This window comes from Metapseudomonas phytobenefica (assembly GCF_043392685.1).
Lineage (GTDB): Bacteria > Pseudomonadota > Gammaproteobacteria > Pseudomonadales > Pseudomonadaceae > Metapseudomonas.
The window spans coordinates 1-113,904 of the sequence record NZ_JBHZGM010000015.1; the positions used below are offsets into that span (position 1 = coordinate 1).

General features: G+C 64.0%; 103 protein-coding genes, 4 tRNA genes and 1 pseudogene (1 of these 108 only partly in view). 50 read left to right on the forward strand and 58 right to left on the reverse strand.

Features of this window, described 5'->3' with window-relative positions:
* The coding region (locus tag ACFW0B_RS13540) for a transposase (RefSeq protein ID WP_449147397.1) at window positions 1–120 on the forward strand (120 nt) is incomplete at its 5' end.
* A gap of 35 nt (window positions 121–155) precedes the next feature.
* Here the strand turns inward: ACFW0B_RS13540 and ACFW0B_RS13545 are convergent.
* Entirely contained in the window at window positions 156–806 is a 651-nt protein-coding gene (locus ACFW0B_RS13545; RefSeq protein WP_449148929.1) for a hypothetical protein, read from the reverse strand.
* A gap of 100 nt (window positions 807–906) precedes the next feature.
* Between ACFW0B_RS13545 and ACFW0B_RS13550 the strand changes: the two genes are divergently transcribed.
* Window positions 907–1,686 carry a TSUP family transporter gene (locus ACFW0B_RS13550; protein WP_459251712.1) on the forward strand — a complete coding sequence of 260 codons (780 nt, stop codon included), beginning with the start codon at window positions 907–909 and terminating at the stop codon, window positions 1,684–1,686.
* Here the strand turns inward: ACFW0B_RS13550 and nudC are convergent.
* From nudC to ACFW0B_RS13565, 3 genes are read right to left on the reverse strand one after another with little or no spacing between them, the layout of a single operon-like run.
* Window positions 1,660–2,493 carry an NAD(+) diphosphatase gene (gene nudC, locus ACFW0B_RS13555; RefSeq protein WP_449148931.1) on the reverse strand — a complete coding sequence of 278 codons (834 nt, stop codon included), beginning with the start codon at window positions 2,491–2,493 and terminating at the stop codon, window positions 1,660–1,662. The two genes, ACFW0B_RS13550 and nudC, sit on opposite strands and share 27 nt — an antisense overlap.
* Before the next feature lies 1 nt (window position 2,494).
* Window positions 2,495–4,171, reverse strand: coding sequence for a ferrous iron transporter B (locus ACFW0B_RS13560; RefSeq protein WP_449148933.1), 1,677 nt, complete (start codon window positions 4,169–4,171; stop codon window positions 2,495–2,497).
* Between the two features lie 38 nt (window positions 4,172–4,209).
* The gene (locus ACFW0B_RS13565; RefSeq protein ID WP_449148935.1) at window positions 4,210–5,022 is read right to left on the reverse strand and encodes a crotonase/enoyl-CoA hydratase family protein; all 813 of its coding nucleotides are present in this window, start codon (window positions 5,020–5,022) and stop codon (window positions 4,210–4,212) included.
* Between the two features lie 221 nt (window positions 5,023–5,243).
* Between ACFW0B_RS13565 and nhaB the strand changes: the two genes are divergently transcribed.
* Window positions 5,244–6,746, forward strand: a complete 1,503-nt coding sequence (nhaB, locus tag ACFW0B_RS13570; protein WP_449148937.1) for a sodium/proton antiporter NhaB — start codon at window positions 5,244–5,246, stop codon at window positions 6,744–6,746.
* Here the strand turns inward: nhaB and ACFW0B_RS13575 are convergent.
* From ACFW0B_RS13575 to ACFW0B_RS13595, 5 genes are all read right to left on the reverse strand, one after another.
* Complete coding sequence (locus ACFW0B_RS13575; protein ID WP_449148939.1) at window positions 6,730–8,058, reverse strand: amino acid permease; 1,329 nt, start codon at window positions 8,056–8,058, stop codon at window positions 6,730–6,732. The two genes, nhaB and ACFW0B_RS13575, sit on opposite strands and share 17 nt — an antisense overlap.
* Window positions 8,059–8,114: 56 nt before the next feature.
* Entirely contained in the window at window positions 8,115–10,370 is a 2,256-nt protein-coding gene (locus ACFW0B_RS13580) for an Orn/Lys/Arg family decarboxylase (protein ID WP_449148941.1), read from the reverse strand.
* Between the two features lie 104 nt (window positions 10,371–10,474).
* Window positions 10,475–11,212 (reverse strand): DNA polymerase III subunit epsilon, encoded by a 738-nt coding sequence (dnaQ, locus tag ACFW0B_RS13585; RefSeq protein WP_449148943.1) that lies wholly within the window; start codon window positions 11,210–11,212, stop codon window positions 10,475–10,477.
* A gap of 40 nt (window positions 11,213–11,252) precedes the next feature.
* A complete protein-coding gene (gene rnhA / locus ACFW0B_RS13590) occupies window positions 11,253–11,696 on the reverse strand; it encodes a ribonuclease HI (RefSeq protein ID WP_449148945.1) in 444 nt (147 codons plus the stop codon).
* Entirely contained in the window at window positions 11,697–12,461 is a 765-nt protein-coding gene (locus ACFW0B_RS13595; protein ID WP_449148947.1) for a methyltransferase domain-containing protein, read from the reverse strand. It abuts the gene before it with no gap.
* Window positions 12,462–12,522: 61 nt separating this feature from the next.
* Here ACFW0B_RS13595 and gloB point away from each other — a divergent pair, with 61 nt between their 5' ends.
* The gene (gene gloB, locus ACFW0B_RS13600) at window positions 12,523–13,302 is read left to right on the forward strand and encodes a hydroxyacylglutathione hydrolase (protein ID WP_449148949.1); all 780 of its coding nucleotides are present in this window, start codon (window positions 12,523–12,525) and stop codon (window positions 13,300–13,302) included.
* A gap of 98 nt (window positions 13,303–13,400) precedes the next feature.
* Complete coding sequence (locus tag ACFW0B_RS13605) at window positions 13,401–14,996, forward strand: lytic transglycosylase (RefSeq protein ID WP_449148951.1); 1,596 nt, start codon at window positions 13,401–13,403, stop codon at window positions 14,994–14,996.
* 64 nt (window positions 14,997–15,060) lie between these two features.
* On the opposite strand, the gene ACFW0B_RS13610 is transcribed toward ACFW0B_RS13605, so the two are convergent.
* Entirely contained in the window at window positions 15,061–16,506 is a 1,446-nt protein-coding gene (locus ACFW0B_RS13610) for an HDOD domain-containing protein (RefSeq protein ID WP_449148953.1), read from the reverse strand.
* A gap of 236 nt (window positions 16,507–16,742) precedes the next feature.
* Between ACFW0B_RS13610 and ACFW0B_RS13615 the strand changes: the two genes are divergently transcribed.
* From ACFW0B_RS13615 to fabI, 6 genes are read left to right on the forward strand one after another with little or no spacing between them, the layout of a single operon-like run.
* Window positions 16,743–18,569 carry an extracellular solute-binding protein gene (locus ACFW0B_RS13615; RefSeq protein ID WP_449148955.1) on the forward strand — a complete coding sequence of 609 codons (1,827 nt, stop codon included), beginning with the start codon at window positions 16,743–16,745 and terminating at the stop codon, window positions 18,567–18,569.
* On the forward strand, window positions 18,566–20,413 hold the full coding sequence (locus ACFW0B_RS13620) for an extracellular solute-binding protein (RefSeq protein WP_449148957.1): 1,848 nt from the start codon (window positions 18,566–18,568) through the stop codon (window positions 20,411–20,413). Before ACFW0B_RS13615 ends, ACFW0B_RS13620 begins: the two co-directional genes overlap by 4 nt.
* On the forward strand, window positions 20,414–21,499 hold the full coding sequence (locus ACFW0B_RS13625; protein WP_449148959.1) for a microcin C ABC transporter permease YejB: 1,086 nt from the start codon (window positions 20,414–20,416) through the stop codon (window positions 21,497–21,499). It begins immediately after the preceding gene.
* Window positions 21,500–21,501: 2 nt separating this feature from the next.
* A complete protein-coding gene (locus ACFW0B_RS13630) occupies window positions 21,502–22,521 on the forward strand; it encodes an ABC transporter permease (protein ID WP_449148961.1) in 1,020 nt (339 codons plus the stop codon).
* A 1-nt stretch (window position 22,522) separates the two neighbouring features.
* Window positions 22,523–24,130 carry an ABC transporter ATP-binding protein gene (locus ACFW0B_RS13635; protein ID WP_449148963.1) on the forward strand — a complete coding sequence of 536 codons (1,608 nt, stop codon included), beginning with the start codon at window positions 22,523–22,525 and terminating at the stop codon, window positions 24,128–24,130.
* 20 nt (window positions 24,131–24,150) lie between these two features.
* Window positions 24,151–24,945 (forward strand): enoyl-ACP reductase FabI, encoded by a 795-nt coding sequence (fabI, locus tag ACFW0B_RS13640; protein WP_449148965.1) that lies wholly within the window; start codon window positions 24,151–24,153, stop codon window positions 24,943–24,945.
* A gap of 244 nt (window positions 24,946–25,189) precedes the next feature.
* Here fabI and ACFW0B_RS13645 read toward each other — a convergent pair whose 3' ends face one another.
* The 10 genes from ACFW0B_RS13645 to ACFW0B_RS13690 form a co-directional block, all read right to left on the reverse strand.
* Window positions 25,190–27,064 carry a SurA N-terminal domain-containing protein gene (locus ACFW0B_RS13645; protein WP_449148967.1) on the reverse strand — a complete coding sequence of 625 codons (1,875 nt, stop codon included), beginning with the start codon at window positions 27,062–27,064 and terminating at the stop codon, window positions 25,190–25,192.
* Window positions 27,065–27,276: 212 nt separating this feature from the next.
* The gene (gene hupB / locus ACFW0B_RS13650) at window positions 27,277–27,549 is read right to left on the reverse strand and encodes a nucleoid-associated protein HU-beta (protein ID WP_003087931.1); all 273 of its coding nucleotides are present in this window, start codon (window positions 27,547–27,549) and stop codon (window positions 27,277–27,279) included.
* A 136-nt stretch (window positions 27,550–27,685) separates the two neighbouring features.
* Window positions 27,686–30,082, reverse strand: a complete 2,397-nt coding sequence (lon, locus tag ACFW0B_RS13655) for an endopeptidase La (RefSeq protein ID WP_449148969.1) — start codon at window positions 30,080–30,082, stop codon at window positions 27,686–27,688.
* 133 nt (window positions 30,083–30,215) lie between these two features.
* A complete protein-coding gene (clpX, locus tag ACFW0B_RS13660) occupies window positions 30,216–31,496 on the reverse strand; it encodes an ATP-dependent Clp protease ATP-binding subunit ClpX (protein ID WP_449148971.1) in 1,281 nt (426 codons plus the stop codon).
* A gap of 109 nt (window positions 31,497–31,605) precedes the next feature.
* On the reverse strand, window positions 31,606–32,247 hold the full coding sequence (clpP, locus tag ACFW0B_RS13665; RefSeq protein WP_449148973.1) for an ATP-dependent Clp endopeptidase proteolytic subunit ClpP: 642 nt from the start codon (window positions 32,245–32,247) through the stop codon (window positions 31,606–31,608).
* 96 nt (window positions 32,248–32,343) lie between these two features.
* Window positions 32,344–33,654: a trigger factor gene (gene tig / locus ACFW0B_RS13670; protein ID WP_449148975.1), complete on the reverse strand. Its 1,311-nt coding sequence runs from the start codon at window positions 33,652–33,654 to the stop codon at window positions 32,344–32,346.
* A 251-nt stretch (window positions 33,655–33,905) separates the two neighbouring features.
* Window positions 33,906–33,981 (reverse strand) — tRNA-His (locus ACFW0B_RS13675).
* 115 nt (window positions 33,982–34,096) lie between these two features.
* A tRNA-Leu gene (locus tag ACFW0B_RS13680) sits at window positions 34,097–34,181 on the reverse strand.
* A 57-nt stretch (window positions 34,182–34,238) separates the two neighbouring features.
* Window positions 34,239–34,314 (reverse strand) — tRNA-His (locus ACFW0B_RS13685).
* Window positions 34,315–34,348: 34 nt separating this feature from the next.
* Window positions 34,349–34,425: transfer RNA gene (locus tag ACFW0B_RS13690), tRNA-Arg, on the reverse strand.
* 263 nt (window positions 34,426–34,688) lie between these two features.
* Between ACFW0B_RS13690 and folD the strand changes: the two genes are divergently transcribed.
* Window positions 34,689–35,543 carry a bifunctional methylenetetrahydrofolate dehydrogenase/methenyltetrahydrofolate cyclohydrolase FolD gene (gene folD, locus ACFW0B_RS13695; protein WP_449148977.1) on the forward strand — a complete coding sequence of 285 codons (855 nt, stop codon included), beginning with the start codon at window positions 34,689–34,691 and terminating at the stop codon, window positions 35,541–35,543.
* Between the two features lie 74 nt (window positions 35,544–35,617).
* Here the strand turns inward: folD and cysS are convergent, their stop codons facing one another.
* The gene (gene cysS / locus ACFW0B_RS13700; RefSeq protein ID WP_449148979.1) at window positions 35,618–37,003 is read right to left on the reverse strand and encodes a cysteine--tRNA ligase; all 1,386 of its coding nucleotides are present in this window, start codon (window positions 37,001–37,003) and stop codon (window positions 35,618–35,620) included.
* Complete coding sequence (locus ACFW0B_RS13705) at window positions 37,003–38,670, reverse strand: glutamine--tRNA ligase/YqeY domain fusion protein (protein ID WP_449148981.1); 1,668 nt, start codon at window positions 38,668–38,670, stop codon at window positions 37,003–37,005. The genes cysS and ACFW0B_RS13705 overlap by 1 nt, the downstream gene beginning before the upstream one ends.
* Window positions 38,671–38,792: 122 nt before the next feature.
* Between ACFW0B_RS13705 and ACFW0B_RS13710 the strand changes: the two genes are divergently transcribed.
* Together ACFW0B_RS13710 and lpxH are read left to right on the forward strand one after the other, a co-directional pair.
* Entirely contained in the window at window positions 38,793–39,287 is a 495-nt protein-coding gene (locus tag ACFW0B_RS13710) for a peptidylprolyl isomerase (RefSeq protein WP_449148983.1), read from the forward strand.
* Window positions 39,284–40,006, forward strand: a complete 723-nt coding sequence (lpxH, locus tag ACFW0B_RS13715) for a UDP-2,3-diacylglucosamine diphosphatase (RefSeq protein WP_449148985.1) — start codon at window positions 39,284–39,286, stop codon at window positions 40,004–40,006. The genes ACFW0B_RS13710 and lpxH overlap by 4 nt, the downstream gene beginning before the upstream one ends.
* A gap of 56 nt (window positions 40,007–40,062) precedes the next feature.
* On the opposite strand, the gene ACFW0B_RS13720 is transcribed toward lpxH, so the two are convergent.
* Window positions 40,063–40,665 (reverse strand): MiaE family protein, encoded by a 603-nt coding sequence (locus ACFW0B_RS13720; RefSeq protein WP_449148987.1) that lies wholly within the window; start codon window positions 40,663–40,665, stop codon window positions 40,063–40,065.
* Between the two features lie 173 nt (window positions 40,666–40,838).
* On the opposite strand from ACFW0B_RS13720, the gene ACFW0B_RS13725 reads away from it, so the two are divergent.
* Complete coding sequence (locus ACFW0B_RS13725; RefSeq protein WP_449148989.1) at window positions 40,839–41,702, forward strand: universal stress protein; 864 nt, start codon at window positions 40,839–40,841, stop codon at window positions 41,700–41,702.
* Window positions 41,703–41,751: 49 nt separating this feature from the next.
* Here ACFW0B_RS13725 and ACFW0B_RS13730 read toward each other — a convergent pair whose 3' ends face one another.
* Complete coding sequence (locus ACFW0B_RS13730) at window positions 41,752–42,228, reverse strand: DUF1289 domain-containing protein (protein WP_449148991.1); 477 nt, start codon at window positions 42,226–42,228, stop codon at window positions 41,752–41,754.
* Between the two features lie 401 nt (window positions 42,229–42,629).
* Between ACFW0B_RS13730 and acnB the strand changes: the two genes are divergently transcribed.
* The 11 genes and pseudogenes from acnB to cobA all read left to right on the forward strand — a co-directional run bounded on the left by acnB (window position 42,630) and on the right by cobA (window position 56,675).
* Window positions 42,630–45,239, forward strand: coding sequence for a bifunctional aconitate hydratase 2/2-methylisocitrate dehydratase (gene acnB / locus ACFW0B_RS13735; protein ID WP_449149126.1), 2,610 nt, complete (start codon window positions 42,630–42,632; stop codon window positions 45,237–45,239).
* Between the two features lie 164 nt (window positions 45,240–45,403).
* On the forward strand, window positions 45,404–45,613 hold the full coding sequence (locus ACFW0B_RS13740) for a YgdI/YgdR family lipoprotein (RefSeq protein ID WP_449148993.1): 210 nt from the start codon (window positions 45,404–45,406) through the stop codon (window positions 45,611–45,613).
* Between the two features lie 199 nt (window positions 45,614–45,812).
* Window positions 45,813–47,006, forward strand: coding sequence for a CmpA/NrtA family ABC transporter substrate-binding protein (locus ACFW0B_RS13745; protein WP_449149128.1), 1,194 nt, complete (start codon window positions 45,813–45,815; stop codon window positions 47,004–47,006).
* Between the two features lie 21 nt (window positions 47,007–47,027).
* Window positions 47,028–47,606, forward strand: coding sequence for an ANTAR domain-containing response regulator (locus ACFW0B_RS13750; RefSeq protein ID WP_449148995.1), 579 nt, complete (start codon window positions 47,028–47,030; stop codon window positions 47,604–47,606).
* A 214-nt stretch (window positions 47,607–47,820) separates the two neighbouring features.
* Complete coding sequence (gene alaC, locus ACFW0B_RS13755) at window positions 47,821–49,065, forward strand: alanine transaminase (RefSeq protein WP_449148997.1); 1,245 nt, start codon at window positions 47,821–47,823, stop codon at window positions 49,063–49,065.
* 465 nt (window positions 49,066–49,530) lie between these two features.
* Window positions 49,531–50,190 (forward strand): hypothetical protein, encoded by a 660-nt coding sequence (locus ACFW0B_RS13760; protein ID WP_449148999.1) that lies wholly within the window; start codon window positions 49,531–49,533, stop codon window positions 50,188–50,190.
* Between the two features lie 238 nt (window positions 50,191–50,428).
* On the forward strand, window positions 50,429–51,115 hold the full coding sequence (locus ACFW0B_RS13765; RefSeq protein WP_449149001.1) for a polysaccharide lyase family 7 protein: 687 nt from the start codon (window positions 50,429–50,431) through the stop codon (window positions 51,113–51,115).
* 456 nt (window positions 51,116–51,571) lie between these two features.
* The gene (locus ACFW0B_RS13770) at window positions 51,572–52,783 is read left to right on the forward strand and encodes a NarK family nitrate/nitrite MFS transporter (protein ID WP_449149003.1); all 1,212 of its coding nucleotides are present in this window, start codon (window positions 51,572–51,574) and stop codon (window positions 52,781–52,783) included.
* Window positions 52,784–52,874: 91 nt separating this feature from the next.
* Window positions 52,875–54,545 (forward strand): protein kinase domain-containing protein, encoded by a 1,671-nt coding sequence (locus tag ACFW0B_RS13775; protein ID WP_449149005.1) that lies wholly within the window; start codon window positions 52,875–52,877, stop codon window positions 54,543–54,545.
* Between the two features lie 254 nt (window positions 54,546–54,799).
* A pseudogene (locus ACFW0B_RS13780) lies at window positions 54,800–55,801 on the forward strand (NAD(P)/FAD-dependent oxidoreductase); the annotation flags it as partial.
* Window positions 55,802–55,937: 136 nt separating this feature from the next.
* A complete protein-coding gene (cobA, locus tag ACFW0B_RS13785; protein WP_449149007.1) occupies window positions 55,938–56,675 on the forward strand; it encodes a uroporphyrinogen-III C-methyltransferase in 738 nt (245 codons plus the stop codon).
* Window positions 56,676–56,800: 125 nt separating this feature from the next.
* Here cobA and ACFW0B_RS13790 read toward each other — a convergent pair whose 3' ends face one another.
* The 9 genes from ACFW0B_RS13790 to ppsA all read right to left on the reverse strand — a co-directional run bounded on the left by ACFW0B_RS13790 (window position 56,801) and on the right by ppsA (window position 65,284).
* Window positions 56,801–57,853, reverse strand: a complete 1,053-nt coding sequence (locus ACFW0B_RS13790; RefSeq protein ID WP_449149009.1) for an OmpA family protein — start codon at window positions 57,851–57,853, stop codon at window positions 56,801–56,803.
* A gap of 108 nt (window positions 57,854–57,961) precedes the next feature.
* Window positions 57,962–58,552, reverse strand: a complete 591-nt coding sequence (gene sigX / locus ACFW0B_RS13795) for an RNA polymerase sigma factor SigX (RefSeq protein WP_083245941.1) — start codon at window positions 58,550–58,552, stop codon at window positions 57,962–57,964.
* A 96-nt stretch (window positions 58,553–58,648) separates the two neighbouring features.
* A complete protein-coding gene (locus ACFW0B_RS13800) occupies window positions 58,649–59,473 on the reverse strand; it encodes a mechanosensitive ion channel family protein (RefSeq protein WP_449149012.1) in 825 nt (274 codons plus the stop codon).
* A 2-nt stretch (window positions 59,474–59,475) separates the two neighbouring features.
* On the reverse strand, window positions 59,476–59,730 hold the full coding sequence (locus ACFW0B_RS13805; protein WP_178119356.1) for a CrfX protein: 255 nt from the start codon (window positions 59,728–59,730) through the stop codon (window positions 59,476–59,478).
* A 48-nt stretch (window positions 59,731–59,778) separates the two neighbouring features.
* Window positions 59,779–60,774, reverse strand: coding sequence for a zinc transporter ZntB (locus tag ACFW0B_RS13810; RefSeq protein ID WP_449149014.1), 996 nt, complete (start codon window positions 60,772–60,774; stop codon window positions 59,779–59,781).
* A gap of 47 nt (window positions 60,775–60,821) precedes the next feature.
* Window positions 60,822–61,310, reverse strand: a complete 489-nt coding sequence (rraA, locus tag ACFW0B_RS13815) for a ribonuclease E activity regulator RraA (protein WP_449149016.1) — start codon at window positions 61,308–61,310, stop codon at window positions 60,822–60,824.
* 20 nt (window positions 61,311–61,330) lie between these two features.
* Window positions 61,331–61,618 (reverse strand): Rieske (2Fe-2S) protein, encoded by a 288-nt coding sequence (locus ACFW0B_RS13820; RefSeq protein WP_449149018.1) that lies wholly within the window; start codon window positions 61,616–61,618, stop codon window positions 61,331–61,333.
* Between the two features lie 84 nt (window positions 61,619–61,702).
* Entirely contained in the window at window positions 61,703–62,689 is a 987-nt protein-coding gene (locus ACFW0B_RS13825) for an alpha/beta fold hydrolase (protein ID WP_449149020.1), read from the reverse strand.
* Between the two features lie 225 nt (window positions 62,690–62,914).
* Window positions 62,915–65,284: a phosphoenolpyruvate synthase gene (gene ppsA, locus ACFW0B_RS13830; RefSeq protein ID WP_449149022.1), complete on the reverse strand. Its 2,370-nt coding sequence runs from the start codon at window positions 65,282–65,284 to the stop codon at window positions 62,915–62,917.
* Between the two features lie 164 nt (window positions 65,285–65,448).
* Between ppsA and ppsR the strand changes: the two genes are divergently transcribed.
* On the forward strand, window positions 65,449–66,267 hold the full coding sequence (gene ppsR / locus ACFW0B_RS13835; protein WP_449149024.1) for a posphoenolpyruvate synthetase regulatory kinase/phosphorylase PpsR: 819 nt from the start codon (window positions 65,449–65,451) through the stop codon (window positions 66,265–66,267).
* A gap of 99 nt (window positions 66,268–66,366) precedes the next feature.
* On the opposite strand, the gene prpF is transcribed toward ppsR, so the two are convergent.
* The 5 genes from prpF to ACFW0B_RS13860 all read right to left on the reverse strand — a co-directional run bounded on the left by prpF (window position 66,367) and on the right by ACFW0B_RS13860 (window position 73,163).
* Window positions 66,367–67,554 (reverse strand): 2-methylaconitate cis-trans isomerase PrpF, encoded by a 1,188-nt coding sequence (gene prpF / locus ACFW0B_RS13840; RefSeq protein WP_449149026.1) that lies wholly within the window; start codon window positions 67,552–67,554, stop codon window positions 66,367–66,369.
* A 131-nt stretch (window positions 67,555–67,685) separates the two neighbouring features.
* The gene (gene acnD, locus ACFW0B_RS13845; protein WP_449149130.1) at window positions 67,686–70,307 is read right to left on the reverse strand and encodes a Fe/S-dependent 2-methylisocitrate dehydratase AcnD; all 2,622 of its coding nucleotides are present in this window, start codon (window positions 70,305–70,307) and stop codon (window positions 67,686–67,688) included.
* Window positions 70,308–70,318: 11 nt separating this feature from the next.
* Window positions 70,319–71,476, reverse strand: a complete 1,158-nt coding sequence (gene prpC / locus ACFW0B_RS13850) for a bifunctional 2-methylcitrate synthase/citrate synthase (RefSeq protein WP_449149028.1) — start codon at window positions 71,474–71,476, stop codon at window positions 70,319–70,321.
* Window positions 71,477–71,559: 83 nt separating this feature from the next.
* Entirely contained in the window at window positions 71,560–72,444 is an 885-nt protein-coding gene (gene prpB / locus ACFW0B_RS13855) for a methylisocitrate lyase (protein WP_449149030.1), read from the reverse strand.
* The gene (locus ACFW0B_RS13860; RefSeq protein WP_449149032.1) at window positions 72,441–73,163 is read right to left on the reverse strand and encodes a GntR family transcriptional regulator; all 723 of its coding nucleotides are present in this window, start codon (window positions 73,161–73,163) and stop codon (window positions 72,441–72,443) included. Before ACFW0B_RS13860 ends, prpB begins: the two co-directional genes overlap by 4 nt.
* A gap of 304 nt (window positions 73,164–73,467) precedes the next feature.
* Here ACFW0B_RS13860 and rloA point away from each other — a divergent pair, with 304 nt between their 5' ends.
* From rloA to ACFW0B_RS13875, 3 genes are read left to right on the forward strand one after another with little or no spacing between them, the layout of a single operon-like run.
* Entirely contained in the window at window positions 73,468–74,004 is a 537-nt protein-coding gene (gene rloA, locus ACFW0B_RS13865) for a retropepsin-like aspartic peptidase RloA (protein ID WP_449149034.1), read from the forward strand.
* A gap of 5 nt (window positions 74,005–74,009) precedes the next feature.
* Window positions 74,010–75,536, forward strand: coding sequence for an osmotic stress tolerance membrane protein RloB (gene rloB, locus ACFW0B_RS13870; protein WP_449149036.1), 1,527 nt, complete (start codon window positions 74,010–74,012; stop codon window positions 75,534–75,536).
* A 3-nt stretch (window positions 75,537–75,539) separates the two neighbouring features.
* Window positions 75,540–76,526, forward strand: coding sequence for an alpha-L-glutamate ligase-like protein (locus ACFW0B_RS13875; protein WP_449149038.1), 987 nt, complete (start codon window positions 75,540–75,542; stop codon window positions 76,524–76,526).
* A 291-nt stretch (window positions 76,527–76,817) separates the two neighbouring features.
* Here the strand turns inward: ACFW0B_RS13875 and speE are convergent, their stop codons facing one another.
* Window positions 76,818–77,678, reverse strand: a complete 861-nt coding sequence (gene speE / locus ACFW0B_RS13880; RefSeq protein WP_449149040.1) for a polyamine aminopropyltransferase — start codon at window positions 77,676–77,678, stop codon at window positions 76,818–76,820.
* 198 nt (window positions 77,679–77,876) lie between these two features.
* On the opposite strand from speE, the gene ACFW0B_RS13885 reads away from it, so the two are divergent.
* Both ACFW0B_RS13885 and ACFW0B_RS13890 read left to right on the forward strand, forming a co-directional pair.
* Window positions 77,877–78,737: a DNA-3-methyladenine glycosylase family protein gene (locus ACFW0B_RS13885; protein WP_449149042.1), complete on the forward strand. Its 861-nt coding sequence runs from the start codon at window positions 77,877–77,879 to the stop codon at window positions 78,735–78,737.
* Between the two features lies 1 nt (window position 78,738).
* Entirely contained in the window at window positions 78,739–79,239 is a 501-nt protein-coding gene (locus ACFW0B_RS13890; RefSeq protein ID WP_449149044.1) for a methylated-DNA--[protein]-cysteine S-methyltransferase, read from the forward strand.
* A 26-nt stretch (window positions 79,240–79,265) separates the two neighbouring features.
* Here ACFW0B_RS13890 and ACFW0B_RS13895 read toward each other — a convergent pair whose 3' ends face one another.
* The 6 genes from ACFW0B_RS13895 to aroC all read right to left on the reverse strand — a co-directional run bounded on the left by ACFW0B_RS13895 (window position 79,266) and on the right by aroC (window position 84,285).
* A complete protein-coding gene (locus ACFW0B_RS13895; protein ID WP_449149046.1) occupies window positions 79,266–79,823 on the reverse strand; it encodes a histidine phosphatase family protein in 558 nt (185 codons plus the stop codon).
* A gap of 183 nt (window positions 79,824–80,006) precedes the next feature.
* Window positions 80,007–80,690: an acireductone synthase gene (mtnC, locus tag ACFW0B_RS13900; RefSeq protein WP_449149048.1), complete on the reverse strand. Its 684-nt coding sequence runs from the start codon at window positions 80,688–80,690 to the stop codon at window positions 80,007–80,009.
* Between the two features lie 100 nt (window positions 80,691–80,790).
* Complete coding sequence (locus tag ACFW0B_RS13905; RefSeq protein ID WP_449149050.1) at window positions 80,791–81,336, reverse strand: 1,2-dihydroxy-3-keto-5-methylthiopentene dioxygenase; 546 nt, start codon at window positions 81,334–81,336, stop codon at window positions 80,791–80,793.
* Window positions 81,337–81,398: 62 nt separating this feature from the next.
* Window positions 81,399–82,040, reverse strand: a complete 642-nt coding sequence (locus ACFW0B_RS13910) for a methylthioribulose 1-phosphate dehydratase (protein ID WP_449149052.1) — start codon at window positions 82,038–82,040, stop codon at window positions 81,399–81,401.
* Window positions 82,037–83,197, reverse strand: a complete 1,161-nt coding sequence (locus tag ACFW0B_RS13915; RefSeq protein WP_449149054.1) for an MFS transporter — start codon at window positions 83,195–83,197, stop codon at window positions 82,037–82,039. Before ACFW0B_RS13915 ends, ACFW0B_RS13910 begins: the two co-directional genes overlap by 4 nt.
* A complete protein-coding gene (aroC, locus tag ACFW0B_RS13920) occupies window positions 83,194–84,285 on the reverse strand; it encodes a chorismate synthase (RefSeq protein ID WP_449149056.1) in 1,092 nt (363 codons plus the stop codon). Before aroC ends, ACFW0B_RS13915 begins: the two co-directional genes overlap by 4 nt.
* Window positions 84,286–84,419: 134 nt before the next feature.
* On the opposite strand from aroC, the gene ACFW0B_RS13925 reads away from it, so the two are divergent.
* Together ACFW0B_RS13925 and ACFW0B_RS13930 are read left to right on the forward strand one after the other, a co-directional pair.
* Window positions 84,420–85,400 (forward strand): alpha/beta hydrolase, encoded by a 981-nt coding sequence (locus ACFW0B_RS13925; RefSeq protein ID WP_449149058.1) that lies wholly within the window; start codon window positions 84,420–84,422, stop codon window positions 85,398–85,400.
* Between the two features lie 106 nt (window positions 85,401–85,506).
* On the forward strand, window positions 85,507–86,286 hold the full coding sequence (locus ACFW0B_RS13930) for a hypothetical protein (RefSeq protein ID WP_449149060.1): 780 nt from the start codon (window positions 85,507–85,509) through the stop codon (window positions 86,284–86,286).
* Between the two features lie 9 nt (window positions 86,287–86,295).
* Here ACFW0B_RS13930 and prmB read toward each other — a convergent pair whose 3' ends face one another.
* The gene (gene prmB / locus ACFW0B_RS13935) at window positions 86,296–87,210 is read right to left on the reverse strand and encodes a 50S ribosomal protein L3 N(5)-glutamine methyltransferase (RefSeq protein ID WP_449149062.1); all 915 of its coding nucleotides are present in this window, start codon (window positions 87,208–87,210) and stop codon (window positions 86,296–86,298) included.
* Window positions 87,211–87,421: 211 nt separating this feature from the next.
* Here prmB and ACFW0B_RS13940 point away from each other — a divergent pair, with 211 nt between their 5' ends.
* The 4 genes from ACFW0B_RS13940 (at window position 87,422) to folE (ending at window position 89,766) form a co-directional block, all read left to right on the forward strand.
* Window positions 87,422–88,018: a cysteine hydrolase family protein gene (locus ACFW0B_RS13940; protein ID WP_449149064.1), complete on the forward strand. Its 597-nt coding sequence runs from the start codon at window positions 87,422–87,424 to the stop codon at window positions 88,016–88,018.
* A gap of 98 nt (window positions 88,019–88,116) precedes the next feature.
* Window positions 88,117–88,437, forward strand: coding sequence for a hypothetical protein (locus tag ACFW0B_RS13945; RefSeq protein WP_449149066.1), 321 nt, complete (start codon window positions 88,117–88,119; stop codon window positions 88,435–88,437).
* A 50-nt stretch (window positions 88,438–88,487) separates the two neighbouring features.
* Entirely contained in the window at window positions 88,488–89,060 is a 573-nt protein-coding gene (locus tag ACFW0B_RS13950) for a Smr/MutS family protein (protein WP_449149068.1), read from the forward strand.
* Window positions 89,061–89,217: 157 nt separating this feature from the next.
* Window positions 89,218–89,766 carry a GTP cyclohydrolase I FolE gene (gene folE, locus ACFW0B_RS13955; protein WP_449149070.1) on the forward strand — a complete coding sequence of 183 codons (549 nt, stop codon included), beginning with the start codon at window positions 89,218–89,220 and terminating at the stop codon, window positions 89,764–89,766.
* 205 nt (window positions 89,767–89,971) lie between these two features.
* Here folE and ACFW0B_RS13960 read toward each other — a convergent pair whose 3' ends face one another.
* The 3 genes from ACFW0B_RS13960 to ACFW0B_RS13970 form a co-directional block, all read right to left on the reverse strand.
* Entirely contained in the window at window positions 89,972–90,433 is a 462-nt protein-coding gene (locus tag ACFW0B_RS13960; RefSeq protein ID WP_449149072.1) for a bacteriohemerythrin, read from the reverse strand.
* Window positions 90,434–90,688: 255 nt separating this feature from the next.
* On the reverse strand, window positions 90,689–91,291 hold the full coding sequence (locus ACFW0B_RS13965; protein ID WP_449149074.1) for a glutathione S-transferase family protein: 603 nt from the start codon (window positions 91,289–91,291) through the stop codon (window positions 90,689–90,691).
* Between the two features lie 18 nt (window positions 91,292–91,309).
* Window positions 91,310–92,476, reverse strand: a complete 1,167-nt coding sequence (locus ACFW0B_RS13970) for an aminotransferase-like domain-containing protein (RefSeq protein WP_449149076.1) — start codon at window positions 92,474–92,476, stop codon at window positions 91,310–91,312.
* Window positions 92,477–92,558: 82 nt separating this feature from the next.
* Here ACFW0B_RS13970 and ACFW0B_RS13975 point away from each other — a divergent pair, with 82 nt between their 5' ends.
* Window positions 92,559–93,014 carry a MarR family winged helix-turn-helix transcriptional regulator gene (locus ACFW0B_RS13975; protein ID WP_449149078.1) on the forward strand — a complete coding sequence of 152 codons (456 nt, stop codon included), beginning with the start codon at window positions 92,559–92,561 and terminating at the stop codon, window positions 93,012–93,014.
* Here ACFW0B_RS13975 and ACFW0B_RS13980 read toward each other — a convergent pair.
* Window positions 93,011–93,640: a hypothetical protein gene (locus ACFW0B_RS13980; protein WP_449149080.1), complete on the reverse strand. Its 630-nt coding sequence runs from the start codon at window positions 93,638–93,640 to the stop codon at window positions 93,011–93,013. The two genes, ACFW0B_RS13975 and ACFW0B_RS13980, sit on opposite strands and share 4 nt — an antisense overlap.
* A 289-nt stretch (window positions 93,641–93,929) precedes the next feature.
* Between ACFW0B_RS13980 and ACFW0B_RS13985 the strand changes: the two genes are divergently transcribed.
* Together ACFW0B_RS13985 and ACFW0B_RS13990 are read left to right on the forward strand one after the other, a co-directional pair.
* The gene (locus ACFW0B_RS13985; protein WP_449149082.1) at window positions 93,930–94,547 is read left to right on the forward strand and encodes a LysE family translocator; all 618 of its coding nucleotides are present in this window, start codon (window positions 93,930–93,932) and stop codon (window positions 94,545–94,547) included.
* The gene (locus ACFW0B_RS13990) at window positions 94,547–95,761 is read left to right on the forward strand and encodes a benzoate/H(+) symporter BenE family transporter (protein WP_449149084.1); all 1,215 of its coding nucleotides are present in this window, start codon (window positions 94,547–94,549) and stop codon (window positions 95,759–95,761) included. The genes ACFW0B_RS13985 and ACFW0B_RS13990 overlap by 1 nt, the downstream gene beginning before the upstream one ends.
* Window positions 95,762–96,030: 269 nt before the next feature.
* Here ACFW0B_RS13990 and pyrF read toward each other — a convergent pair whose 3' ends face one another.
* Complete coding sequence (pyrF, locus tag ACFW0B_RS13995) at window positions 96,031–96,729, reverse strand: orotidine-5'-phosphate decarboxylase (protein WP_449149086.1); 699 nt, start codon at window positions 96,727–96,729, stop codon at window positions 96,031–96,033.
* Between the two features lie 202 nt (window positions 96,730–96,931).
* On the opposite strand from pyrF, the gene ACFW0B_RS14000 reads away from it, so the two are divergent.
* Both ACFW0B_RS14000 and ACFW0B_RS14005 read left to right on the forward strand, forming a co-directional pair.
* A complete protein-coding gene (locus ACFW0B_RS14000; RefSeq protein WP_151135083.1) occupies window positions 96,932–97,099 on the forward strand; it encodes a DUF2897 family protein in 168 nt (55 codons plus the stop codon).
* 52 nt (window positions 97,100–97,151) lie between these two features.
* On the forward strand, window positions 97,152–97,913 hold the full coding sequence (locus ACFW0B_RS14005; protein ID WP_449149088.1) for a CPBP family intramembrane glutamic endopeptidase: 762 nt from the start codon (window positions 97,152–97,154) through the stop codon (window positions 97,911–97,913).
* On the opposite strand, the gene ACFW0B_RS14010 is transcribed toward ACFW0B_RS14005, so the two are convergent.
* The gene (locus tag ACFW0B_RS14010; RefSeq protein ID WP_449149132.1) at window positions 97,864–98,622 is read right to left on the reverse strand and encodes a substrate-binding periplasmic protein; all 759 of its coding nucleotides are present in this window, start codon (window positions 98,620–98,622) and stop codon (window positions 97,864–97,866) included. The two genes, ACFW0B_RS14005 and ACFW0B_RS14010, sit on opposite strands and share 50 nt — an antisense overlap.
* Before the next feature lie 167 nt (window positions 98,623–98,789).
* Window positions 98,790–99,419 carry a TetR/AcrR family transcriptional regulator gene (locus ACFW0B_RS14015; protein WP_449149090.1) on the reverse strand — a complete coding sequence of 210 codons (630 nt, stop codon included), beginning with the start codon at window positions 99,417–99,419 and terminating at the stop codon, window positions 98,790–98,792.
* A gap of 192 nt (window positions 99,420–99,611) precedes the next feature.
* On the opposite strand from ACFW0B_RS14015, the gene ACFW0B_RS14020 reads away from it, so the two are divergent.
* From ACFW0B_RS14020 to ACFW0B_RS14050, 7 genes are all read left to right on the forward strand, one after another.
* Window positions 99,612–101,417 carry an acyclic terpene utilization AtuA family protein gene (locus tag ACFW0B_RS14020; RefSeq protein ID WP_449149092.1) on the forward strand — a complete coding sequence of 602 codons (1,806 nt, stop codon included), beginning with the start codon at window positions 99,612–99,614 and terminating at the stop codon, window positions 101,415–101,417.
* Between the two features lie 42 nt (window positions 101,418–101,459).
* Window positions 101,460–102,329, forward strand: a complete 870-nt coding sequence (locus ACFW0B_RS14025) for an SDR family oxidoreductase (protein WP_449149094.1) — start codon at window positions 101,460–101,462, stop codon at window positions 102,327–102,329.
* 4 nt (window positions 102,330–102,333) lie between these two features.
* Window positions 102,334–103,950: a geranyl-CoA carboxylase subunit beta gene (gene atuC, locus ACFW0B_RS14030; protein WP_449149096.1), complete on the forward strand. Its 1,617-nt coding sequence runs from the start codon at window positions 102,334–102,336 to the stop codon at window positions 103,948–103,950.
* A gap of 25 nt (window positions 103,951–103,975) precedes the next feature.
* Entirely contained in the window at window positions 103,976–105,136 is a 1,161-nt protein-coding gene (gene atuD / locus ACFW0B_RS14035) for a citronellyl-CoA dehydrogenase (RefSeq protein ID WP_449149098.1), read from the forward strand.
* Window positions 105,137–105,140: 4 nt separating this feature from the next.
* Complete coding sequence (atuE, locus tag ACFW0B_RS14040) at window positions 105,141–105,935, forward strand: isohexenylglutaconyl-CoA hydratase (RefSeq protein WP_449149100.1); 795 nt, start codon at window positions 105,141–105,143, stop codon at window positions 105,933–105,935.
* A 67-nt stretch (window positions 105,936–106,002) separates the two neighbouring features.
* Window positions 106,003–107,988 (forward strand): geranyl-CoA carboxylase subunit apha, encoded by a 1,986-nt coding sequence (gene atuF, locus ACFW0B_RS14045; protein WP_449149102.1) that lies wholly within the window; start codon window positions 106,003–106,005, stop codon window positions 107,986–107,988.
* A gap of 65 nt (window positions 107,989–108,053) precedes the next feature.
* The gene (locus ACFW0B_RS14050; RefSeq protein ID WP_449149104.1) at window positions 108,054–108,878 is read left to right on the forward strand and encodes an SDR family oxidoreductase; all 825 of its coding nucleotides are present in this window, start codon (window positions 108,054–108,056) and stop codon (window positions 108,876–108,878) included.
* A gap of 50 nt (window positions 108,879–108,928) precedes the next feature.
* Here the strand turns inward: ACFW0B_RS14050 and ACFW0B_RS14055 are convergent, their stop codons facing one another.
* The 5 genes from ACFW0B_RS14055 to ACFW0B_RS14075 form a co-directional block, all read right to left on the reverse strand.
* Window positions 108,929–109,522, reverse strand: a complete 594-nt coding sequence (locus ACFW0B_RS14055; RefSeq protein WP_449149106.1) for a hypothetical protein — start codon at window positions 109,520–109,522, stop codon at window positions 108,929–108,931.
* Window positions 109,512–110,180 (reverse strand): hypothetical protein, encoded by a 669-nt coding sequence (locus ACFW0B_RS14060; protein WP_449149108.1) that lies wholly within the window; start codon window positions 110,178–110,180, stop codon window positions 109,512–109,514. The genes ACFW0B_RS14055 and ACFW0B_RS14060 overlap by 11 nt, the downstream gene beginning before the upstream one ends.
* Entirely contained in the window at window positions 110,177–110,767 is a 591-nt protein-coding gene (locus ACFW0B_RS14065; protein ID WP_449149110.1) for an RNA polymerase sigma factor, read from the reverse strand. Before ACFW0B_RS14065 ends, ACFW0B_RS14060 begins: the two co-directional genes overlap by 4 nt.
* Window position 110,768: 1 nt before the next feature.
* Window positions 110,769–112,493 (reverse strand): vWA domain-containing protein, encoded by a 1,725-nt coding sequence (locus ACFW0B_RS14070; protein WP_449149112.1) that lies wholly within the window; start codon window positions 112,491–112,493, stop codon window positions 110,769–110,771.
* Between the two features lie 88 nt (window positions 112,494–112,581).
* Window positions 112,582–113,904, reverse strand: the 3' portion of a protein-coding gene (locus ACFW0B_RS14075) for an aminotransferase-like domain-containing protein (protein WP_449149114.1). 111 nt of this gene lie beyond the right edge of the window; only the last 1,323 of its 1,434 coding nucleotides appear in the window; the start codon falls outside the window, past its right edge; it ends in the stop codon at window positions 112,582–112,584.

The window sequence follows — 113,904 nt, forward strand, 5'->3', positions numbered from 1 at the left end:
AGTGTCCTGGAGGGGGTGAACAACCGCATCAAGGTGATCAAACGCATGGCCTATGGCTTTCGGGACTCGGCCTACTTTTTCCTGAAAATCAAGGCCGCCTTCCCCGGGAAAGCGCGATGAACCTTTTCTTTTTGCGGCAAGTGCGATACCAATCCTCAGCGCCACTGCTGCAGCGACTCCTTGGCCACCTGGTTCAGTGGCTCGGCGAGCAGGCCGGTGGGCGACAAGCTCACCGAATAGACCGCGCCATCGGCCATGGGCAGATAGGTCACCCGCTGCGCCTCGGGCACGAAAAGGAAGAAGTCGCGCTGAGCCATACGCAGCCAGCGCCAGAAGTCGACGCCGTAAGGGCTGCTCGCCAGTTGCGCGCGCGGATGCTGGGCCAGGTTCTGCTGTTCGATGGCGAGAAAGCGGCCCGACAGGCGCTCCAGCCGATACCCCGGCTGCAGCCCCAGCAGGTTGCCCAGTCCTTTCCACTTGAGCAGCCGCGCATCCAGTTGCCAGAGGTCGCCATCGAGCAACACCTCGCGCTCGACAGCCCCTTCCAGCAAGGTGACTTCATAGCGCTGCGGACCGAGGGATTTGAAGCTCAGGGTCACCAGCGGCCGGTCTTCGGGAAGCGCGTCGTAACTCCACAGGTCCCGGGCGACCAGCGCCACCAGCAACGCCAGCGCCAGGAACGCGAGGCCGCAGGTGCCACGAAGCCAGCCGAGAAACCAGCTGCGGTCGAAGAGGATGCGTCCGGCCACGACCGCGACCAGCACTGCCAGCAGGGCGGTTGCCCAGGCCAGGCCGTCATACTGCATGGAGCCCATTCCTTATGCGTGAAAATGCCGGCATTATGCGCAACTCCCCCCGCCGCAGCCACAAGCCACGCGGCAGTTGTAGACACGGACCTCGTTTTCCATGCCAATCCCCTTCGAGCTGGCGGTCGATCCCGCCACCCTGGCGATTCTCGCCGCTGTTGCCTTCCTTGCCGGATTCATTGACGCCATCGCCGGCGGCGGCGGCCTGCTGACCATCCCCGCCCTGCTCACTGCCGGTCTGCCACCCCACCTGGTGCTGGGCACCAACAAGCTCTGCGCCACCTTCGGATCGGCCACGGCGAGCTACACCTTCTATCGGCGCAAGTTGTTCGACCCGTCGAAATGGCGCAATGCGCTGCTCGCCACCGCCATCGGCGCAGCCTTGGGCGCGGTGATTGCCCACTGGCTGCCCGCCGCCTGGCTCAACCAGATGCTGCCGGTGGTGGTATTCGGCTGCGGCCTCTACCTGCTGTTCGGCAAGACGCCGGATGTCCAGCACAATGAGGACGCGCCCATCGCCCGCGGCCGTCAGTGGCCCCAGGGGCTTGGCCTTGGTTTCTACGACGGTGTCGCCGGCCCCGGCACCGGGGCTTTCTGGACGGTCAGCAGCCTGCTGCTCTATCCCCTGGACCTGGTCCGTGCAAGCGGCGTTGCCCGCAGCATGAACTTCGTCAGCAACGCCATGGCACTGGTGGTGTTCATCGCCGCCGGCCAGGTGGCCTGGGCGCTGGGCATCAGCATGGGCATCGCGCTGATGGCAGGCGCCTTCCTTGGCGCGCGCACCGCCATCACCGGCGGCGCCAAGTTCATCCGTCCGGTATTCATCATGGTGGTGCTGGCGCTGACCGCGCGCCTAGTGTGGCAGCACTGGATCGGCTAGGCCGAGGCGCCGCGCCACATAGAGGTCGATGAGGTAACGCGCGATGGAGCGCTGCGCCGGCAAGGGTGGCAGCGCATCCACGGGGAACCAGCGGGCGTCTTCGATCTCGCCCGGTTGCGGCACGATCTCCCCGCTGCGGTACTCGGCATGGAAACCCAGCATCAGCGAATGCGGGAACGGCCAATTCTGGCTGGCGATGTACTGGATGTTGCCGATTTCCACACCCACCTCTTCCCGCACCTCGCGCACTACGCAGTCTTCCACCGACTCACCCGGCTCGACGAAGCCGGCCAGGGTGCTGTAGACGCCGGTGACGAAGCGCGGCGAGCGCGCCAGCAACAGCTCGTCGCCGCGACTGACCAGCACGATCATGCTCGGCGAAAGGCGCGGATAGTGGTGGACCTCGCAGCTCGGGCAACGCATCGCGCGCTCACCCGCGACCCGCTCCATGCGCTGCCCGCAGCTGCCGCAGAAGCGGTGCTGGTCCGCCCAGGTACCGATCTGGCTGGCGTAGCCGAGCATGCGGAAGATATCCGGATCGCCCTGTAGCATGACCTGGCGCAGCCCCTGCCAGAAGCAGCCAGCCACTTCAGCCGGATGGGCCAGCTCCAGCAGGTAGACCGGCTCGCCGTCGAAATGGCCAATACCATGCTCGGCCAGCACCGGCAGCTCCTGGCGCTTCAACCACTCACGGGGAAAGAGCACGCCGTTGCTGTCGGAAAGGAACTGTTGACGGCAATGGGCCACGACCCAGCCGCCGGGCGTGGAGACATCCAGAAGCCCCGATTGCCAGCGTTCACCCGCCATCTCAGGCCGCCACCGGCAGGCCCAGGGCCCGCACACTATTGGCCGCCAGGTCGAGCACGTCGGACTGGAAGCCGCGACGCATGCCGGCGCCGCCTTCAAGGTAGTACTCAAGGCTGGTCAGGGCATCGGCCAGGGTTTCCAGCATCTGCTCCGACGGCATCCCCGATGCTTCCAGCATTTGCCGCTGGATGTACTCGCCGCAGGCGCCCACCAGGGCCGCTGCGCGTTCCTGGCCGAGGAACCAGAGCCCGCCACGAACCGCTTGCAGGCTCACCGGCACATTGGCCAGATGCGGTTTTTCACCGTTGGATTCCAGGTAGGCGGTGATGGCGCGCTTGGCCAGTGCCAGGCCGGCCTGGGCTTCGTCGAGCACCACGATGCGCGCTTCGGCCAACTGGTGGTTGGCGAAGGATTCGGCCTCGTGTCCCGCTTCGACCAACGGGCGCACACCACGGCGCTCGCCGCTGTCCAGGCCGGCCACCATGCCTTCGACGTAAAGTACGGCGTCGGCCAGTTTCAGCAACTCGTTGGCGTCCACCGGTGAGCCCGAGCCCCAGGCAGCGACCAGCGGCAACTGCACCTGCAGGGCATTGCCAGGAGAATTCAGCCCGACCATCACCAGGGTCTTGGCCAGCTTGCCCAGCAGGGCATGGAGACTCCCGAACGACTCACTGGGCGCGGTGCCGCGCTCGATGAGGTCGATCAGGTCCTTGACGCTATTCAGTTCCTCGAAGATGGCCGAGGACAGCGAGCGCATCACCGACTGACCGGGGCCGGACAGGCGCTGGTATTCCTCCTCCAGGAGCTGATCGGTGAAGGGTAGCGAAGTCATCCCGAAGACTTCGCGCAACTCGCGGGAACGCGGCCCCTGGCTGTCGGCCAGGGCCACGAGGTAGAGGAGTTCCTTCTGCAGGCTGCGTGGCACCTCGTAGGCTGCGTTGCCCAGCAGCAGCTTGAGTTCACGGTCCACGCGGGAGAACAGCTGCTTGCGCGACTTGCGAGGGAGCAGTTGGCCATCCAACTGCGCTTCGATAGCCGCGGCGCCGATCCAGCCCAGGCGTCCGCGAGGCTGATCGGCGTACAGACGCCCGATGCCGCCCAGGGCACGCTCCATCGTACGCAGCGCGCTCGGCACCTTCTGGCCGCGGAGGAATCCGAGCAGGCCCTGCTGGTAGGCCTGACGGAAACGCCGCCCCAGCGCTACGACATCGACGCCTTCCGGCAGGGCGGACGCCGGTGCCTGGCGCGACAGATCCAGGCGCACGCTGAAGAAATAGCTCTCCGGCAGCGGCGGCTGGCCACCGGCCTGACGCAGGTCGTTGATCGCCGGCAGCAGCAGTTCGGGCATTTCCTGCCGATGCACGTCGAGGTTTTCCAGGTAGCGGCGCAGCACATGCAGTGCATTGCTCAGGGCCGCCAGTTGGACATCGCGTTCCTCGCCAGCGCCGGCGGGAATGTCGGTGGCCTGGTCGAGCAGCTCCTGGGCCAGCAGTTCGGCGCCGGCCAGTTCGATCAGATTGAGCGTGCCACGCACCTGGTGCATGGCTTCCACGGCCTGCTGCAGCAGGCCGCCGTTATGGCGCTCGGCAATGAACTGCTCGAGGCTATGTTCCGCCTGCTCCATGGTGGCGAACAGCTCATCGCGCACCAGACCCAGCGAAGTGACTCCAGTGACCATGCCTCAATGCGCCTCCCGCGCGTGTGTGCGGTACCGCATCAGTCAGCGAACTCTGGCTTCTGCTTGCTCATGTGGGCCGCCATCGCCACACGCAGATCGGCCGATTGCAGCATGGCCGCGTTCCAGGTGGCGATGTACTCGAGACCATCATCCACCCGATGGTCGCGCATGTAACGGATCATTTCCTTGGTGCCGCGCACCGCGATGGGCGACTTGGCGGCGATCTGACGGGCGATACCGAACACACCGTCGAGCAGCGCATCCTGGTTCTCGAAGGTGCGGTTCACCAGCCCCAGGCGCTGGGCCTCTTCGCCATCGATGGTGCGGCCGGTGTAGGCCAGCTCGCGCATCATGCCGTCGCCGATGATGCGCGGCAGGCGCTGCAGGGTGCCGACGTCGGCGGCCATGCCGATGTCGATTTCCTTGATGGAGAATTGCGCATCGCCGGTGGAATAGCGCATGTCGCAGGCCGAAATCAGGTCGATGGCGCCGCCCAGGCAGTAGCCCTGGATGGCCGCGATAACCGGTTTGCTGCAGTTGTCGACGGCGTTGAACGAGGCCTGCAGTTCGAGAATCTTGCGGCGCAGCGCGCGCGCGTTGCGGCCGGCATCAGGGCCCAGCTGGGCACCGACCGAGGCCAGCATCATCAGGTCGATGCCGGAGGAGAAATGCTTGCCCGCGCCGGAAAGCACCACCACCCGTACTTCGTCGTTGTCCTCGATCTCGCGGAAGATCTCGACGATTTCCTTCCAGAAATCCGCGTTCATCGCGTTGATCTTTTCCGGACGGTTGATCTGCACATGGGCGATCTTGTCTGCCAACTCTACACGGAAGGCTTTGTAATCAGGCACGGGTCAGTCCTCGGCGTGCGCCATAGAAATGGTGTCAATCAGGAAGCCCGGCAACTATAACAAGCACAAGGTAAATGTCGATGCCGCCCACTGTGACGCAGGCCACGCCCCCCGCAATTGCCACTTCACCTGGAAAAGCCGGCTTAAACGCTTGATCTAGTTGGACCAGGCTGGCACCTTCCCTGCGCCTTCCAATCACCACCAACCCAGGGAAAATCTCGATGCCCGCCACACCTGCCGCGGCCCTCGGCCGCAATTTCCTCGGCCATTCGCCGCAGTGGTACAAGCTGTCAATCATCGCCTTCGTGATACTGAACCCGCTGGCGCTCTGGACGCTGGGGCCGGTAGTGACGTCGTGGATGCTGGTGGGCGAGTTCATCTTCTCCCTGGCCATGGCGCTCAAGTGCTATCCGCTGCTGCCCGGCGGGTTGCTGGTGGTCGAAGCGCTGCTGCTCGGCCTGGCGACGCCCGAGGCGGTATATGGGGAGCTGCTGCACAACTTCCCGGTCATCCTGCTGCTGATGTTCATGGTGGCGGGCATCTACTTCATGCGGGACCTGCTGCTCCTGGTGTTCTCCCACCTGTTGCTCGGCGTGCGCAGCAAGACGTTGCTGGCGCTGATGTTCTGCATGCTGGCGGCCTTTCTCTCGGCCTTCCTCGATGCGCTGACGGTGACCGCGGTGATCATCAGCGTCTGCCTGGGTTTCTACGCCGTCTACCACCGCGTGGCCTCGGGCAAGGGCGCGCACGAAGACCACAGCCCGGACTCCGACAGCGAGATCGCCGGCACCAGCCGCGAGGATCTGGACACCTTCCGCGCCTTCCTGCGCAGCCTGCTGATGCATGCCGCCGTGGGCACGGCACTGGGCGGCGTCTGCACCCTGGTGGGCGAACCTCAGAACCTGCTGATCGGCCACGAAGCCGGCTGGCATTTCAAGGACTTCTTCCTGCATATGGCGCCGGTGTCCATGCCGGTACTGGCGGCCGGACTGCTGACCTGCGTGCTGCTGGAGAAGCTGCGCTGGTTCGGCTATGGCGCGGAGCTGCCAGACAACGTGCGCCACATACTGGCGGAGTTCGCCGAGAAAGAAAGAGCGCAGCGCACCCTGAGCCATCGCATGCAACTGATGGTCCAGGGCGCCGCGGTGGTGCTGCTGATCGTCTGTCTTGCGCTGCATGTGGCCGAGGTCGGCCTGATCGGCCTGCTGGTCATCGTGCTGATCACCAGCTTCAACGGCATCACTGACGAACATCAGATCGGCCGGGCCTTCCAGGACGCCCTGCCCTTCACCGCGCTGCTGGTGGCCTTCTTCGCGGTCGTGGCGGTGATCCAGCAACAGCACCTGTTCACGCCGATCATCCACGCGGTACTGGCCCTGCCGCTGGAACAGCAGCCGGGCATGCTGTTCATCGCCAACGGCCTGCTATCGGCCATCAGCGACAACGTCTTCGTCGCCACCATCTACATCACGGAAGTGAAGAACGCGCTGCAGGCCGGGAACATGACCCGCGAGCACTTCGATACCCTGGCAGTGGCCATCAACACCGGCACCAACCTGCCCAGCGTCGCCACGCCCAATGGCCAGGCCGCCTTCCTGTTCCTGCTCACCTCGTCCATCGCACCGCTGGTGCGCCTGTCCTACGGGCGCATGGTGTGGATGGCCCTGCCCTACACCATTGTGATGGGCGTGCTCGGCTGGTGGGCCGTCAGCTACTGGCTCTGAGGGCCGCCTCCGCCTGCACCCGATTGCGCCACTGGCGCCAGCTGTACAGCGGAATGCCGGCCATCAGCACGAGGAAGCCCCAGAAGATGGCCTGCTCGCCGGTGCCGTACAGGGCCCAGATGGAATAGACGAAGCCCAGCACGCCGATGACCACCAGGCGGCCCCGCTCAGGCTCGGAGAAATCACCGGGCTGCACCGCCAGCTGCTGCAGCAGCGCGGCGGTGCAGAAGGCGTAGGGCACGACGCCGGTCATGGTGCCGAGCAGGATGATCACGTTGAACACGTCCACCAGGTCGCCCTGGCCATCGATCAGCACCAGTGCGGTGACCAGCACGCCGGAAACCAGCAGGCCATGGGCGGGTACGCCGTACTTGTTGGTCTGCGCCAGGGACTCGGGCATCAGCCCGTCACGAGCGGTCGCCATGGGGATCTGCCCCTGCAGCAGCACCCAGCCATTGAGCGCGCCAAGGCAGGCGATCACCGCGCCCGCCGCCACCAGGTGATAGCCCCACTCCCCCACCAGCACCCGCGCCGCGTCGGCGAAGGGGGCGGTGGAACGTGCCAGCTCATCGGGAGGCAGCACCCCCTGCACCGCGGTAATGGAAAGGATGTACACCGCGGCCGCCACCAGGGTGCCGAACACCGTGGCACGCGGGATGGTGCGCCGGGGGTTGTCGACGTCGTCCGCCGGCACGGTCGCCGACTCCAGTCCGATGAAGGACCACAGGGTCAGCGCCGCCGTGGTGGCGATGGCCTGGGCATAGCCGCCAGCGCCGGCCGGCAATTCACGCACTTCGGGAATACGCAGGTACTCGGGGTTGAAGGAAAACCAGCCGAGCACGCCCACCAGCAGCAGCGGCACCAGTTTGAGCGCCGTCAGCACGTTCTGCGCCAGGCCGAAGGCGCCGATCCCGCGCAGATTGATCAGGGTGCAGAGCCAGATGGCGCCGATGGCGGTGGAAACCATCAGCACCGGGTCGCGCAACGCTGGAATGAACACCTGCAGATAGCCCACCAGGGTGACGGCGATGGCGGCGTTGCCGATCCAGGCCGCCTTCCAGTAGGTCCAGGCGCAGAGGTAGCCGGCGAAGCTGCCGAAACCGTCCCGGGTATAGGCGTAGGGGCCCCCGGCGGACGGATTGAGCCGCGCCAGGCGGGCGAAGGTCAGGGCCAGGATCACCGCGCCGGTACTGGAGATCAGCCAGCCGAACAGACTGAGGCCGCCATAGGCTGCGAGGCTGGAAGGCAGCAGGAACCCCCCCGAACCGATCATGTTGCCCACGACCAGCGCAGTGCAGGTCCAGAACCCCATGCTGCCGCGCGATTTCCCCTCGCTTCCTGACGCCATAGGTGCCCCTGCCAGCCGGTTTATTCGCTGATGCAATCCACGGTATAGCAGCGCCCTGTGGGACTTTCCTGACAGTGCAGCCCATGCACGTCGATATCGAAGCCAGGGAAGCTCTGGTCGAAAGTCCGTGCGAACTCCAGGTAGTCGATGATCGCGCGGGTTTCCACAGTGAAGCGCTCGCCCGGCATGATCAGCGGGATACCCGGCGGATAAGGCACCAGCATCACCGCTGCGATGCGCCCCTGCAGCCTGTCCAGGGGCACCGCCTCCACCTCGCCGCGCACCAGCTTGTCGTAGGCGTCAGCCGGCTTCATCGCCAGCTCCGGCAGCGTGGTGTACATGCTCCGCAGCGCCTTGGGCGTGGCGCTCTTGCGGTAACAGGCGTGCAGTGCGTCGCAGAGGTCGCGCAGCCCCATGCCGGCATAGTGCGCACCGTGGGCCGTGGCGATGGAAGGCAGCGCCTCGGTCAGGGGCTGGTTGGCGTCGTAGCCGCGCTTGAATTCCAGGAGCTCGGTGAGCAGCGTGCTCCACTTGCCCTTGGTGATGCCCATGGAGAACAGCACCAGGAAGGAATAGAGGCCGGTCTTCTCAACCACCAACCCGCGCTCCCAGAGGAACTTGCTGACCACCGCCGCCGGAATGCCCTGCTCGCCCAGCTTGCCGTCCGCGCTCAGGCCGGGGGTCACCAGGGTGACCTTGATCGGGTCCAGCAGCACGTAGTCTTCCGCCACCTCGCCAAAGCCGTGCCAGTCCGCGTCCGGGCGCAGCAGCCAGTCCTTGGTGACCACCGCGTCCGCCCCTTCCACCAGTGGCGGCTCCCAGATATCGAACCACCAGTCGTCCGCCGCCAGGTTCTGCCAGACGTTGGCCAGCGCGCGGCGGAAGCGCAGGGCCTCGTCAAAGGTTTCCTGGATGAGCGAACGCCCGGCCGGCCCTTCCATCATGGCCGAGGCCACGTCGAGGGAGGCGATGATGCCGTACTGGGGCGAGGTGGAGATGTGCATCATGAAGGCTTCGTTGAAGCGGTGCCGGTCCAGCTGGCGCGCGCCGCCATCCTGCACGTGGATCATCGAGGCCTGGCTGAAGGCCGCCAGCAGCTTGTGGGTCGAATGGGTGGTGAACACCAGCGGCGAATGTTCTTCGCGGCGGGTGCACATGCCGTAGCGCCCGGCGTAGAACTCGTGGAAGGCGGCGTAGGCATACCAGGCTTCATCGAAGTGCAGCACGCCCACCGAATCGCCCAGGGCCTGCTTGATCAGCTCGGCGTTGTAGCAGAGCCCGTCGTAGGTGGAGTTGGTCACCACGGCGAGCTTCACCTTCGGCTCACGCCCCTTGGCCAGCGGGCTGGCGGCGATCTTCGCCTGGATCGACTCACGGCTGAATTCGCTCAGGGGGATCGGCCCGATGATGCCCAGCTCATTGCGTTCCGGCGTCAGGTAGAGCGGGATGGCGCCGGTCATGATGATCGAGTGGAGAATGGACTTGTGGCAGTTGCGGTCCACCAGCACTAGGTCGTCGCGGCCGACCATCGAGTGCCAGACGATCTTGTTCGCAGTCGACGTGCCATTGATGACGAAGAAGGTGTGGTCAGCGCCGAAGTTGTGTGCGGCCCTGGCCTCGGCCTCGGCCAGCGGGCCGGTGTGGTCCAGCAGGGAGCCGAGTTCCGGCACCGACACCGAGAGGTCCGAGCGCAGCGTGTTCTCACCGAAGAACTGGTGAAAAGCCTGCCCCACCGGGCTTTTGCGGTAGGCCACACCACCACCGTGCCCCGGCGTGTGCCAAGAATAGTTGGATTGCGCGGTGTGCTCCACCAGGGCACGGAAGAACGGCGGCAGTAGCCCTTCCAGATAGTTGCGCGCGGCGCGGGCGACCTGCCGGGCGAGAAAGGGCACGGTGTCTTCGTAGAGATAGAGCAGGCCGCGCAACTGGTTGAGGTCGGCCATGGCCTCGGCCGGCGCGTTCTCGATGGTCACCTGTTCGCCGAGGGCGAAGATCGGCAGCTGCGGCGCGCGAACCCGGGCAACGCGGATCAGCTCCACCATGTCCTGCAACAGGCGCTGGTTTTCCCCGGCGCCCTCGGCGGCAACGAGGATGCAGGCCAGACCGTGGTGGGTAGAGGCGACGATGCGCCCTTCGGCGGAGCTGGCGGTGGAAAGGATGGTGAAACCGTCCTGCTCCAGTTCGCGGGCGATGGCGCGGACCCGGTCGCCGGCGACGGTGTCGGCCTTGATATCACGATGGACGATAAGGACGGGAAACTTGAGCTCTTTGTACATTGTCGCTCCCTGAGGGGCGGGCCCGGCCCGCTTTTTCCTCAGGGTAGAAGCTCACTCGCGGGGGCGGTACCCCTGCTGCCTCAGGCTGTACGTAAAGGTCGCAATCAGGAAGCCGGCGGCGTTTCCATCTGCACCCAGAGAGGGGGCGCCCCGGCGGACTTCTCGATGATCGCCAGGCGCGCGGCGTGGGCAGCCAGTTCTTCTTCCGTGGCCCGGATGACCCGGCCGCGCGAGCGATCGGCCGGCAGGCGGCGGATCGGCGAAGCCTGCGCGCGGCCACCGCTGCCATCGCCACCGTCCCCGGCGAGGGAAAGGTTGGTCTGCCCGCCGGTCATCGCCAGGTAGACGTCGGCGAGGATCTCGGCGTCAAGCAGTGCGCCGTGCAGTTCGCGGTTGGAGTTGTCGACGTCGTAGCGCTTGCACAAGGCGTCGAGGCTGTTGCGCTGCCCCGGATGACGCTCGCGGGCCATCAGCAGGGTATCGAGCACCGTGCAGTACTCGCTGACGTCGCTTCGTTCGCTCTGCCCCAGCAGGGCGAACTCGTTGTTGATGAAACCGATATCGAACGCTGCGTTGTGGATGATCAGCTCGGCGCCCTTGATGAACTCGAAGAACTCGTCGGCGATGTCCTTGAAGCGCGGCTTGCCCACCAGGAATTCGTTGGTGATGCCGTGTACCGCGATGGCGCCTTCATCCACCTCGCGGTCAGGCTGCAGGTAAACGTGGAAGTGCCGCCCGGTCAGGCGACGGCCTTCCATCTCGACGCAGCCGATCTCGATGACACGGTGGCCATCGGTGACCGGCATGCCGGTGGTTTCAGTGTCCAGTACTACATAACGCATGTTCAGAACCTATGAAGGAGGTTGCCGCAAGGGGCCAATTCTAGCGGGCACCCAGCTCGCTGACACCCCGATTCGCCAACTGGTCGGCGCGCTCGTTGCCGGGGTGGCCGGTATGGCCGCGCACCCACTGCCAGCGCACGCTGTGGCGGTTGACCTGCTCGTCCAGCGCCTGCCAGAGGTCGGCATTCTTCACCGGCTGCCTGGCGGCGGTCTTCCAGCCGCGCTTCTTCCAGTTGGGCATCCACTCGGTGATGCCCTGCATCACGTACTGGGAGTCGGTGATGATCTTCACCTCGCAGGGACGCTTGAGCGCCACCAGGCCCATGATGGCGGCCATCAGTTCCATGCGGTTGTTGGTGGTGTTGGGCTCGCCGCCCCAGAGTTCGCGCTCTGCGCCCTTGTAGACCAGCAATGCACCCCAGCCGCCCGGGCCGGGATTGCCCTTGCAGGCGCCGTCGGTATAGATCTCGACCAGATCGCTCACTTATGCCTCATGTTTCGAATCGCACCGGCTGACCTTGGCAACCGGCATGGGGACCAGTTTGCCCATGGGCTCGCGCCGGGGCTGACGCAGCGGCCGCAGGCCGATCACCAGCTTGCGCGCCACCAATAGATAGAAGCCCGCGCCGAACCATTGTCCGGCGGCGCCCCAGTGCTCCAGGCGGGCCAGACGGGTTTGCCAGGCGGCCGAAGCGAGCGGCGGACGATAGCACCCGAAGCGGCGTTTCTCCAGCGCGAAGCCCAGCAGGTTGAGCCAGTCGCAGACCTTCGCCGGCGAGATGCAACGCGCCTGGTGCAGGGCATCCCGGGCGAAATAATGCCGCACGCCCCAGGCGCTCCACGGATTGACGCCGACGATGATCAGGTGCCCGCCAGGGCGTACGCTGCGAGCCGCTTCGCGCAGCAGACTGTGGGGAGAGAGGCAGAAATCCAGGCCGTGCTGCAGCACCACCACGTCGGCAGCGTGTTCGCTGAGGGGCCAGGCGGCTTCCTCGCAGGCGATTTCAACCCCCGGCAATGGCGCGCCGAGGTGAACGCTGCGCTGGATCTGTTTGGCTCCCGGCGGTAACTCCGCACGCGGACCGTAGTGCACCAGGTAGCCACCGAAGTACCGCGCCAGTTCGTCCTCCAGCAAACGCTGCTCTTCGAACAGCATCAGCCCGCCCAGGGGGCCGGAGAACCAGGAACGGGCCCGGGCGATCAGTTCCAGCCAGTCGGCATCGGCTTGAGCAAATGCTTTCTCGGTCATGGCAATCTCCTGCGTCAGAGCCCTAAGATGCTCCATTGCTTTCAGCTTGGCGACTCCCTTCATGATCCAGATTGACGCTCTCCCCGCCTTTTCCGACAACTACCTCTGGCTGCTGCAGGATGCCGGCACGCGCCGCTGTGCCGTGGTCGACCCCGGCGATGCCGCGCCGGTGCTGGCCTGGCTCGACGCCCATCCGGGCTGGACGCTGACCGATATCCTGGTCACCCACCATCATCACGACCATGTCGGCGGCGTGGCGCGCCTCAAGGAAGCCTGCGGTGCCCGCGTCTTGGGGCCGGCGCAGGAGAAGATCCCGGCGCGTGACCAGGCCCTGGTCGATGGCGACACCGTGCAGGTGCTCGGCCTGGACTTCCAGGTGTTCGAGGTACCCGGCCATACCCTGGGGCATATCGCCTATTACCATGCGGACAACGACCGCCCCTTGCTTTTCTGCGGCGATACGCTGTTCGCCGCCGGTTGCGGCCGCCTGTTCGAAGGCACCCCGGAGCAGATGCACCATTCCCTGAGCCGCCTGGCCGCGCTGCCGGCGGCCACCCTGGTGTTCTGCACCCACGAATACACCCTCAGCAACCTGCGCTTCGCCAAAGCGGTGGAGCCCGGCAACCACGCCACTTCCGAGCGTTTCGACGCTGTCACCCGGTTGCGCGAACAGGGTGGCATCAGCCTGCCATCGAACATCGCCCTGGAACGGGCCACCAACCCCTTCCTGCGGGTAGCTGAAACATCCGTTAAACAAATGGCCGACGAGCGGGCCGGCCGGGACAACGCAACGCCCGCCGAGGTCTTCGCGGTTCTGCGGGCCTGGAAGGATCAGTTCTGAACACCCGGTCAGGCTGTGGCCGACTGGTGAAAACTTGACCAGCCATAGGTCGATTTCTAGAATCGCCGGACTTTTTTGCCGGAAAAACCCCACAGCCAATGTTGTCTTCGCCGATCAAAACCTTCGACCTGGATGCATTGGCACGGGCCGCGCGCGCGCTCGTCGTGGTGTGCGCTGCCACCCTTGCCGGCTGTTCGGGCGTGGCTCAGAAGAGCGACGACCCGGGCCAGGATACCGACCGCGCCCTGGACATGAGCCAGCAGGCCCAGTGGCTGGAAGAAGCCGAAACCGAGCGCGAACCCCAGGACATCTGGGAGCGCATGCGCAATGGCTTCAAGCTGCAGGACGAAATCGGCGTCAACCCGCGTGTCGAGCGCCAGCGCCTCTGGTACGTAAGCAAGCCGTCTTTCCTGGAAAGCGCCAGCGCCCGCGGCAGTCTCTATATCCACTACGTGGTGGAGCGCCTGGAAGAGCGCAACATGCCCCTCGAACTGGCGCTGCTGCCGGTCGTGGAAAGCGCCTACAACCCCTTCGCCTATTCCCGTAGCCACGCCGTCGGCATCTGGCAGTTCATCCCGTCCACCGGCCGTTACTACAACCTGCGCCAGACCAACTGGTACGACGGCCGCCGCGACATTACCGCCTCCACCAACGCCGCTCTGAACTATCTGGACCGCCTGCACGAAATGTTCAACGGCGACTGGCTGCTGGCACTGGCGGCCTACAACGCCGGCGAGGGCACCGTCAGCCGCGCCATCGAACGCAACCAGAAGCTCGGCCTGCCGACCGACTACTGGAACCTCCCGCTCCCCCAGGAAACCCAGGACTACGTACCCAAGCTGCTGGCCCTGTCGCAACTGGTGATGGCACCGCAAGCCTATGGCGTGAACCTCAGCCCCATCGCCAATGAGCCTTACTTCGAAGTGGTGGAGGTCAAGCAGCAGCGTCTCGATCTGTCCCAGGTCGCCGAACTGGCCGACATGGAAGCCGACGAGATGTACCAGCTCAACCCGGCCTTCAAGAAGCGCATCACCATGGACGGCCCGCAGCATCTGCTGGTGCCCACCGACAAGGCCGAACTGCTGACCGCCAACCTCGCCCTGATGAAGCCCAGGGAACTGGTGGACTGGCAACAGTACCGCGTGCGCAACGGCGACAGCCTGCATGGCATCGCCAACCGCTACCACGTGACAATCAAAACGCTGAAAGAGATCAACGGCCTGTCCAGCAACCACCTGCGGGTAGGCCAGCAGCTGGCCATTCCGGTCGAGCCGGGCCTCAAGCCCGATCAACCGCTGTTCCAGACCGTGGCCAGCGCTCCCGCCCCAGCCACGGCGCGCAGCCACAAGGTCAGGCGCGGTGACAACCTCTGGAGCATCGCCCGCCAGTACAAGGTGAACGTGCAGGACATCAAGCGCTGGAACCGGCTCAAGGGCAATCAGCTCAAGGCCGGCCAGGTGTTGAAGCTGCAAGGTGGCGCCACCCAAGTCGCCAGCGCCGGCAAGAGCACGACGAAGACAAGCTCCAAACGTGGCGGCCGCGAATCGGTGACCTACTACAAGGTCAAGCAGGGGGACTCGCTCTACCTGATCGCCAAGCGCTTCAAGGTAGAGATGAAGCACCTGCAGCGCTGGAACCCCCGCAGCGGCAGCAGCCTGAAGCCGGGCCAGACACTGACCCTCTACCTGCCCTGATCCCGCAACCGCTGGCATGCCGGGCGGATGGACAAACGCCCTCTCTCCGGCATCCCGCTCCTATTCAGGACCTCTGCGCCATCGCCTCCAGGCATCTTCCCGTCGCCTGGGCGAAATGCTGGAACGCCACGAACTGCTCATGCCTGAGCGCCCGCCCGGAAAGACGGCAATCGGCGTAGATCACCCCGATCTCGCGCTTGCCGGCCAACAGCGGCGCGACGAAGAACATCCCCTGCCCCAGCCACTCGCGCATCGGTCGCGTCACCAGGTCGTTCAGGCTGTAGCTGGCAGGCACCCCCATCCACAAGGTCTCGCGGTTACGCAGCGCGTAGCTGAAGAGGTTGGGATGCTCAGGTTGCCCGGCCGGCAGGACGAACCCTTCCAGCCAGCGCTCGCTGCCCTCCCCCAGCGCCCGGCGCACGGTGAAGCGGCTGCGCTGGTCGGTCAGCACCGCCACCATCACCCGCTCCAGCCCGGCCCCCTGGTGCAACCCCTGGAGCAGGGTATCCAGCACCAGATTGATATCTGCCTTGCGCGAAACCAGCATGCCCAGCTCCTGCAACGCCTGCTGCATGACCAGCAGATTCGGCTGCAGCTGGCTTGCCTGGCGCTGCTCCCGCTGGCGCTGGATCTGTTCCGGATCGGTATGGGGAATCAGGTGGCAAAGCTTGCTGGCGCCGAAGGTCGCCGCCACCTTGACCGCCTCATCGGCGCTGGCCAGGACCTGTTGCACGGCCTCCTCGCGGCTGAGCCCGACCTGACTGGCCAGTTGCTCCACCAGTTGCGTCATGGCCGGGGAGTCCCAGCCCTGCAGGGCGGCTTCGCTGATGCGCACCCCCAGGTTCACAGCCTTCACCGCGGAGTCGCCCTGGGCCGAACCGGCGTGGGCCAGGCTGGCCAGCTCGCCCAGACTCCAGCTGCGCACAAGGCCGAGAGTCAACTGGCGAAAGCTCGTACCCAGCACATCACGTACCGCCTCATCGGCATCAACCCCCGGCTGCGCCAGCGCGGCGGCCAGTTCATCGGCCTGCTCGCCGCCGCAGCCCCAGAACGCCAGTTCACCCAGGTTGTGCAGCAAGGCGGCGATAAACACCTCTTCCTGGCTGCGCGCCAGCAGATAGCCGGCAATGTTTCGTGCCTGGACGGCGGCATGGAAGGAACGCGCGAGGAGTTCGGAAAGCTGTTCCCGCGGGCCGCGAGCCAGCAGATTGTCGATCAGGCTCACCGAAAGCCCGATCAGGCGCACGCTCTCGAATCCGATCAGGACGATGGCGCGGGAGATGGTGCGGATGGGTTCCTGGGAGGGGTTGTAGTAGACGCTGTTGGCGACCTTCAGCACCTTGGAGGTCAGGGTCGCGTCGCGCAGCAGCACATCGGCCAGCTGCTGCACGGAAGATTTGTCCTGTCGGGCCATCTGGTGCAGGTCCTGCACCACCACCGCCAGAGCGGGTAATTCAGCCTCATTGAGGCGGTCGATCCATGACTGCAAACCATGGCTGCGTTCACCCAAGATTGGCACCTCTGCACAAATTTCCGGATGGTGGCCAGAATGCTGGCCAGTCACGCGCAGGCTGGCCCTTTTTTCTTGCCTGTACAAGCTGTTACTGTACTTGCCAGCCGTTACCGCCGACACCTGCGGCGCGTGACTTCCAACACGATTTCGCTGGCCCGGCGCCCGCGCGATTCCGCCAGCGAGGCCAGCGCCCACATGTCCGACACAATTGCCATGGATGGGACCTCCGCCTGATGCGTCGCCTTGTTCTCATGCTCATCGGCCTGCTGGCTCAACCCTGTTTCGCCAGCCTTATCGAGAGCCACGGCTACGCCCAGTTCGGCACGCTGAAATATCCGGCCAACTTCGACCACTTCGACTGGGTCAACCCCGACGCCCCTAAGGGCGGCACCCTGCGGGTCATGGCATTCGGCACCTTCGATACCCTCAACCCCTACACCTTCAAGGGCACCAGCCCCGTTTCCACGCCCAACTTCCTGCAATACGGCGTGACCGAGCTGAACGAGCCACTGATGGTGGGCACCGGCCAGTACGACCCTTCCGGCGACGAGCCGGCCTCCAGCTACGGCCTGATCGCGAAAAGCGTCGAGTACAGCGAAGACCGCAGCTGGGTGGTATTCAACCTGCGCGAGGAAGCCCGGTTCCACGACGGCAAGCCGATCACCGCCTATGACGTGGCCTTCTCCTACCGCACCCTGGTCAATAATGGCCACCCGCAGTACCGCACCAGCCTGCAGGAAGTGAAGCGGGTCGACATCCTCAACCGCCACCGCATCCGCTTCGTACTCAAGCGCGCCGGCAATCCGCTGCTGATCCTGCGTCTCAGCGAGCTGCCGGTGCTGCCCCAGCATTACTGGAAGGATCGCGACTTCAAGGCCACCACCTTCGAGCCGCCGCTCGGCAGCGGCCCCTACCGCATCACCCAGGTCCGACCGGGGCGCGGCCTGGTGTTCGAACGGGTCAAGGACTGGTGGGGCGAGAAACTGCCGGTCAATCGCGGCAAGTACAACTTCGACCGGGTCGAGGTGGAGTTCTACCGCGACAGCAATGTCGCCTTCGAAGCCTTCAAGGCGGGCGAATTCGACTTCTACATCGAACACCAGGCAAAGAACTGGGCCAACGGCTATCGTTTCCCGGCCATCGCCAGGGGGGACGTGATCCGCGCCGAGATTCCGCACCAGATTCCAACGCAGACCCAGGCGCTGTTCATGAACACCCGCCGCGCCGTGTTCAGCGACCGCCGGGTGCGCGAAGCGATGGGGCTGATGTTCGACTTCGAGTGGACCAACCGCACCCTGTTCAACAACGCCTACATGCGCGCAACCAGCTACTACCCGAACAGCGAGTTCAGCGCCGTGGGCAAGCCCGAAGGGCACGAGTGGCTGTTGCTGTCACCGCACCGCAAGGCGCTGCCGGAAGCGCTCTTCACCCAGCCGTTCCAGGTGCCCACCACCGAGGGACGCGGCATCCCGCGGGAAACCCTTCGCCGCGCCCTCGGTCTATTGGCGCAGGCTGGCTGGAAGCTGTCCGGCCAAAGGCTGCTGAACGATCGAGGCCAGCCGCTGCGATTCGAAATCCTGCTGGTCAACCCGAACCTTGAACGCATCCTCCAGCCCTATCGCGAAAACCTCGCCAGCATCGGCATCGACGTCAGCCTGCGCACGGTGGACCGCGCCCAGTACAAGCAGCGCCTGGACCACTTCGACTACGACATGATCCTGATGACCCTGGCACAGACCCTGAGCCCCGGCCTGGAGCAATACCTGTACTTCCACTCCAGCCAGGTGGGCGTGAAAGGCAGCAAGAACTACGCGGGCGTCGCCAACCCGGTGGCCGACGAAATGATCGACAAGCTCCTCGGCGCCCAGAACCGCGACGAGCAGCTGGCCGCCACGCGCGCCCTGGACCGCATCCTGCTCTGGGAGCACTACAGCATCCCCAACTGGTACATCAACTATCACCGCCTGGCGTACCGCAACCGGTTCGCCTTCGTCACCACGCCGCCCTATACGCTTGGCCTGCGCGCCTGGTGGCTGAAGCCCACGGAGAACGCCCGATGAGCAAAACGCTGCGCACCCGCTGCCTGCAAGGCTGTGGCGCCCTACTGCTGTCCCTGGCCGGACTCGCCATCGCCGAGCCCAGATACGCCATCACCCTTTACGACGAACCGGCCAAGTACCCGGCCGATTTCAAGCACTTCTCCTGGGTCAACCCGGACGCCCCCAAGGGCGGCGTGTTGCGCCTGTCCGGCGTCGGCGGCTTCGACAGCCTCAACCCCTTCATTCCGCGCGGCAACTCGGCGGACCAGCTCGGCCTGATCTACGACAGCCTGACCTTCCACTCCCCCGACGAGCCCTTCACCGAATATGGCCTGCTGGCGGAGAAGATCGAGAAGGCGCCGGACAACAGCTACGTGCGCTTCCACCTGAACCCCAAGGCACGCTTCAACGACGGCCAGCCGGTGACCGCCGAAGACGTGGTCTTCACCTTCAACATCCTGGTCGAGCACGGCGATCCGATGTACCGCCACTACTACGCAGACGTCGCCAAGGTAGAGGCCGAGGACAAGCAGCGCGTACGCTTCGACTTCAAGCACACCGGCAACCGCGAGCTGCCGCTGATCCTCGGCCAGATCCAGGTGCTGCCCAAGCACTACTGGGACGGCCGCGACTTCGGCAAGACCGGCCTGGAGCCGCCGCTGGGAAGTGGCCCCTACCGCATCACCAAGGTGGATGCCGGCCGCTCGATCCGCTACGAGCGGGTCAAGGACTGGTGGGCCAAGGACCTGCCGGTGACCCGCGGCTACTACAACTTCGACGTCATCACGGTGGATTACTACCGCGACATGTCGGTAGCCCTGGAAGCCTTCAAGGCCGGGCAGTTCGACTTCAACCTGGAATATTCCGCCAAGGACTGGGCCACCGGCTACGACAGCCCCGCCCTGCGCTCCGGCAAGATTGTCAAAGAAGCCATCCCGAACCATAACCCCACCGGCATGCAGGGCTTCGCCTTCAACATTCGCCGGCCGCTATTCCAGGACCGCCGCGTACGCGAGGCCATCGCCCAGCTGTTCGACTTCGAATGGGCCAACAAGCAGCTGTTCTTCGGCTCCTACAAGCGCACCAGCAGCTACTTCGAGAACTCGGAAATGGCCGCCCACGAGCTGCCCGATGCCGAGGAACTGAAGATCCTCGAACCGCTGAAAGGCCAGGTGCCGGAGGAAGTCTTCACCCAGGTGTTCCGGCCGCCGGTCAGCGATGGCAGCGGCATCATCCGCGAGCAGAAGCGCCGCGCCTACCAGCTGCTCATGGAGGCCGGCTACAAGATCGAGAACGACAAGATGGTCGGCCCCGACGGCAAGCCGCTGGCCTTCGAGTTCCTCATCGCCCAGGCCAACCTGGAGCGGGTGATCCTGCCCTTCAAGCGCAACCTGGCGGAGCTGGGCATCGACCTGCAGATCCGCCGCGTGGATGTTTCCCAGTACATCAACCGCCTGCGCTCCCGCGATTTCGACATGATTCCCGCCACCTGGGGCCAGTCCAATTCGCCGGGCAACGAACAGATGGAGTTCTGGCATTCGCGCAGCGCCGACAGCGCCGGCAGCCGCAACTTCATCGGCCTGCGCGACCCGGCCATCGACAAGCTGGTCGAAGGCCTGATCCGCGCCGACTCGCGCCAGAGCCTGATCAAGCACGCCCGCGCACTTGACCGCGTGCTGCTGTGGGGGCACTACGTGGTGCCGAACTACTACGTGGACACCTACCGCGTAGCCTACTGGAAGCAGCTCCAGCGCCCGCAGCACACGCCGCTCTACGACTTCGGCCTGATGACCTGGTGGCAGGAACCGGGCACGGAAGCTGCAAGCCAGCCCGAGCAACCCACCTCCGCGCCGGATGCCCAGTAAATGCTCGCCTACATACTGCGTCGACTGCTGCTGATCATTCCTACCCTGTTCGGCATTCTGCTGATCAACTTCATCATCATCCAGGCCGCCCCCGGCGGCCCGGTGGAGCAGATGATCGCCAAGCTGGAAGGCTTCGACGCCGCAGCGGGCGGGGCTACCGGACGCATTTCCGGCGGCGGCGCCGAGGTTGCCACAGCCGGCTCCAACTACCGTGGCGCGCAGGGCCTGGACCCGGAACTGGTGGCCGAGATCGAGAAGATGTACGGCTTCGACAAGCCGGCGCCCGAGCGCTTCTGGCTGATGATCAGCAACTACCTGAAGGCGGATTTCGGCACCAGTTTCTTCCGTGACGCCAAGGTCACCGACCTGATCATCGAGAAGATGCCGGTGTCCATTTCCCTCGGGCTCTGGAGCACCCTGATCATGTATCTGGTGTCCATTCCGCTGGGCATCACCAAGGCGGTGCGCCACGGCAGTGCCTTCGACGTCTGGAGCAGCACGGCGATCATCGTCGGCTACGCCATTCCGGCCTTCCTGTTCGCCATCCTGCTGATCGTGCTCTTCGCCGGCGGCAGCTACTTCGACTGGTTCCCCCTGCGCGGGCTCACCTCGAACAACTTCGACGAGCTGAGCCTGACTGGCAAGATCCTCGACTACTTCTGGCACCTGGCCCTGCCGGTGACCGCCCTGGTGATCGGCAACTTTGCCACCCTCACCCTGCTGACCAAGAACAGCTTCCTCGACGAGATCAACAAGCAGTACGTGATCACCGCCCGCGCCAAGGGCCTGTCGGAACACCGCGTGCTCTACGGTCACGTGTTCCGCAACGCGATGCTACTGATCATCGCCGGCTTCCCGGCAGCTTTCATCGGTATGTTCTTTACCGGCTCCCTGCTGATCGAGGTGATCTTCTCCCTCGACGGCCTGGGCCTCCTGAGCTTCGAGTCTGCGCTGAACCGCGACTATCCCGTGGTGTTCGGCACGCTCTTCATCTTCACCCTGCTGGGACTGCTCGTGAAACTGATCGGCGATCTCACCTATACCCTGGTCGATCCGCGCATCGACTTCGAAAGCCGGGAGGGTTGAGCATGGCACTCTCCCCCATCAACCAGCGGCGCTTCCAGCGCTTCAAGGCCAACAAGCGCGGCTGGTGGTCGCTCTGGCTGTTCCTGATCCTCTTCGTCCTGAGCCTGGGCGCCGAGCTGATCGCCAACGACAAGCCGCTGGCCGTGAGCTATGACGACCAATGGTATTTCCCCATCCTCAAGCGCTATCCGGAAACCACCTTCGGTGGCGAATTCCCCCTGGAAGCCAACTACAAGACGCCTTACATCCGCGAACTCATCGAGTCCAAGGGCGGCAGCATGATCTGGGCGCCCATCCCGTTCAGCTACGACACCATCAACTACGAACTCAAGGTGCCGGCCCCCGCGCCGCCCTCGGCGGACAACTGGCTCGGCACCGACGACCAGGGCCGCGACGTCCTGGCACGGGTCATCTACGGCTTCCGTATTTCCGTGCTGTTCGCCCTGACCCTGACCCTGCTGAGCTCCATCATCGGCGTGATCGCCGGCGCCCTGCAGGGCTTCTATGGTGGCTGGGTAGACCTTGCCGGACAGCGCTTCCTGGAGATCTGGTCCGGCCTGCCGGTGCTCTACCTGCTGATCATCCTCGCCAGCTTCGTGCAGCCGAACTTCTGGTGGCTGCTGGGCATCATGCTGCTGTTCTCCTGGATGAGCCTGGTGGACGTGGTGCGCGCCGAGTTCCTGCGCGGCCGCAACCTGGAATACGTGCGCGCCGCGCGCGCGCTGGGCATGCAGAACGGCGCCATCATGTTCCGCCACATCCTGCCCAACGCCATGGTCTCCACCATGACCTTCATGCCGTTCATCCTCACCGGCGCCATCGGCACCCTCACCGCGCTGGACTTCCTCGGCTTCGGCCTGCCGCCGGGGGCGCCTTCCCTTGGAGAGCTGGTGGCCCAGGGCAAGTCCAACTTGCAGGCGCCCTGGCTGGGCATCTCCGCCTTCCTGGTGCTGGCGGCCATGCTGACCCTGCTGGTGTTCATCGGCGAAGCCGCGCGCGATGCCTTCGACCCGAGGAAATGAGATGAGCGAGAACCTGATTGAAATCCGCGACCTCGCTGTCGAGTTCGTCACCGGCGAAAAGGTCCATCGCGTGGTCGAAGGCGTCAGCTTCGACATCCGCAAGGGCGAAACCCTTGCGCTGGTGGGCGAAAGCGGCTCCGGCAAATCGGTCACCGCGCACTCCATCCTGCGGCTGCTGCCCTACCCGCTGGCCCGCCACCCGAGCGGCAGCATCAACTATTCGGGCAAGGACCTGCTGAAGCTGCCTGAAGCCAAGCTGCGCGGCATTCGTGGCAACCGCATCGCCATGGTCTTCCAGGAGCCCATGACCTCACTGAACCCGCTGCACAGCATCGAAAAGCAGATCAACGAGGTGCTCGCCCTGCACAAGGGCCTGACCGGCAAGGCCGCCACCAAGCGCACCCTGGACCTGCTGGAGCTGGTCGGCATTCCTGACCCGCACAAGCGGCTGAAGGCCTATCCCCACGAGCTTTCCGGCGGACAGCGGCAGCGGGTGATGATCGCCATGGCGCTGGCCAACGAGCCGGAGCTGCTGATCGCCGACGAACCCACTACGGCGCTGGACGTCACCGTGCAGCTGAAAATCCTTGAGCTGCTCAAGGAATTGCAGGCCCGACTGGGCATGGCGCTGCTGCTTATCAGCCACGACCTGAACCTGGTTCGGCGAATTGCGCATCGCGTATGTGTCATGCAGCGCGGTTGCATCGTCGAACAAGCGTCGTGTGATGAGCTGTTCCACGCACCACAGCATCCCTACACCCGGGAACTGCTCGGCGCCGAGCCTTCCGGCCGGCCAGCGGAGAACCCCGTGGGGGCGCCACTGCTGGAGGTCGAAGACCTGCGCGTGTGGTTCCCGATCAAGAAAGGGCTGCTGCGGCGCACCGTGGATCATGTCAAGGCCGTGGACGGTGTCAATTTCAGCCTGCCCCAGGGCCAGACCCTGGGCATCGTGGGCGAAAGCGGCTCCGGCAAGTCCACACTGGGCCTGGCGATCCTCCGGCTGCTGGGCAGTCGCGGCGGTATCCGCTTCCAGGGTGAAGCCCTGGATGGACTGTCGCAGCGTGAGGTGCGGCCATTCCGGCGGCAGATGCAGGTGGTCTTCCAGGACCCCTTCGGCAGTCTCAGCCCGCGCATGTGCGTGGGCGACATTGTCGGCGAGGGCTTGCGGATCCACCGCATCGGCACCGAGGCGGAGCAGGAACAGGCCATCATCGACGCGCTCCTGGAGGTAGGACTGGACCCGGAAACCCGGCACCGCTACCCCCACGAGTTTTCCGGCGGGCAGCGGCAGCGGATTGCCATTGCCCGCGCATTGGTGCTGAAACCGGCACTGATCCTGCTGGACGAGCCCACTTCCGCGCTCGACCGGACGGTTCAGCGCCAGGTGGTGGAGTTATTGCGCAGGCTACAGACCAAGTACGACCTGACCTACCTGTTCATCAGCCATGATCTGGCGGTGGTCCGGGCACTGAGTCACCAGTTGATGGTGATCAAGCACGGACAGGTGGTCGAACAGGGTCCGGCCGATGCCATCTTCGCCGCCCCACAGCACAGCTATACGAAGCAGTTGCTGGAAGCCGCATTCCTGGCTCCGGAAACTGCCCATTAACCAGAAGAGGATGAAAGCACATGGGTTTTCTCGCCGGTAAGCGCGTACTGATCGTTGGCGTAGCCAGCAAACTGTCCATCGCATCGGGCATCGCTGCAGCCATGCACCGCGAAGGCGCCGAGCTCGCCTTCACCTATCAGAACGAAAAACTGAAAGGCCGCGTGGAAGAGTTCGCCGAGAGCTGGGGTTCCAGCGCCGAGTTCTGCTTCCCCTGCGACGTGGCCAAGGACGAAGAAATCGCCGCGGTCTTCGAGGCCCTGGGCAAGAAGTGGGATGGCCTGGACTGCATCGTGCACTCCGTAGGCTACGCCCCGGGTGACCAACTGGACGGCGACTTCACCGAAGTCACCACTCGCGAAGGCTTCCGCATCGCCCACGACATCAGCGCCTACAGCTTCGTGGCCCTGGCCAAGGCCGGTCGCGAAATGATGAAGGGCCGCAACGGCAGCCTGCTGACCCTGTCCTACCTGGGCGCCGAGCGCACCATGCCGAACTACAACGTCATGGGTATGGCCAAGGCCAGCCTGGAAGCCGGCGTCCGTTACCTGGCCGGCAGCCTCGGCCCGGAAGGCACCCGCGTCAACGCTATCTCCGCCGGCCCGATCCGCACCCTGGCCGCTTCCGGCATCAAGAGCTTCCGCAAGATGCTCGCCGCCAACGAAAAGCAGACCCCCCTGCGCCGCAACGTGACCATCGAAGAAGTCGGCAACGCCGGCGCCTTCCTCTGCTCCGACCTGGCTTCGGGCATCAGCGGCGAAATCCTGTACGTCGACGGCGGCTTCAACACCACCGCCATGGGCAATATCGAAGACTGATAGTGGCCCTGACGAAAAGGCCCGCACTCATGTGCGGGCTTTTTTGTGGGCGATGTTCCTGTGGGGGGCGAATTTATTCGCAATTGAATCTCCCGCAGGCAAATCGTATCCCGGATGAATCCCGGACGCGGCGATGGGATTTTCCCTGGAGCTCATCCGGGCGACGGAACCATGTTTCCCCTGCAGATTCCTGGTCACCCAAAATGAAAAGGCCGCATAAGCGGCCTTTTCTTCAACGAGTCGATCAGAAGCGTTCTATCTTCGCCTTTTCTTCCAGCTGGCGACGGAACGCAGCGAAGTCCTGCTGGCCACTGCGCGAGGCCAGGAAGCGGCGGTACATCGCCTTTTCCTGCTCGGAGAGCTTCTCTTCCGGCTGATTCACACCGTTCAGGCGGACTACCACGTAATCGCCGTTGTTCAGCTTCACGCCGGCGAACTCCGGCTTGTCGGCCGCGGCCGGCTTGGCCATGCGGAACAGCGCCTGCAGCAGCACAGGGTCAACGCCTTCCTGGCTGCGAGTCGCGGCTTCCACCACCTGCCAAGACTGACCATCCTCCGCCTGCTCGACCGGAGTCTTGCCTTCGCGCAGGCTGGCGATCAGGGCGTCGCCCTTGGTCTTGGCGGCTTCGCTGGCCTTCTGGCCCTGCAGATGCTGGCGAATACTGTCGCTGACCTTGTCCAGTGCCAGCTGTTCAGGCTTCTTGTGCTCTTTCACGCGCAGGACGACGACAGTATCCGGGTCCAGATCGATGGCCGAGCTGTTGGCGCCGTCTTCCAGCACTTCCGGGCTGAAGGCAGCCTGGAGCACCTGGCGATTGGCAGTCAGGCCTTCACCACCTTCACGACCGAAGGGTGCGCTGGTCTTCACTTCCAGATTCAGTTCCTGGGCCGGCTGGGCAAGATCAGACGCCTCGAATGCGGCATCTTCCAGCTCCTTGCTCACCTCGACGAAGCGCTGCTCGACCTGCTGGGCCTTGATGTCATGCTCCAGCTTCGGCTTCAGGCTCTCGAAGCTCGGCACCTCAGGTGCCTGCACGCCCAGCAGCTTGATCAGGTGCCAGCCGTACTGGGTACGCACCGGAGCAGAAACTTCGCCCTGTTTCAGCGCGTACAGCGACTCTTCGAACGCGGGCTCGTAGACGCCAGGACCCGCGAAACCGAGGTCGCCGCCGTTGGCTGCGGAGCCGGAATCGTCGGAGAACTCCTTGGCCAGGGCAGCGAAGTCCTCGCCCTTGTCCAGGCGCTGCTTGATCTGCTCGATCTTGGCCTTGGCCTGCTCTTCGTTCAGCTTGTCACTGACCTCCACCAAGATGTGGGCGGCCTGACGCTGCTCGGCAAGGTTGCTGATCTCTTTCTGGTACTGGGCCTGGAGGTCTTCATCCTTGGCTTCGACCTGGCTGAAGAAGGCAGACTTCTTCAGTTCGACGTACTCGATCACCACCTGCTCGGGGCTCATGAACTGATCGACGTGACCGTCGTAGTACGCCTTGACCTCGTCGTCGGAAACGCTGACCGAAGCCGGATCGGCCTTGATTGTCAGGGTCGCGAAATCGCGGGTCTGCTTTTCCAGGCGGGCGAAGGCTTCAACTTCAGCATCAGTCACGAAACCGCTGCCGGCCAGACCGGCGCGCAGTTGGCCGATGAGCATTTCCTGCTCCAGCATCTGACGGAACTGCAGGCGGTTGTAGTTCATCTGGCGAATGACCTGGTCGAAGCGGTCGGCGTTGAACTTGCCGTCCACCTGAAATTCCGGCGTCTGCAGAATGAGCTGGTCAATGGCGCTCTGCGAGAAGGCGAAATTGGCATTCTCAGCACTTTGCAGCAGGAGCTTGCGCTCGATCAGGCCTTTCAATGCGGCTTCGCGCAGCAGCTTGTCGTCCAGCAGGGAAGCATCGAAGTCCTTGCCCAGTTGCTGTTGCAGCTGACGGCGCTGCATGTTCACAGCTTCGCTCAGCTGGTCCAGGGTGATTTCGTCACCGTTGACCTCAGCCGCGTTCTGGCGATTGCTGGTGGCATTGAAGATGGCGTCGAAGCCGGTCAGCGCCAACAGCATGATGATGACGCCAATTATGGTTTTGGCAATCCACCCCTGTGAATTGTCCCGTATGTTCTGCAGCATGGGTCCCCCAGAAACGGTTGCATGGGATCACAACCGAGTAACGCGGGTAGAGTATCCGAATATGAGAAAGGCGCATCCAAGGATGCGCCTTCTCGTAGCTTGCGGAGTCTGAGATTCGAACTCTCCAGCGGTAGGAAGTAACCCTTCCCTTCCACCACTCCACTATCGGGCCAGACTGAACCCGGCCCGGTCGGGCAGAGCCCGAAAGACGCTTAGTTGACGGCGTCTTTCAGAGCTTTGCCAGCCTTGAAGCCAGGGATCTTGGCAGCAGCGATCTTGATCGGCTTGCCAGTCTGCGGGTTGCGGCCAGTACGAGCGGCACGCTCTTTGACAGCGAAAGTACCAAAGCCAACCAGCACTACGGAGTCACCAGCCTTCAGAGCGCCAGTAACGGATTCGATAACTGCGTCCAGCGCGCGGCCGGCTACAGCTTTCGGGATGTCAGCAGATGCGGCGATAGCATCGATCAGTTCCGACTTGTTCACTCTTAAGTCCCCTTATTTCTGTTGAGTTGTTTCTTAGTTGTTTGGTGTAAGCAAAGCGGGTGCTGGATGGCCTGCTGACACATAAGAGCCGCTCTTATAACAAGGGCTCGAAAAATGTGTCAAGGAAGCCCCCCGGCTAATGCGTGCTGATTCGCTCCTTGGAATCAGTCTCGCGCTTGTCATCCTTTGCAACCATCTCCGGAGCCGCATCGGGCAAGGGCTCCGGGGCGTATTGCAGCGCAATTTGCAGGACGTCGTCAATCCATTTAACTGGTTTAATCACCAAGTCTTGCTTGATATTTTCGGGAATTTCTTTCAGATCACGCACATTCTCTTCGGGAATGATCACGGTCTTGATTCCACCACGATGTGCGGCCAGTAATTTCTCTTTCAGGCCACCAATCGCGAGTACCTGTCCGCGCAGAGTAATTTCCCCCGTCATGGCCACATCGGCACGAACCGGAATCTGCGTCATGGCAGAAACCAGGGCAGTACACATACCGATACCGGCACTCGGACCATCCTTCGGAGTGGCGCCTTCCGGCATATGGATATGGATGTCGCGCTTTTCGTGGAAATCGGCCGGAATACCCAGGCTCTTCGCGCGGCTGCGCACCACCGTCAGAGCTGCGGTGATGGATTCGGCCATCACGTCGCCCAGCGAACCGGTTTTGGTCAGTTGGCCCTTACCGGGAACGACCGCCGCCTCGATAGTCAGCAGTTCGCCACCGACCTGGGTCCAGGCCAAACCAGTCACCTGGCCGATCTGATCCTGCTGCTCGGCCAGTCCGTAACGGTACTTGCGAACACCGAGATAGTGCTCGAGCGATTCGGCGGTGACCTGAACCGCAAAGCGCTTCTCACGCGCGTGCTCCTTCACGGCCTTGCGGCAGACCTTGGCGAGCTGGCGCTCGAGGCTGCGCACACCAGCTTCGCGGGTGTAGTAACGAATGATGTCGCGGATGGCCGCTTCGTCGAACTCCAGTTCGCCCTTCTTGAGGCCGTTGGCCTTGGTCTGCTTGGGCGCGAGGTATTTGACCGCGATATTGACCTTCTCGTCCTCGGTGTAACCCGGCAGCCGGATCACTTCCATGCGATCCAGCAGAGGGGCCGGAATGTTCATGGAGTTGGCGGTGCAGAGGAACATCACATCCGAGAGGTCGTAGTCGACTTCCAGATAGTGGTCGTTGAAGTTGTGGTTCTGCTCGGGATCAAGCACTTCCAGCAATGCCGATGCCGGATCACCGCGCATGTCACTGCCCATCTTGTCGATTTCATCGAGAAGGAACAGCGGGTTGCGCACGCCGACCTTGGTCATCTTCTGGATCAGACGCCCCGGCATGGAGCCGATGTAAGTACGGCGGTGGCCGCGGATCTCGGCCTCGTCACGCACCCCACCCAAAGCCATGCGCACGAACTTGCGGTTGGTGGCACGAGCGATGGACTCGGCCAGCGAGGTCTTGCCGACGCCGGGCGGTCCAACCAGGCAAAGCACCGGGCCCTTGACCTTTTTAACGCGCTTCTGCACGGCGAGGTATTCAAGGATACGTTCCTTGACCTCTTCCAGGCCGTAGTGGTCGGCATCGAGGATATCCTCGGCCTTTGCCAGATCCAGGCGAACCTTGCTCTCGGCCTTCCACGGCACATTGACCAGCCAATCGATGTAGGAACGCACCACGGTCGCTTCAGCGGACATCGGCGACATCTGTTTCAGCTTGTTCAGTTCGGCGGTGGCCTTGGCCAGCGCTTCCTTGGTCAGGCCAGCGTTGTCGATACGCTTCTTCAGCTCCTCGACTTCGTTGTGACCTTCGTCGATATCGCCGAGCTCTTTCTGAATGGCCTTCATCTGCTCATTCAGGTAGTACTCGCGCTGGCTGCGCTCCATTTGCTTTTTGACGCGGCCACGGATTCGCTTCTCGACCTGCAACAGGTCGATCTCTGCATCCAGCAAAGCCAGGACATGCTCGACGCGCTCGGAAAGTTCGGTCAGTTCGAGGATTTCCTGCTTCTGCTCGATCTTCAGTGCCATGTGAGCGGCCATGGTGTCCACCAGGCGGCCCGGCTCATCGATGCTGTTCAGCGAAGAAAGAACTTCGGAGGGCACTTTCTTGCCCAGCTGTACGTACTGTTCGAACTGGCTGAGCAGGCTACGAATAAATACTTCGGACTCGCGCTCACCCGCATCGACCTCCTCGACCAGGCTGACCTCAGCACGGCAATGGCCGTCAACCTCGATGAATCGCTCAATGGAACCGCGCTGCTCGCCCTCGACCAGCACCTTCACGGTGCCGTCCGGCAGTTTGAGCAGTTGCAGCACGGTGGCGACGGTACCCATGCGATACAGGGCATCTTCTCCTGGATCGTCATCGGCCGGGTTCTTCTGGGCAACCAGGAGGATCTGCTTGTCCCCCGTCATTGCCGCTTCGAGAGCCTCGATGGATTTCTCGCGCCCTACGAACAGCGGGATGACCATGTGCGGATAAACCACGACATCGCGCAATGGCAGGAGAGGTAATTCGGCAGTCGTATTCATGGTGTCAGCTCTACGGCGGCCCTCAGGCCGTAAACAGATGGGAAAACCCTTGGCCCTAAGATGGGGTTAGGCCAGGGAAAAAACAAGCTTTGAGGCAGGAAATACAAAGGGGCCCGCAGGCCCCTTTGTTTCATCAAGCGTCAGGCGCCGCCTTGGCAGGCTGCTCGTTGTTCTCGTAGATCAACAGAGGCTTGGACGATCCTTCGATGACACTTTCGTCGATGACTACCTTGCTTACATCTGTTTGAGAGGGAATCTCATACATGGTATCGAGCAGGATACCTTCGAGAATGGAACGCAGGCCACGAGCACCGGTCTTGCGCTCCAGCGCCCGATGGGCGACGGCTTTCAGCGCATCCGGACGGAACTCGAGGTCAACGCCCTCCATTTCGAACAGTTTGGCGTACTGCTTGGTCAGCGCGTTCTTCGGCTCGGTGAGGATCTGCATCAGGGCAGCCTCGTCCAGCTCGTCGAGGGTGGCGATGACCGGCAGGCGGCCTACGAACTCCGGAATAAGGCCGAATTTCACCAGATCTTCCGGTTCCACTTCGCGGAGAGCTTCACCCACCTTCTTACCGAGCTCCTTGCTGCGAACTTCGGCGTTGAAGCCGATTCCGCCCTGGGTGGAGCGGTTCTGGATCACCTTCTCCAGGCCGGCGAAGGCGCCGCCGCAAATGAACAGGATGTTGCGGGTATCGACCTGCAGGAATTCCTGTTGCGGGTGCTTGCGCCCACCTTGCGGCGGTACCGAGGCAACGGTGCCTTCGATCAGTTTCAACAAGGCCTGCTGCACGCCTTCGCCCGATACGTCACGGGTGATGGACGGGTTGTCGGACTTGCGGGAAATCTTGTCGATTTCGTCGATGTAGACGATGCCCATCTGGGCCTTTTCGACGTCGTAATCACACTTCTGCAACAGCTTCTGAATGATGTTCTCGACGTCCTCACCAACGTAGCCAGCCTCGGTGAGGGTGGTGGCGTCAGCAATGGTGAACGGTACGTTGAGCAGTCGTGCCAAGGTTTCAGCCAGAAGGGTCTTGCCGGAGCCGGTGGGGCCGATCAGCAGGATGTTGCTCTTGCCCAGTTCGACGTCATCTTTCCTATCGCGCTGGTTAAGACGCTTGTAGTGGTTGTACACCGCTACCGCAAGCACCTTCTTCGCACGCTCCTGGCCAATCACGTACTGGTCGAGGATGGTGCGGATTTCCTTGGGTGCGGGCAGTTTGTGCGCACTGCTTTCGGCCTGGGCTTCCTGCACCTCCTCACGGATGATGTCGTTGCACAGGTCGACGCACTCGTCGCAGATGAATACGGAGGGACCAGCAATCAGTTTGCGCACTTCGTGCTGGCTTTTGCCGCAGAAGGAGCAATAAAGCAGCTTGCCGTTGTCCTCGCCGTTGCGGGTGTCAGTCATTCGATCGATCCAATCGGGTAGGCGTGAAACACAAGATGAAGGCAAATGCGGGCATTTTCAACCCCGCGAAACGGCCGGGTATTCTCCGGCCGTGGTCGTGCGGATGGGCTTAGCCCGCGATCTGGCGCCTGTTGAGCACTTGGTCGATAAGGCCGTATTTGACTGCCTCGTCGCCACTCATGAAGTTGTCACGGTCGGTGTCGCGGGCGATGACGTCGATCGGCTGGCCACAGTGGTCGGCCAGGATCTTGTTCAGGCGCTCGCGGATGGTGAGGATTTCACGGGCGTGAATCTCGATATCCGACGCCTGGCCCTGAAAACCGCCCAACGGCTGGTGAATCATCATGCGCGAGTGCGGCAGGCAGTAACGCTTGCCCGCAGCGCCACCAGCCAGCAACAGCGCACCCATGCTGCACGCTTGACCGATGCAGAGGGTGGAAACGTCAGGCTTGATGAACTGCATGGTGTCGTAGATCGACATACCAGCGGTTACCGAACCGCCCGGGGAGTTGATGTAGAGCTGGATGTCCTTGTCGGGGTTCTCGGCCTCGAGGAACAGCAGCTGCGCCACTACCAGGTTGGCCATGTAGTCTTCGACCGGGCCGACCAGGAAGATCACGCGCTCCTTCAACAGGCGCGAATAGATGTCATAAGCACGCTCGCCACGGGCGGACTGCTCAATCACCATCGGCACCAGGCCACCGGCGGCTTGGATGTCTGGCATTTGCTGCACGAAAGAATTGCGGGACATGTCCTGCGATCACTCCCTAATTGGATAGTCATGTCTCAAAGACACATAAGCCAGCGCGGAGGCTGGCTTATGGTGTACTCGAACGAGGTGGAACAATCAGTCGGCTTTCGGAGCTTCTGCCGGCTTGACTGCCTCTTCGTAGGAAACCGACTTGTCGGTTACGTTGGCCTTCTGCAGGACAGTATCTACAACTTGTTCTTCCAGCACAACAGAACGGACTTCGTTCAGTTGCTGGTCGTTCTTGTAGTACCAGGCCACTACCTGCTCCGGCTCCTGATAAGCAGAAGCCATCTCTTCGATCAGCTCACGCACGCGGGCCTCATCGGGCTTCAGCTCGAACTGCTTGACCACTTCAGCAACGATCAGACCCAGGACAACGCGACGCTTGGCCTGCTCCTCGAAGAGTTCAGCCGGCAGTTGCTCCGGATTGATGTTGCCGCCGAACTGCTGAACGGCCTGGACGCGCAGACGGTTCACTTCGTTGGCGATCAGGGCCTTCGGTACTTCAACCGGGTTGGCAGCCAGCAGGCCGTCCATCACCTGGTTCTTCACCTTGGACTTGGTAGCCTGGCGCAGCTCGCGCTCCATGTTCTTGCGAACTTCGGCACGGAAGCCTTCCAGACCGCCTTCCTTGATACCGAACAGGGAGAAGAACTCGTCGTTCAGTTCCGGCAGTTGCGGAGCGGAAACGCTGTTCACGGTCACGGTGAACTCAGCGGTCTTACCCGCCAGGTCCAGGTTCTGGTAGTCAGCCGGGAAGGTCGGGTTGATCACGCGCTCTTCGCCAGCCTTGACGCCAACCAGGGCTTCTTCGAAGCCCGGGATCATACGGCCGGAGCCCAGGACCAGCAGGGTGCCCTTGGCGGAACCGCCGGCGAAGGCTTCGCCGTCGATCTTGCCGACGAAATCGATGTTCAGCTGGTCGCCATTCTCGGCGGCACGCTCAACGGCTTCGAAACGGGTGTTCTGCTTGCGCAGGATGTCCAGCATGTTGTCGACGTCGGCGTCGCCAACTTCGGCTTGCAGACGCTCGATGGCGATGCCTTCGAAGCCGGCAACCTGGAACTCGGGGAATACTTCGAAGGTGGCGATGTATTCCAGGTCCTTGCCCTTCTCGAACACTTTCGGCTCAACGGCAGGGGCGCCAGCCGGGTTCAACTTCTGCTCGACAACAGCTTCATAGAAGGAAGACTGGATCAGGTCGCCCAGGACTTCCTGACGAGCGGAGTCCTCGAAACGCTGGCGAATGACGCTCATCGGCACTTTGCCCGGGCGGAAGCCGGCGACCTTGGCGCGGCGGGCAGTCTGCTGCAGGCGCTTGGTCACTTCGTTCTCGACGCGCTCGGCAGGCACGCCGATGGTCATGCGGCGCTCAAGAGCGGAGGTGCTTTCTACAGAAACTTGCATGGATAATCCTCGTTGCACAGACATAAGCCGGGCGTTCCGGCCCCAGAATCAAGGGCATGCATTCTAGTGGGTCGATTTACAGAAGTCACCCGCCAGAAAGCGCCGGCAAATCGACGGAATAGAACAAAGAGAAATCAGGATGTTTCGGGGCAGGCAACGACCTGATTTTCCACGACGGAAGAAGCCGGCCACACCTGACCACAGGCCAGAAATGAAAACGCCAGGCTAAGAGCCTGGCGCTTTCATGAATATGGGGTGGACGATGGGAATCGAACCCACGACACCAGGAGCCACAATCCTGTGCTCTACCAACTGAGCTACGCCCACCATATTACGCATTTGCCGACTGCCATCGACCGCGGAAGCACTGAAGCCACCGCTTTACAACCGGAATCGCCAGAAACCCGCGGAACACCTACTGTCCAGCATGGCTCGAACATCATGGTGCGGACGGAGAGACTCGAACTCTCACGCCTTGCGGCGCTGGAACCTAAATCCAGTGTGTCTACCAATTCCACCACGTCCGCGAGAGACAGCGCCTGAAACGAAAACGCCAGGCACAGTGCCTGGCGCTTTCTCGAATATGGGGTGGACGATGGGAATCGAACCCACGACACCAGGAGCCACAATCCTGTGCTCTACCAACTGAGCTACGCCCACCATATTGCGCACTGCTTGTGCCAAATGTGCCTAATGGCACGCCCGGCAGGACTCGAACCTGCGACCATCCGCTTAGAAGGCGGATGCTCTATCCAGCTGAGCTACGGGCGCTTATATCTGCATGCAGACTATAAAGCTTCGGCTTAGGTTGAATCACCTGGATTCGCCTTGGCCGTCTTACCCAGCGACAGGCTGTGCTCGACAAGCGGGGCGCATGTTAAAGCCGGCCCCACCCAGCGTCAACAGGAAAATTTAAAAAAATCAGAAAGATATAGTCACCAGGACAAAATGCAGACCACCCGCCTTTGCCCGACCGCCCCTCCATGCGAGAATACGCGCCCTTTTTAGCCCTTCCCGATGGTTAATCTAGCGTCATGACCGCACAACTGATCGACGGCAAAACGATCGCCGCCCGCCTCCGCCAGCAGATAGCCCAACGTGTCGCCGAGCGCCGCCAGCAAGGACTCCGCGTTCCCGGCCTCGCCGTGATCCTGGTCGGCAGCGATCCCGCCTCCCAGGTCTACGTCGCCCACAAGCGCAAGGACTGCGAGGAAGTCGGCTTTCTCTCCCGGGCCCATGACCTGCCCGCCAGCACCAGCCAGGCCGAACTGCTGGCGCTGATCGATCGCCTCAATGAAGACCCGACCATCGACGGCATCCTGGTCCAGCTGCCGCTACCGGAGCACCTTGATGCGTCGCAACTGCTGGAGCGCATCCACCCCGACAAGGACGTGGATGGCTTCCACCCCTATAACGTCGGCCGCCTGGCCCAGCGCATCCCCCTCCTGCGCCCCTGCACGCCCAAGGGCATCATGACCCTGCTGGAAAGCACCGGTGCGAACCTTTACGGCATGAACGCCGTGATCGTGGGCGCTTCCAACATCGTGGGCCGCCCCATGGCACTGGAGCTGCTGCTGGCCGGCTGCACCGTGACCGTTACTCACCGCTTCACCAAGGATCTGGCTGACCATGTGGCCAACGCCGACCTGGTGGTAGTGGCCGCAGGCAAGCCTGGCCTGGTCAAGGGCGAGTGGATCAAGCCCGGCGCCATCGTCATTGACGTCGGCATCAACCGCCAGGAAGACGGCAAGCTGGTGGGCGACGTGGAGTACGACGTCGCCGAACAACGCGCCAGCTGGATTACCCCGGTCCCGGGCGGTGTCGGCCCCATGACCCGCGCCTGCCTGCTGGAGAACACCCTCTACGCAGCCGAAACGCTCCACACCTGAGGCAAATTGCCAAAGGAATTAAAAAAGGCCGCATCCAGCGGCCTTTTTTATCAAGCGAATCCGACTGAGCAAACTCAGTCGGCAAGACGCCAGGTAGTACCGCCTTTTCCGTCTTCGAGCACCACTCCCATTGCGGCGAGCTGATCGCGGATACGGTCGGACTCGCCCCAATTCTTCTCCGCACGCGCCTGCAGGCGCGCCTGGATCAGCGCCTCGACCTCGGCAGCATCCACCCTACCCTCGGCACCGGCACGCAGGAAGGCGTCCGGCTCCAGCTGCAGCACGCCAAGCAGGCCGGCCAGCGCCTTGAGCTGCGCCGCCAGGGCAGCCGCAGCGGAAAGATCGCTGTCACGCAGGCGATTCACTTCGCGCACCATCTCGAAGAGCACGGCGCAGGCCTCCGGACTGTTGAAGTCATCGTCCATGGCCGCGGCAAAACGCTCGACAAAGGCCTCGCCGCCCGCAGGAGCCGCATCAGGGAGCCCGCGCAACGCGTGATAGAAACGCTCCAGGGCGCCCTTGGCTTCCCTCAGGCTCTCTTCGGAGTAGTTGATCGGGCTGCGGTAGTGACTGGACACCAGCAGGTAGCGCACCACCTCGGGGTGATACTTCTCCAGCACCTCGCGAATGGTGAAGAAGTTGCCAAGGGACTTGGACATCTTCTCGCCATCCACACGCACAGCGCCGGCGTGCATCCAGGATTTTGCGTAGAGCTTGCCGGTGGCCGCCTCGCTCTGGGCGATCTCGTTCTCGTGGTGCGGGAACACCAGGTCCGGACCGCCGCCATGGATATCAAAGGTCTCGCCCAAGCAGCAGGTGGACATCACCGAGCACTCGATGTGCCAGCCCGGCCGCCCCGGCCCCCACGGCGAATCCCAGCTCGGCTCACCCGGCTTGGCGCCTTTCCAGAGCACGAAGTCCAGCGGGTCTTCCTTGATCTCGTCCACCTCGATGCGCGCACCGATCTTCAGTTCGTCGATCTTGCGGCGGGACAGCTTGCCGTAGCCTTCGAACTTGCCGACGCGGTAGTAGACGTCGCCGTTGCCCGGGGCATAGGCAAAGCCCTTGTCGATCAGGGTCTGGATCATCTCGTGCATACCGGCGATGTGGCCGGTGGCACGCGGCTCGATATCCGGACGCAGCACGCAGAGACGCGCCTCGTCCTCATGCATCGCCGCGATCATGCGCTCCACCAGCGCCTCGAACGGTTCTCCGTTCTCATTGGCGCGACGAATGATCTTGTCATCGATGTCAGTGATGTTGCGCACGTAGGTAAGGTCGTAGCCACGATGACGCAGCCAGCGCGCCACCACGTCGAAGGCCACCATCACGCGGGCATGGCCGATGTGGCAGAAGTCATAGACCGTCATGCCGCAGACATACATGCGCACCTGGTTGCCGACCAGCGGCCGCAGCGGTTCCTTGGTCTTGCTGAGGGTGTTGTAGATCGACAGCGTCATCATTGGCCCCAGGAGTCACGCAGGGTCACGGTACGGTTGAACACCGGCTTGCCCGGCTGGGTGTCCTTCAGATCGGCAACGAAATAGCCTTCACGCTCGAACTGGAAACGATCTTCCGGCTGGGCCTGGGCCAGCGACGGCTCGGCACGGCAGCCAGTCAGCACCTGCAGGGAGTCCGGATTGATGTTGTCGAGGAAGCTGCCGCCCTCTTCCGATTTCTCCGGATTCGCCGAACGGAACAGGCGATCATACAGGCGTACTTCGCATTCCACGCTACCTTCAGCCGGTACCCAGTGGATCACGCCCTTGACCTTGCGACCTTCGGGGTTCTTGCCCAGGGTATCCGGGTCATAGCTGCAGCGGAGCTCGACGATATTGCCGCCGGCATCCTTGATCGCTTCGTCAGCGCGGATCACGTAGCTGCCACGCAGGCGCACTTCCCCACCGGGGACCAGGCGCTTGAACCCGGCCGGCGGGACTTCCTCGAAGTCGGTAGCATCGATGTACAGCTCGCGGGCGAACGGCAGCACGCGAACACCCATGTCGACTTTCGGGTGGCGTGGCAGCTCCAGGTTTTCCACCTGGCCTTCCGGATAGTTGGTGATCACCACCTTGAGGGGGCGCAGCACGCACATGGCGCGGGGCGCAGTAGCGTCCAGGTGGTCACGAATGCTGAACTCCAGCATGCCGATATCCACCACACCGCTGGCACGGTTCACGCCGATCATTTCGCAGAAGTTGCGGATCGACTCGGGGGTGTAACCACGGCGGCGATAGCCGGACAGGGTCGACATGCGCGGATCGTCCCACCCGCTTACGTGACCCTCGTCCACCAGCTGTTTGAGCTTGCGCTTGCTGGTGATGGTGTAGTTCAGGTTCAGGCGGGAAAATTCGTACTGGCGCGGCTGGGCCGGGACCGGGAGGTTGTCCAGGAACCATTCGTAAAGCGGGCGGTGATCCTCGAACTCCAGGGTGCAGATGGAGTGAGTGATGCCCTCGATGGCATCCGACTGGCCATGGGTGAAGTCATAGCTCGGGTAGATGCACCACTTGTCACCGGTCTGGTGATGGTGGGCATGGCGGATGCGATAGAGGATCGGATCACGCAGGTTCATGTTCGGCGAAGCCATATCGATCTTCGCGCGCAGCGACCGGCTGCCATCCGGGAACTCGCCGGCCTTCATGCGGGCGAACAGGTCGAGGTTCTCTTCCACGGAGCGGTCGCGGAAGGGGCTGTTCCGGCCCGGCTCGGTGAGGGAGCCACGGTACTCGCGCATTTCTTCCGGCGACAGGTCGCAGACGAACGCCTTGCCAGCCTTGATCAGCTCGATCGCCCACTCATGCAACTGGTCGAAGTAGCTGGAGGCATAACGAACATCGCCAGCCCACTGGAAACCCAGCCACTTCACGTCGCTCTCGATGGCGTCGATGTACTCTTGGTCTTCCTTGGCCGGGTTGGTGTCGTCGAAGCGCAGGTGGCAGTCACCGCCGAACTCCTTGGCCAGGCCGAAGTTCAGGCAGATCGACTTGGCATGGCCGATGTGCAGGTAACCATTGGGCTCCGGCGGGAAACGGGTAACGATCTTGGTGTACTTGCCGGCGTCCAGATCCGCCTGAACGATCTGGCGCAGGAAGTTGGAAGCGGCGGGAGTCTCTGGCTTGCTCATGGGGTCCTTAGATCTAGCTGGTGCGCGGCTCAGGGTAGGCCGGCCAAATCAAAGCGCTTATCATAGCCGAAGCTGTCAATCCCCTGACAGGCCTTGGATTTCTCGACAGAGCGAATAACCCAATGATCAAGCTGCACACCAACCACGGCGTCATCACCCTGCAACTCTTCGAAGACAAAGCCCCGGAAACCGTGGCCAACTTCAAGGAGTACGTGAAATCCGGCCACTACGACGGCACCGTTTTCCACCGCGTGATCGGCAACTTCATGATTCAGGGCGGCGGTTTCGAGCCAGGCATGAAGCAGAAGCCCACCCGCGCCCCGATCAAGAACGAGGCCAACAACGGCCTGTCCAACAAGATCGGCACCATCGCCATGGCCCGCACCATGGAGCCGCATTCGGCTTCCGCGCAGTTCTTCATCAACGTCGCCGACAACACCTTCCTGAACCACAGCGCACCGACCGTACAGGGCTGGGGCTACGCAGTATTCGGTGAAGTGGTCGAAGGAATGGACGTGGTGAACAAGATCAAGGCCGTAGCCACCACCATGAAGGCCGGCCACCAGGACGTCCCGGTCGATGACGTGATCATCGAGAAGGCCGAGATCGTCGAGTGATATTGCTGATCTCCGATCTGCATCTCGAAGAAGAGCGCCCGGATATCACCCGGGCGTTTCTTCATTTCCTGCAGACCCGCGCAGCGCAGGCCGAAGCCCTCTACATACTTGGCGATTTCTTCGAGGCCTGGATCGGCGACGACGCCATGACGCCCTTCCAGCACTCCATCGCCCAGGCCCTGCGCAAGCTGGCCGATGGCGGTACACGCATTTTCCTGATGCACGGTAATCGCGACTTCATGATCGGCAAGGCGTTCTGCCACGAGGCCGGCTGCACCCTGCTCGCCGACCCGAGCCTGGTGCGGATGAACGGCGAGCCAGTGCTACTGATGCACGGAGACAGCCTGTGCACCCAGGACGAGGCCTACATGCGCCTGCGTCGCTGGCTGCGCAACCCGGTGAGCCTGCTGATTCTGCGCAACCTGCCACTGGCCACGCGGCACAAGCTGGCCCGCAAGCTGCGCAAGGAAAGCCGTATGCAAACCCGGCAGAAGGCGGCAGAGATCACCGACGTCACGCCGGAAGAGATTCCGCGCGTCCTTCGCCAGTTCGGCGCCAGGACCCTGATCCACGGCCATACCCATCGCCCCGCCAGCCATGAACTGGACCTGGAAGGCCAACCCGCCCGGCGCATCGTCCTTGGCGACTGGAACCGCCAGGGCTGGGTGCTGCAGGTGGATGAACAGGGTTTCCACCAAGCGCCTTTTGCCCTCGACTAGGCCGTCCACACAAAGAAAAAGCGCCCATCAGGGCGCTTTCTTCATCCGCAGGACGCTCAGGCCGGCACGCCGCTGTGGAAGCGGAATTCCTCGTCCGGCGACTCGATCAGCGTCTGCTCGGCCGCCCTCACCTTCTCGATGGTCTGATCCACGTCCCGCGCGTCACCGAACTGATAGGCAAGCTTCAGATACCCCTGGTAATGGCGGGACTCGCTCTTCAGCAGCCCGCCATAGAACTTGCCCAGATCCTCGTCTAGATGCGGCACCAGAGCCTCGAAACGCTCGCAGGAGCGGGCTTCGATGAAGGCCCCTACCACTAGCGTGTCCACCAGCTTCTGCGGTTCGTGGCTACGCACCAGCTTGCGCAGGCCGGACGCATACCGGGAGGCTGAAACCGGCCTCAGGTCGATCTTGCGACGCTTCATGATGCGCAGCACCTGCTCGTGGTGCACGAGCTCCTCGCGGGCCAGGCGCGACATGAAGTTGATCAGGTCCAGGTGGGTGGCGTACTTGGCCATCAGGGCCATGGCCGTGGAAGCTGCCTTGAACTCGTTGTTCTTGTGGTCGATCAGCAGGGTTTGCTGATCGGCCAGCGCGGCCGCCACCCAGGCATCGGGAGTACGGCAACCAAGGAAGTCATGGATTTCAGGCAGGTTCACAAGCGGCTCTCATCATGCTGGGCGCCACGCTGGCCGGGCTCCCGAAGGCGGAGCATTATACGAATGCAGGACGCGACGACCAGCCCGAGCCACTTGATATATGTCAAGAACACTAAAGCCGAATCGGGACTACATTTGTTTCGGCTATAAGCCATCGACAGGGAGAGAGGACCATGCAAGCCATTCGCAGCATTCTGGTGGTATTGGACCCGGACCGGCCGGAAGGCCTTGCACTGAAAAGGGCAAAACTGATCGCCGGGGTAACCCAGTCGCATCTGCACCTCCTGATCTGCGACCGCAAGGGCAACCACGCCGACTACCTCAGTGACCTGGCCGATTCGCTCAAGACCGAAGGCTACAGCGTCACCACCCAGCAGAGTTGGCTGGAGAATCTGCACCAGACCATCATCGCCGCCCAGCAAGCCGAGGGTTGTGGCCTGGTGATCAAGCAGCACGTGCCGGACAACCCGCTCAAGAAGGCCCTTCTCACCCCGGACGACTGGAAGCTCCTGCGTTACTGTCCGGGACCGGTCCTGATGGTCAAGACCGACAGGCCGTGGAACGGCAGCAACATCCTCGCCGCCGTCGACGTAGGCAATAGCGACGGGGAGCACCGCACCCTGCACGCCACCATCGTCAGCCATGGCTACGACATCGCCAGCCTCGCCCACGGTACTCTCCACGTAATCAGCGCCCACCCATCGCCCATGCTTTCGGCGGCGGATCCGACCTTCCAGCTCAAGGAAACTATCGAGGCCCGCTATCGCGACGAATGCCGCGCCTTCCAGGCCGAGTACGACGTAAGTGACGAGCGGCTGCATATCGAAGAAGGTCCGGCCGACGTACTGATTCCCTTTGTCGCCCACAAACTGGAGGCAGCGGTCACCGTGATCGGCACCGTGGCGCGCTCCGGCCTGTCCGGCGCGCTGATCGGCAATACCGCCGAAGTGATACTGGACACTCTGGAAAGCGATGTTCTGGTGCTCAAGCCCGAGGCGATCATCGCCCACCTCGAGGAGCTGGTCGCCCAGCGTTGATAGCCGCCAAAATGAAATAAGCCGCCTGATGGCGGCTTTTTCATGCAAATCAGACTCGGCTCTCGACACCCTCGCGCAAAAAGCGCGGCGCGATATAGCGTTCGTAGTGAGCTTCGGACAAGAGGAAGAATTCCCGATCAATGGCTTCCCGCAGATCCGGCAGTGTCCAGCCACGGAACTCGGGGAGCAGCGCAATGCCGTATGCATCCAGACGATTGATCATGCGCGAACCCCGCGCGATCAGCTGGTAGGCCCAGCAGTAGTGGGACTGTTCCGGCACGAAGCGCACCTGACGCTGCTCGAGCTGCAGGCGCAGGCGTTGCGGGTCGAACACTTCCAGCTTGGCCGCCATCACCTGCACCAGAAGGATCTCCAGGCGCCGCCACACCGCACGTTTCTCCTCCTCGTTATAGAGATTCCAGTTCACCACTTCATGGTGGAAGCGCTTGCAGCCGCGGCACACCTGATCCCCATAGACAGTGGAACAGAGGCCGACGCAGGGCGTCTTGATGCGCTGGTTGGACATGACGGAAACGGATTCGACAGGTGAAACGGGCCGGCCATCTTAGCCCTTTGTCTAATCAGGGTCACCCTCGGGGAAATGGGGATTTCGTCTTAACTTTGTCGAGCCTTTCCTTTAGAATCAGCGCGCCATTTAAGGCGCCGATATCCGTTGGAAGCTGTTTTCAAAGCGTCACGAGCACAGTTCATCCGGCAGGAAATAATGGCGCCGGTCATTCCGCCCGGGATGCCCGCCGCCAGCCCTCATCAGGCCTTCCTTCCGGCGTAAAACTTTGAAAACAGCTTCTCGATGGAGGCCGTCGAAACCTTGGCCAGACAGCCCAAAAAGCTGTGCGGCGCATGCGTTCGGCGGATTCCTGGATGAGCGCCCTGGACGATTCCGGGGCCACTGATGAGGGTAAAACTGTGCTTGAAGCCTATCGCAAACACGTAGAAGAGCGTGCCGCCCAAGGGGTCGTACCCCAGCCGCTGAACGCCGAACAAACTGCAGGCCTGGTTGAGCTGCTGAAGAATCCCCCGGCCGGCGAAGAGGCTTTCCTTCTCGACCTGATCACCAATCGTGTTCCGCCGGGTGTCGATGAAGCTGCCTACGTCAAAGCAGGTTTCCTCTCCGCCATCGCCAAGGGCGAAGCCACTTCCCCGCTGATCGACAAGGCTCGCGCCACCGAACTGCTGGGCACCATGCAGGGCGGCTACAACATCGCCACCCTGGTCGAGCTGCTGGACGATGCCGAACTGGCCACCGTCGCTGCCGAACAACTGAAGCACACCCTGCTGATGTTCGACGCCTTCCACGACGTCGCTGAGCGCGCCAAGCAGGGCAACGCTTCCGCCAAGGCCGTACTGCAATCCTGGGCCGATGGCGAATGGTTCAAGGCCAAGCCGGCCGTCGCCGAGAAAATCACCCTGACCGTGTTCAAGGTGCCCGGCGAAACCAACACCGACGACCTGTCCCCCGCCCCGGACGCCTGGTCCCGCCCCGACATCCCGCTTCACGCCCTGGCCATGCTGAAAATGGCTCGCGACGGCATCGAGCCGGTTCAGCCTGGCGCCGTCGGCCCACTGAAGCAGATCGAAGCCGTGAAGGCCAAGGGCTTCCCGGTCGCCTACGTCGGCGACGTGGTCGGTACCGGTTCCTCCCGCAAGTCCGCCACCAACTCCGTGCTGTGGTTCTTCGGTGACGACATCCCCTACGTGCCGAACAAGCGCGCTGGCGGTTTCTGCTTCGGTACCAAGATCGCCCCGATCTTCTACAACACCATGGAAGACGCCGGCGCCCTGCCGATCGAATTCGACTGCACCAACCTGGCCATGGGCGACGTCATCGACGTATACCCCTATGAAGGCAAGGTCGTTCGCCACGACAGCGGCGAAGTGGTCACCACCTTCGAATTGAAGACCCCGGTCCTGCTGGACGAAGTCCGCGCCGGCGGCCGTATCCCGCTGATCATCGGCCGCGGCCTGACCGAGAAGGCCCGTGCCGAGCTGGGCCTGGGCGCTTCCGACCTGTTCAAGAAGCCGGAATCCCCGGCTGACAGCGGCAAGGGCTTCACCCTGGCCCAGAAGATGGTTGGCCGTGCCTGCGGTCTGCCGGAAGGCCAAGGCGTCCGTCCGGGCACCTACTGCGAGCCGAAGATGACCACCGTTGGCTCCCAGGACACCACTGGCCCGATGACCCGCGACGAGCTGAAAGACCTCGCCTGCCTGGGCTTCTCCGCCGACCTGGTGATGCAGTCCTTCTGCCACACCGCTGCCTATCCGAAGCCCATCGACGTCAACACCCACCACACCCTGCCGGACTTCATCAAGACCCGCGGCGGCGTGTCCCTGCGTCCGGGCGACGGCATCATCCACAGCTGGCTGAACCGCATGCTGCTGCCTGACACCGTCGGCACCGGTGGCGACTCCCACACCCGCTTCCCGATCGGCATCTCCTTCCCGGCCGGTTCCGGCCTGGTAGCCTTCGCCGCTGCCACCGGCGTCATGCCGCTGGACATGCCGGAATCCGTTCTGGTGCGTTTCAAGGGCAAGATGCAACCCGGTATCACCCTGCGTGACCTTGTCCATGCCATCCCCTACTACGCCATCCAGGCTGGCCTGCTGACCGTCGAGAAGAAGGGCAAGAAGAACATCTTCTCCGGCCGCATCCTCGAGATCGAAGGTCTGAACGACCTGACCGTCGAGCAAGCCTTCGAGCTGTCCGACGCCTCGGCCGAGCGTTCCGCTGCCGGTTGCACCATCAAGCTGCCGGAAGAAGCCATTGCCGAATACCTGAAGTCCAACATCACCCTGCTGCGCTGGATGATCGGCGAAGGCTACGGCGATGCCCGCACCCTGGAGCGTCGCGCCAAGGCGATGGAAGCCTGGCTGGCCAACCCGCAACTGCTGGAAGCCGACAAGGACGCCGAATACGCCGCCGTCATCGAGATCGACCTGGCCGACGTCAAGGAGCCTGTGCTCTGCGCCCCGAACGACCCGGACGATGCCCGCCTGCTGTCCACCGTGGCCGGCGACAAGATCGACGAAGTGTTCATCGGCTCCTGCATGACCAACATCGGTCACTTCCGTGCTGCCGGTAAGCTGCTGGACAAGGTCAAGGGCGGTATCCCGACCCGTCTGTGGCTGGCTCCGCCGACCAAGATGGACCAGCACCAGCTGACCGAGGAAGGCTACTACGGCATCTACGGCAAGGCTGGCGCCCGCATGGAAATGCCGGGTTGCTCCCTGTGCATGGGCAACCAGGCTCGCGTCCAGACCGGCGCCACCGTTGTCTCCACCTCCACCCGTAACTTCCCGAACCGCCTGGGCGACGCCACCAACGTCTACCTGGCCTCCGCCGAACTGGCGGCCGTTGCGTCCATCCTGGGCAAACTGCCGACCGTCGAGGAGTACATGGAATACGCGAAGAACATCGACAGCATGTCTGCCGATATCTACCGCTACCTGTCCTTCGACCAGATCGCCGAGTACAAGGAAGCCGCTGCAAACGCCAAGATTCCGGTGGTTCAGGCCTAAACCCCCATCGGTAGCTCGGTAAGGAGAAAGCCCCGCCTCGTGCGGGGCTTTTTCTTTTCTGCCATCTGCATCACAGACCTTTCCACATTCCCATCCAGCCGACTTGCAGGCGCCCCCCAAGCAGCTATGTTGCAGATAAGAGCCCCACAACGGGGGAGGCCTCCATGAAAACCTGGTTCCTGATCCTCATCTGCACCCTGGGCCTGGCCGGTTGCTCCAGCGAGTACCTGATCGCCACGACCGACGGCCAGCTCATCGCCACCGACGAGAAACCCGAACTGGACAGGGACACCGGCATGCTCGAATTCGAGGACCATGAAGGCCGGACCCAACAGATTCCGCAAAGCCAGGTGAAGCAGATCATCGAACGTTGAGGTAGCTCCGACCTCCGAACCCTGCCCCGCCATCGCGGGGCTCTTTTTTTGGCTGGCATATCGCTTGCTTCATCAGCGACAAGGCGGCGCGCTCCAACGGCGGAGCAGGCTGATGACGATGGCGTCGATTCCGGCCACCCCGGATCGACGCCATTTTTGCTGATAGGTGGCATTCGACATGACGGACAAGCAGAACACCATGCGCCCGGACAACCTGGCCTGGGTCGCCGGCAGCGACGCGCCGGAGAAGTGCGTGCTCAACCTGGGCTTCATGCCCCTGACCGACTCGGCCTCGCTGATAGTCGCCGCGACCCAGGGCTTTGCACAGCCATACGGCCTGACCCTGAACCTGCAGCGCCAGTCGTCCTGGGCCACCCTGCGCGACAAACTGCTCTCCGCTGAGCTGGATGCCGCGCAGGCGCTCTATGGACAGGTGTATGGCATCGAACTGGGTATCGGTGGCCCCAGCGCCGAAATGGCGATCCTCATGGGGCTCTGCCAGAACGGCCAGGCCATCAACCTCTCCGAACCCCTCAAGCGCATTGGCGTGACCAGTTCCGAGGCGCTGGCCAGGCATGTGCACCATGGCGGTGCGCGACTGACCTTCGCCCAGACCTTCCCCACCGGCACCCATGCCATGTGGCTGAACTACTGGCTGGCGGCCCAGGGTATCCATCCACTGCGGGACGTGGACACCGTCGTAGTCCCTCCCTCGCAGATGGTCACCCACCTCAAGGCAGCTCGAATCGACGGCTTCTGCGCGGGCGGCCCCTGGGGGGCACTGGCGGTCGATCAGGGCCAGGGCTTTACCCTGGCCACTAGCCAGATGATCTGGCCCGATCACCCGGAGAAGGTCCTGGCCGTCACGCATGAATTCGCCGAGCGATACCCAAACACCGCCCGCGCACTGACCATGGCCGTGCTGGAAGCCAGCCGTTTCATCGATGCCAGCGAGGAGAACCGCCGCAGCACGGCGCGCCTGATCAGCGGCAGCGATTACGTGGACGTGCCGCTCTGCGCCGTGGAACCGCGCTTCCTCGGGCATTACCAGGACGGCCTCGGTAATGCCTGGGAAGATGAGCACCCACTGCGCTTCTTCGCCGATGGCCAGGTGACCATGCCCTTCCTCTCCGACGGCATCTGGTTCATGACCCAGTTCCGTCGTTGGGGCCTGCTGCGGGACGACCCGGACTACCAGGCCATCGCCCGGCGCGTGCAACGGCTGGACATCTACCGCGACGCCGCAGAAGCGCTCGACATCCCGATCCCCGACCTGATGCGCAGCGCTACCCTGATCGATGGTCGAATCTGGGACGGCAGCGATCCCGCCGCCTATGCCCGGAGCTTCCCGATCCATTCGCTGGCCGGCCATGCCCGCGCCATCGCCCTGTAGCCGTTGGGGAAGACCGCCGCCATGTTGCGCATCCTGCTGATCAACGACACCGCAAAGAAAGTCGGGCGCCTGAAAACCGCCCTGGTGGAGGCCGGATTCGAAGTCATCGACGAATCCGGATTGACCATCGACCTGCCGGCCCGCATCGAAGCCGTCCGCCCGGACGTGGTGCTGATCGATTCCGAATCCCCTGGCCGCGACGTGATGGAGCAGATCGTGCTGGTCAGCCGTGACCAGCCCCGCCCCATCGTCATGTTCACCGATGAGCACGACCCCACGGTCATGCGCCAGGCCATCCAGGCCGGCGTCAGCGCCTACATTGTCGAAGGCATCCAGACCGACCGCCTGCAGCCGATTCTTGACGTCGCCATGGCGCGCTTCGAAGCCGACCAGGCCCTGCGCGCCCAGCTCAATGCCCGCGACCAGCAGCTGGCCGAACGCAAGCGCATCGAACTGGCCAAGGGCCTGCTGATGAAGATGAAGCAGTGTGGCGAAGAAGAGGCCTACACCCTGATGCGCCGCCAGGCCATGAGCCGGCAACAGAAGCTGATCCAGGTGGCCGAGCAGATCATCGCGATGCACGACATGCTGGGAAACTAGGCCGAAGCGTACCGCCCGTCGACACTGCTATTGCACCCGCTACGGCTCCTGCCAAAGCCCCCTGGCTCGCGCATCTGCCCTTTCGGAGATGCGCCGGTCACGCAGCAAAACTTCCCTCGACAATGGCCCGCGAAGCCCTTATCTTCGCCTCCAGGCCACCGTAGTGGCCGACGTCGCTCGGACGGTTCCGGGCGCTTACGTATCCGAGGAAAGCATGGCTGAACAGCGTTCACCGCGCCGCTTTGCGCGCATCGATCGTCTCCCCCCCTACGTCTTCAACATCACCGCTGAACTCAAGATGGCCGCACGCCGTCGCGGCGAGGACATCATCGACCTCTCCATGGGCAACCCCGACGGCGCCACCCCGCCGCACATCGTGGAAAAGCTCGTGCAGGTCGCCCAGCGTGAAGACACCCACGGATACTCCACTTCCCGCGGCATTCCACGCCTGCGCCGAGCCATCTCGCGCTGGTACAAGGACCGTTACGACGTGGAGATCGATCCTGAAACCGAAGCCATCGTCACCATCGGCTCCAAGGAAGGCCTGGCGCACCTGATGCTCGCCACCCTGGACCATGGCGACACCGTGCTCGTACCCAACCCCAGCTACCCGATCCACATCTACGGCGCGGTGATCGCCGGCGCCCAGGTGCGCTCGGTGCCCCTGGTGCCCGGCGTGGACTTCTTCGCCGAGCTGGAACGGGCGATTCGCGAAAGCATTCCGAAGCCGAAGATGATGATCATCGGCTTCCCCTCCAATCCCACCGCCCAGTGTGTGGAGCTGGATTTCTTCGAGCGCGTGGTGGCCCTGGCCAAGCAGTACGAGGTCCTGGTGGTCCACGACCTGGCCTACGCCGACATCGTCTACGACGGCTGGAAGGCGCCCTCCATCATGCAGGTGCCCGGCGCCAAGGACATTGCGGTGGAATTCTTCACCCTGTCCAAGAGCTACAACATGGCGGGCTGGCGCATCGGCTTCATGGTCGGCAACCCGGAGCTGGTCAGCGCCCTGGCGCGGATCAAGAGTTACCACGACTACGGCACCTTCACCCCGCTGCAGGTCGCTGCGATTGCCGCCCTGGAAGGCGACCAGCAGTGCGTTCGCGATATCGCCGAGCAGTACCGCCAGCGCCGCAACGTGCTGGTGAAGGGGTTGCATGAGCTTGGCTGGATGGTGGAGAACCCCAAGGCGTCGATGTACGTCTGGGCCAAGATCCCCGAGCCCTACGCCGCCATGGGCTCCCTGGAGTTCGCCAAGAAGCTCCTGGCCGAAGCCAAGGTCTGCGTCTCGCCCGGGCTGGGCTTTGGCGACTACGGCGATGACCACGTGCGCTTCGCCCTGATCGAGAACCAGGACCGTATCCGCCAGGCCGTTCGCGGCATCAAGGGCATGTTCCGCGCCGACGGGCTTCTCGAGTCTCCGACAGCATCCAGAACCCGGAAAACCGGCAAGGCGTAACGCTGGATAGCGCCCCCGAGTCACAGGGGGCGCGTTTTCCACTGAACTTCCCCGAAACGCCCGCCTGGCAAGGTTTCCTTGCCTTTTCAAGCGCTTGCAGCGCCCCTCAAGCCTCTACCGTCTGTCGGCTTTCAGCGCATTTTTTGAACAAATCCAGGGTTGGATGACTCTGATGAAAGCCGAAATTCATCGCGCCACGTCTTGAACCAGGACGGGTCAGCGGCGCGCATGTCTATCTGATTCTCCTTGAGTCCGGAGTGATTCCAAATGCACGAGTTCACGTGCAGGTGGTTTCTGTGCCTCAAAAAAGGAGGAGTGCGTATGAAGACATGAAAAACAACCAGATCTGTTAGTTCTACCTGACCACCACTCAAGTCCAGAGAGACCAACGAGTAAACAAAACAACAAATCGGTGCCATTCCTGCATCAGCACACCAACTTACTTTGTAAAACAAGAGGTCAACCATGGAGCTGTACCATCTCATTACTTCCCTGTTCAAACAGGAAGCAACCATGGAATTAATGCGCATGGGTGTCGTTTATGCCCACCTGATCGCTTGCTGCGTGGCTATCGGCCTGGTCCTGACCAGCGATATCGCCATGATCAAGCAGATGATCTCCGGCGAAGACGACGCTGCCCATAGCGACAAAACCCATCTTGATACTTTGAAGAAAACTGTACTGCTTGCACTCGCGGCACTCTGGGTTACAGGGATAGGTATCATCCTGATGGATTACTCTGTCAAAGGCGCGGTGTACTTCCTCAACCCCAAGCTCCAGGCCAAGGTCCTGGTTGTGGCACTGCTGACCGTTAACGGTTTCCTGCTCCACAGCGCGGTACTGCCTGCCATCAAGAAGGCCGGCTCGCTGATCAGGATGGAAACCAATGCCCGCACCCTCGCGGTGTTCTCGGGCGTCGTCTCCGGAGTTTCCTGGTTCTACGGAGCCATGCTGGGCATCGCTCGTCCGCTCAACTGGAAATACTCCCTTGGCGAAATCATGTTCGCTTACCCGCTGTTCATCTGCCTTGGCTTCGTCGCGATGACGCTGCTGGTGAAGTGGGCAAGTAACAGAGCTGCAAATCTCACTCCTGCTCGAGTGAATCCCGCACTCGCCTCCTGGTAAGAGATAGCTGGGCAGGGATGCCCAGTTTCAAACTGAAGTTACACGCAAGTACAAACAATCAACTTCCAACAATAAAAAGATGCTTTATATAACTGCACCAACTCCTGCATTTAGCTGATCGGCACCTCCAGCCAAGCAGGTACCAGAGTCCCAATACTCCTTTCCTCCTCCCCGGAACTTTCCCCCTCCTGTGTGTACGAACTGCTGCGCCCAAGAATTCCAGCAGTAAGGACATACAGTGATCGATCTCAGCACCTGGAACCTGACAGTCCCAGCCACCACATCCAATACACTCATCACTACCGACCGTCTCAACAACGGTTATGACAGTCAGTACTTCCGACGCAACGCAGACGGCAGTATCACCTTCTGGGTTCCGGTTAACGGCTCGCGCACCGACGATGCGCGCTATCCCCGCTCAGAACTGCGGGAGACCCAGGCCGACGGCACCCTCAGCTACTGGTACCACGCCAGCGCGGACAACTACCTCAGCGCCGTGCTCTCGGTCGAGCAAGTTCCCAGCAAGGGCAAGATCGTCATCGGCCAGATCCACAGCAAGGACGAAGCGGGCAGCCAGAACGATCCGCTGCTGAAGATCCAGTACCACTACCTGCGTGGCAACGGCCGCATCGAAGCGCTGCTGCGCAAGCGCCCCGGCGATACGGAAGTGGAGAACATCCTGCTGGCAGAGAACATCGACCTCGGCGAGCGATTCGGCTATGACCTTCGCATCACCCCCAGCGGCCGGCTGGGTATCGTCATAACCAGCAATGGCGACGACGGCAACCTCTACCGCGAACTCAGTGCCTACTGGGGCAAGCAGCAACTCTACTTCAAGGCCGGCGCCTACATCCAGGACAACTACGGCGCGGACAACGAGGGTGGGCGCGTCACCTTCTACTGGCTGAACAGCCTGCACCGCTGATATCCAGCCAATAGACCCGAGCCGCCCGCCGCTACGCGCGAAGAAGCGGCTTCAACTCGGTGCAACAGGCGCCCCTTCGCCCTGTTTTGATTCAGGCAGAAAAATCGAACTCTTCGCAAAAACCGCTCTAGACAGGCACTTCCAGAGATTGGCCCGGCTCTTGCTCTGGGACAGTCAGAGGTAGCCAACGGCGGTTGCCCTACTACACGACAAAGGCGTCGCGTCACTACGCAGAAATGCGGGAAGTGGTGCGGCGCCTTTTTCGTTTCGGCCCCAGTGATGGGGCGGTGGACGGCCCGGGATCCGGACGTCCGCGTGCAGTTCACTCAATCCCGCTGCGGCTACGGCCGCAGGACGACGCGCCACAAGCGCGACGTTTTACCGGGAGGTGCGACCGCCGTGCCCACGATCATGGCGCGAGCACCTCCCGGCCCCTAACTGCAGATGAGGTGTTCGATGACAACGAGTTTCTGGAAAGCCGGCCACACGCCCACCCTGTTCTCCGCCTTCCTCTATTTCGACCTGAGTTTCATGGTGTGGTACGTCCTCGGGCCACTCGGGGTGCAGATCGCCAGCGACCTGCAACTCACCACCCAGCAGCGCGCCATGATGGTTGCCACCCCCATCCTGGCTGGCGCCGTGCTGCGCTTCCTGATGGGCATGCTCGCCGACCGCACCTCGCCCAGGACCGCCGGCCTCATCGGCCAGGTCGTGGTGATCGCCGCACTCTTCGTCGCCTGGCAGGCAAGCATCCGCACCTATGAGCAGGCGCTGCTGCTGGGCCTGTTCCTCGGTTTCGCCGGTGCATCCTTTGCCGTGGCCCTGCCGCTGGCCTCCCAGTGGTATCCGCCGCAGCATCAGGGCAAAGCCATGGGCATCGCTGGCGCCGGCAACTCCGGCACCGTACTGGCGGCCCTTTTCGCCCCCGGCCTGGCTTCGCTGTATGGCTGGAACAACGTCTTCGGCCTGGCGCTGATCCCGCTGGTGCTGACCCTGGCGATCTTCTTCGTGGCGGCACGCAATGCTCCCAACCGCCCCGCGCCCAAGGCCCTCGGCGACTACCTGAAAGCCCTGGGCGACCGTGACAGCTGGTGGTTCATGCTGTTCTACAGCGTGACCTTCGGTGGCTTCCTCGGCCTGGCCAGCACCCTGCCCGGCTACTTCCACGACCAGTACGGCCTGGCGCCGGTGACCGCCGGCTACTACACCGCCGCCTGCGTCTTCGCCGGCAGCCTGATGCGCCCGCTGGGTGGCGCCTTCGCCGACCGCATCGGCGGCATCCGCAGCCTGCTGGTGGTCTACACGGTGGCCTCGGTGTGCATCGCCGCGGTGGGCTTCCACATCGCCAACGCCACCGTTGCCCTCGGCTTGTTCGTGGTCGCCATGCTGAGCCTCGGTGCCGGCAACGGCGCGGTGTTCCAGCTGGTTCCCCAGCGCTTCCACAAGGAAATCGGCGTGATGACCGGCCTGATCGGCATGGCCGGTGGTATCGGCGGTTTCTGCCTGACCGCGGGCCTGGGTGCCATCAAGCAGCACACCGGCGACTACCAGCTGGGCCTGTGGCTGTTCGCCAGCCTGGGCGTGGTGGCCTGGTTCGGCCTCCATGGTGTGAAGCAACGCTGGCGCACCACCTGGGGTTCGGCTGCCGTCACCACCGCCCGTGTCTGACCTCTCACAGGAATCGGCGCCCGCTGCGGCGCCGAGCCAGACTCGACAAGGAGCGCCTCGCGCTCCTTTGGCCATACAGGATCCAAGCCCGATGCCCCTGCAACTCAGCTTCGGCGAAGCCAGCGCCACCGGCCCGCGCGCGGAGAATCAGGACGCCTTGCGAGTGGTCACTCCGTCGCCCGCGCTGGCAGCCAGCAAGGGCTACCTGTTCGCCCTGGCCGACGGCGTCAGCCAATGCGCCGATGGCGGCCTGGCCGCCCGCGCCACCCTGCAGGCCCTGGCTCTGGACTACTACTCCACCCCGGAAACCTGGGCTGTCGCCCAGTCCCTGGACCGGCTGCTGGTGGCCCACAACCGCTGGCTGCAGGCCAACGGTGGCGGCCAGCCGCTGCTCACCACCCTGACCGCAATGGTGCTGCGCGGCCGCCGCTTCACCCTGGCCCATGTCGGCGACTGCCGCGCCTATCGCTGGGATGGCCGCCAGCTGAGCCGCCTCAGCGAGGACCATGTCTGGGAACAACCCGGCATGCAGCACGTGCTCAAGCGCGCGCTCGGTCTGGACCAGCACCTGGTGGTGGACTACCTCGATGGCGAACTGGCGGAGCGCGAGGGTTTCGTGCTGGTCAGCGATGGCGTCTGGGCCGTGCTCGGTGACCTGGGTATCCAGCGCATCCTCCAGGACGAACGGGACCTCCCCGCCGCCGCCCAGGCCCTGGTCAGCGCCGCGCACCTGGCCGGTGGCCAGGACAACGCCAGCGCCCTGCTGATTCGCGTCGACAACCTGCCCCAGGCGGGCCTGGCCGATACCCTGGCGCAACTCGATCACTGGCCGCTGCCACCGCGCCTGCACGAGGGCCAGGACTTCGAGGGCTGGCAGGTGGACCGGCTTCTCGCCGAATCCCGCCAGTCCCTGGTCTATCGGGTTCGCGACAGCCAGGAGCGCCGCTGGCTGCTGAAGACCCTGCCGGCAAGCCGCCATGACGAGCCCGGTGCCGCCCCGGCCCTGATGCTGGAGGAGTGGTTCCTGCGTCGTGTCGCCGGGCGTCACTTCCCCGAAGTGCATCCCCTGCCCGGGCGCCAGCATCTTTATTACGTGCAGCGCGAATACGCCGGACAGACCCTGGCCGAGCACCTGCGCCTCAGCGGTCCCATGGCGCTCCCGGAGTGGCTGGACATCGCCCCGCGCCTGCTCAAGGCGCTGGGCCAGCTGCACCGCCGCAACATCCTGCACCGCGACGTCAAACCGGAGAACCTGCTTTGGGGCGACGACGGCGAGTTGCGCCTTTTGGATTTCGGCCTCGCCTATTGCCCCGGCCTGTCCCAGGACGAGGCGCACAGCCTGCCGGGCACCCCCAGCTTTATCGCCCCGGAGGCCTTTGCCGGAGCGCCCCCGTCTCCCCAGCAGGACCTCTACGCCGCGGGCGTCACCCTCTACCACCTGCTTACCGGGCACTATCCCTATGGCGAGGTGGAAGCCTTCCAGCATCCACGTTTCGGCGCTCCCACGCCGCCCAGCCGCTACCGCCCCGACCTGCCCGCCTGGCTGGACGAATGCCTGACGCGTGCGGTCGCTGCCGACCCGAACAAGCGCTACGAAACGATGGAGGAGTGGCTGCTGGCCCTGGAACAGGGCGAACGCCGGGCCCTCACCGCCAAACCCCGGCCCTTGCTGGAACGCGAGCCGTTGAAGGTCTGGCGCGGACTGGCCCTGCTGTCGCTGCTGATCAATCTGGTGCTGCTGGTCACTCTTCTGCACGGCTGATGCACCAATTCAGCGCAATTCGCGCCAGGAGGGTGCAGCGCGACCCGGGAGTCATGACCCGGAAGCGCGCAACTCAAGACCTGCAGGGGTTGGCACGGCACCTGCAATAACCCTTTCGACAATCTACAAAAAGCGCCCGCCTCAACGACGAGACGGCACTTTCCCGATCGAACGGGACTTGGACAAAGGCGTCCTGCTGGCAACAGCGGGACGCCTTTTTTGTTTGCTCGACGTTTATGCAGGAGTGTCCTGGCATGAAGACATCCAAGCTGGTGGTGATCGGAAACGGCATGGCCGGAGTGCGAACCCTCGAAGAGCTGCTCAAGCTCGCACCGGAGCACTACCAGATCACGGTGTTCGGCGCCGAACCCCACCCCAACTACAACCGCACCCTGCTCTCGCCGGTGCTGGCGGGCGAACAGTCGTTCGAGGAGATCATCCTCAACGACCTGGCGTGGTACGCGGATAACGGCATCGAACTCCTGTTGGGACGCAAGGTGGTGAAGATCGATCGCCAGCGCCGCCAGGTGGTCGCCGACGACGGCACCTGCGCCGATTACGACCGCCTGGTAATCGCCACCGGCTCCACGCCGAGCCGCCTGTCCATCCCCGGCAATCGCCTGCAAGGCGTGATCGGCTACCGCGATATCGCCGGCGCGCGCGCCATGATTGAAACCGCTCGCTCCCACAGCCACGCCGTGGTGATCGGCGGCGGCCTGCTCGGCCTGGAAGCGGCCAATGGCCTCAAGCAGCGCGGCATGGACGTAACCGTCGTGCACCTGGCCGACTGGCTGCTGGAAAAGCAGCTCGACCAGCCGGCCGGCGACAAGCTGCTGCGCGCCCTGCAGGCCCGAGGCATCCGCTTCCGCCTGGGCACCGCCACCGAAGAGCTGATCGACAATGGCAATGGCCAGGTTTGCGCCGTGCAACTGGCGGGCGGCGAGATCATCACCGCCGACCTGGTGGTGATGGCGGCCGGCATCACGCCCAATACGGAACTCGCCGAACAGGCAGGCCTGCCCTGCAACCACGGCATCCTGGTCGACGACACCCTGCAAACCTACGACCCGCGCATCTACGCCATCGGCGAATGCGCCAACCATCGCGGCATTTCCTACGGACTGGTCGCCCCGCTGATGGAGCAGGCCAAGGTCTGCGCCAATCACCTGGCCATGCTCGGTTTCGCCCGCTACCAGGGCGCGCACATGAGCACCCGACTCAAGATCGCCGGCATCGAGATGTTCTGCGCCGGCGACCTCCCCCACGCCGGTCATGCCGCCGAGGACCACGAGGCGTGCCCCCTGCACGACTGGCAGATAGAACTGGCTTCCAGCGACGTGCTCGCCTGGACCTGAATCAATTGTGGAGCGCGCTGCGCCCGGGAGAATTCCAATGAATGGCAAAGTCTGGCTGGTCGGTGCCGGCCCCGGCGACCCTGAACTCCTCACCCTGAAAGCCGTGAAAGCCTTGAATCAGGCGGATGTGGTGATGATCGACGACCTGGTCAATCCAGCGGTGCTCGAACACGCGCCGGCCGCCCGGGTGGTCCGCGTCGGCAAGCGCGGCGGCTGCCGCTCGACGCCCCAGGAATTCATCCATCGCCTGATGCTGCGCTACGCGCGCCATGGCAAATGCGTGGTGCGGCTGAAAGGTGGCGATCCGTGCATCTTCGGCCGCGGCGGCGAGGAGGCCGAGTGGCTGGCCGAACGCGGCATCGACAGCGAGCTGGTCAATGGCATCACCGCGGGCCTGGCCGGGGCCACCAACTGCGGCATTCCCCTCACCCTGCGCGGCATCAGCCGTGGCGTGACCCTGGTCACCGCGCACACCCAGGACGACAGCAGCCTCAACTGGGGCGCCCTGGCGCAATCGGGCACCACCCTGGTGGTTTACATGGGCGTCGCAAAACTGGCGGATATCCGCGAGGGCCTGTTGGCCGGTGGCATGGCCGGCGCCATGCCCGTGGCGATGATCGAGAACGCTTCCCTGCCCCATCAACGGGAATGCCGCAGCACCCTCGCCCGCATGCAGGCGGACGCCAGGACCTTCGAACTCAAGAGCCCGGCCATCCTGATCATAGGTGAAGTCGCCGCGGCCGAAGCCGTCCTCCCGATGGCGCAAAGCGCCTGAACCTCTCTTCGCTCCTGCGAAGTAGTGCTTGCCCGGCTCTGCCGGGCTTTTTTGGCAGCGGTACACTTTTCTCAAGACAAAGAAAAACCCGGCCGAGGCCGGGTTTTTCCTGCAGCTCAAACCAATTACTTGGCCTGGGCTTCTACTTCGGCTTCTACGCGGCGGTTAACAGCGCGGCCTTCAGCAGTGGCGTTGTCGGCAACCGGGCGGGTTTCGCCGTAGCCAACAGCGTTGACGCGCTCGCCACCAACACCGTACTGGTTGACCAGAACTTCACGAACGGCGTTGGCACGACGCTCGGACAGCTTCTGGTTGTAGGCGTCGGTACCAACGGAGTCGGTGTGACCTTCAACGGTGGTGGTGGTAGCCGGGTACTGGTTCATGAAGTCAGCCAGGTTCTTGATGTCGCCGTAGCTTTCTTCCTTGACCTTGGCCTTGTCGAAGTCGAACTTCACGTCCAGCTCAACGCGTACGACTTCGGCAACAGCCGGGCAGCCATCGGCGTCAACGGTGACGTTGGCCGGGGTGTCCGGGCACTTGTCGACGTTGTCACAAACGCCGTCGTTGTCGCTGTCAGCGCACACTTCAGCAACCGGAGCCGGAGCCGGCTCGGCCTGCTTGGTGGAACCGCCGAAGTTCACGCCGACACCTACGCCAGCCATCCACTCGGCTTCCTGGGCATCCAGGTTGTACATGCCGTCCAGGCTCGCCTTGGCGAAGAAGTTCTCGGTGAAGTAGTACTTCAGACCGGTGCCAACGTTGGCGAAGGTGCTGTGGTCACGGCCGGTACGCGGCGGGATGTTGCTGATGTTCTGATGGGCGAAGCCGGCAGAAACGTAAGGACGCAGGCCGACACCCGGGGTGCCGAAGTGGTAGATGGCGTCCAGCGAGGCCAGGTTGCCCTTGATGTCCTTGTGGCCATCGGTGCCGAAGGAGTCTTCGGAGGTCATGTCGTGGTATTCGCCGTACGACAGGGCCAGGGAAACGTCGTCGGTCAAGTAGTAACCTACCGAGCCGCCGTACAGGTTGCCGTTCTCGAGGTCGCGAGAACTGTCAGTGAAGTAACGCTTACCGAAAGCTTCCACCTCAACTGCGCCCTGGCCCTGAGCCAGCGCGTTCAGCGAAAAGGCGGCAACAAGAGAGCCAACGGCTACGCCTAAGGTGTTTTTCAGTTTCATCCGTAAATCCCCATCTTGGTGGTCAGTAAGTTGTCGGACAATCTCTGGACAACTTGGGCGGCAATTCTAGCAGAACGGGCCGGCCCATAAGAGATAATTTTTCCCGAACTAAGTTTCAGCGAGTCCGGAAAATTTTTCGCGAAGGCGATCAAGCGCACGCTTGTAGCGCATTTTTGTGGCACTCAGGCCCATATGCATAATGTCGGCGATTTCCTGGAACTCAAGCTCTGCGACAAAACGTAGCACCAGAATTTCCCGATCAATGGGGTTGACATGCACGAGCCAACGCTCTAGCCCCCCACGTTCCTCGACCTTGGGAGCTTTCTCGTCCGACGCTTCTTCGAGAGGATCGAGACTCAGCGCATCAAGCAAACGTCGTTTCCGACGCTCTTTCCGATATTGGGTAATGCACTCGTTGTACGTGATGCTATATAGCCATGTCTTGAACTTCGACTTGCCTTCGAAGTTCTTCAAACCATAGAGCACTTTCAGCATCACTTCCTGACAGACATCATCTGCGTCGCGGTCGTTGCCTAAATAGCGGGCACAGACGTTGAACAAGGTGCGTTGATAACGCCGCATCAATTCTTCATAGGCGCGAGTGACATGGAATAGCTCGACATGCGCACGCTCCACGAGCTCTTCATCGGAGAGCTCGCGTGGGTCATAGCGCAAGGAAAGCGATTGGGGCTTGTTCAAAACGGGTCGGGCCGACAGTCAGGTCAAAAGCCGCTGGGGGCGCGGGGTTCGCGCACCCTGTCTGGCGGCATACATTAGCAGGGAAAAGCCGTCGTGTTAGCGGCTGGTTACCCGTTGATCGAGCAAAGTACGATTCGACACCGATACCAGCTCACCTTCCTCGGTGAGCAGCAGGGTTTTCACCGTACCGATTTCCTCGATCTGCCCTTCGACATCGCCAACCTTGACTTGTTGCCCCACTTGATAGAGCTCACGCACATAGATGCCGGCGAGGATCTGCCCGGCGATTTCGCGACTGCCAAGCCCCAGCGCCAGCGCCGCCGCCAGGCCGATGGAAATCAGCACGATGGCAATGACGTTGTTCAGCAGGTCGGTCTTCACCTCCAGCTGGCCGATGGCCACGGAGATGCTGATGATGATGACCAGGCCCTGGGCGATACGGCCCAGCCCATGGGAGTACTCCAGCCCCACGCCTTCGGCCGCGCCGCGCACCAGGCCACTGACCAGTTGCGCCAGCAGCACACCAGCCAGCAGCACCAGCGCCGCACCCAGCACCTTGGGCAGGTAGAGGGCGAGCACATCGAGGGTGGCCGAAACACGGTCCAGCCCCAGGGATTCGGCCGCGGAGACCAGGAAGATCAGCAGCACGAACCAGTAGACGATCTTGCCGATCAAGGTGGAAACCGGCACCTGGATACCGGCGCGGGCGAGCATCTTGGTCAGGCCGGTACCGCCCATCAGGCGATCCAGTCCTACCTTGGCCAGCAGCTTGGACAACAGGGTATCCAGCAGCTTGGCCACCACGAAGCCCAGCAGTACCACCACCAGCGCGCCGAACAGGCGCGGAATGAAGCCCGCCACCGGTGTCCACACCGTGGTCATGGCATTAACGAGTCCTTGGGTCCAGGGGTCGAATTCCATGTTCAATCAGCCTTATCTGCAGAACGGACAGAAGCATTGCGACGCGAAACGGGCGCCAGATGGGGCGAGCCATTGTTAAGGGCGATCATCATCGCCTCGAGCCAGTGGCCCATGAGACTGAACAGATCCCCGGCACCCACCTGACGATTGGCGGTCTTGAGCACCCGGCCCAGCGTCGCGTCGTCGTCGTGGTCGGAATGTGGAGACGCCTTGAGCAGGTCCCGCAGGGATTCTTCGAACGGATCGTGCATGCGCACCTCACGTAGATATGTGGGCTAGACGAGGCTGGAGCGGGCCGGGTCACATCAGAGCCAGCGAAGCCGACGGAACAGCCATAACTGGAACCCCGCGATCCCGAGGATCAGCATGCAGGTCAGGAGGAAGCCATAAGGCGTCTCGTCCCCGGGGATACCGCGCACGTTCATGCCCAGCAGGCCGGTGATGAAACTCAGCGGCAGGAAGAAACCCGTCGTGATGCCGAGCAGGTACATGGTGCGACTGGTGCGCTCGCCCTGGCGGCGGCTCTCGCTTTCCAGCACCAGGCCAATGCGCTCTCGAATCAGCTCCAGCTCTTCCAGGTAACGCGTCAGGCGGTTGTTCAGTTCGTTCCAGTAATCGCTGTCGTCTGCGACGAACCAGGGCATCCGGCTGCGCGCCAGCTGCCCGTAGATGTCCCGCTGGGGCGCGAGGAAGCGCTTGAGTCCAGCCGCCCGTCGACGGATCTGCAACATCAGGTCGTGGTCCGGGCGGAAACGCTCGTTGTTGTCGAGGTGCTCTTCCTGCTCGTCGACCTGATCCGACAACTCGGCCACCAGCGAATCGATCTTGTCCGTCAGGTGTTCGGCCAAGTACAGGAGCACCTCGGACGCCACCTTCGGACCGGTGCCGCTGGCCCACTGTTCGATCAGCTCATCGGTGGCGCGCAGTGGGCGCAGGCGCAGGGAAAGCACACGCTGCGACGAAGCGAAGATGCGCACCGAAACCATATCCTCCGGCACCGCCCCGGGATTCAGGTTCACCCCACGAAGGAACAGCAGAAGCTCGTCACCGGGCTGCGCCAGCATGCGTGGACGCGTGCTTTCTTCCAGTAGCAGGTCGCAGGTGAACTCGGACAGCCCGCTCTGCTCCCGCAGCCAGCGCCGCGCCAACGGGTGGCTGCGATCCCAGTGCAGCCAGAGGCTCTGCTCCGGCCTCAACTGCAGATCGTCCAGCGCCTCGCGGGAGATCGGTTCGGCGCCGCCCTGCCCGTCCAGCACGAAGGCATACACCAATCCCCACTGGGCGTTCTGTTCCTCGAACATTCAGTCTCCTTGGCAGAAAAAACCCGGCTTTCGCCGGGTTTTCCAGGTCAGGCCGGCATTTCCAGGGGCTTTGGCGAAACGATGATGCCGTTGTTGTCGGCATAGACGAACTCGCCGGGGCGGAAGGTGACGCCGCCGAAGGTGACGGCCACGTTCAGGTCGCCGATGCCGCGCTTGTCGGTCTTCATCGGGTGGCTGGCCAGCGCCTGGACACCCAGGTCGGTCTGGGCGATCACGTCGACGTCGCGGATGCAGCCGTAGACCACGATGCCTTCCCAACCGTTCTTCGCGGCCTTCTCGGCCAGCATGTCGCCCAGCAAGGCCCGGCGCAGGGACCCGCCGCCATCCACGACCAGCACCTTGCCCTTGCCCGGCAGGTCGACCTGCTCCTTGACCAGGGAGTTGTCCTCGAAGCACTTGATGGTGACGATCTCACCGCCGAAGGAGTCGCGGCCGCCAAAGTTGCTGAACATCGGCTCGACCACCTGGACCAGGTCCGGATAGGCATCGCACAGATCAGGGGTAACGTATTGCATGGACATCTCCTTGATAGCAGTTACAGATCGAGACCGATGCGGTCGCCGTGAAAAGCCAGCGGCAGGCGCTGCAACGGAGGGCAGGACGCATTGAGCGGACGGCCATTGGTCAAGTCAAAGGCAATGCCGTGCCTGGAACAACGCCCCTGCTCGGGCGAGTCGGCGTGCAGCCCCCGGCGTGGGCAGCGATTTTCCATGAGGATCGACCGCTGATCAACGACGATCCGCAATAAATACCGCCCTTTCTCCTGAAAGGCACTGCGATGACCGCCCTCCAGGTCGAACCGCCGTTCCAGCGCTACGAACATGAAGCCTCCAGCGCGCCGCGATTCCCGCCATCTTTAGCACAGCCTCCCGCCTCCCGAAACCGGAAAACGCCAGCGGGCAGCGGGCTAGAGCGCCAGGGCCCCGGCCGCTCGCAGCGTCCCCGGCAAGGCCTGGTGCTTCAGCCAATGGGCCACCAAGGGCCAGACTTCACGCTCGGCGGCCTTGCTCACCAGCATTTCGATGTGACCGAAGTCATCACTGAACCCTTCATCCTTTGCCAGTTTCAGGAAGTGACGGCAGTCCTCGGGCACCTGCTCCACCAGCTTCCGGCAGGCCCAGACCGGGTCCTGCAGGTCGCCTGCGGCAGCTACCGCCAGTACAGGCACATGCACCTCCGCCAGGCCGGCCCACCAGTCCCGCTCGGCATCGCCAAAGCGCCCGAACAGGCCATGCCAGCGCATGCTCTCCAGAGCGAGGCCGATCGGCTCGTCTTCCGGCCCGCGCTTCAGCCACGGCCCGGAAAGCACATCGAAGCGTTTGAGCAGCATGCGGCCACCCCACTCCACCGGTGGCATCTTCAGCAGCCAGTAGACACGGCTGATCTGGCTCCCGAAGAGCGCAGCGGATGCGACGTCCTCCTGGCCCAGGTAATGACCGCCCAAGGCCGCGGCCAGGGTCGTGCCGCCCAGGGAATGACCGACCCAGTGCGGCGCCTGACCGGCCTGTTCGCGAACGAAGGCCGAGATGGCCGGCAAGTCATACCGCGCGTAATCCGCCACCCGGTTGCGGCGATAGTGCTGGTTGCGCGGCGACAGACCGTGCCCACGCATCTCCGCGATCCACACATCGAAGCCGGCACGCGTCAGGTGTGGCCCGAGCCCCAGTCCCTTGGGCGAGTACCAGAAACGGCGATTGGAAAAGCTGCCGTGCACGAGGATCACCGGCACGCCACGGGCGTCTTCGTGGCCGAAGCGGCCAAGGCGGGTGAGGACCAGTTCGACGCTGGGGTCAGGGCTATTGCCGGGTTTCAGGCGATAGACGTCTTCGGTCAGGTCGCCACGGAGTTCCGCGCCGATCAGCGCCACGGGAAAGAGTTCGCTACTGCTTTGCATGAGTGCTGCACAAAAACGGTTTATTGCACTTTCCCCGGGAAGGCGGCCTTGTTTTTCAGGAAGAAGCAGGCTGAGCCCCGTACCCCGGATGAAGTCCGGGGTACGTCCCTCCGCCGCTCCCGGATTTCATCCGGTCTACGATTTACTGCAAATCACCAGACCTTTCGCGCACGCAAAAAAAGGGCGGGTTCTAAACCCGCCCTTTTCATTCTGGCTTACGAAGGATCAGGCCTGACCTTCCGCAAGGAAGAACCAGGTGTCCAGTACGGAGTCGGGGTTCAGCGAGACGCTTTCGATGCCCTGCTCCATCAGCCACTTGGCCAGGTCCGGGTGGTCGGACGGGCCCTGGCCGCAGATGCCGATGTACTTGCCAGCCTTGTTGCAGGCGGCAATGGCATTGGCCAGCAGCTTCTTCACGGCCGGGTTACGCTCGTCGAACAGGTGAGCGACGATGCCGGAGTCGCGGTCCAGACCCAGGGTCAGCTGAGTGAGGTCGTTGGAGCCGATGGAGAAGCCATCGAAGAACTCCAGGAACTCCTCGGCCAGCAGGGCGTTGGACGGCAGCTCGCACATCATGATGACCTTCAGGCCATTCTCGCCGCGCTTCAGGCCGTTGCTGGCCAGCAGCTCGACCACCTGGCTCGCTTCGCCCAGGGTACGCACGAAGGGAACCATGATCTCGACGTTGGTCAGTCCCATCTCGTTGCGCACTTTCTTCAGCGCACGGCATTCCAGTTCGAAGCAGTCACGGAAGGACTCGCTGATGTAGCGGGAAGCGCCACGGAAGCCGAGCATCGGGTTCTCTTCTTCCGGCTCATAGAGCTTGCCGCCGATCAGGTTGGCGTATTCGTTGGACTTGAAGTCCGACAGGCGCACGATGACTTTCTTCGGCCAGAAGGCCGCCGCCAGGGTGCTGATGCCTTCCACCAGCTTCTCGACATAGAAGCCGACCGGATCGTCGTAACCGGCGATGCGCTTCTCGACGCTTTCCTTGATCTCCGCCGGCAGGCTGGCGAAGTTCAGCAAGGCCTTCGGGTGAACGCCGATCATGCGGTTGATGATGAATTCCAGACGGGCCAGGCCCACGCCCTCGTTGGGCAGCTGGGCGAAGTCGAAGGCGCGATCCGGGTTGCCGACGTTCATCATGATCTTGAACGGCAGCTCGGGCATGGCATCGACCGAGTTGGTGCGGATATCGAAGCCCAGCTGGCCTTCGAAGATGAAACCGGTGTCGCCTTCGGCGCAGGAAACGGTCACACCCTGGCCGTCCTGCAGCACCTGGGTGGCGTTGCCGCAACCCACGACTGCCGGGATACCCAGCTCACGGGCGATGATCGCCGCGTGGCAGGTACGGCCGCCGCGGTTGGTGACGATGGCGCTGGCGCGCTTCATCACGGGTTCCCAGTCCGGGTCGGTCATGTCGGAGACCAGCACGTCGCCCGGCTGGACCTTGTCCATCTCGGATACGTCGTGGATCACGCGAACGCTGCCGGCGCCAATGCGCTGGCCGATGGCACGGCCTTCCACCAGGACCTTGCCCTTTTCCTTCAGCAGGTAGCGTTCCATCACGGTGGCGCTGGCACGGCTCTTAACGGTTTCCGGACGGGCCTGCACGATGTACAGCTTGCCGTCGTCACCATCCTTGGCCCACTCGATATCCATCGGGCGGCCGTAGTGTTTCTCGATGATCAGCGCCTGCTTGGCCAGTTCGGCCACTTCGGCGTCGGAGAGGGCGAAGCGGGCACGGTCGGCGCGATCCACGTCGACGGTCTTCACCGACTTGCCGGCCTTGGCTTCGTCGCCGTAGACCATCTTGATCGCCTTGCTGCCCAGGTTGCGGCGCAGGATGGCGGGGCGACCGGCTTCCAGGGTTGCCTTGTGCACGTAGAACTCGTCGGGGTTCACAGCGCCCTGCACGACGGTTTCGCCGAGGCCGTAAGCGGCGGTGATGAAGACCACGTCACGGAAGCCGGATTCGGTGTCCAGGGTGAACATCACGCCGGCGGTGCCGGTTTCCGAACGGACCATGCGCTGCACGCCGGCGGACAGGGCGACCAGCTTGTGATCGAAGCCCTGGTGCACGCGGTAAGCGATGGCGCGGTCGTTGAACAGGGAGGCGAATACCTCCTTGGCAGCGCGGATCACATTGTCCACGCCACGGATATTCAGGAAGGTTTCCTGCTGGCCGGCGAAGGACGCGTCGGGCAGGTCTTCGGCGGTAGCGGAGGAACGCACGGCCACGGCCAGGTTGTCGTTGCCCTTGGCCAGTTCGGCAAAGGCGGCGCGAATTTCGGCATCCAGGCGCGGGGGGAACTCGGCGTCCATCACCCACTGGCGGATTTCGGCGCCGGTCTTGGCCAGGGCGTTGACGTCATCCACATCGAGCTTGTCGAGGGCGGCGTGGATGCGATCGTTCAGGCCACTCTGCTCGAGGAAGTCACGGTAGGCCTGGGCGGTAGTGGCAAAACCACCAGGAACGGAAACGCCAGCGCCAGCCAGATTGCTGATCATCTCGCCCAGGGATGCGTTCTTGCCCCCCACATGCTCAACATCATGGACGCCGAGCTTATCGAGGGAAACTACGTACTCTACCAAGGTGATCTCTCCACTAATTATTGGAAAAGCTCATGCGGAACCACTCCGCAGCGTTCTGGCTTTGGTCCAGAAAAATACGTCACAATGCCGACCGGCTCGGGCCTGGCGAAAAACGCGGCCTATCATAGCCAAGAATCGTTCCTGACTTAAGGCCTTTGGCGCAAATGAAACGAACCGCTTTCTTCATCTCCGATGGCACCGGCATCACTGCGGAAACCCTTGGCCAGAGCCTCCTGGCGCAGTTCGAAACCATCGCCTTCCACAAACTCACGCGCCCCTATATAGACAGCGTCGAGAAAGCGCGCGCCATGGTACAGCAAATCAACAAGGCTGCGGAGGCGGACGGCGCCCGCCCGATCATCTTCGACACCATCGTGAACCAGGAAATCCGTGACATCCTGGCCACTTCCGATGGCTTCATGATCGACATCTTCTCCACATTCCTTTCTCCGTTGGAACAGGAACTGACCTCGCACTCTTCCTATTCCGTCGGCAAATCCCACTCCATCGCCCACCACTCCAACTACATGGAGCGGATCGAGGCGGTCAACTTCGCCCTCGACAACGACGACGGCGCCCGCACTCACTACTACGACAAGGCCGACCTGATCCTGGTGGGCGTGTCCCGCTGCGGCAAGACGCCGACCTGCCTGTATATGGCAATGCAATATGGCATTCGTGCGGCGAATTATCCGTTGACCGAGGAAGACATGGAGCGGCTGCAACTTCCCGCCGCCCTCAAGAAGTACAAGGACAAGCTGTTCGGCCTGACCATCGACCCCGATCGCCTCACCGCCATCCGCAACGAGCGCAAGCCCAACAGCCGTTACGCGAGCTTCGCCCAGTGCGAGTTCGAAGTCCGCGAGGTGGAAAACCTGTTCCGTCGCGAAAACATCAACTACATCAACTCCACCCATTTCTCGGTGGAGGAAATTTCCGCCAAGATCCTGGTGGAAAAAGGCGTCGAGCGCCGGCTCAAGTAAGCCGGACGCTCAGAGAGAAAGCCCGCCTCGCGGGCTTTTTCATGCCCGGGAATCGGCGACCCGAAAGATCGTCGAGCGCAGGCAGTTGCCGTACGTCACCTAGAAGGCGTCGCCCGGCACCCTCACCCAACCCTCCATCAGCACGCGAGCGCTGCGGCTCATGATGGCCTTGGTGACCGTCCATTCGCCGTCCACCTGCTTCGCCTCCGCGCCCACGCGCAGGGTGCCGGAGGGATGACCGAAACGCACGGCGCTACGCTCGCCACCACCGGCGGCGAGGTTCACCAGGGTGCCCGGAACGGCCGCGGCGGTGCCGATAGCCACGGCAGCGGTGCCCATCATCGCGTGGTGCAGCTTGCCCATGGACAGCGCGCGCACCAGCAGGTCGATTTCACCGGCCTGTACTTCCTTGCCGCTGGAGGTGCGGTAGTTCTTCGCCGGCGCGACGAAAGCGATCTTCGGCGTGTGTTGGCGGGTCGCGGCTTCTTCGGGAGTCTTGATCAGGCCCATGCGCAGCGCGCCGGCGACACGGATCTTCTCGAAACGCGCCAGTTGCTCCGGATCGCCGTTGATGGCTTCACGCAGCTCGGCGCCGGTGTAGCCGATATCCTCGGCATTGACGAACACGGTGGAGATGCCGGCGCTGATCATGGTCGCCTTGAAGGTGCCGACGCCGGGCACTTCCAGGTCATCCACCAGGTTGCCAGTGGGGAACATCGAGCCCCCCTCCTCCCCGTCATCGGACGGATCGAGGAACTCCAGCACGATTTCCGCGGCCGGGAAGGTCACGCCGTCAAGCTCGAAATCGCCGGTTTCCTGCACCTGGCCGTTGGTGACCGGTACGTGGGCGATGATGGTTTTCTGGATATTGGCCTGCCAGATACGCACCACGCAGGTGCCGTTCTGCGGAATGCGCGAAGGATCGACCAGGCCGGCGTGGATGGCGAAGGCTCCGGCGGCGGTAGAGAGGTTGCCGCAGTTGCCGCTCCAGTCGACGAAGGCCTTGTCGATGGAGATCTGCCCGTAGAGGTAATCCACGTCGTGGCCGGGCTGGCTGCTCCTGGACAGGATCACGCACTTGCTGGTGCTGGAAGTGGCGCCGCCCATGCCGTCGATATGCGCGGAATACGGGTCGGGACTGCCGATCACACGCATGAACAGCTTGTCGCGTGCTTCGCCGGGCACCTGGCAGCGCTCGGGCAGGTCTTGCAGGCGGAAGAACACGCCCTTGCTGGTACCACCACGGATATAGGTGGCGGGAATTCTGACTTGGGGAACGTGGGCCATGAATAATGTCCTGAAAGGCTTTGAATGCCCTTCTCCCCCGGGGAGAAGGTGCCCAAAGGGCGGATGAGGGAAGGCAAGCGCCATCCCTCATCCCGACCCTCTCCCGGAGGGAGAGGGGGCTGTCGCGTGCCTCAGCCGACAGCTTTTTCCGCCGAGGCTTCGAGGAAGTCCTGGGCGAAGCGCTGCAGCACGCCGCCAGCCTCGTAGATGGACACCTCTTCAGCGGTATCCAGGCGGCAGGTCACCGGAACCTTGATGGCTTCGCCGTTGGTACGGCGGATCACCAGGGTGAGGTCGGCGCGCGGCTTGCGCTCGCCGATCACGTCGAAGGTCTCGGTGCCGTCGATGCCGAGGGTCTTGCGGGTAGTACCCGGCTTGAACTCCAGCGGCAGCACCCCCATGCCGATCAGGTTGGTGCGGTGGATGCGCTCGAAGCCCTCGGCTACGATGGCCTCGACACCCGCCAGGCGCACGCCCTTGGCCGCCCAGTCACGGGACGAGCCCTGGCCGTAGTCGGCACCGGCGATGATGATCAGCGGCTGCTTGCGATCCATGTAGGTCTCGATGGCTTCCCACATGCGCATCACCTTGCCGTCCGGCTCGACGCGGGCCAGGGAACCCTTCTTCACCTCGCCGTCCACCACCGCCATCTCGTTCACCAGCTGCGGGTTGGCGAAGGTGGCGCGCTGGGCGGTCAGGTGATCGCCGCGGTGGGTCGCGTAGGAGTTGAAGTCCTCCTCCGGCAGGCCCATTTTCGCCAGGTATTCGCCAGCCGCCGAGTCCGCCAGGATGGCATTGGACGGCGACAGGTGGTCGGTGGTGATGTTGTCCGGCAGCACCGCCAGCGGACGCATGCCCTTGAGGGTGCGCTCGCCGGCCAGGGCGCCTTCCCAGTACGGCGGACGGCGGATGTAGGTGGACATCGGGCGCCAGTCGTACAGCGGGCTCTCGGCTTCCTTCACCGTCCCCAGGTCGAACATCGGGATGTAGATCTGCTTGAACTGCTCGGGCTTCACCGAGGCGGCGACAATGGCGTCGATCTCCTCGTCGCTCGGCCACAGGTCCTTCAGGGTAATGGGATTGCCCGCCTGGTCGTGACCCAGTACGTCCTGCTCGATGTCGAAGCGCACGGTACCGGCGATGGCGTAAGCCACCACCAGCGGCGGCGAGGCGAGGAAGGCCTGCTTGGCGTAGGGATGGATACGGCCGTCGAAGTTGCGGTTGCCCGACAGCACGGCGGTGGCGTAGAGGTCGCGGTCGATGATTTCCTGTTGGATCGCCGGGTCCAGCGCGCCGGACATGCCGTTACAGGTGGTGCAGGCATAGGCGACGATGCCGAAGCCGAGCTTCTCCAGCTCCGGCAGCAGGCCAGCTTCTTCCAGGTACAGCTTGGCGACCTTCGAGCCCGGCGCGAAGGAAGTCTTCACCCAGGGCTTGCGCACCAGGCCCAGCTCGTTGGCCTTCTTCGCCAGCAGGCCGGCGGCCACGACGTTGCGCGGGTTGGAGGTGTTGGTGCAGCTGGTGATGGCGGCGATGATCACCGCGCCATCCGGCATCAGGCCGTTGGCTTCCTCGGCCTTGCCCGCTTCGAGCTTGGCCTCGTCGGCGATGCCGCGTTCGGCCAGCGCGGAAGTCGGCAGGCGGCGATGGGGGTTGGACGGGCCCGCCATGTTGCGTGCCACGGTGGACAGGTCGAACTGCAGCACCCGCTCGTATTCGGCGGTGGCCAGGGCGTCGCCCCACAGACCGGTGGTCTTGGCGTAGTTCTCCACCAACGCCACCTGCTCCGGCTCGCGACCGGTGAGCTTGAGGTACTCGATGGTCTGCTGGTCGATGTAGAACATCGCCGCAGTGGCACCGTATTCCGGGCACATATTGGAAATGGTGGCGCGGTCGCCGATGGACAGGCTGTCGGCCCCTTCGCCGAAGAACTCGACATAGGCACCCACCACCCGCTCCTTGCGCAGGAATTCGGTGAGGGCGAGGACGATATCGGTGGCGGTGATGCCGGGCTGGCGCTTGCCGGTCAGCTTGACGCCGACGATGTCGGGCAGGCGCATCATCGAAGCGCGGCCGAGCATCACGGTTTCGGCTTCCAGGCCACCGACGCCGACGGCGATCACACCCAGGGCGTCCACGTGCGGCGTGTGGCTGTCGGTGCCGACGCAGGTGTCCGGGAAGGCAACGCCGTCGCGCGCCTGGATCACCGGGCTCATTTTCTCCAGGTTGATCTGGTGCATGATGCCGTTGCCGGCGGGGATCACGTCGACGTTCTTGAACGCGGTCTTGGTCCACTCGATGAAGTGGAAGCGGTCCTCGTTGCGGCGCTCTTCGACAGCACGGTTCTTCTCGAACGCCTGCGGGTCGTAACCACCATATTCGACGGCCAGGGAGTGGTCGACGATCAGCTGGGTCGGCACCACCGGGTTGACCTTGGACGGGTCACCGCCCTGCTCGGCGATGGCATCGCGCAGGCCGGCCAGGTCCACCAGCGCGGTCTGGCCGAGGATGTCGTGGCAGACCACGCGGGCCGGGTACCAGGGGAAGTCCAGGTCACGCTTGCGCTCGATCAGCTGCTTGAGCGAATCGGTCAGCATGGCCGGATCGCAGCGGCGCACCAGCTGTTCGGCCAGCACGCGGGAGGTGTACGGCAGCTTGGCGTAGGCGCCCGGGGCGATGGCATCCACCGCCTCGCGGGTGTCGAAGTAGTCGAGCGCCGTGCCCGGCAGGCTCTTGCGGTATTGGCTATTCATGCTGCTCATGATCAGGGACGGTCCTTCAGGGGCACGAACTTCAGATCTTCCGGGCCGACGTAGTTGGCGCTCGGGCGGATGATCTTGCCGTCGATGCGTTGCTCGATGACGTGGGCGGACCAGCCGGAGGTGCGGGCGATCACAAACAGCGGGGTGAACATGGCGGTGGGCACGCCCATCATGTGGTAGCTGACGGCGCTGAACCAGTCGAGGTTGGGGAACATCTTCTTGATTTCCCACATGGTCGACTCAAGGCGCTCGGCGATGTCGAACATCTTGGTGTTCTTCTGCTCGAGGGAGAGCTCGCGAGCCACCTCCTTGATCACCTTGTTGCGCGGATCGGACACGGTGTAGACCGGGTGGCCGAAGCCGATCACCACTTCCTTCTTCTCGACGCGGGCACGGATGTCGGCTTCCGCTTCGTCCGGATTGTCGTAGCGTTTCTGGATCTCGAAGGCCACCTCGTTGGCACCGCCATGCTTCGGACCACGCAGCGCGCCGATGGCGCCGGTGATGCAGGAGTACATGTCGGAGCCGGTGCCGGCGATCACGCGGGAGGTGAAAGTCGACGCGTTGAATTCGTGCTCGGCGTACAGGATCAGCGAGGTGTGCATGGCGCGGACCCAGGAGTCACGCGGCTTCTCGCCGTGCAGCAGGTGCAGGAAGTGACCGCCGATGGAATCGTCGTCGGTCTCGACGTCGATGCGCTTGCCGTTGTGGCTGAAGTGGTACCAGTAGAGCAGCGCGGAGCCGAGGGAAGCCATCAGCTTGTCGGCGATGTCGCGGGCGCCCGGATGGTTGTGGTCATCCTTCTCCGGGGACAGGCAGCCCAGCACGGAAACGGCGGTGCGCATCACGTCCATCGGGTGGGCGGACGGCGGCAGTTGCTCCAGGGCGGCCTTGACGCCGGCCGGCAAGCCGCGCAGGGCCTTCAGCTTGGCCTTGTAGCCGGCCAGTTCGGCGACGTTCGGCAGCTTGCCGTGCACCAGCAGGTGGGCGACTTCCTCGAATTCGCAGGAGGTGGCGAAGTCGAGAATGTCATAGCCGCGGTAATGCAGGTCGTTACCGGTACGGCCAACGGTGCACAGGGCGGTGTTGCCGGCGGCGGTGCCACTCAGGGCCACGGACTTCTTCGGTTTGAAGGCGGTGGTGTTTTCGGTAGCGCTCATCGCTTGATTCTCCTCATTTCAATCCGGTTGCTTCGGTCTTGTTTTTACGCAGGCCGCCCTTCTGCAGAACGGCCTGCGTCCGGTCATTTCTTGGCGGCGAACAGGGCGTCGAGCTTCTGCTCGAAGGCGTGATAGCCGATGCGGTCGTACAGCTCCGCGCGGGTTTGCATCAGGTCGATGACCTCCTTCTGGTGGCCATCGCGGCGAATCGCGGTGTAGACAGCCTCGGCAGCCTTGTTGGCAGCGCGGAAGGCCGACAGCGGGTAGAGCTGGATGGCGACGCCGACCGAAGCCAGTTCGTCGCGGGAAAACAGCGGGGTTGCGCCGAACTCGGTGATGTTGGCCAGCACCGGCACGCCCAGCGCATCAACGAAGCGCTTGTAGGTCGGCAGGTCGTAAGCGGCTTCGGCGAAGATGGCATCGGCGCCGGCTTCGACGTAGCGCAGGCAGCGCTCCATGGCGGCATCCACGCCTTCAGCCTGGATGGCGTCGGTACGGGCGATCAGGAAGAAGGCTGGATCGGTCTTGGCATCGGCAGCCGCCTTGACGCGGTCGACCATCTCCTCGGTGGAGACGATTTCCTTGCCCGGACGATGGCCGCAGCGCTTGGCGCCGACCTGGTCTTCGATATGCGCGGCAGCGGCACCGGCCTTGATCAGGCTCTTGACGGTGCGCTCGATGTTGAAGGCGCTGGGGCCGAAACCGGTGTCGATGTCCACCAGCAGCGGCAGGTCGCACACGTCGGTGATGCGGCGAACGTCGGTGAGCACGTCGTCCAGGGTGTTGATGCCCAGGTCCGGCAGGCCCAGCGAGCCGGCGGCGACACCACCACCGGACAGGTAGATGGCCTTGAAGCCGGCACGCTTGGCCAGCAGCGCGTGGTTGGCGTTGATCGCGCCGATGACCTGCAGCGGACGTTCCTCGGCAATGGCGTCGCGGAAGCGCTGGCCGGCAGTTTTCTGAGTCATGACTCACCTCGTGTTTTGGACGGGTTGGCGAGCGCTTCCTGGTAGTGGCGCTCGATATTTCGCTTGGAGGCACCGATGTGACGGCGCATCAGCAACTCGGCCAGTTCGCCGTCTCGGTCGGCGATGGCATCGAGAATCCGGTGGTGTTCGTTGAAGGCCTGGCGCGGGCGGTTCGGCACGGTGGAGAACTGCAGGCGGTACATGCGCACCAGCTGGTACAGCTCGCCGCAGAGCATCTTGGTCAGGGTCTGGTTGCCGCTGCCCTGGATGATCCGGTAGTGGAAGTCGAAGTCGCCTTCCTGCTGGTAGTAGCCAAGGCCGGCCTGAAAGGCCTCGTCGCGCTCGTGGGTATCCAGCACCCGGCGCAATTCGTCGATCTCGGCCTGGCTCATGCGCTCGGCAGCCAGACGGCAGGCCATGCCTTCGAGGGATTCGCGAATCTCGTAGAGCTCGATCAGCTCGGCATGGTTGAGGGATACGACCCGCGCCCCGACGTGGGGCACGCGCACCAGCAGGCGCTGCCCTTCCAGGCGATGGATGGCCTCGCGCAGCGGGCCACGGCTGATGCCGTAGGTGCGCGCCAGCTCGGGTTCGGAAATCTTGCTGCCGGGAGCGATGTCGCCACGCACGATGGCCGTCTGGATGCGGCGGAAGACGCTTTCGGCCAAGGTTTCCGAGTCCAGCTGTTCGGTGACGGGGCGTTCAGGGGTGTCCAGCATGATTGTCGACACATTCTTGTTTGGTGACGCAAAACTACTGCCATATAAGCAGGCATGTCAAACGACATTCGACTAATTGTCGACAATCCGTCTAATTCCAAAAATCTCACCTGCAGCGTCAGGCTCCCGTCACCTGCGTCATAAGCGTCTGTCGCGCCGGAAAATCCGCGTGTTAGAATGCGCGCCGCCAGCGCCAGTCTGGGCGCCAGTGACTTGCCTGCTAGACTCCCAGACCAGGCGCCTCAGCCAGAATGGCCGTGGGCCGGGCTCCTGGACCTATGACTGCGTTACGCCCAAAGGACTTATGACACTCAAGCCCTTCGCCCCGATTGCCTGCCTGCTCGCCCTCCCCGGCCTTGGCTTCGCCACCGAGAAGACCGTGTACGGCCTCAACGAATACGCCAAGCTGAAGGACCTCGACCTGGAAGTCGCAGCCAAGCTCGACACCGGCGCCAAGACTGCATCCCTCAGCGCCCGCGACATCAAGCGTTTCAAGAAGGATGGCGAGGCCTGGGTGCGTTTCTACCTGGCCATCGACGACGCCCACGAACACCCGATCGAGCGTCCATTGGCGCGGATCAGCAAGATCAAGCGTCGCGCTGGGGACTACGACCCCGATGAAGGCAAGACCTACACCGCACGCCCGGTGATCGAACTGGAGGTGTGCATGGGCAAGGCCCTGCGGCAGATCGAAGTGAACCTCACCGACCGCAGTGCTTTCCAATACCCGCTTCTGATCGGTTCCGAGGCGCTCAAACGCTTCGATGCACTGGTCGACCCGAGCCTTAAATACGCTGCCGGAAAACCCGGCTGTGCCACCGACGCAAACTCTGACGAGTAACCCACATGCGCTCTCTTACCCTGCATCTGAAAGTCCTGATCACCCTGCTGGTGAGCCTGGGCGTTCTGATAACGGCCTACCAGATCTTCATCCAGGGCATCCCGATCACCGAGGATGCGACCGACGACCTCTGGAACATCGACGCCAAGGTCGAGTTCCAGGCGAATCCGCGCGACCCGGTCAAGGTCCAGATGTTCGTTCCGCCGCTGAACCGGGACTACGTCAGCCTCAACGAGAGCTTCATCTCCAACAACTACGGGGTGAGCATCAATCGCGTGGATGGCAACCGCAAGGTGACCTGGTCCGCGCGTCGCGCCAGTGGCAACCAGACCCTCTACTACCGCCTGGTGCTGACCAAGCGCTATACCGGCGAGAAGCCCAAGGACAAGGGGCCGATCTTCCGCGACAGCATTCCGGTCGAAGGCCCCGAGAAGATCGCCGCCGAAGCCCTGCTGGCACCCATCCGCCAGCACTCGGCCGACGTCGAGACCTTCATCAGCGAGACCATCAAGCGGGTCAACAACCTGAACGATGACAACGTCAAGCTGCTGCTGGCCGGCGACACCAGCACGCCGAACAAGGCCAAGGCCATCGAGCTGCTACTGTCCATCGCCCACGTGCCGATGGAACGCGTGCACACCATTCGCCTGGTCAGCGAGCAGTCCCAGAGCCCCGAACTCTGGCTGCGCAGCTTCAACGGCGAGAACTGGCTGTACTTCAACCCGGACAGCGGCGAGCAGGGCCTGCCCAGCGACCGCCTGATCTGGTGGACCGGTGACGACAGCCTGATCACCGTCGACGGCGGCAAGAAGGTCCAGGTGACCTTCAGCATGAACAACAGCGAAATGAACGCCATCCGCCTGGCCAAGCTGACCGACGAAAACACCGACGCCGACTTCCTCGAATACTCGCTCTACGGCCTGCCGCTGCAGACCCAGCAGACCTACCAGATCATGATCATGATCCCGATCGGCGTGCTGGTGATCCTGATCCTGCGCAACCTCGGCGGCCTGCAGACCCTGGGCACCTTCACCCCGGTGCTGATCGCCCTCGCCTTCCGCGAAACCCAGCTGGGCTTCGGCATAGTGCTGTTCACCATCATCACCGCGCTCGGCCTGTCGCTGCGCTCCTACCTCGAGCACCTGAAGCTGCAGATGCTGCCGCGACTGTCGGTGGTGCTGACCTTCGTGGTGGTGCTGATCGCGGTCATCAGTCTGCTGAGCCACAAGCTCGGCCTGGAGCGCGGCCTGTCGGTCGCCCTGTTCCCGATGGTGATCCTGACCATGACCATCGAACGCCTGTCCATCACCTGGGAAGAGCGCGGCGGCGGCCATGCCTTCAAGGTGGCCATCGGCACCCTGATCGCCGCTACCCTGGCGCACCTGCTGATGACCATTCCGGAGCTGACCTATTTCATCTTCACCTTCCCGGCGGTTCTGCTGATCATGGTGGGCTTCATGCTGGCGATGGGTCGCTACCGCGGCTACCGCCTGACCGAGCTCTTCCGCTTCAAAGCCTTCCTGAAGGACTGAGCCATGTTCGGCCTGATCAAGACATGGAAAGCCCTCGAAGCCAAAGGCATCATGGGCATCAACCGGCGAAACGCGGACTACGTGCTGAAGTACAACAAGCGGCACCTGTACCCGATCGTCGACGACAAGATCATCACCAAGCAACGCGCCATCGAGGCGGGAATCCACGTACCCGAAATGTACGGGATCATCTCCACCGAGAAGGAAATCGAGAAGCTTGACGAGATCATCGGCGAGCATAACGACTTCGTGATCAAGCCGGCGCAGGGCGCCGGCGGCGACGGCATCCTGGTGATCGCCGACCGCTTCGAAGGCCGCTACAAGACGGTGTCCGGCAGGATCATCAGCCACGAGGAAATCGAGCACCAGATTTCCTCGATCCTCACCGGCCTCTACTCCCTCGGCGGGCACCGCGACCGCGCGCTGATCGAGTACCGCGTGACCCCGGACCAGATCTTCAAGAGCATCAGCTACGAAGGCGTGCCGGACATCCGCATCATCGTGCTGATGGGCTACCCGGTGATGGCCATGCTGCGCCTGCCGACCCGCCAGTCAAATGGCAAAGCCAACCTCCACCAGGGCGCCATCGGCGTCGGCGTGGACCTGGCCACCGGCGTCACCCTGCGCGGCACCTGGCTGAACAACAAGATCGCCAAGCACCCGGACACCACCAACGCGGTGGACGGCGTGCAGCTGCCGAACTGGGATGGCTTCATGAAGCTGGCTGCCGGTTGCTACGAGCTGTGCGGTCTGGGCTACATCGGTGTCGACATGGTGCTGGACCAGGAAAAGGGCCCGCTGATCCTCGAGCTCAACGCCCGCCCCGGCCTGAACATCCAGATCGCCAACGACTGCGGCCTGACCCACCGTGCCCACGCCATCGAGGCTCGCCTCGAAGAGCTGAAGGCCAAGGGCATCCAGGAAACCCCGGAAGAACGCATGCGGGTATCCCAGGAGCTGTTCGGCCATGTACGGCCGGTGGAGATCTGATCCACACGCAAACGAGAAAGGGCGCTATCCAGCGCCCTTTTTTATTTTCCTGTGGAAGCGAATTCATTCGCGACTGAAATCGCCCACAGACAATTCGTAGCCTGGATGAAATCCGGGAACGGCGGTGGGACTTTCCCCGGATTTCATCCAGGCCACGGAACTGCGAAACCCAACGAGGCGGACTTGTCCTGCAGTGTTGGGCCTCGTTCCTCGAACCAACCTACGGAAGCATTACCAGAAGCGGAAGCGAAAGAAGGGGCCTTCCGGCCCCTCTTCATCCACCCGCCGGCCTCAATCGTTGCTCGGCTTGTTGATGGCGTGCAGCACGTACTGTGGCAGGGCGAAGGCGCCGACGTGGATTTCCGGGTTGTAGTAGCGGGTCACGATGCCGCTGCCGGCGTAGCGCTGGCGCAGGGTTTCCAGCGGCAGCTTGCGCATCTCCGGATCGGTGGCGCCCCAGGCGAAGGCCATGGAGCCGCCGATGTAGGTCGGCACGGCGGCCTGGTAGAAATGCCAGTCGGCAAACAGGCTGTCCATGCGGGAAGCCGTGGTCTGCACTTCGCCAAGCTGCATGAAGGGCGTGCCGTTCTGGGTCACCAGCACGCCGCCATCGTTCAGGCAGCGGCGGCAGGCCTGGTAGAAGTTCTCGGAGAACAGCACCTCGCCCGGACCGATGGGATCGGTGGAGTCGGAGATGATCACGTCGAACTTCTCCTCGGTGGTGGCGACGAAGCGCATGCCGTCGTCGATCACCAGGTTCAGGCGCGGGTCTTCATAAGCGCCCTTGGAGTGGTTCGGCAGGAATTCCTTGCACATTTCGACGACAGTGCCGTCGATCTCGACCATGGTGATGCGCTCGATATCGCGGTGCTTGCACACTTCACGCAGCATGCCGCCGTCGCCACCGCCGATGATCAGCACGCTCTTCACCGCGCCGTGGGCGAGGATCGGTACGTGGGTGAGCATCTCGTGATAGATGAACTCGTCCGCCTCGGTGGTCTGAATCACGCCATCCAGCGCCATCACACGGCCCATGCGCGCATTTTCGAAGATCACCAGATGCTGGTGCTCGGTGCGCACTTCGTGCAGCAGCTTGTCCATGCGGAAGCGCTGGCCGTATCCGTCGTAGAGAGTTTCCTGGTAATCGCTCATGGGTTGTCTCCCCTGCTGGCTGTGTTCGCGGACGGTACTCCGCCCCAAGAAAAGGCGCGCATTCTACGATGGCTTCGATGACAGGTCGAACCACGTCGGGCAAATTTGAAAGTCAGTTTTGCAGAGACGACACGGCGCCAGGAAGCTATCGTCGCACCATGACCACAAACGCTCCATATGATTGATTCCCGCGAGCCCATGCGCCTTGATTATTTCGAGCCCTGGAGCTGGAAGCAGTTCCAGCGACATTTCGCGCTGCGCTGCCTGCCCGGGGTCGAGCACCTGACCGACGACAGCTACTGCCGCAGTTTCCGCCTCGGCGAACGCAGCGGCTGGTTTCGCCTGCGGCCATCGCAAGGCGCCCTGGAACTCGAACTGAGCCCGGCAGCCAGCGATCTCGCCCCACAGCTGGCGCCGCGCATCCGGCGCATGTTCGACCTGGACAGCGACCCCGCCGCCATCGCCCGGCACCTGAGCCGCGATCCACTGCTGCAGGGCCTGTTGGCGCGCTATCCGGGCCTGCGTCTGCCGGTGGCATTCGACCCGTTCGAGCAAGGGGTGCGCACCATCATCGGCCAGCAGGTGACGGTAAAGGCCGCGGTGACCATTGCCGGGCGACTGGTGGAGCGCCTGGGCGACCCGCTGGAAGGGGCCGAAGGCGACGGCCCGCAACGGCTCTTCCCCACGCCCCGGGCCATCGCCGACGATCCGCTGCCCGGCATCGGCATGCCCGGCAAACGTGTCGACACCTTGCGCCGCTTCGCCCAGGCGATAGCGGACGGAAGCCTGGAACTGAGCCTGGAAGCCGGCGTCGAAGCCCTGGTCGAACGTCTCTGCGCCCTGCCCGGCATCGGCCGCTGGACCGCCGAATATATCGCCCTGCGTGCCTTCGGTCAGCCGGATGCCTTTCCCGCCGCCGATCTGGGGCTGCTCAAATCGCCACTCTGGGGGCCGGACGGCATCAGCGCCCGGGAACTGGCCAGCCGCGCCGAACACTGGCGACCATGGCGCGCCTATGCCGCCGTCTATCTCTGGCAGAGCTACGCCGAGGACAACTGACATGTACTTCCGCTTTCACGACAGCCCTACCGGTTCCCTGCTGCTCGCCGGCGACGATGCCGGCCTGCGAATGCTGTACATGGACACCGAGCGGCATGGCTACCCGAACCCCGACTGGCAGCCGGCCAGCCGCCAGTTCGACGAAGCCTGCCGGCAACTGGACCGCTACTTCGAAGGCCGCCTGAAGCGCTTCGACCTGCCGCTCGCGCCCCGTGGCACGCCCTTCCAGCAACGGGTCTGGCAAGCCCTGCTGGAGATTCCCTACGGACACACCACCAGCTACAGCGAACTGGCCGAACGCATCGGCAATCCGAAGTCGGTGCGCGCGGTGGGCACGGCCAATGGCGCCAACCCCATTTCCATCATCATTCCCTGCCATCGGGTGATCGGCCGCGACGGCAGCCTGACCGGCTATGCGGGCGGCCTGGCGCGCAAGGCGCTGCTGCTGAAACTGGAAGGCGCGAAGCTGCAACCGGAGCAGGACCAGTTGCTGCTGATCTAGTCGATTGTCGAGCGTAAAAACCAGCGTCAGGGCTGACGGATACGCGCCAGCACCTTCGGCGGCTCCGCCAGCGGCAGCTCGATGATCATCCCTTCTCCGCTCTTCGGCGCCACCCCGGTCAGCGCCTTGATATTCACCTGGTGGCTGACCATCACCACGGGCCGGTCCTTGGGCACCATGTCGATCGCCTTGCGCAACTCCACGGTCTGCGCCGCCTGGCTATCCGGATCGCTGAAGAAGGAATCCAGCGCCGACAGGGTTTCCACCGCCCCCAGCCCCAACTCCTGGGCAGTGTCCTGGGCGCGGCACCAACTGCTGGCATAGATCCGGGGCTGCTCCACCTTGCGCCCCACCAGCAGCCGGCCCCAGCGCCGCGCTTCCCGGCGCCCCCGGTCGCTGAGATTGCGCTGGGTGCTGCAATCGCCCAGGCGGAATCCTTCCGGATCACCGGTGCCCGGGGCAGTGGTATGGCGCAGCAGGAGGAAGGCCTTGCCCTCGCGCAGGGCCTGCCAGGCCGACCTCTGGTCGGCGGCCGCCGGCAATGCCAGCAGCGCGATGAGCGTCAGGATGACGAAGCGGGTCATCGCCGGGTCGCCACAGGCGGAACCTGGCCAAGGGCGATCCCGAACAGGCCCGGATCAGGGCAAGCCACAACGACGCAAAGGCAGAAACCCATGGGGAGCGCTCCCGGATGGATGCAGTCCCCCCAAGGATAGATCGACCGACGGCGGGCTACCTCGCGTCCCGTCAGACGATTTCAGCTGGTTTCAGAGGCGCGCCAGATCGATCACCGCGAAGCTGGCCACCGTCTCGTGACCTTCCAGCACACCGCCTTCGCGCGCCAGGCCGATGGTCTGCATGCCCGACTCGAGCGCCGCGTCCAGTTCCTGGACCACATCGGACAGGAAAAGGATCTGCTCGCCCGGCAGGCCGATGGCCGCAGCAATCTTCCGGTACGACTCCGCCTCACGCTTGGGGCCGGTGGTGGTATCGAAGTAGCCGGAGAACAGCGGGGTCAGGTCGCCCGCTTCGGAGCAGCCGAAAATCAGCTTCTGCGCCTGGATCGAGCCGGAGGAATAGACGTACAGGTCGTAGCCCTCCTGCTTCCAGCGGCGCAGTGCCTCCACCGCATCCGGGTAGACATGCCCCTTGAGCTGGCCGGCGCGGTAACCCTGCTCCCAGACCATCCCTTGCAGCGCCTTCAGCGGCGTGGCCTTGCGGTCTTCGGCGATCCAGCCCAGGAGAATCTCCACTACCCGTTCGGGGCTGGCTCCGGCTTCGCCGCTTTCCGCGCGCACCGCGTCGATCTGCTGCGCCACCGCCGGCTCGTCGGCGTGACTCAGGACGTACTCGGGCAGGTGGCGCGCAGCAAAGGGGAAAAGCACGTCGAAGACGAAGCTCACCGCGCTGGTGGTGCCTTCGATGTCGGTGAGGATGGCCTTGATGGGCATGGGGAAACTCCAGGTGAATCGGATGTTGCCGCTGTAGGAGCCAACTTGCTGGCGAAATCAAAAAGCTTCGCGAGCAAGCTCGCTCCTACCGAGGCCGGGATCAGTCTTCCAGCTGCGGGAAGCGCTTGGCGATCTCGTCGCCGGTGAACTGGGCCACCCAGCCTTCCGGATTGTTGAACAGGCGGATGGCCACGAAATGCGGATGCTCGCCCATGTCGAACCAGTGGCGGGTGCCGGCCGGCACGGAGATCAGGTCGTTCTTCTCGCAGAGCACCGCATAGACGTAGTCGTCGATATGCAGGGTGAACAGGCCGCGGCCGGCAACGAAGAAGCGCACCTCGTCCTCGCCATGGCGGTGTTCGTCGAGGAACTTGGCGCGCAGTTCGGCCTTCTGCGGGTGATCGCTGGTCAGACTGACCACGTCGACGGTCACGTAGCCCTGCTCGCGCATCAGCCGGTCGATCTGCGGGCGGTAGGCGGCGATCACCTCATCCTGGCTGGCGCCCGGGGCGATGGGGGCCGAAGCCTCCCAGCGCTCGAAGCGCACACCAACGGACGCCAGGGTGGAGGCGATGTCGTCCAAGTGGGTGAGGACCTTGTTCGGCAGGTCCGGGTTGGATTCGTGATAGACGGTCAGGCTGCTCATCTGGGTACTCCTTGCGGGCCTCCTCCCGGCTCTTCGGGCGGGTCGGACGGCACCGTTGTCAGTCAGGCACCTTCGTGGGAAGGAAGCATCAGCGATCGGGTGATCGAGAGGGTCTTGAGCTCGCACTCGAAGAGGAATTCGAAGGCCTCGACCTGGCGCAGGGCGTCGCTCATGCGCGGTCCCCAAGTATAGAGGCCGTGGCCACGGATCAGGTATCCAACGCAGTCCGGATGCTGGTCCAGCCAGGGTTGCACCTTGGCCGCCAGGCGGGCGATGTCCTGGTCGTTGTCGAAGATCGGCACCAGCACCTGGGATTCATGGGTGGTAATACCGCTGAAGGCCTTCTGCAGTTCGTAGTCGGCAAATACCAGGGAATCGGCCAGGGTCAGCCGCGACAGTACGGTGGCGTTCACCGAGTGCGTGTGCAGCACCGCGCCGATCTCCGGCTTCCAACGGTAGAGCTGGGTGTGCAGCAGGGTTTCCGCCGAGGGCTTCTTGCCCGGCTCCAGGCTGTTGCCGTCCATGTCGGTGGCCAGCACGTCGTCCGGGCCCAGCTGGCCTTTGTGCTTGCCGGAGACGGTCAGCAGCGCCTCATCGGCGGACAGACGCGCCGAATAGTTGCTGCTGGTGGCCGGCGACCAGCCGCGGCCGTAGAGGAAGCGGCCTGCGTGGATGATTTCCTCGGCGAGTTGTTGGCGATTCATGCCCGCTCCTCCTGCAATCGGATGGCAATGATAACGGCTGCGGCAAGCGCCGCGAGACTGGCGATGACGTAGGTCCAGAGCGGACCGAGGCTACTCCAGGCGTAGCCCGAGTAAAGCGCGCCGAGGGCGCCGCCGGTACCGGCCAGGGCCGCGTAGAGCGCCTGCCCCTGACCTTGCTGGCCGGCCCCGAACCGACGTTGCACGAAATGGATGGCGGCTGCGTGAAAGCTGCCGAACGTAAAGGCATGTAGCACCTGGGCGAACAGCAGGACCGGCAACTGGTCGGCGAAATTGCCCAGCAGCAGCCAGCGCAGCGCCGCGATCAGGAAGCTGGCCAGCAGCACCACGCGCACCGAGTAACGCGCGAGGATGCGCGCCATCACGATGAACAGCAGCACCTCGGCCACCACGCCCAGGGCCCAGAGCTGGCCGATCAGGCTGCGCGAATACCCGAGGGATTCCAGGTAGATGGTCTGGAAGCTGTAGTAGGGTCCGTGGGACAGCTGCATCAGCCCGACGCTCATATAGAAGGCGAGCACGCCCGGCTGACGCAACTGGGCGAGGAAACCGCCCTGCCCCACCGCATCCGGACTGACCTGCGGCGTCGCGTTGGGCACCCAGAAGCTGCTGAGGGCGATGCCGCTCATGATGAACACCAGCGCCCAGGGATAGAGGTCCAGGCTGAACAGCTCGAACAGCTTGCCCAGGCCGATCACCGTGAGGATGAAGCCGATGGAGCCCCACAGCCGCACCTGGCTGTAGCGTGCCGCCTGCTCCTTGAGGTGCGCCAGGGTGATCACCTCGAATTGCGGCAGCACCGCATGCCAGAAGAAGGCGTGCAGCGCCATGATCAGCGCCAGCCAGGCGTAGCTGTGGCTGACGAAGATCAGCGAGAAGGTCAGCAGGGTGCAGAAGGCGCCGAAGCGCACGATGTCCAGCCGCCGGCCACTGCGGTCGCCCAGCCAGCCCCAGAGGTTGGGCGCCACGCAGCGCATCAGCATGGGAATGGCCAGCAGTTCGCCGATGCGCGCACTGGAGAAACCCAGGTGTGCGAAGTACAGGCCCAGGAAGGGCGCCGTGGCGCCCAGCAGGGAAAAGTAGAAGAGATAAAAGCTGGAAAGCCGCCAATAGGGCAGCGCGTTCGCGCCGCCCGTCACAGCTGCCCGAGCACCGGGGTTTCCACCCGCACGTCGGCATTCTGCGCGCGGTGGCGCAGCAGGTGGTCCATCAGCACGATGGCCATCATGGCTTCGGCGATCGGCGTGGCGCGGATACCTACGCAGGGGTCATGGCGGCCCTTGGTGATCACTTCCACCGGATTGCCGTGGATGTCGATGGAACGGCCGGGGGTGGTGATGCTGGAGGTGGGTTTGAGCGCCAGGCTGGCGACGATCGGCTGGCCCGAGGAGATGCCGCCGAGGATGCCGCCGGCATTGTTGCTGAGGAAGCCTTCCGGGGTCAGCTCGTCGCGGTGCTGGGTGCCACGCTGGGAGACGCTGTCGAAGCCGGCGCCGATCTCCACGCCCTTAACCGCGTTGATGCTCATCAGCGCATGGGCCAGCTCGGCATCCAGGCGGTCGAAGATCGGCTCGCCCAGGCCCGGCGGCACGCCTTCGGCGACCACGGTAATCCTCGCGCCCACCGAGTCCTGGTCGCGGCGCAGCTGGTCCATGTAGGCCTCCAGCTCCGGCACCTTGTCCGGGTCGGGGCTGAAGAAGGCGTTTTGCTCAACCGAATCCCAGGTCTTGAAGGGGATCTCGAAAGGACCGAGCTGGCTCATGTAGCCGCGCACGGTGATGCCCTGGGTGGCCAGGTATTTCTTGGCGATGGCGCCAGCGGCCACGCGCATGGCGGTTTCACGCGCCGAGGAACGGCCGCCACCACGGTAGTCGCGGATGCCGTACTTGTGGTGGTAGGTGTAGTCGGCGTGGGCCGGGCGGAACAGGTCCTTGATCGCCGAGTAGTCCTTGGACTTCTGGTCGGTGTTGCGAATCAACAGGCCAATAGCGCAACCGGTGGTCTTGCCTTCGAAGACGCCGGAGAGGATTTCCACCTCGTCGGCTTCCTGGCGCTGGGTGGTATGGCGGCTGGTGCCCGGCTTGCGGCGGTCGAGGTCACGCTGCAGGTCCTCGTGGGACAGTTCCAGCCCCGGCGGGCAGCCGTCGACTATGGCGACCAGCGCCGGACCATGGCTTTCGCCAGCGGTGGTGACGGTGAACAGCTTGCCGTAGGTGTTGCCGGACATGCACAGTGCTCCGCAGAAATGGGCCTCGATTCGAAGGTCGAGCAGTATACCCGCGGCGCCTGGCCAGTTCACCCCTCGAACCTTGTGCCGGCACCCGCGTCCAACCCGCCACGCCAGATACCGAATCCGCCCCGATGCTGCGACTCTTCCTGCTTTTCCTCCCCCTTCTCGCCAGCCTGGCCCAGGCCGCCCCCCAGAGCGTGCTGCAACGCCCCGCGGAACTGGACACCGGCAACGGCATCCTGCGCGGCACCCTGCTACGGCCGAAGACCGACCAGCCTGTGCCGGTGGCACTGATCATCGCCGGCTCCGGCCCCACCGACCGCGACGGCAACAACCCCATCGGCGGGCGCAACGACAGCCTGAAGAAGCTTGCCCAGCTGCTGGCGCGCAATGGCATCGCCAGCCTGCGCTACGACAAGCGCGGCATCGCCGCCAGTCGCGATGCCGGAACCGACGAACGCCAGCTGAGCATCGAACTGTACACCCGCGACGCGGCAGCCTGGGGCCGATCCCTGAAGCAGGACCCGCGCTTCTCGCAGCTCATCCTCATCGGCCACAGCGAAGGCGCGCTGATCGCCAGCCTGGCGGCGGACGCGGCCGGCGCCGATGCACTGATCAGCATTGCCGGCAGCGCCCGCCCCATCGACCAGTTGCTTCGCGACCAGTTGCAGAGCCGTCTGCCACCGCCGCTACTGATCCAGAGCGAAGCACTGCTGGCCAGCCTGCGCTCGGGCCAGGAGGTAGCCGAAGTGCCCCCGGCACTGGAAGCGCTGTTCCGCCCCAGCGTACAGCCCTACCTGATTTCCCTGTTCCGCCAGGACCCGGCGCAGGCATTCGGCCGGCTGCGGATTCCGGCGCTGATCCTGCAGGGCAGCAGCGATATCCAAGTCAGCGTGAGCGATGCCGAGCAGCTCAAGGCTGCCCGCCCCGACGCCGAACTGGTGATCGTCGAAGGCATGAACCACATGCTGCGCATCGTGCCCATGGACATGGAGCAGCAGCTGGCGTCCTATCGCAACCCGCAGCTGCCCCTGGCGCAGGAACTGGGCACGCACATCCTGGCGTTCATCAAGAGGCTTCCCGACTCCAGAAATGCGGGAATCAGCCGATAAAGACGAAAGGCTCTGTAGGAAATCTGGCCCATCACCGGAAATTGCTTACAGAATCTGGACTGACGTACCAGGTAACTCGTCACAGGCTCCTACAAGGTACTTCCCAATGAACGAAAGCCCAGCTGAACAGCAGAGCGCCGAAGAAGCCGTGCCCCAACCCCATCCCTGGGCCGAACTGGCTGCCGAGCACTTCGACCTCCTGCGCCTCGCGCCCCTGCCCATCGACCGTCATACCGGGGCACGGCCGCTGCGTTTCGTCGAACTGGGTCGCGTGGAGCGCCACAACCGTGATCAGAGCATGCTGCGCCTGTGCATCGGCCTGCCCGGACAGAAGCTGCGCAAGGAGCAGAACCTGCTGGAGGTCTGGGCCGACCACCGCAGCAAGGAAATGCGCTTCGGCCCGGACAGCGGCCTGAACCTGGAGCCACAGAACCGAGGCCTGGGTCGCTTCCTGCTGGCCCAGGGCATTGCCTGGGCCAGGCAACGCTGGGCGCACTATCGGGTAGAAGGTGGCGCCCTGCCCGCCAGGGACGCCCTGGACAACGAAATCCGCCTGCGCCGCGACCACGTGCTCAAGGCACAGGGCTTCGAAGTCACCTACCCGGACAAGGTTCAGCTGAAAGCCAGCTACGGCGCCGGCCGGGTCAGCGAACTGCACGCTGACTGGCACCGCGAGAAGGTGCAAATCCTGGGGTTGCAGGAAGTCGCCGCCATGCTCGAGCAGGCCGACCAAAACCTGCAGCGGCAGGACGTGGAGATTCGCAAGCTGGAAGAGCGCATTGCCATCTACAAGCGCGAAGACGGCGGCCTGCGCTTCACTATCGCCTGCCTGGTGGCCTTCGCGGTATTCCAGGCCAGCCTGCTGATCTGGATTACCACCCGCTGAGCCGACGGCTCAGGGATTCAGCCGCGAGCGGAACAGTGCCTGGTGCTCACGACACTGCTTGGCGCTGAGCATGAATACGCCGTGGCCGCCGTGCTCGAAGTCCAGCCAGAGGAAATCCACCTCCGGGTAGAGCGCTTCCACGTGAACCTGGCTGTTCCCCACTTCCACGATCAGCAGGCCCTTCTCGGTCAGGTGGTCCGCCGCTTCGGCGAGCATCCGCCGCACCAGGTCGAGGCCGTCGTTGCCGCAGGCCAGGCCGAGTTCGGGTTCGTGGTGATACTCCTCCGGCATGCTGGCGAAGTCTTCCGAGTCCACATAGGGCGGGTTGGACACGATGAGGTCGAAGCGCTGCCCCGGCAGACCGTCGAAGCCATCGCCCTGCACCGTGTAGACGCGGTCTTCCAGGCCGTGGCGCTCGATGTTCAGGTTGGCCACTTCCAGGGCATCGAAGGAGAGGTCGCCCAGCACCACTTCGGCGCCGGGGAAGACGTGAGCACAGGCGATACCGATGCAGCCCGAGCCGGTGCAGAGGTCGAGCACCCGCGCCGGCTCCTCGGGCAGCCAGGGGGAGAACTGCTGCTGGATCAGTTCGGCGATGGGCGAACGCGGCACCAGCACTCGCTGGTCGACCACGAAGGGCATGCCACAGAACCAGGCCTCGCCCAGCAGGTAGGCCACCGGCACGCGCTCTTCGATGCGTCGGCGCAGCAGTTCGCGCAGGTGTGCGCACTCATCCTCTTCCAGGCGGCAGTCCAGGTAGCTGTCGGCAATCTCGTAGGGCAGATGCAGCGCGCCGAGCACCAACTGGCGGGCTTCGTCCCAGGCGTTATCGGTGCCGTGCCCGAAGAACAGGTTTTCGGCATGGAAACGGCTGACTGCCCAGCGAATGTGGTCACGCAGGGTGCGCAGGCGGGATTCGGACACGGCAGCTACCTCAGAAAACGGGCCGCAGATTCTACCACCCCTGCCGCCCGGGAGCAGCCCACGACGGCCGACGAACGGCCTCCCCGAACGCCCCTGCAAGCCCGTGGCGATTGAAGGCAGGCACCGGGCTAGACAACTGGACCTTGGTCCATGGTTCACTTATTCCGCTGCAGGGCGGACAATAGTGGCCATGTCGTACCTGGAGATTCGCATGTCCGCTCCCAAATCCATGTTCCAGCTCAGTGGCCGCGGCCATCCGCCGGCCAGCCTGAACAATGCAACCCTGGTGATCATCGACGCCCAGGAAGAGTACCGCAGCGGCGTTCTCGCCCTGCCCGGGCTGGATCCCGCCCTGGCTGAAATCGCCAGCCTCCTGGCTGCCGCCCGCGCCATCGGCAGCGCGATCGTCCACGTGAAACACCTTGGCGTCCCCGGCGGCATCTTCGATCCCCGCGGCGAGCGCGGCGAGCACCTGACCGAAACCGCGCCCCTGCCGGGTGAGATCGTGGTCGAGAAGCGCCTGCCCAATGCCTTCGCCGGCACCGACCTGCATGACCGCCTGCAGGCCATCGGCCATCTGGACCTGATCGTCTGCGGCTTCATGACCCACTCCAGCATCAGCACCACGGTTCGCGCTGCCAAGGACTATGGTTATCGCTGCACGCTGGTGAGCGCTGCCTGCGCGACCCGTGACCTGCCGACCCTCGATGGCGGCGTCATCAGCGCGGAAGAAATGCACCGAGTCGAGGTGATCGCCCTGGCCGACAACTTCGCCAGCGTGGTGCCGCAGGCCAAGGCGCTCATCTAGGAACGCGCCCCCACATCCCGCGACATCCACGACGGGGTTGGCCGGAACCACCGCCAGAAAGCGCCGGTCATACCCCGATCAAGCAAGAGGACGTCCGGATGAAGTTATCCGATGGTTTCGATGCCCGCCGCCTGCGCCCCCGAGGCCCGGGCAGCTGGCGCTGGCGTTTCGCCGCGGCACTGGCCGCACTGCTCGCCGGCTTCGGCGTGCTGCTGGCAATGGCCGGCGCCGCCACCCTCCTGGGGCGCCCGCCGGCCCTCGGCCCCCTCAACGACAGCACCGGCGCGGCCATCGTGCTGCTGCTCTTCGGCCTGCTCTTCCTCTGGATAGGCGTACTTGGCTGGCGCCTCTGCCGACGCCGCTCCAGGCGCCGCAGCAGCCTCAGCATGTCCCCGCATCTGATGAAGAAACGCGACTGAGCCTGACGCCGGGCATTTGGGTACACTAGCCGCCCTTCGCGGAGGCCTGTATGCAAGACGACGCCCACAACGACGACGATTTTTCCCTGTTCACCCAGCAGATGCGCGGCGTGAAGCGTATCCATGACGATCGCGCCGACACCGGCAAACCCAGGATCGACACCCGCCAGCTCGCCAACCGGCGGCAGAACGCCACGGTCACGCAAACGAACATCAAGGTGGATGGCCTGTCCGACCAGTTCGTCATCGACGTGGGTGCGGAGGACGAACTCTACTGGGCTCGCGACGGTGTGCAGGAAGGCCAGATGCGCAAGCTCAAGCAGGGCCAGATCGGCTTCGAGGGAAGCCTCGACCTGCACGGCATGACGGTGGAAAAGGCCCGCGAAACCCTCTGGGACTTCATCGCCGAAGCCACCCGATTCGAAGTGCGCTGCGTGCGCGTCACCCATGGCAAGGCGGCGCGGCTGGACGGCAAGCGCCCGCTGATCAAGAGCCACGTCAACACCTGGCTGCGCCAGCACCCGCAGGTACTCGGCTTCACTTCCTGCCTGCCGAAGCACGGCGGCACCGGTGCTGTCTATGTGATGCTGCGGCGGACCATGCTCGAAGGCCGCGACGAGTGACCGGAGGGTGACTGCCTGCCGCCAGCGGAATGCTCCGGGCAGCGGGCCAGCCGTCTGTCCGCGCCTGAAAATGACTCACGCGCTCGCATGGTGCCCTTGCCAGCCGCCCCTTCGCACCCTACCCTGCGCCTTTGCGTAAACCCCCACAGGAATTTCCATGTCCCTGGAACAGCATTACACCGCGATCCTCGGCCAGCTCGGCGAGGATGTCTCCCGCGAAGGCCTGCTCGATACCCCGAAGCGTGCCGCCAAGGCGATGCAGTACCTCTGCCGCGGCTACCAGCAGACGCTGGAGGAAGTCACCAACGGCGCCCTGTTCAGCTCCGACAACAGCGAAATGGTGCTGGTGAAGAACATCGAGCTGTACTCGCTCTGCGAGCACCACCTGCTGCCGTTCATCGGCAAGGCCCATGTGGCCTACATCCCCAACGGCAAGGTATTGGGCCTGTCCAAGGTGGCACGCATCGTCGACATGTACGCCCGCCGCCTGCAGATCCAGGAAAACCTCAGCCGCCAGATCGCCGAAGCCGTCCAGCAGGTCACCGGTGCCCTGGGCGTTGCGGTGGTCATCGAGGCCCAGCACATGTGCATGATGATGCGCGGTGTGGAGAAGCAGAATTCCTCCATGGTCACTTCGGTGATGCTCGGCGAATTCCGCGAAAACTCCGCCACCCGCAGCGAATTCCTCAGCCTGATCAACAGCTGAGTTTCGCTGCCCCCCCAAAAAAGCCGGCGAAAGCCATAGGGCGGGTAGCCGTTGTTGTAGGAGCGAGCTTGCTCGCGAAGCTTTCCGGAATATCGCCCGTTCGCCAGCAAGCTGGCTCCTACAGCGTTTCCCCGCAAGAGAAGGCAGCAACGCCGCTTACCCGGCAAGGGATTAGCGGCGTTCTCATGTGAACGCCCTCAGACGCTCAACCGAAGAAGCGCTTCATCGAGCGCGACAGCCAGCCGCCGCTACTATCGTCCCGGGTCAACTGCTGCATGTTGGCCTTGACCGCTTCGACGTAGTTGGCGTCGTCGTTGCGGATGTGATTGAACAGCCAGCGTCCGAGCAGGTCCTTGAGCTCATCGGCCACGTCTTCGCCGGCCTGATGACGCGTGCGGAACACGTTGACCCGCCGGATGAACAGTTCGTGGACCTTCTTGTGTGCCCGGCTGAACTGGTAGCCGGCATCTTCCAGCAGGGTTTCCTCGAAGGCGAAGTGCGACAGCGTGTAGTCGACCACCTCTTCGATCACCCGCGCCACAGCCGCCTGGTCCATCTGCAATTGGGCGGCATGCAATCCGTTGATCATTTCGACGATGCGCTTGTGTTGGCCGTCGATGACCTCGATACCGGTGTCCAGATCGCTTTCCCACTCGAGATACGCCACTTGCCCTCCTCAGCGCGCCGCCAGGCGTTGCCTGAAACTTCAGAACGAGCAGTAGGCTAGTGACTGACAGCGGGTAAGGTCTTGATTCCAATCAATAAGATGAGAACAACCTGCAGCCCGGTCGCAATCTCACCGCGCGGGTTGCCGGACAGAGAGCACCGGACAGTCCGAAGCAATGGATATCCGCCAGGTGCCCGCTGTCGGTCAGAAACGAAAAAGCCGGCTTGCGCCGGCTTCTTCATGCAGCAAAAAAGCTCAGTCGAACATGCTTACATGGCGCGGGTGACTGGCGACGCGATCCAGCCAGGCGAGGATCGCCGGGTAGCCGGACAGGTCGAAACCACCTTCGTGGGCCACATGGGTGTAGGCGTAGAGAGCGATATCGGCGATGGAATACTGGTCGCCCACCAGGTACGGCGTACGTTGCAGCTGCTTTTCCATCACCTTCAGCGCCTTGTTCCCGCGCACCTGGCAGACCTTGTACTCCTCCAGGCGATCTTCCGGCATGCCCTGGTACAGCTGAATGAAACGCGCCACCGCGACATAGGGCTCATGGCTGTACTGCTCGAAGAACTGCCACTGCAGCACCTGGGTGCGCAGGCGCGGCTCGGTGGGCAGCAGGTCGGTGCCTTCGGCGAGGAAATTCAGGATGGCATTGGATTCCCAAAGGGTCGCGCCATCTTCCAGCTCCAGTACCGGAATCTTGCCGTTGGGGTTCTTTTCCAGGAATTCGGCACTCTGGGTCTCACCCTTGAGGATGTCCACCGGAATCCACTGGTAGGGCAGGCCGAGCAGGTTGAGGATCAGCTTGACCTTGTAGCAGTTGCCGGATTTGTAGTCGCCGTAAACCTTGTACATGACTCTCCTCCCCTGTGATCAGGCCGCTTGTGCAGCCTGCGCCTGACGGATGACGCCTGCAAGACGCTTCAGGCCTTCGCCCAGCCGCTCGGGTGCCACGTGACTGAAATTCAGGCGCAGGTGGCCCGGGTGCCGGTCCGGATCGATGAAGAAGGGTTCGCCCGGCATGAAGGCGACATTCTGCTCCAGCGCCGGCTTCAACAGACTGCGGGTGTCCAGCGGCTGCTTCAGGGTCAACCAGAAGAACAGCCCGCCCTGGGGGATTTCCCAGGTGGCCAGCTCACCGAAGTGCTCTTCCAGCGCCGCCTGCATGGCATCACGGCGCACGCGGTAGAAATCACGCAGCTCGGCCAGGTGCTGGCGGTACTGCTCGGTACCGAACCACTGCAGCGCCTGCCACTGGCCGATACGGTTGGTGTGCAGGTCGGCGGACTGCTTCAGGCGCAGCAGGTGCGGGAAGAGGTCCGGCGTGGCGATCAGGAAGCCCACGCGCAGGCCCGGCAGCAGGGTCTTGGACACGGTGCCGGTATAGATCCAGCTGGCCTTCTTCAGGCGGCTGACGATGGGAGTGGCGGCGCCTTCATCGAACACCAGCTCGCGATAGGGCTCGTCTTCGATCAGGGTGACGCCGAACTCGTCCAGCAGCGCGGCGACCGCATCGCGCTTGGCCTCGCTGTAGCGGGTGCCGGACGGATTCTGGAAAGTCGGGATCAGGTAGGCGAAGGACGGCTTGTGCTGCTCCAGGCGCTGGCGCAGGACGGCGATCTCGGGGCCGTCGGCTTCCTGGGGTACGCCGATGCAATCGGCGCCGAACAGCTGGAAGGCCTGCAGGGCCGCCAGGTAGGTCGGGGCTTCCAGCAGCACTTCGGTGCCCGGATCGATGAACAGCTTGGAGGCCAGGTCCAGGGTCTGCTGGGAACCGCTGACGATCAGCACCTGGCTCGCCTCGCACGGCACGCCGAGGGCACGTGCCTGGGCGGCGATGGCTTCGCGCAGCGCCGGCTCGCCTTCGCTCATGCCGTACTGGCCCATGCTGGCCGGCATCTCGTCCCATTCCACCTTCGGCAGCATCGGCTCGGCCGGCAGGCCTCCGGCGAAGGACATCACTTCCGGACGCTGGGCGGCGGCAAGGATTTCGCGGATCAGGGAGCTTTTCAGGCGGGCGATGCGTTCGGAGAAGGCCATGGATTGTCACCGGGTGCGGAAGCGAGGAAATTAAGTCAAACTGCTTGACCGAAACTACGCCGGCTGCGACAGATACGTCAATATGATTGACCTGAAAAATCCCGCCACTCAGCAGGCCGCCATGGAAGCCTTCTTCTTCGGCTACCAGGCCTTCACCAGCAAGCCGGACGAAATCCTCGCCCGCCGGGGCCTGTCGCGGGTGCATCACCGCATCCTGTTCTTCATCGCCAAGTACCCGGGACTGAGCGTCAAGCAACTGCTGGGCTATCTGGGCGTGACCAAGCAGGCGCTGAACACGCCGCTGCGGCAGCTGGTCGAGTTGAAGCTGGTGGAAAGCGTGGCCGCGGTCGATGACAAGCGTAAGCGCATACTCGGTTTCACCCGCGAAGGGGCGAAGCTGGAACAGGCCCTGCGCCGGGAGCAGGCGCGCCTGCTGCAGCGTGCCTTTGGAGAAGCCGGGGAGGAAGCGGTGCGCGGCTGGCTGCAGGTCAACCAGGCGCTGTGCACCGCTCGCCAGGGAGAAGCCTCGCAAGGCTAGGCAGCAGACTCCAGCTCCCGCGCGCCACGGAAGAACACCAGCATCATCGCCACGCTGCTGGCAATCAGCGGCAGCAGGCCCAGCATCATCAGCACGATGGTGGCCAGCATGATCCCGCCCACCAGGTCCAGCCAGGCCATCACGCGGAACGCCGGATAGACGTTCTGCACTTTCAGCAGACGCACCCCGAACCAGGCGGTCAAGGCCCCCAGCAAGGCAATCACCCCGAAGTAGAGCAGCATCGACCAGCCGGGTTCCGTACCGGCATCGCCCATCAACAGGTCCAGTGCTTCGATTCCCAGGCTGGCGACGATCACCGCCCAGACCGGCAGAGTCAGCCCGTCGGCGGAGAAACGCGCTTCGGCGAACAGCTTGAAGCGGATCAGCAGGTAACAGCCGAGGAAGGTCAGGGCCACGCCGATCCAGTCGGAAAGACTGACCAGCCGCGGGTCCTCGGTAATGCCGGCAGCCACCGCCAGACCGCTGATGACCAGGGTGCCCAGCGCGCTGACCAGGCTCAGCCAGCCCAGCAGCCTAAGGCTTCCCGGGGTCCAGCCGTTCATCTGCCGTGGACCGGCGTCCTCGACCAGATCCACCCGCGGCGCGGCGTAGGGATTCTCGTCCATATGCGTCTCTCCAAGCGGAAAACCAACACAGTAGTCGCAGATACCCCAGGCGCCAACCAACTGTATCGCTCAACGCGCGTGTCGCTGTATGGGGACGTTGCAAGATCCCAGGCCTTAGGCTCTGCACGAGAAACGCCTGCGCATCGGTGATGCTTCGTTAAAAATCGATTCGGAATGCTCATTAACCTCTGTTAACTCTGCTTCCTCACCGATTTTTTCCTCGCCTGACCTTCGCTCGGCGGTTTTCGTACAGACCCTGGTCTGTCGATACAACAACAAGGTGACCGCCATGAGTCTGGAACTGATCTTCGCCTTTGTCCTCTTCGCCTTCGTCACTTCGGTGACCCCAGGCCCCAACAACATGATGCTGCTCGCCTCGGGCGTGAACTTCGGTGTGCGCCGCAGCGTGCCGCACATGCTCGGCATCAGCCTCGGTTTCATGGTGCTGGTGATGGCGGTGGGCCTGGGCCTGTCCCAGGTATTCCAGCAGGTGCCCGAGCTCTATACCGCGCTGCGCTACATCGGCGCCGCCTACCTGCTCTATCTCGCCTGGAAGATTGCCGGCTCCGGCGCACCGGATGCCGGCGTCCCGGAAAAGCGGCCCAAGCCCTTCTCCTTCCTCCAGGCCGCGGCCTTCCAGTGGGTCAACCCCAAGGCCTGGGTCATGGCCATTGGCGCCATCACCACCTATACGCCGCAGGAAAACTTCGTGGTCAACGTGGTGCTGATCGCCGCCCTGTTCGCCCTGGTCAACTGCCCCAGTGTCGGCCTCTGGACGGTGGCCGGCAGCCTGATGCGTCGCTGGCTGTCCGAACCGCGCATACTGCGCCTGTTCAACATCGGCATGGCCCTGCTGCTGGTGGCCTCGCTCTACCCCATCCTGGTCGACGTCAACGGAAAGATCTGATGACCCAAGTGTCCGAATCCCCGGTCAGTCCCCCTCGGCTGCGCCCCCTGGCCGACTCTTCGCCTTCCGCCGTAGTGGCGGGCTTCATTGCCATGCTCACCGGCTACACCAGCTCCCTGGTGCTGATGTTCCAGGCGGGCCAGGCCGCCGGGCTCAGCAGCGCGCAGATCTCCTCCTGGATCTGGGCGCTATCTATCGGCATGGCCCTGACCACAGTCGGTCTCTCCCTGCGCTACCGCACCCCCATCGTCGTCGCCTGGTCCACACCGGGCGCGGCCCTGCTGATCACCAGCCTGCCAGGGGTGAGCTACGGCGAAGCCATCGGCGCGTTCGTGGTGTGCGCCGCCCTGCTCGCCCTGGTGGGGCTGACCGGAGGCTTCGAGCGCCTGATGCGCCGCCTCCCCGCCTCCCTGGCGGCGGCCCTGCTGGCGGGCATCCTGTTCAAGATCGGCAGCGAAATCTTCATCGCCGCCCAGCATCGCACCGCCCTGGTCCTGGCGATGTTCTTCAGCTACCTGCTGTTCAAGCGCCTGCAGCCACGCTACGCCGTACTGGTGGCACTGGTGGTGGGCTGTGTGATGGCGGCGGTGCTGGGCCTGCTGGATTTCAGCGGCTTCGAGTTCGCCCTGGCCGAACCCGTATGGACCACCCCCGAGTTCTCCGTCACCGCCGTGATCAGCATCGGCATCCCCCTGTTCGTGGTGGCCATGGCCTCGCAGAACATTCCCGGAATCGCCGTGCTGCGCGCCGACGGCTATCAGGTACCGGCTTCGCCGCTGATCTCGGTGACCGGCATCGCCTCGCTGCTGCTGGCACCCTTCGGTTCCCACGGCATCAACCTGGCAGCCATCAGTGCGGCCATCTGCACCGGGCCCCATGCCCACGAGGACCGCAGCAAGCGCTACACCGCCGCCGTCTGGTGCGGGATCTTCTACGGCATCGCCGGCACCTTCGGCGCGACCCTCGCAGCCCTCTTCGCCGCCCTGCCCAAGGAACTGGTGCTGTCCATCGCCGCCCTGGCGCTGTTCGGCTCCATCAGCAACGGCCTGACGGCCGCCATGCAGGAGCCCCGGGACCGCGAAGCAGCGCTGATCACTTTCATGGTCACCGCCTCAGGCATGACCCTGCTATCCATCGGCTCGGCCTTCTGGGGCCTGATCGCCGGCGTGCTGACCCTGCTGATCCTGAATATCGACACGGGCAAGGACAAATGAAAAAGGCGCCGGAAGGCGCCGTTCTCTTTATGGGAATCAGTTCCGTGGCCCGGATGAAATCCGGGGAAAGTCCCACCGCCGCTCCCGGATTTCATCCGGGCTCTGGTGGACACGCCATCCAGAACACGGATGAAGCCAGTACCAACAGAACTCGACGAGGTGGTGAAGGACGTCGCGGGCTGGAAACCTTCCCGGAAACTCTGGGCAGACTGAGAACTTCGGCAAGCTGGTGCTGAAGGCGCGCTGCCCGGGGCAGCGCGCCAGCGGCGTCAGGCCAGTTCGGCGACGACTGCGGCCAGGGCCTTGGCCGGGTCGGCGGCCTGGCTGATCGGGCGGCCGATCACCAGGTAGTCGGAGCCGGCATCCAGGGCCTGGCGCGGAGTGAGGATGCGGCGCTGGTCGTCCTGGGCACTGCCGGCCGGACGAATACCCGGCGTCACCAGTTGCAGGCGCGGATAGGCGGACTTGAGGTCGGCAGCTTCCTGGGCCGAGCACACCAGGCCATCCATGCCGGCCTTGTCGGCCAGACCGGCCAGGCGCAGCACCTGCTCCCTGGGCTCGATATCCAGGCCGATGCCGGCCAGGTCTTCGCGCTCCATGCTGGTCAGCACGGTCACGCCGATCAGCAGCGGCTTGGGACCATTGAACTTGTCCAGGGTCTCGCGGCAGGCCGCCATCATGCGCAGACCGCCGGAGCAGTGCACATTGACCATCCACACGCCCATTTCGGCAGCAGCCTTCACCGCCATCGCCGTGGTGTTGGGGATGTCGTGGAATTTCAGGTCGAGGAACACCTCGAAGCCCCGGTCACGCAGGGTCGAGACGATTTCGGCGGAGCAGCTGGTGAACAGCTCCTTGCCCACCTTGACCCGGCACAGCTTGGGGTCCAGCTGGTCAGCCAGCCGCAGGGCAGCTTCGCGGGTAGGAAAGTCGAGGGCGACAATGATCGGCGTCTGACAGGCGGACATGGAGAAATCTCATACGAATCGGAAACGGCGCGCATTGTAGCGGAAGCCGGCGCGCGCCGCTGCTCTCGGACCAGAGGATCGGGGCCGACGGCGCCACCAGTCGCGGCGCCCGTTGGGCCGCACGGGAATCATCGCCTGCCGGGAACGTGGAAAGGCGCGCACAATCGAATAGAGTAGTGGCCCCTTTTCGCAGGAGAACGTCATGCCTTGGTATGCCTGGCTGATACTGGTCCTGGCCATCGGCTCCATCGTCGGTAGCCTGATGCTGTTGCGCGATACGGCGAAGAAACTGCCGCTCACCGAAGAGCAGCTCAAGCGCATCCGCGAGCGCAACGCCGAGATGGATGCCAAGGAAGCCAAGGACCGCTGACTCCGTGCCCTCCCCCGAACAACAGGGTGCGGCAACGTCGCTGCGAAGCGTCATGCCGCTCCACCTGCAGTTTCTGTTCCCGCTGATCGTCCTCGCCCTTGGCCAGGGGCTGGGGGGCTTGCAGGTCACCGCCCTGCTGGCGGGCGTCGCCTACGCCGGCTGGGTGTTCGCCGAGCGCCAGCTACCGGGGCGACTCTGGCTCGCCGTCACCCTGCTCGCTTCCGTCGCCCTCGCCGCCCACCTGGTGCCGGGCTTCAGCCCATTACCCTTGGGCGAACCGCAGCGCCTGAGCCCCGACGCACCGCCCTACGCGTTGCGCCTTTCCTGGGACAAGCTGCTGGTGGGCATGACCCTGCTCGCCTGGTGGCTTGGCCGGCCGACACCGCCAACGCCGGCCTCCGCGCCGCGCTACGCCTGGTTCGCCGTCCTCGCTACCCTGCTGCTGGTGCCGCTGCTGGCCCTGGCCATCGGCCTGGTGGGCTGGCAGCCGAAATGGCCGGAGATGATCTGGGAATGGCTGGCGGTGAACCTGCTGGTCACCGTGCTGGCGGAAGAACTGGTGTTCCGCGGCTTGCTGCAACCGGCGCTGGTCTCCCGGCTCGGCGCACGCAATGGCGTGTTGCTCACGGCGGCGATCTTCGGCGCCGTCCACCTGCCGTTCAGCCCGCTGTTCGCGTCAGTCGCGGGGCTGGCCGGCCTGAGCTACGGGCTGGCTTTCCACTTCAGCGGCCGACTGTCGCTGGCGGTGGCCCTGCACCTGGCGGTCAATCTTTGCCATCTGGCGTTGCTGAGCTACCCGCTGCGGCAGGCCTGACCACCACGCCATAACGCCCGAAGATCTTTTGCAACTGGCCGCCGGCGCGCAGCCGCTCCAGCAGTGCGGAAAACCGTTCGGCACTGATGGGGGCTCCCGGCCTCAGCAAGGCGTAGTGATGGTAGTTCTGGTCGATGCGCTCGCTGGCGAGGAATCGGCCCGCCTGTTCCGGGTTCTGCGCTAGGTAGGCATTGAAATAGGAACGGGTCGCCAGGGCGATATCCGCACGCTCGCGCAGCACCATCTGCAGGTTGCTGTCGTGGGAATAGGTGAGCGTCGCGTCGAACTCGCGCTGGAGGAATACAAGGTCGGGATTGAAGCCGGCAAAACCGTAGTGATAGCCGTTGTAGAGCGCCAGGCGCTTGCCGGCCAGCTGCTTGAAGTAGTCCTGGCTACGCCCGGGCCGGGCCTTGGCGACGAAGATTTCCGCATCCGCCAGCCCCATGTCGATGCGCGCACCGGGGATGCCTTGCCAGCCCCAGTCCGGATTCTCGAACACCACCAGATCGATCCGCCCTTGCTGGAAATCCCGGAAGCGCCGGGGAATGGCGGTGGGACGCAGGACGAAGCGGTAGTCTGCCTGCACGGCGTTGAGCGCGGCGAGCATGTCCAGGAGTAGGCCGCTGGCCTCGGCCGATTCCGGCTTGACCACATAGGGCGGGAAATGCGCACCAGCGACCTGGATGGTCTCTGACGCCGCCACAGGCATGACAACCAGCAGAACCAAGGAGAACCACAACGCTTTGAAGGAATGCCCCCAGCCCGCTTCCATTTCTACCGCTGCTCCCTGCAGATACGGCCTGCACGCAGCCTACGCGATTATCAACTCAACCTTGCAGGCATCTCCCGCAGGCCGTGACGCAGTTCACATTTGCCTCAGGCATCCTTGATGACCAGCGACAACGCCTGCTCGGCCAACTGATCCAGGCTCATCGGCCCTTCCGGGCGGAACCAGGTAGTGGTCCAGCTCAGTGCCCCGGTGAGGAAACGCCGCAGGATGAACGGGTCGGTGGTGAAGTAGCCCTCGGCCCGCGCTTCACCCAGCACATCCAGCCAGAGCTGCTCATAGGATTCGCGCAGCTGGAGAATATGCTGCTGGCCTTCCTCGGACAACGAGCGCCATTCGTACACCAGCACCGCCATGGCCTCCCCCGTGCCACCCATGATCGATTGCAGCTCGCAGCGAATCAGCGCCAGCACCCGCTCGCGCAGGTCGCCAGCCTCCGCCAGGGAGGCACGCATCAGCGCGGTGTTGTAGAGGACGGTTTCCTCCATCACCGAACGGAGAATCTCATCCTTGCTCTTGAAGTGATGGAAGATGCTGCCGGACTGGATGCCGACGGCACTGGCGAGATCGCGCACCGTGGTGCGCTCGTAGCCCTTGCTGCGGAACAGGTGGGCGGCAGTCTGCAGCAGCTTGCCGCGGGCACTTTCAGGGTCGGTGATCTGGCCGCCAGCCACCAGCTCCTGCATCACCGCGTGGGCTTTTTCGTCGTCAAGGCTCATTGGAATCCCCGCTGCAGTCGGCCATTCCAAGACAAGAATGGGCTGCAAGTCTCTGTCTAGGTTCGCGAAATTTATGCCGGCTAATCCGCCCAAGCAAGCGCTCGGGCAAAAAAGAACCGAACACCACTTTTCAACCAAGCGCTTGCTTGGTAGTGTTCAATCCATCTCCCAACAGTGCTGCGGAATACTCCAATGACAAGAACCGTACGCATCGGCTGCGCCTCCGCCTTCTGGGGCGACACCTCCACCGCCGCCGCCCAGCTGGTGCATGGCGCCACGCTGGATTACCTGGTCTTCGATTACCTGGCCGAGATCACCATGTCGATCATGGCCGGCGCCCGCCTGAAAGACCCGAACGCCGGCTTCGCCACCGATTTCGTCGACGTCCTGGCACCCCTGCTGCCGACCATCGCGCAGAAGAAGGTCCGGGTGATCAGCAATGCCGGCGGGGTCAATCCGGCTGCCTGCGCCAGTGCCCTGGCCGCCGCCTGCGAAAAGGCCGGCGTGTCGCTGAAGATCGCCGTGCTCCACGGCGACAACCTGCACCCCCGGCTCGGCGAACTGGCCAAGGCCGGCATCCGCGAAATGTTCAGCGACACCCCGCTGCCGCCCATGTGCGTCTCGATCAATGCCTACCTGGGCGCGCCGGGCATTGTCGCCGCGCTGGAACAGGGCGCGGACATCGTCATCACCGGCCGGGTCGTGGACAGCGCGGTGGTCAGCGCCGCCCTGGTCCACGAGTTCGGCTGGTCTTGGAGCGACTACGACCAGCTGGCCCAGGCTGCCCTCGCCGGCCACCTGATCGAATGCGGCGCCCAGTGCACCGGCGGCAACTTCACCGACTGGGAATCGGTGCCTGACTACGAGCACATCGGTTTCCCCATCGTCGAGGTGGAAGCAGACGGCAGTTTCTGCGTGACCAAGCCGGACGGCTCCGGCGGCCTGGTCACGCCATTCTCGGTCGGCGAGCAGATGCTCTACGAGATCGGCGACCCGCGCGCCTACCTGCTCCCCGACGTGGTCTGCGACTTCACCCGGGTGACGCTGGAACAGGCGGGGGCCAACCGGGTGCGCGTGCTCGGTGCGCGAGGACTGCCGCCGACGCCGCAATACAAGGTCAGCGCCACCTACCCCGACGGTTTCCGCTGCACCGCCAGCTGCCTGCTGGCCGGCATCGACGCGGTGAAGAAGGCCGAACGGGTCAGCCGCGCCATCATCGCCAAGACCGAAGAAATCTTCGCCGAGCGCGGCTGGGGCCGCTATCGCGAAGTGAACATCGAACTGCTGGGCAGCGAAGCGACCTACGGCCCCCACGGCCAGCGCCAGGACTGCCGCGAGGTGGTCATCAAGATTGCCGTCAGCCACAGCCGCAAGGACGCCCTGGTGCTGTTCTCCCGCGAAATAGCCCAGGCAGCCACCGGCATGGCGCCGGGCCTGACTGGCATCGTCGGTGGCCGCCCCACCGTTTACCCGGTGATCCGCCTGTTTTCCTTCCTGGTGGACAAATCCGCCTGCCACCTCGAAGTGGAAATGGACGGCCAGCGCAGCCCCTGCGACCTGCCGCAACTGCAGAGATTCGATGTTGCCGCCGTGACCGACGACCTGGCGCCACCTGCCGCCGAGGGCCAGACCAGCGCCAGCGTCCCCCTGGTGAAGCTGGCAGTAGCGCGCTCCGGTGACAAGGGCAACCACAGCAACATTGGCGTCATGGCGCGCAAACCGGAGTACCTGCCCTGGATTGCCGAGGCCCTGACCCCGGAAGCGGTGGTCGACTGGATGGGCCACGTGCTCGACCCGCAGATCGGCCGCGTGGCGCGCTGGTACCTGCCGGGCAGCCACAGCCTGAACTTCCTGCTGGAGAACGCCCTGGGCGGCGGCGGCGTGGCCAGCCTGCGCATCGACCCGCAAGGCAAGGCCTTCGCCCAGCAACTGCTGGAATTCCCGGTGCCGGTGCCCAAGGCGCTGGCGGAAAGCCTGAACGCTGCAATCGCCTCGTAGGGTGCGCCACGCGCACCGCAATCAGTCAGGACAACAAGAACAATGAGCTACGACTCCGTATTCAAACCTGGCCTGTTCGCCGATCAGACCATCCTGGTCACCGGCGGCGGCAGCGGCATCGGCCGCTGCGTGGCCCACGAGCTGGCCCACTTGCGCGCCCACGTGGTGCTGGTCGGGCGCAAGCTGGAAAAGCTGGAGAAAACCAGCGCTGAAATCATCGAAGACGGCGGCAGCGCCAGCTTCCAGGTCTGCGACATCCGCGACGAAGAAGCGGTGAAGGCCATGGTCGGCGCGGTGATCAAGGAGCGCGGTCGCATCCATCAACTGGTCAACAACGCCGGCGGCCAGTTCCCCGCCCCGCTGATCGGCATCAACCAGAAAGGCTTCGAGACAGTGGTGCGCACCAACCTGGTGGGCGGTTTTCTCGTAGCCAAGGAAGTCTTCCTGCAGAGCATGAGCAAACATGGCGGCAGCATCGTCAACATGCTCGCCGACATGTGGGGTGGCATGCCCGGCATGGGCCATTCCGGCGCCGCCCGAGCGGGCATGGAGAACTTCACCAAGACCGCAGCCTACGAGTGGGGCCACGCCGGCGTGCGGGTCAACGCCGTGGCGCCGGGCTGGATCGCCTCCAGCGGCATGGACACCTACCCCGAGTCGATGAAGAACATGATCCGCAACCTCAAGGATCACGTGCCGCTGCAGCGCATCGGCACCGAGTCGGAGGTGGCCGCGGCCATCGTCTTCCTGCTCAGCCCCGGCGCCAACTTCATCAGCGGCAACACCATCCGCATCGATGGCGCCGCCAGCCAGGGCACCCGTGCCTGGACGCTGGGCAAGGCGAAAAACAGTGAGTCATACAACGGTTTCCACCGGGCCTACGTGCCCGACGTACTGAAAGATCAGGAGTAAGGCAATGCCCGTGATCCAATCGGAAATCGATGTCCATGGCGAAGCCTTCGCGCAGAACCGCGAAGCCATGCTGAACGCCATAGCGGCCTTCCGCGACGTCGAGCAGAAGGTGCTGGACAAGGCGCAGGAAGCCAAGGCCAAGTTCGAGAAGCGCGGCCAGTTGCTGCCGCGTGAACGCATCAACCTGCTGCTCGATGCCGGCGCGCCGTTCCTCGAACTGTCCTCCCTGGCCGGCTACAAGCTGCACGACGACAAGGACGGTAGCCAAGCCGGTGGCGGCATCATCGCCGGCATCGGCTACATCGCCGGCATTCGCTGTCTGGTGATCGCCAACAACAGCGCAATCAAGGGCGGCACCATCTCCCCCACCGGCCTGAAGAAGTCCCTGCGCATGCAGCAGATCGCCTTCGAGAACAAACTGCCGGTGGTGACCCTGGCCGAAAGCGGCGGCGCCAACCTCAACTACGCCGCCGACATCTTCGTCGAGGGCGCGCGCGGCTTCGCCAACCAGGCGCGCATGTCCGCCATGGGCTTGCCACAAATCACCGTCGTGCATGGCTCCAGCACCGCTGGCGGGGCCTACCAGCCCGGCTTGTCGGACTACGTGGTGGTGGTGCGCGGCAAGGCCAAGATGTTCCTCGCCGGCCCGCCCCTGCTCAAGGCCGCCACCGGAGAGATCGCCACCGACGAGCAACTCGGTGGCGCCGAGATGCACGCCCAGGTCGCCGGCACCGCTGAGTACCTGGCTGAGAACGACGCCGACGGTGTACGGCTGGCGCGTGAGATCCTCGCCATGCTGCCGTGGAACCAGCAGTTGCCGGCGCGGCCGGCGAAAAGCTGGCGCGAACCACTGTACCCGGCCGAAGAACTGCTCGGCCTGGTGCCGGCCGATGCCAAGAAGCCCTACGACGTGCGCGAGATCATCGCCCGCATCGCCGACGGCTCGGAGTTCCTCGACTTCAAGAACGAATTCGACAGCCAGACCGTCTGCGGCCACCTGCAGATCGAAGGCCAGGCCTGCGGTTTCATCGGCAACAACGGCCCGATCACCCCGCAAGGCGCAGCCAAGGCCGCGCAATTCATCCAGTTGTGCGAGCAGAGCAACACGCCGATCCTGTTCTTCCATAACACCACCGGCTTCATGGTCGGGACGGAGTCGGAACAGAACGGTGTGATCAAGCACGGTTCGAAGATGATCCAGGCCGTGGCCAACGCCACGGTGCCCAAGCTGACCATCGTCGTCGGCGGCTCCTACGGCGCCGGCAACTACGCCATGTGCGGTCGCGGCCTCGACCCACGCTTCATCTTCGCCTGGCCCAACAGCCGCACGGCGGTGATGGGCGGCGCCCAGGCCGGCAAGGTGCTGCGCATCGTCACCGAAGAAAAACACGCCAAGGAGGGCAAGGAGCCCGACCCGAAGATGCTCGACATGCTGGAAACCGTTACCGCACAAAAGCTCGACAGCCAGTCCACCGCCCTCTACGGCACCGCCAGCCTGTGGGATGACGGCCTGATCGACCCACGCGATACGCGCAAGCTGCTGGGCTTTTTGCTGGACATCTGTGCCGAGGCCAACCTGCGGCCTCTGAAATCCAATCGATTCGGCGTCGCCCGTTTCTGACCCTCATCATCGGAGCACAACAACAATGATCTTCACTCAGGAACACGAAGAACTCCGCCGTACCGTCCGCAGCTTCGTCGACAAGGAAATCAACCCGCACGTCGATGAGTGGGAAAAGGAAGGCCGCTTCCCGATCCATGAGATTTTCAGGAAGGCCGGCGAGCTGGGCCTGCTGGGCATCTCCAAGCCGGAGAAATTCGGCGGCATGGGCCTGGACTACAGCTACTCGATCGTCGCCGCCGAAGAGTTCGGCACCATCCACTGCGGCGGCATTCCCATGTCCATCGGCGTACAGACCGACATGTGCACCCCGGCCCTGGCGCGCTTCGGTTCCGATGAGCTGCGCGAGGAATTCCTGCGCCCGGCCATCGCCGGCGAAATGGTCGGCTGCATCGGCGTTTCCGAAGTGGGCGCCGGCTCCGACGTGGCCGGGATGAAGACCACCGCGCGCAAGGACGGCAGCGACTACGTGATCAACGGCAGCAAGATGTGGATCACCAACTCCCCCAGCGCCGACTTCATCTGCCTGCTGGCCAACACCTCGGACGACAAGCCACACATCAACAAGTCGCTGATCATGGTGCCGATGAACACCCCCGGCATCACCCTCAGCCCCCACCTCGACAAGCTCGGCATGCGCAGCTCCGAGACCGCCCAGGTGTTCTTCGACAACGTCCGCGTGCCGCAGCGCTACCGCATCGGCCACGAAGGCGCCGGCTTCATGATGCAGATGCTGCAATTCCAGGAAGAACGCATGTTCGGCGCCGCCAACATGATCAAGGGCCTGGAGCACTGCGTGGACGTCACCATCGACTACTGCAAGGAGCGCAAGACCTTCGGCCAGCCACTGATCGACAACCAGGTGATCCACTTCCGCATGGCGGAGCTGATGACCGAGATCGAAGCCCTGCGCGCCCTGGTCTACCAGGCGGTGGAGCTCTACATCACCGGCAAGGACGTCACTCGCCTCGCCTCCATGGCCAAGCTCAAGGCCGGCCGCCTCGGCCGCGAAGTCAGCGACGCCTGCCTGCAGTACTGGGGCGGCATGGGCTTCATGTGGGACAACCACGTTTCCCGCGCCTACCGCGATACCCGCCTGGTGTCCATCGGCGGCGGCGCCGACGAAATCATGCTGGGCATCATCTGCAAGCTGATGGGCATCCTGCCGGGCAAGAAGAAGGGCTGAAGCCATGACCCTGCCAAACTGCGAAACCCTGCTGCTGGAACAGGCCGCCGGCGTGCTGCACGTCACCCTGAACCGACCGGACAGCCGCAACGCCATGAGTCTGGCCATGGTCACGGAACTGCGTGCGGTGCTGGCCGCCGTGCGCAACGACCCCGGCGTGCGTGCCCTGGTGCTGCGCGGTGCCGGCGGGCACTTCTGCGCCGGTGGCGACATCAAGGACATGGCCAGCGCCCGCGCCGCTGGCAGCGACGCCTACCGCAGCCTGAACCGGGCCTTCGGCAGCCTGCTGGAAGAAGCCCAGGCCCAGCCCCAGGTGTTGCTGGCGGTGCTGGAAGGCGCGGTGCTGGGCGGCGGCTTCGGCCTGGCCTGTGTCTCCGATATCGCCATCGCCCACGCCGGCGCCCAGTTTGGCCTGCCGGAAACCAGCCTCGGCGTGCTGCCGGCGCAGATTGCCCCCTTCGTGGTCAAGCGCATCGGACTTACCCAGGCACGCCGCCTGGCGCTCACCGCCGCGCGCTTCGATGGTGCCGAGGCCCTGCGCCTGGGCCTGGTGCATTTCGCCGAGGCCGATACCGCTGGCGTCGAGCAGCGCCTGGCCGAAAGCCTGGAGCAGGTCCGACGCTGCGCCCCCAGCGCCAACGCCCGGACCAAGGCCCTGCTGCTGGCCAGCGAAGAGGAGCCGCTGGCCGCCCTGCTGGACAACGCCGCCGAGCAGTTCGCCGCAGCCGTCGCCGGCCCCGAAGGCACCGAGGGCACCCTGGCCTTCGTGCAGAAGCGCAAGCCCGTCTGGGCACAGTGACCCACCACTCACACCGAACAGCCCCCTCTCCCTTCAGGGAGAGGGTTGGGGAGAGGGAATAAACACCATGCCCGCTTTCAACAAGATTCTGATTGCCAACCGCGGCGAGATCGCCTGCCGGGTAATGCGCACCGCCCAGGCGCTCGGCTACCGCACCGTCGCCGTCTATAGCGAAGCCGACGCCGACGCCCGCCATGTACAGCTGGCGGACGAGGCAGTGTGCATCGGCCCGGCGCCGGTGGGGCAGTCCTACCTGTCGGTTGCGGCCCTCCTCGAAGCCGCCCGCAAGACCGGCGCCGACGCCGTTCACCCCGGCTACGGCTTCCTCTCCGAGAACGCCGACTTCGCCCGCGCCTGCGAGGCGGCCGGCATCGTCTTCATCGGCCCCACGGTGGAGGCCATCCACCTGATGGGCAGCAAGCGCCTGTCCAAGCTGGCCATGCTCGAAGCCGGCGTGCCCTGCATTCCCGGCTACGAAGGCGCCGAGCAGGACGACGCCACGCTGGCCCGCGAAGCCGAACGTATCGGCTACCCGCTGATGATCAAGGCCAGCGCCGGCGGCGGCGGACGCGGCATGCGCCTGGTTAACGGTGCGGATCAGCTGACGGCGCAACTGCGCACGGCCCGCTCGGAAGCACTGAACGCCTTCGGCAGTGCCGAGCTGATCCTGGAAAAGGCGGTGATCCAGCCGCGCCATGTGGAAATCCAGGTGTTCGGCGACCAGCACGGCAACCTCGTCTACCTCGGCGAACGGGATTGCTCCGTGCAGCGCCGCCACCAGAAAGTCATCGAAGAAGCCCCCTGCCCGGTCATGACGCCGGAACTGCGCCGGGCCATGGGCGAAGCCGCGGTGAAGGCCGCGCGCACGGTGAACTACGTGGGCGCCGGCACGGTGGAGTTCCTGCTGGATGCCAGTGGCGCCTTCTACTTCCTGGAAATGAACACCCGCCTGCAGGTCGAGCACCCGGTGACCGAGCTGATCACCGGCCAGGACCTGGTGGCCTGGCAGATTCGCGTGGCCGAGGGCCAACCGCTGCCATTGAAGCAGGACGAGATCCAGCTCAACGGCCATGCCATGGAAGTGCGCCTCTACGCCGAAGACCCGGCCGCTGGTTTCCTGCCCCAGACCGGCGACGTGCTGCGCTGGGAGCCGGCCGAGCTGGAGGGCATCCGCATCGATCACGGCCTGCTGGAAGGCCAGGCCGTAACGCCCTTCTACGACCCCATGCTGGCGAAGGTGATCGCCTGGGGCGCTACCCGCGAGGAGGCCCGGCGCAAACTGGCTCGCGCCGTGGAGGATTGCGTGCTCCTCGGCGTTAAGGGCAACCAGCGCTTCCTCGCCAACCTGTTGCGCCACCCGCAGTTCGCCGCCGGGGAAGCCACCACTGCGTTCATCGGCGAAACCTTCGGTGCCGACCCGAGCCTGGCACCGCAGGCGGCATCTCCCGCCGAGCTGGCGATAGCCGCCAGCCTGCTCTACCAGGCCTCTGCCACCGCCAGCGCCCACCAGGCCGGCCTGGCCGGCTGGCGCAGCGCCGGCAGCGCGCCCTGGCGCCTGACCCTGCGCCAGGGCGAGCAGAAGCACAGCGTGGAACTGGCCGTGCAGGACGCCGGCCAGCAACCGCGCCTGCTGGCCAGGGTGGCCGACACGGAAGTCGCCATCCGCCTGCTGGCCGCCGACGGCCGCTGGGCGCTGCTGGAACTGGACGGCATCCGCCGCCGAATCGCTTACCACCAACAGGCCACGCAGCTCTGGCTGTTCGGCCAGCACGGCAATCTGGAACTGCAGGACGTCACCCACGAAGCCGCCGGCGGACAGGCCAGCGCTGCTTCCGGCACAGTGAAGGCGCCCATGGATGGCGCCATCGTCGACGTGCTGGTGAGCGAGGGTGATCGGGTCGGCAAGGGCCAGCTGCTGGTGGTGCTGGAAGCCATGAAGATGGAACACCCGCTGAAGGCCGGCGTGGACGGCGTGATCCGCCGCGTCCAGGTCAGCCGCGGCGACCAGGTGAAGAGTCGCCAGTTGCTGGTGGAAGTCGAAGAAGCCCTGTAGAGGCGAGCTCATTCGCCAGGGGCCGCCACGCGGCCCCGGACGACAACAAGAATCAGGAGGTCCAGATGTCCCTTTCCGGCAAGACCCTGTTCATCACCGGCGCCAGCCGTGGCATCGGCCGCGAGATCGCCCTGCGCGCCGCCGCCGATGGCGCCAATATCGTCATCGCCGCCAAGAGCGCCGAGCCCCACCCCAAGCTCGCCGGCACCATCTTCAGCGTCGCCGAGGAAGTGCAGGCCGCTGGCGGCAATGCTTTGCCGCTGCAACTGGACGTGCGTGACGAAAACGCCGTGGGCACGGCCATGGCCAGGGCCGCCGAGCACTTCGGCGGCCTCGATGCCCTGGTCAACAATGCCGGCGCCATCAAGCTGGTGGGCGTCGAACGCCTGGAACCCAAGCGTTTCGACCTGATGTACCAGATCAACACCCGCGCGGTGATGGTCTGCAGCCAGGCCGCCCTGCCCTACCTCAAACAAAGCGCCAGCGGCCACATTCTCAACCTCTCGCCACCGCTGAACCTGGCGCCAAAATGGTTTGCCCAGCACGGCCCCTACACCGTCACCAAGTACGGCATGAGCATGCTCACCCTGGGCATGAGCGAGGAGTTCAAGCGCTACGGCATCAGCGTAAACTCGCTGTGGCCGAAGACCATGATCGCCACGGCCGCCATCGAGTTCGAGCTGGGCAGCCGCGACGCCTTCAAGCGCGCCCGCACCCCGGCGATCATGGCCGACGCCGCCTACGCCATCCTCACCAGCCAGGGCCGCAGCATCACCGGTCGCCTGCTGATCGACGAAGAGATCCTGCGCGAACAGGGCCAGACCGAATTCGAACAGTACCGCTACGACCCACAGGGCGGCTCGCTGGTACCGGATCTGTTCCTCGACTGAGTCCGCTTGGCTTCGATTCCACCAGGCCTTGCTGAACGGGGGCCGACGTCCTAGCGCTTGAACTCGAACTGCAGCTCGGCGCCCTCCACCGAACGCCAGTAGTCGTCTTCCCGCTCGTTGTGGATCAGCTTGCCGTTGAGCTGGAAGGGGCTTTGCGGGGCGGGCTTTTCCACGAACATCTGCGGCAACAGTGGCTGGTCAGGCAACTCGGCCGTCACCTCGATCGGCTGCAACTGATCCTCCAGCTCCTTCGGCAGGGTGAGGTCCAGCTTGGCCTTGGGCAGCGGGGCCGCAACAGCCGGCTCCGTGGACGGTTTGGCCGGCTTGGCCGGGACGTGAGGCATTGGCGCAGGCTGCGGTGTCGGCGCGGGCGCTGGCGGCGCTGGCCTGGACTCGGGCACCGCCGGCGTCTCCACGGGTGCGGCCGGCTCCGGCGCCGGGCTGGAGGTGAGCGGCGGTGGCGCCGGAGGCGCTTTGGGCTGGGACGGCGTGTCCTTGTCGCAAGCCGCCAGCAGGGTCAGTGCCAGGGCGGCACAAAGCAGATGAATCGAACGCATGGAAGCACTCGCCAGGGCGAAGATGGCGCAATGCTCCACCTTGGCCAGCATCGTGGCAAGTCCGCCGTGATCGCCTTCAGCGCTCACGTTCCATCTCGCGCAGTTCCGCCGCGATATCCCGCTGCGGATAGCGCGCCTGCAGTTCGTCCAGCAGCTTGTGCGCTTCCTCGCGCTTGCCCGCCTTTTCCAGTTCCAGCACGCTGCGCAGGTCGGCATCGATCCCGGCGGGCGCCACCTTGATCCTGGCCGTCTCCACCTTGGGTGCGGCCTCCTCCTGGGCCATGGGCTCCGCCTGGCGTACCTCTTCACGGACGCTGTCGGCCATGGCCGATGCCTTCTTCTCGGCGCGGACCGCCGGGCTGGCAAATGTGGCCGGTGCAGCCCTGGACATGGGCGCGGCGGCCGGGGCCGGCGCGGAATACTGCGCGGGGCTGGCAGGCGGCGCGTCGAAACGCTGCTGGGCCTCGTCCTGGGTGCGCAAGGTCAGGCTCAGGCCGATGCCCAGGGTGGCGAAGCCGGCCACGGCAACCGCCCAGCGCTGCCGACCGCCGGCACCGAACAGCCAGGTATGCAGGCGCCCGGCGAGAGACGGGCGAGGTTCGGGGCAGTTCCGGGTGGCCTGGGCAGCAGCCGCAGCGAGGATGCGCTCATCCAGCGCCGTAGAAGGTTCGTCGTGGCAGTGGCGGCGATAGTGTTCGAGCAGTTCCCGTTCCATGGCGTCCGGCTTGTGCAGGTCTTGGTTCATGCGGATACCTCCTCGGCCGCAGCCGGGTCGGCCAGCAGCCGACGCAACTTCTGCAACGCATAGCGCAGGCGGCTTTTCACCGTCTCCGCGGGTGTACGGGTAAGTTCGGCGATCTCGGTCAGTTCCAGGTCGCCGTGGGCGCGCAGCAGGAACACTTCGCGCTGCTCGCCCGGCAGTTCGTCCAGGGCCGCGCGCAGGCGCTGCTGGTCCCGGCTCAGGGACAGCTCGCGCTCGGGGTCCTGGCTCTCCCCCGGCAGCGCGTCGCCGTGCAGCGTCTCATCGAAGGCTTCTTCACGGCCCTGCAGGCGGCCGTGCTTGCGCCAGTGGTCGATCAGGCGATTGCGGGCGATCTGGTAGAGCCAGGTCTTGAAGCTGGCCTGCCCGAGTGGCGACGATTCGCTGCGGATCAGGTTCAGCCAGGTTTCCTGGAAAATTTCCTCGGCCAGCGCGCCGTCGCCGCACAGGCCGCAGAGAAAACGGTAGAGGCCGAGGCGATGGCGCGCGTAGAGCACGCCAAAGGCCTCGGCATCGCCATTCCGGTAACGCCGCAGCAAGGCAGCGTCGTCATCCGTGAGAGTCGCGTTCACGTCATTCCTTCCGCGCGTGGGATGGGGCAGGAGTTTGCAAGCTTTGCGCGAGTTCCACCAGTTGCACGAATTCACCGCGCAGGCCGAAGCGATCGTCACCACGGGCCCCGCGTGCCAGCGCTGCGCTGTCGGCCAGGCTGAAGTCGCCGGTGTACTGGCCACCCTTGAGTTGCTGGGCGAAAGCCGCAACCGCGGCGGCGAAACGCAGGTCCTCGCTGGCCTGCACCAACGGGAGCGCCTTGCCGGCGACGATGGGCCGCTCCAGCAGGCGGCTCTGCTCGGAGCCCGGCGCCTTGTAGCGCACCCGCAGCCAGGCCAGCTCGCCAGCCTTGCCCTCGGGCTTCGCGGTGTTCTGGTAGCGCAGCGGCTCCAACCAGCCCTTGGCACCAGCGGGGACGATCTCGTACAGGGCGGTGATGGTATGCCCGGCCCCGATCTCGCCCGCATCCACCTTGTCATTGCTGAAGTCTTCCCGCTTGAGGGCACGATTCTCATAGCCCAGCAGACGGTATTCACTCACTTCGGCGGGGTTGAACTCCAGCTGCAGTTTCACATCCCGCGCCACCACCGAAAGCGTCGAGCCAAGCTGGTCCACCAGCACCTTGCGCGCCTCGCGCAGGTTGTCGATGTAGGCGTAGTTGCCGTCGCCGGCGTCAGCCAGTTGCTCCATCAGCCGCTCGTTGTAGTTGTCCACGCCGAAACCCAGGGTGGTCAGGGAAACCCCGCCCTTGCGCTTCTGCGCGGCCAGTTGCTTGAGGCTGTCGAAATCGCTGATGCCTACATTGAAGTCGCCGTCGGTGGCCAGGAGGATGCGGTTTATGCCTTGCGGGATCAGGCCCTTCTGCGCTTCGGCATAGGCCAGCTGAATGCCCGACTCGCCCGCCGTGGAGCCGCCCGCACTGAGCTGTTCGATGGCCGCGCGGATCTTCGACTTCTCGTTGCCCGGCGTGGAACCCAGCACCACCCTCGCCTCCCCGGCATAGGTGACCAGGGAGACGCGGTCCTGCGGGCGCAACTGGTCCACCAACAGTTTGAGAGTGCCCTGCACCATGGGCAGGCCTTCGCGGCGGTCCATGGAGCCCGAGACGTCCACCAGGAATACCAGGTTGGCCGGGGGCAGTTGCTCGACGCTGCTGTCGGCGGCCCTGATCGCCACGCGCAGCAGGCGGGTTTGCGGATTCCAGGGGGTCTGCGCCTGCTCGACGCCGATGCCGAAGGGCACATCGCCTTGCGGCAGCGGGTAGCCGTAAGGGAAGTAGTTGACCATCTCCTCCAGCCGCACGGCATCCGCTGGCGGCAGCTGGCCGCCGTTGAGGAAGCGCCGCACATTGGCGTAGCTGCCGGTGTCGACATCGATGCTGAAGGTGGAGACCGGATCGCTGGCGACCGCGTGGACCGGGTTGTCGGGAAGATACTGGTACTGCTCGCGGGGCACGTCGCGATAGCCAGGCTGCAGCACATCCGCCATCGGGGCAGGGGCAAGCATGGGCATCTGCCGCACCTCGGCGGCGTAATCGGCACGCTTGGCCGTGGCTGCCCGCGCGCTGGCCTTGCTTTCCTCGAGCAGTTCCGGCTCCACCTGGGGCGATGCCGGCGGCGGCGCCTCGGCCTTGCCGCTGGCAGGCGCGGACGCATCCTGCCCACTGCAGGCGGCCAGGGCCAGCAGCAAGCCGGCGGTAAAGCCGGCTGCCAGGGGTTGGTGCTGAAGGAAACTGTGGCTGGACATGGGACGCCTCCTGGGAACGAATGAGCCATTCGCACCAGTAGACGGAGGCGCCGCGCCGAACGGGTTAAGGCTGCGTGGAAAATAGCCCCTACAGGCCGACCTCCTGGCAGAGCTGCCTGGCCAGCATGCCGAGGGTCATGATGGCCCGCTCGGCCTCGCGGTTCCACGGAATACCGCAGTTCAGCCGCACGCAGTGGTTGAACTGCTCGGTGTTACTGAAGATCAGCCCCGGCGCGATGCTGATGCCCTGCTGCAGGGCGCGCACGTGCAGGTCCTTGGTGTTCACCTTGGCCGGCAGGCTGATCCAGAGGATGAAGCCGCCGTTGGGACGGGTGATCTGGGTGCCTTCGGGGAAGTACTGCTGCACGCCCAGCTGGAATGCGGTGAGGTTCTTCCGGTACTCCTGGCGGATGTAGCGCAGGTGCCGGTCATAGCCGCCATTCTCAAGGTAGGCCGCCACGCCCATCTGGGTGACGCTGCACGCCGAGTGAGTGCTGAAGGTCTGCAGGCGCTGGATTTCCGCCTGGTACTTGCCGGCGATCATCCAGCCGATGCGGACACCGGGGGACAGGGTCTTGGAAAAGCTGGAGCAGTAGATCACCCGGTCATCGAGATCGTAGGCCTTGAGCGCCTTGGATGGCCCCTGGTCGAACATCAGTTCACCGTAGATATCGTCTTCGACGATCTGGATGTCGAAGTCCGAGGACAGGCGCAGCAACTGCTTCTGGCGCTCCTCGGGGATGGTGCCACCCAGGGGATTGCTCAGCCGCGCGGTCAGCACCAGAGCCTTGATCGGCCACTGGTTGGCGGCCAGTTGCAGCGCCTCCAGGCTGATGCCGGTGGTGGGGTCGCTGGGAATCTCGATCACCTTCAGGCCGAGCAGATCGGCCAGCTGCAGCAGGCCGTAATAGGTCGGCGACTCGGTGGCGATCAGATCACCGGGACGGGTCAGCACCCGCAGGCTCATCTGCAGCGCGTCCACGCAACCGTGGGTGATCACCACTTCACTCGGGTCGACCACCACGCCGGCATCGCGCATGCGGATCGCCACCTGGCGCCGCAGCGGCTCGAAGCCGGGGCTGAACATGTAGCTGAAGGCACGCGGGCTGTGGAAACGGGTGACCTTGGCCAGTTGCTGGTGCAGGGTGCGCACCGGCAGGTAGTCGACATGGGGCACCGCCGCGCCCAGGGGGAACGCGCCTTCGCGGCGGGATTCGGCCAGCACCTGCTGGATAATGCTGGCGCGGGTGACCAGGCCGGGGCGCTCGACGCGGGCGATATCCGGGGTGGATGCGGTCAGGGCCGGCGTCTGGTGCACGTAGAAGCCGGACTGCGGACGGGCGCGGATCAGGCCCTGGTCTTCCAGGCTGGCATAGGCCTGCAGCACGGTGGCGTGGCTGACATTGAGCTG

Bases quoted from the DNA above. Each gene is read 5' to 3' on its own strand.
- ACFW0B_RS13730 (WP_449148991.1), bottom strand. From the start codon at position 42,228: ATGTCCAACCAGCGCATCAAGACGCCCTGCGTCGGCCTCTGTTCCACT.
- ACFW0B_RS13575 (WP_449148939.1), bottom strand. From the start codon at position 8,058: ATGGGGTTCTGGACCTGCACTGCGCTGGTCGTGGGCAACATGATCGGT.
- ACFW0B_RS13950 (WP_449149068.1), top strand. From the start codon at position 88,488: ATGCAAGACGACGCCCACAACGACGACGATTTTTCCCTGTTCACCCAG.
- atuF (WP_449149102.1), top strand. From the start codon at position 106,003: ATGCCCGCTTTCAACAAGATTCTGATTGCCAACCGCGGCGAGATCGCC.
- ACFW0B_RS13825 (WP_449149020.1), bottom strand. From the start codon at position 62,689: ATGCAAAGCAGTAGCGAACTCTTTCCCGTGGCGCTGATCGGCGCGGAA.
- ACFW0B_RS13875 (WP_449149038.1), top strand. From the start codon at position 75,540: ATGTTCGGCCTGATCAAGACATGGAAAGCCCTCGAAGCCAAAGGCATC.
- rloB (WP_449149036.1), top strand. From the start codon at position 74,010: ATGCGCTCTCTTACCCTGCATCTGAAAGTCCTGATCACCCTGCTGGTG.
- ACFW0B_RS13910 (WP_449149052.1), bottom strand. From the start codon at position 82,040: ATGAATCGCCAACAACTCGCCGAGGAAATCATCCACGCAGGCCGCTTC.
- ACFW0B_RS14070 (WP_449149112.1), bottom strand. From the start codon at position 112,493: ATGTCCAGCCACAGTTTCCTTCAGCACCAACCCCTGGCAGCCGGCTTT.
- ACFW0B_RS13800 (WP_449149012.1), bottom strand. From the start codon at position 59,473: ATGGAATTCGACCCCTGGACCCAAGGACTCGTTAATGCCATGACCACG.
- rraA (WP_449149016.1), bottom strand. From the start codon at position 61,310: ATGCAATACGTTACCCCTGATCTGTGCGATGCCTATCCGGACCTGGTC.
- ACFW0B_RS13975 (WP_449149078.1), top strand. From the start codon at position 92,559: ATGATTGACCTGAAAAATCCCGCCACTCAGCAGGCCGCCATGGAAGCC.
- acnD (WP_449149130.1), bottom strand. From the start codon at position 70,307: ATGAATAGCCAATACCGCAAGAGCCTGCCGGGCACGGCGCTCGACTAC.
- rloA (WP_449149034.1), top strand. From the start codon at position 73,468: ATGACACTCAAGCCCTTCGCCCCGATTGCCTGCCTGCTCGCCCTCCCC.
- ACFW0B_RS13820 (WP_449149018.1), bottom strand. From the start codon at position 61,618: ATGTTCGTAGCGCTGGAACGGCGGTTCGACCTGGAGGGCGGTCATCGC.
- ACFW0B_RS13775 (WP_449149005.1), top strand. From the start codon at position 52,875: ATGCCCCTGCAACTCAGCTTCGGCGAAGCCAGCGCCACCGGCCCGCGC.
- ACFW0B_RS13630 (WP_449148961.1), top strand. From the start codon at position 21,502: ATGGCACTCTCCCCCATCAACCAGCGGCGCTTCCAGCGCTTCAAGGCC.
- mtnC (WP_449149048.1), bottom strand. From the start codon at position 80,690: ATGCCCATCAAGGCCATCCTCACCGACATCGAAGGCACCACCAGCGCG.
- pyrF (WP_449149086.1), bottom strand. From the start codon at position 96,729: ATGTCCGCCTGTCAGACGCCGATCATTGTCGCCCTCGACTTTCCTACC.
- ACFW0B_RS14000 (WP_151135083.1), top strand. From the start codon at position 96,932: ATGCCTTGGTATGCCTGGCTGATACTGGTCCTGGCCATCGGCTCCATC.
- prpB (WP_449149030.1), bottom strand. From the start codon at position 72,444: ATGACTCAGAAAACTGCCGGCCAGCGCTTCCGCGACGCCATTGCCGAG.
- ACFW0B_RS13965 (WP_449149074.1), bottom strand. From the start codon at position 91,291: ATGTACAAGGTTTACGGCGACTACAAATCCGGCAACTGCTACAAGGTC.
- ACFW0B_RS13945 (WP_449149066.1), top strand. From the start codon at position 88,117: ATGAAGTTATCCGATGGTTTCGATGCCCGCCGCCTGCGCCCCCGAGGC.
- ACFW0B_RS14060 (WP_449149108.1), bottom strand. From the start codon at position 110,180: ATGAACCAAGACCTGCACAAGCCGGACGCCATGGAACGGGAACTGCTC.
- ACFW0B_RS13705 (WP_449148981.1), bottom strand. From the start codon at position 38,670: ATGAGCAAGCCAGAGACTCCCGCCGCTTCCAACTTCCTGCGCCAGATC.
- folD (WP_449148977.1), top strand. From the start codon at position 34,689: ATGACCGCACAACTGATCGACGGCAAAACGATCGCCGCCCGCCTCCGC.
- lon (WP_449148969.1), bottom strand. From the start codon at position 30,082: ATGAATACGACTGCCGAATTACCTCTCCTGCCATTGCGCGATGTCGTG.
- ACFW0B_RS13970 (WP_449149076.1), bottom strand. From the start codon at position 92,476: ATGGCCTTCTCCGAACGCATCGCCCGCCTGAAAAGCTCCCTGATCCGC.
- nhaB (WP_449148937.1), top strand. From the start codon at position 5,244: ATGCCCGCCACACCTGCCGCGGCCCTCGGCCGCAATTTCCTCGGCCAT.
- aroC (WP_449149056.1), bottom strand. From the start codon at position 84,285: ATGTCCGGCAACACCTACGGCAAGCTGTTCACCGTCACCACCGCTGGC.
- dnaQ (WP_449148943.1), bottom strand. From the start codon at position 11,212: ATGCGTTATGTAGTACTGGACACTGAAACCACCGGCATGCCGGTCACC.
- clpP (WP_449148973.1), bottom strand. From the start codon at position 32,247: ATGTCCCGCAATTCTTTCGTGCAGCAAATGCCAGACATCCAAGCCGCC.
- ACFW0B_RS13560 (WP_449148933.1), bottom strand. From the start codon at position 4,171: ATGGTCACTGGAGTCACTTCGCTGGGTCTGGTGCGCGATGAGCTGTTC.
- ACFW0B_RS13615 (WP_449148955.1), top strand. From the start codon at position 16,743: ATGCGTCGCCTTGTTCTCATGCTCATCGGCCTGCTGGCTCAACCCTGT.
- ACFW0B_RS13550 (WP_459251712.1), top strand. From the start codon at position 907: ATGCCAATCCCCTTCGAGCTGGCGGTCGATCCCGCCACCCTGGCGATT.
- alaC (WP_449148997.1), top strand. From the start codon at position 47,821: ATGGCTGAACAGCGTTCACCGCGCCGCTTTGCGCGCATCGATCGTCTC.
- atuD (WP_449149098.1), top strand. From the start codon at position 103,976: ATGATCTTCACTCAGGAACACGAAGAACTCCGCCGTACCGTCCGCAGC.
- cysS (WP_449148979.1), bottom strand. From the start codon at position 37,003: ATGACGCTGTCGATCTACAACACCCTCAGCAAGACCAAGGAACCGCTG.
- ACFW0B_RS13925 (WP_449149058.1), top strand. From the start codon at position 84,420: ATGCTGCGACTCTTCCTGCTTTTCCTCCCCCTTCTCGCCAGCCTGGCC.
- ACFW0B_RS13635 (WP_449148963.1), top strand. From the start codon at position 22,523: ATGAGCGAGAACCTGATTGAAATCCGCGACCTCGCTGTCGAGTTCGTC.
- ACFW0B_RS14020 (WP_449149092.1), top strand. From the start codon at position 99,612: ATGACAAGAACCGTACGCATCGGCTGCGCCTCCGCCTTCTGGGGCGAC.
- ACFW0B_RS13710 (WP_449148983.1), top strand. From the start codon at position 38,793: ATGATCAAGCTGCACACCAACCACGGCGTCATCACCCTGCAACTCTTC.
- ACFW0B_RS13750 (WP_449148995.1), top strand. From the start codon at position 47,028: ATGTTGCGCATCCTGCTGATCAACGACACCGCAAAGAAAGTCGGGCGC.
- ACFW0B_RS13605 (WP_449148951.1), top strand. From the start codon at position 13,401: ATGTTGTCTTCGCCGATCAAAACCTTCGACCTGGATGCATTGGCACGG.
- ACFW0B_RS13625 (WP_449148959.1), top strand. From the start codon at position 20,414: ATGCTCGCCTACATACTGCGTCGACTGCTGCTGATCATTCCTACCCTG.
- ACFW0B_RS14025 (WP_449149094.1), top strand. From the start codon at position 101,460: ATGAGCTACGACTCCGTATTCAAACCTGGCCTGTTCGCCGATCAGACC.
- ACFW0B_RS13740 (WP_449148993.1), top strand. From the start codon at position 45,404: ATGAAAACCTGGTTCCTGATCCTCATCTGCACCCTGGGCCTGGCCGGT.
- ACFW0B_RS13545 (WP_449148929.1), bottom strand. From the start codon at position 806: ATGCAGTATGACGGCCTGGCCTGGGCAACCGCCCTGCTGGCAGTGCTG.
- ACFW0B_RS13905 (WP_449149050.1), bottom strand. From the start codon at position 81,336: ATGAGCAGCCTGACCGTCTATCACGAATCCAACCCGGACCTGCCGAAC.
- prpF (WP_449149026.1), bottom strand. From the start codon at position 67,554: ATGGCCCACGTTCCCCAAGTCAGAATTCCCGCCACCTATATCCGTGGT.
- ACFW0B_RS13620 (WP_449148957.1), top strand. From the start codon at position 18,566: ATGAGCAAAACGCTGCGCACCCGCTGCCTGCAAGGCTGTGGCGCCCTA.
- ACFW0B_RS13725 (WP_449148989.1), top strand. From the start codon at position 40,839: ATGCAAGCCATTCGCAGCATTCTGGTGGTATTGGACCCGGACCGGCCG.
- clpX (WP_449148971.1), bottom strand. From the start codon at position 31,496: ATGACTGACACCCGCAACGGCGAGGACAACGGCAAGCTGCTTTATTGC.
- atuC (WP_449149096.1), top strand. From the start codon at position 102,334: ATGCCCGTGATCCAATCGGAAATCGATGTCCATGGCGAAGCCTTCGCG.
- atuE (WP_449149100.1), top strand. From the start codon at position 105,141: ATGACCCTGCCAAACTGCGAAACCCTGCTGCTGGAACAGGCCGCCGGC.
- cobA (WP_449149007.1), top strand. From the start codon at position 55,938: ATGAATGGCAAAGTCTGGCTGGTCGGTGCCGGCCCCGGCGACCCTGAA.
- ACFW0B_RS13980 (WP_449149080.1), bottom strand. From the start codon at position 93,640: ATGGACGAGAATCCCTACGCCGCGCCGCGGGTGGATCTGGTCGAGGAC.
- ACFW0B_RS13790 (WP_449149009.1), bottom strand. From the start codon at position 57,853: ATGAAACTGAAAAACACCTTAGGCGTAGCCGTTGGCTCTCTTGTTGCC.
- ACFW0B_RS13810 (WP_449149014.1), bottom strand. From the start codon at position 60,774: ATGTTCGAGGAACAGAACGCCCAGTGGGGATTGGTGTATGCCTTCGTG.
- nudC (WP_449148931.1), bottom strand. From the start codon at position 2,493: ATGGCGGGTGAACGCTGGCAATCGGGGCTTCTGGATGTCTCCACGCCC.
- ACFW0B_RS14010 (WP_449149132.1), bottom strand. From the start codon at position 98,622: ATGCCTGTGGCGGCGTCAGAGACCATCCAGGTCGCTGGTGCGCATTTC.
- ACFW0B_RS13595 (WP_449148947.1), bottom strand. From the start codon at position 12,461: ATGACCGAGAAAGCATTTGCTCAAGCCGATGCCGACTGGCTGGAACTG.
- folE (WP_449149070.1), top strand. From the start codon at position 89,218: ATGTCCCTGGAACAGCATTACACCGCGATCCTCGGCCAGCTCGGCGAG.
- speE (WP_449149040.1), bottom strand. From the start codon at position 77,678: ATGAGCGATTACCAGGAAACTCTCTACGACGGATACGGCCAGCGCTTC.
- prpC (WP_449149028.1), bottom strand. From the start codon at position 71,476: ATGAGCGCTACCGAAAACACCACCGCCTTCAAACCGAAGAAGTCCGTG.
- ACFW0B_RS13760 (WP_449148999.1), top strand. From the start codon at position 49,531: ATGGAGCTGTACCATCTCATTACTTCCCTGTTCAAACAGGAAGCAACC.
- ACFW0B_RS13645 (WP_449148967.1), bottom strand. From the start codon at position 27,064: ATGCTGCAGAACATACGGGACAATTCACAGGGGTGGATTGCCAAAACC.
- ACFW0B_RS13770 (WP_449149003.1), top strand. From the start codon at position 51,572: ATGACAACGAGTTTCTGGAAAGCCGGCCACACGCCCACCCTGTTCTCC.
- fabI (WP_449148965.1), top strand. From the start codon at position 24,151: ATGGGTTTTCTCGCCGGTAAGCGCGTACTGATCGTTGGCGTAGCCAGC.
- ACFW0B_RS13885 (WP_449149042.1), top strand. From the start codon at position 77,877: ATGCGCCTTGATTATTTCGAGCCCTGGAGCTGGAAGCAGTTCCAGCGA.
- ACFW0B_RS13895 (WP_449149046.1), bottom strand. From the start codon at position 79,823: ATGACCCGCTTCGTCATCCTGACGCTCATCGCGCTGCTGGCATTGCCG.
- ACFW0B_RS14050 (WP_449149104.1), top strand. From the start codon at position 108,054: ATGTCCCTTTCCGGCAAGACCCTGTTCATCACCGGCGCCAGCCGTGGC.
- ACFW0B_RS13940 (WP_449149064.1), top strand. From the start codon at position 87,422: ATGTCCGCTCCCAAATCCATGTTCCAGCTCAGTGGCCGCGGCCATCCG.
- ACFW0B_RS13580 (WP_449148941.1), bottom strand. From the start codon at position 10,370: ATGTACAAAGAGCTCAAGTTTCCCGTCCTTATCGTCCATCGTGATATC.
- ACFW0B_RS13860 (WP_449149032.1), bottom strand. From the start codon at position 73,163: ATGCTGGACACCCCTGAACGCCCCGTCACCGAACAGCTGGACTCGGAA.
- ACFW0B_RS13990 (WP_449149084.1), top strand. From the start codon at position 94,547: ATGACCCAAGTGTCCGAATCCCCGGTCAGTCCCCCTCGGCTGCGCCCC.
- ACFW0B_RS13745 (WP_449149128.1), top strand. From the start codon at position 45,813: ATGCGCCCGGACAACCTGGCCTGGGTCGCCGGCAGCGACGCGCCGGAG.
- ACFW0B_RS13890 (WP_449149044.1), top strand. From the start codon at position 78,739: ATGTACTTCCGCTTTCACGACAGCCCTACCGGTTCCCTGCTGCTCGCC.
- tig (WP_449148975.1), bottom strand. From the start codon at position 33,654: ATGCAAGTTTCTGTAGAAAGCACCTCCGCTCTTGAGCGCCGCATGACC.
- ACFW0B_RS13930 (WP_449149060.1), top strand. From the start codon at position 85,507: ATGAACGAAAGCCCAGCTGAACAGCAGAGCGCCGAAGAAGCCGTGCCC.
- ACFW0B_RS14005 (WP_449149088.1), top strand. From the start codon at position 97,152: ATGCCGCTCCACCTGCAGTTTCTGTTCCCGCTGATCGTCCTCGCCCTT.
- ACFW0B_RS14015 (WP_449149090.1), bottom strand. From the start codon at position 99,419: ATGAGCCTTGACGACGAAAAAGCCCACGCGGTGATGCAGGAGCTGGTG.
- ppsR (WP_449149024.1), top strand. From the start codon at position 65,449: ATGAAACGAACCGCTTTCTTCATCTCCGATGGCACCGGCATCACTGCG.
- ACFW0B_RS13985 (WP_449149082.1), top strand. From the start codon at position 93,930: ATGAGTCTGGAACTGATCTTCGCCTTTGTCCTCTTCGCCTTCGTCACT.
- gloB (WP_449148949.1), top strand. From the start codon at position 12,523: ATGATCCAGATTGACGCTCTCCCCGCCTTTTCCGACAACTACCTCTGG.